The following is a 115,343-nucleotide window of genomic DNA, read 5'->3' as shown; positions in this document are numbered from 1 at the left end:
GTAGCGGGGCTGACCAACTGGCTGCGTGAGCATGCCATAGATGCCGTTGTGGATGCGACCCACCCATTTGCCGCGCAAATGAGCCAGCATGCCGCCATGGCCTGCGCCGCCACACAACGGCCTCTCCTGCGGCTGGAACGACCGGGCTGGACCGCCACCCCGCAGGACACGTGGTTTATGGTGCCCAGTATTGCCGAAGCCGCCAGCGCACTTGCCCGGTCCAGCAGATGGAGTGCCAAATCGCAGTCCGTGTTCCTGACGACCGGACGCAAGGAAACCCGGCCTTTTCTGGCAGCTCCCCAGCACCACTATCTGTTCCGTTCCATTGAACCGCCCCACCCGGCTGACCTGCCCCCACAGACCAGTGTGATCTGTGCACGCGGGCCGTTTGATCTGGAGGCCGAACTTAAACTCATGCGTGAACACCAGATTACCGTGCTGGTCACCAAAAACTCCGGTGGCACTGCAACCCATGCCAAGCTCGAATCTGCGCGCATACTGGGTGTACCTGTGCTGATGGTCTCCCGCCCTCCTGCGCAGGATACCCCGCATGCCAAAGACGCGGCGGCTGCTCTGGCCTGGTTGCATCAATGTGCTGCTTCAACCTTGCGCGCTGTATAAAGCCATGGTTCCTGCCCGTTTGGGCGGCTGACAAGCCGTGTTGCAGGGCAGCCGATCAGCACCAGTGTGCTCATATCTGCCCAATCTGCATTGGCCTGCGCAATGGTGGACAGGCGAACGGCCTCATCAGGCCGCCCGATGGCACGGGCAAATGCAACGGGTTCATCCCCCCCCATGCTTTGCCGCAGGTGTTCAAACGCGGCCCCAAGCTGCCACGGCCGCGCATGCGAGCGCGGGTTGTACAGCGCAATAACAAACCCCGCCTGAGCCGCCAGACGCAAACGCTCCAGCACAACCGGCCACGGCTTGAGGTTATCGGAAAGGGAAATAACGCAAAAATCCCCCCCCAGCGGTGCCCCAAGCCGGGCGGCCGCAGCCAGCACGGCACTCACACCGGGAATGACCTGAATAGGGAGGCTACGCCAAATGGCGGGACCATTTTCCACCGCTTCGAACACAGCACTTGCCATGCCGAACACCCCGGCATCCCCGCCTGAAACCACAGCCACATGCCGCCCGCTCAGGGCCATTTCCAGCGCGTGCCGGGCGCGGGAGATTTCCTCCCGGTTGTCTGAAATATGGCGCACAACCTCTGGCCCTGCCCCCACCCGTTTGACGTAGGGGGCGTAGCCGATCAAATCCGTTGCGCGGGCCAGAGCATGGCGTGCCTGCGGGGTCAACTGCTCCGGATTACCGGGGCCAAGCCCCACAATGACCAGAGAACCACCGCTCATCGTACACGCTTCCTTCCGGGCAGGAGCACAAGGGAAAAATACGGCGCTTTGCCATCCTGCTCCGCCATGGGGGCAATCACCTGCGCGCCTTGCGTACCGCGCTCCACATACACGGCTTCGTCCATACGTCCGCTACGGGTTATGGCCTGACGGACATGGGGCATATTCCGCCCGATCTTCATGATCACGGCGGCATCAGCACGCTCCAGCCAGTCTGCCAGTTCGGCCTCGGGCAAGGTTGCGGGCAACACGCACAGCACATCATCCCCATGGGTCATGGGGGCATGAGCCTGAGCCCAGCAGCCGTTCATGGCCATAATGCCGGGCACGACCTGCGTCTGGCAGCGTGTTTGCAGCCGGTCAAACACATACATGGCCGAGCCATACAAAAACGGGTCGCCCTCACACAGGAGCGTAACATCGTTACCAGTTGCCAGTTCTTCAGCCAGCCGTTCAGCACTCTGGTCATAAAAGGCGGACATATTCTGGTGGTATGCCGGATCGTTGACTGAAACCTCGGTTGTAAACGGGTAAATCAGCCGCATTTCCCGCGTGGCAGGGCCAATATGGGCCTGTGCAATGGTCCGTGCCTGACTGGGGTGTTTTTCGCGGCAGAAATACGCAACCACCGGAGCAGACCCAATCAAACGTGCGGCGCGCAGGGTTATCAGTTCCGGGTCACCCGGCCCTACGCCAACAATGCTGAGTGTGCCCGCCATTATTCAACCTCGCAGGCAAGGGCGTTAAGGGCGGCCGCAGCCATGGCGCTCCCCCCAAGCCGACCGTGCACGACCAGCCATGGCACGTCATGCCTTTTGGTCAGCGCTTCCTTGGATTCAGCCGCCCCGACAAAGCCCACCGGCACACCCAGCACCGCGGCAGGCCGGGGGGCGCCAGCATCCAGCATTTCCAGCAGGTGGAACAGGGCGGTAGGGGCATTGCCTATGGCCACAACGGCCCCAGCGAGTTTGTCCCCCCAAAAATCCAGCGCGGCGGCGGAGCGGGTATTGCCAATGGCCAAGGCCTGCGGCGGTGTGCGCGGGTCACGCAATGTGCAGATTACCTCATTATCAGCTGGCAGGCGGGTGCGGGTTACCCCCCTTGCCACCATTTCCGCATCGCACAGAATGGCACAGCCATCACGCAAAGCCTGCCGGGCGCGCGGCACAAGATCCGCGCTCATGGCAACCGATTGCGCCACATCCACCATGCCGCAGGCGTGAATGATGCGTACAACTACGGTGGCCTGTTCCGGCGTAAAGGCGCTTAGGTCCGCCTCTGCCCGAATGGTTGCAAAAGAACGCTGGTAGATGGCCGCCCCATCCCGAATATACTCATAGGCCGGCATCCACCGCTCCTTCCTTTTTGAATGACTCAAATGCTGTATAAACAGCCTGTTCGCCTACGAACAGGCTTTCCACATCCCCCGAAGCCGAACCATTGCGCACCAGTCCGTAACCCTGATCACCCGCCACCAGAGTATAATCGGCAGAACCCGGGTGAGCGCACCCTTTGCGGCAGCCCGAAACATGCAGGCTGGCCCCTGCTGGCAGCAGCGGAGCCAGATTACGCGCCAGATTTTCCGTCTCCCCGGCAGCCTGCGCACAAGCACTGGCCCCGCTACAGGCCCAGATACGCAAGAGGGGGGAATGGGGGTCTGTGACCATACCGGCCACAACAGGCGCCTGCTCCATACCGCCCAGCACCAGAGTATGCCACGGGGTCAGGCGCAAAATGCCATCCCCCTGCGTTGCGGCAACAGTTGCGCAGTCATGCAGCATGGTCGCAGTCATGCACCCCATAGGGGCAGACAGCGCAAACAATCCGTGCCCCAGTGGCCCTACACGGCCACAGCAAACCTCGGCCTGCGTAGGTTTGGGTGCCAGCACCTGCCCTGCCAGCCCCAGAATCTGGAACAGCACCTGCCCCACAGCCCGGTCCCGCTGGGGGCGCACGCTTTGGTGCGATGTTACAAAAGCACGTGCCAAAGCAACGGCCTGCCCAACTGCGAGCCTATAAGTAGTGGGAGCGGCACACATGGCGCCGCACACAACGGACCACAGCCCCTCTTCCGTGGCGCGCAGGGTAATATCTGCCTGCAACAGCCCAGCGGGGTATAGCCCACCACCATCCACCGCAAAACCGAATTTGCCCGGCAGGGCCGTTAGCTCTTCCGCACCGATCAGCGCAGTACGCAGGGACTCCGCACAGGCCACGGTCTGTGCCGCACAGCTCGGGTCATCCCCCGCCAGGGGGGAAACAAGCATGGCCTGACGCCGCTCCATACCCGCATCGGACAGACCAAGCCCCGCAGCCACCGCAATTTCAGGGAACCGGCGCGCAGCATCGGCCCCAAACCCACGGAGTTGCAGGCTGGCCCTATTGGTTAGCCCTATACGGCCATTCCCCTGCCTTTGGGCCACATCCGCCAGCAAAAATGCCTGAGCAGCTTCCAGCCGCCCCAGCGTAGGCCGCACACGCACAAGCCAGCCATCCGCTGCCTCCATGGGTGCGAAAAGACCTGGGCACCACCCTTTGACTTCCGGTTGAGCAAAACCGCCATACACCCCGGTTACTCCCGTCTGATCGGCCACCTGAGCGCCTGAACCGAGAAGATCGCTCCCCGCCATGCCGGCACGCGGCGTCCTGTAAAAACGACAAGGGCTATGGCACCACACCCGCCCCCATGGTGGAACAGAGCCATCCAGCCAGAACGCCGGATACGCGCCCCTGTTCCGCCCCTTGCACACAACATGCAGGGGCTGGTCCGCGTTCGTGTTAGGCCGCCCGATATGGACTTGTCAAAGCGCTCCATGGCACGGCAGGCATCCACTTTTATGCCCTTTGACGCAGCTTCCTCTTGCATCGCGGGCAAAACCCTGCTTGCAGCATGACTCATGCAAGCTTCATTTGAGCAAACCAGCTGGTTTCCCATCATGCTCCATATGGAAGGGGCACGTGTTCTTGTGGCAGGCGGCGGTAATGTCGCGGCCAACAAGGTGCAGCTTCTTGTGCCTACAGGTGCGCGGGTGGAAATTCTCTCCCCCACACTCTGCCCCGAACTCGAACGCCTTGTGGCGGACGGCAAGGCGGAGGTCACACGCCAGGACGCCACGGTAGAAAGCCTGACAGCCCGCCTGCCCGGCTGCCGTATGGTTTATCTGGCCACCAGCAACCGTGCGCTCAATGCCGAACTCAGCGCGCTGTGCCAGAGTATGAACATACCCGTATGCGCGGTGGATGCTCCTGAAGTTTCCAGCTTTATTACCCCGGCCATGACCACACGCGGCGCTGTACAGATTGCGGTTTCCACCGGTGGGGCCGCCCCTGTGCTGGCCCGCAGGCTCCGCGCGAAAATTGAAGAGATCATGCCCGCAGGCCTGCACAGGCTGGCGGCATTCATGCAGCAAAGCCGTCTGGCCCTGCGCACCCGCGTACCGGATTCCGCCATACGCCGCCGTGTGTGGGAAGATTTTCTGGATGGAACAGGTGGCGCTCTGGCCATGGCGGGGAACACGCAGGCCGCCCAGAATGAACTCGACCGCATTCTGGACCAGGGCCATGCCAGAACAGGGGAAGTGTGGCTTGTTGGCGCAGGCCCGGGCAACCCGGACCTGCTGACGCTCGCGGCACTGCGGCTTATGCAGGATGCAGATAGCGTTTTATACGACAATCTGGTTGGGCCGGATATTCTGAACTACGTGCGCCGCGATGCCGAGCGAGTGTTTGTTGGCAAGCAGACCAATAACCACACACTCCCGCAGGATGGCATTAATGCCGAGCTTATCCGCCGCGCCAAAGCGGGGGAACGTGTGCTCCGGCTTAAAGGGGGCGACCCGTTTATTTTTGGCCGTGGTGGGGAGGAAATAGAGGCACTGATGGCCGCAGGCGTGCCATTCCGCATTATCCCCGGCATTTCGGCCGCCAACGGGTGCGCTGCCTATGCGGGCATACCGCTCACACACCGTGACTGCGCACAGGCCTGTCTGTTTATTACCGGCCATGCCCGGGCCGATGGCACCCTGAATCTGGCGTGGGAAACCATAGCCCTGCGCAGCCAGACCATTGTTATTTACATGGGCCTTACGCTGGTTGCACAGCTTTGTGCCCGGCTGGTGGAGCATGGCCTGCCAGCAGACTGGCCCGCAGCCATTGTGGAAGGGGGCACCCTGCCACACCAGCGGGTATTAAGCGGCACTCTCAGCACGCTACCCCAACAGGTTGCGGACAACCACATAACCAGCCCTGCCCTGATTATTGTGGGTCAGGTTGTCCAGCACCGGGTTGTGTCCTCCGCTCCTGCGTAAGGCTCCCGGCCATGCTAGGCGCAATGGACCTGATGGGCGTATAGCGCTCTGGCACCATTGCGCTCCAGAAGCTGGTCAGCCCTTACGCAGAGCGCATCCGTTGCTGGGGGCCGCCCGAACATGCGCCGGTATTCCCGGCTGAACTGGGATGGACTCTCATACCCCACGGCAAAGGCGGCCTCTGCGGCATCCACATTCTCGCTAACCATGCGTCTGCGTGCTTCCTGCAGGCGCAACTGGGTCCGGTATTGCAAGGGGCTCATGTTGGTCGCTGCGCGGAAATGCCGATGGAAGGTGGAAAGCCCCATACCCGCTACACGGGCCGCCCGGCCAATATCAAACGGCTCTGCATAATGCTGGGCAATCCAGTGGATGGCCCTGTTGATGTGGGAGAGATTGCTCCCAGCCGTTGCAATCTGCCTGAGTGCACACCCCTGATCCCCCTGCAACAGCCGGTAAAGCAGTTCACGCACGATCAGGGGTTTGAGGATGGGAATATCCTCTGGCTGGTCCAGCAGCTTCATCAACCTCAAGAGTGGCTCGGTAATGGCTGAATTAAGCGGGCTTAGCCCCATACCCATAATGCACGCCTGATTGGGGTCCACCTGCTGATCGTTCACCACCAGCAGCAGTTCCGCAATCAGGGCCGGGTCCAGCGCCAGACACAGGGCCAGGTAAGGGCGCTCTGGCGTGGCCTGTGTAATGCAGCCGGCTACAGGCAGGTCCACAGCCGTAACAAGGTAGTGGCTGTCATCATAATCAAACACACGGTCCCGGAGCATGACCTGCTTTTTGCCCTGAACAATAACGTACACGCGGGGTTCAAACACAAAGGGAATAGGCTCGCTCACGACCTCGGCCCGGTAGAGCGTGAGTTCGGGGATAGCGGTTGTTACCGTGGAATGGGCACAGTGCCTGAGCACCAGCTTCTGCAATTCCGCCAGATTACCGACCATACGTGCCTCTTTGTTACGCCATGCCATACCTACCCCCAACAGACGGGGCAGCCAGCACCATTCCAGATAGAGCAGAATAAGGCAATCAGCCACGCCCATGCCTTGCCTGAAACAGCAGGCAAATTGCCTGACAGAGAGAATCAGGCAAGAAGTGGGCAGAATTGCTCTATCCCCCTCGCCCTCTTCCGTCCCATTGTGGCATCACTGATCACACAGCCAAGGAAGAACAGGCTTATGGCTTACGCCACAACAAATCCCTACACGGGCGAAGTTGTCAAAACTTTTGCCGATGCGACCGACCAGGAAGTGCAGACCGCACTGGACGCAGCCTATACCGCATTCCAGTCTTGGCGTGATGCGTCCTTTGCTGAGCGCGCAAAGGTTATGTCTGCCGCAGCACAGATCCTGCGCGACAACATGGATGATTACGCCGCTCTGCTGACGCTGGAAATGGGCAAGGTTTTTGGCGAAGCCAAAGCAGAAGTCACGCTCTCGGCCGAAATTTTTGAATACTACGCAGAACACGCCGAGCGCCTGCTGGCCGCCGAAGCCCTGCCGGTTAAAAACCCTGAAGAAGGTCAGGCCATGCTGGTCCATGAACCTCAGGGCATTGTGTTTGCCATTGAGCCGTGGAACTTCCCCTACTACCAGATCGCCCGCATCATTGCGCCCCAGCTTTCCGCCGGGAATACGGTCATCCTCAAGCACGCTTCCAACGTGCCGCAGTGTGCCGCAGCCTTTGATGACCTGATGCGCAAGGCTGGCCTGCCGGAAGGTGCATTCCGCAACCTGTACCTTGCCCGCCATCACACCGAAACCGTGCTAAACGACCCGCGCGTATGCGGCGTGGCCCTGACCGGCTCCGAAGGCGCTGGTGCCATTGTGGCATCCGTTGCAGGCAAGGCGCTCAAAAAAGCAACCATGGAACTTGGTGGTTCGGACGCATTTGTTGTGCTCGAAGACGCTGATCTGGAAAAAGCAGTCAAATGGGCTGTTTTTGGCCGCCACTGGAATGCAGGGCAGGTTTGCGTTTCTTCCAAGCGGCTGATCGTGGCTGACGCCATTTATGACCGCTTTGTAGAACTCTACAAAAAAGGCGTTGCCGAACTGAAGGCAGGGGACCCGATGGACCCGGCTACCACGCTGGCCCCGCTCTCCTCCCAAAAAGCAGCGGACGACCTGCGCACACAGGTTGATGAAGCCTGCAAGCTGGGTGCCAAAGCCGAAGTTATTGGCGCTCCTGTGCCCGAAAAAGGCGCCTTTTTCCGTCCGGTTCTGCTCACCAACCTGGAAAACAACCCCGCCCGCCTGTGGGAATTCTTTGGCCCGGTTACCCAGCTTTACCGCGCAAAAGACACCGAAGATGCCATTCGCATTGCCAATGACTCTCCCTACGGTCTGGGTGGCTCTGTCTTTACGCAGAACACCAAGCTTGGGGTGGAAGTAGCCCGCCGCATTTACACCGGCATGGTCTACATCAACCACCCGACAATGGTAAAAGCCGACCTGCCGTTTGGTGGCGTGGCCCGCTCCGGCTTTGGCCGCGAGCTGATCGGCCTCGGCATTAAGGAATTTGTCAATCACAAGCTGATTGACGTGGTGGATATTGACGCACCGTTCTAATCAAACGGCGGAGCAGGACTGTAAGCCGCATTAACCGGCGGCTTACGGCCCAACCATGCAAAAGGCCCGGCAATTCTGCCGGGCCTTTTGTGTGCTTACCCCCAAATTATCGTTCAGTTTGCCCCACAGCCAGACGCAGCAGGATATGCTCGCGCAGTTTCTGGGGGAGCAGACGTTCAACCACACGCAGAACGCGGAACGGCCACGGAAAAATATATTCCCGCCGCCCCTGCGCAATGGCGCGGGCAATCAGGCGGGCTGCTTTTTTGGCTGGAACCAGAAAAGGACGTGGGCCTTCGAGCCGCTGGCTCATGGGGGTGTCCACAAAACCGGGCACGATCAATGTTAGCTGAACGCCATATTGCCGCCAGGCAAGCCCGGCAGACCTGGCAAAAAATGCCAGTCCGGATTTGGAGCTGCTATAGGCGGCAGAAAAGGGCATTTCGTAAAACCCGGCAACAGAGCCTATGAGCGCAATATGCCCACTGCGCCGCTCCACCATGCTCTTGGCTGCTGCCGTGGCCAGCGTAACCGGCGTTGCATAATTGACCAGCCCAAGCTGAAGCACCTTCTGCGGGTCTTCCGTTTTGTCGTCCAGAGATTGGATGTCAGACAGACCTGCACCAAGCACCACGCAGTCGGGCTTGTGGGCTGCATCATCTTCCTCAAAGGCCTTCAGGGCGGCGGCTCCATCGCACAGGTCTATCTGGCGTGTATGCACTACGGCCCCACTGGAGCAGCATTCCATGGCCAGCTGGCTCAGCCGCTGGGCATTTCTGCCCCACAAAATCAGGGTCCGGCCGGGTGCCGCATAATGGTGCGCAAGCTCCGCACCAATGCCGCCCGTAGCCCCTGTAATCAGCACGGAACGCAGAACGCCTTCCCCCGATGCATCAGATTTCACATTTTTTCCTTTCCCATTGAGAGAGAATGAGGCATCACCCGTGGAGTTTTTCATGTTCCGTTCCATGGAGGGGCAATGTCTTTCCCGACTCAGATTACCGTTTCCCCTGTTTCGGGCTCACGTCAGCTTTCTCTCTTTATAAAGCTTCCACGCCAGATTTACGATGGCCTGCCCGGATATGTTGCCCCTTTGGACATGGAAGAGCGCGATATGCTCTCCCCCAAAAAATCGCGTTTTTTCGACCACGGCTTTGCCTGTTACTTTCTGGCATGGCGTAATGGCAAACCGATTGGCCGCATATCTGCCCAGATAGACTCCCTTGTGCTCAAGCAGCCCGGCCCCAGAACCGGCTTTTTTGGAGCGCTGGATACGGCTGAACCCGCCTGTGTTCCCCTCCTGCTTGAAGCCGCCACCAAATGGCTTGAAACACGTGGTGTTGAACGCATCCGTGGTCCATGGACACTGAACAGCAACGGCCAGTCCGGTGTAATGATTGCAGGGCAGAATGAAATGCCCATGATCGGCACCCCATGGCACCCAGCAACCCTCGGCCCTGCCGTTGAGGAAGCGGGCTTTGAAAAAGCGATGGACCTGCTCTCCTACAGTATGGAAACAGGGCCACAGGCCGAGCGTGCCAACCAGATTCCCGCCAACCTGCGCCAGCGTCTTGGCAAGATTACCATGCGCGGCCTGCGCTTGAAACACATTCCAGAAGACGCCACGATCCTGCGCGAAATCTATAATGATGCCTGGGCCGACACATGGGGCAACGTGCCCCTGACCTCTAACGAGGTTGAATCCCTACTCAAGGCGATCAAGCCCATCCTGCGGCCTGAGCAGTATGTACTGGCCGAGGTTGAAGGCGAACCGGCGGCCATAGCGCTGGTGATACCCAATATGTTTGACATCAGCGGGGATCTGGGCGGCGCGCCCTCCCCTCTGGGCTGGCTCAAGCTTGGCTCGCGCATTCTCCGGCATGACTTTCACTCCGCCCGGGTTGTGCTCCTTGGCGTGCGCAAAAAATATATGGGCACCGCTCTGCGCGCCATGCTGCCTGTGCTGATTATTGATGAACTGATGAAGCGCGGGCATGTCCTGCCCTACCGGACCATTGAACTGGGCTGGGTGCTGGAAACACATACAGGGTTGCGCAATCTTATTGAGCGTATTGTACCCACACCCTACAAAACCCACCGTATGTACGAAAAAATTCTGGCTCAGCCAGAAGCCTGAATTCTTCCGCAACAACAGGCAAGCGCCACAACGCGGCGCTCAGCCTTTAGGCCAGACCCCAGCCCCCGTTTACAGGTGGCTCCAGCCCCTGGCCCTGAAGTGCATGGGCTGCCCTGCACCATCCATAACGGACACACCCGGCACGCCTGCCTCAAACTGACCTATCCGGGTTACAGGCACCACCCCATATGGGGTGGGCAGACTTGGGCAGGATAGTAGCTGATGCTCCCGCTCAGGCGGCACGGCAAACAGGATTTCATAATCATCTCCGCCCGTCAGGCAGACTTCCTGCCATGCAGCCCCCAATGCGCGTGCCGCGGCCGAGAGCGGAACCTGATCGGCCTGTATGCGCACATGCAGAGCGTTTTCCCGCGCCATATGGCCAGCATCCTGTACCAGCCCGTCGGACACATCCATCGCGGCGGATGCCAGACCATGCAGGGGTAGCCCTATCCGTGGTTGCGGCAGGCGGTAGCGTTCTGCCAGATGCCCCGTGGGGTCAGCCAGAGGAGGCTCTACCCCCTGCAACACACGCAGGCCCAGCGCTCCATCCCCTATGGTCCCACTCACCCACAGTCCATCCCCCGCCCGCGCACCACACCGCCGGATAGCCTGACCGGGCAGGACCGAGCCAACAATGGTCAATGAGAGAACAAGTGGTCCGGAGGTGGAGGTTGTATCGCCCCCCATCAGGCTCAGCCCAAAGCGGGCCTGATCCTGCGCCAGACCAGCACAGAACTGCTCCACCCACGCATCCGTAATATGGGGGGGGCGTGCAAACGCCAGCAACCAGCCTTCCGGCCTGCTCCCCATGGCGGCAAGGTCGGACAGGTTGCACCGCAACAGCTTGCGGCCAATTGTATCGGGGGGGTCGGTTGGTAGAAAATGCACATTTTCTACCATGGCATCTACCGCCATCACCATTTCTCGCCCCTGAGGGGGCGAGAACACCGCCGCATCATCCTGCAGGTTCAGGGCGGCAGGGCCAGCCAGTGCTAAAAAATGCCGCCGTATAAACGCAAACTCAGGCGGCAGATCAGTCTTCGGTTGGGGGGACGGCGGTGCTGTCATGATCTTCAACCGGTGCGGGGGTTTTGAAAAGCGTATCCAGCACACCATTCACCAGACGCGGCTCATCCCCAAAAAAGAAGCCATGTGCTACGTCCATATACTCGTTGATCAGGACCGCAGCAGGCGCGTCTTCGTGGCGAAACTCCGCAATAGCCGCCATAAAAAGAGCGCGCAGGACCGGGTCCAGCCGCTCGATCGGCCAGGTGGATGGCAAGGTCTGGGCAATATCGCCCTCAATCGCCGTGCGGTTGGAAACAGCCCCTTTTACAATGGCGGTAAACAGAGCCACATCCGCTTCGGGAATACGTCCATCCTCGTAGGATTCACCGCTCAGGGTGGTGCCAAACCGATGGACCAGAAACTGCTCAATAACGGAATCCGGACGATCCCCATTCTGCTCAATCTGGAACAGGGCCTGCACGGCGGCAACACGCGCGGCTGTGCGCGGGCGTTGTGCGGCTTTGAGCTTGGGTTGGTCCTGTAGTTCGGTCATCGTTCTCTCCTGCTCCGCTTTTATGCGAAGCCGCGTTTTGTGGCGTTTTTACACATAAAGGTCTAGTCTTTTTGTTCGCTCTGCTGGGTTTTGCTTTCCATGAGCGTCAGAATCTCGGAAAAATCGCGGGCCTCCGTAAAGTCCCGGTACACGCTGGCAAAACGCACATACCCCACGCCGTCCACTTCCTTGAGCGCGTCCATGGCAAGCTCACCTATGCGGGCGGAGGCAACTTCCGTATCCCCCGACGCTTCAAGCTGGCGCACGACCCCGGTTACAATCTGCTCCATCTGCTCATCCGATACCGGGCGCTTGCGCAGAGCAATACGGATGGAGCGGGAAATTTTATCCCGATCAAACGGCGCTCGCCGCCCATCCTGCTTGACCACCACCAGCTCGCGCAGTTGCACACGCTCTACCGTGGTAAAGCGCTGCCCACAGGACAGGCAAGCCCTGCGGCGGCGGATAGCCGACCCTTCTTCATTCGGGCGACTGTCCTTGACCTGACTATCCGGGTTCCCGCAAAAAGGGCAACGCATGATGGTACCAACCTTCCCTCAGGCGCGTATCCGACGGCATTGTGCTGTTCAAAGAGCGCTAGGTGACAATCAGATATTTGTTTTAACCGGGTTCGTCCATACTGCTCATGCCCCAAGGCGCACGGAGACACCATGAAACCTCGTTACCAAGCAATACTGGCCAGCGCTCTGATCAGCCTGCTGGCACTCGGCCCCGCACAGGCACAAGAACACAATAACGGGCAATCTGTTCCCGGACAGGCTGATGCCCAGAAAGACATCTCCATTACCGATATTTCACTCCATCAGCCTGCCACACAGGGGCAAGGGCAGACGGAGCTGTATTTTAGCCTTACCAATAACAGCCACACAACCCATTTGCTAACCGGCGTTGTCTCCCCCGCCTGCAGCACACTGGTTGGCTACCACACTGATCAGGAAAACACCCCCGGCACCCGCCACCTGTTCCAGCATCTGGCTCTGCCAGAAGTTACAACACTGGTATTTGCCAGTGCTGGCTACCACATGCTGTGCGTTGGCCCTGTTGCACAGGTACTCACCCAGTCCAATGTGCCGGTTACATTCCAGTTTCTGGGCGGATCCAGCAAAACCGTGTCTGTACCGGTTACTCCCGGCGCCCGGTAGCGCAGGAACAGGAACCAAAAGAGCCGGAGCACGCTCCGGCCACTTTTTTGGGCCCCGTCTCTTAGCCGCCGGTATAGGTGCTAAGCGTACGCTTAACAGCCTGATGCCAGCCAGCAATCATGGTGCGGCGCTGGGTGCTGTCCATTTTGGGTTCAAACAGGGAACCCCGCGCCCATTCCGCCGCTACGTTTGCTTCATTTTCCCAGACACCAGTTGCCATACCGGCAAGGAAGCCAGCGCCCAGAGCCGTTGTTTCAACGTTGCGTGGGCGTTCAACCTTGGCTTGCAGCATGTCAGCAAGGAACTGGCAGTACCAGTCATTGGCGGACATGCCACCATCCACACGGATGCTCTCCGTTGTGCCACCACCGTCCTGCACCATGGCACTCACCAGATCCAACGTCTGGTACGCCACGGATTCCAGAGCCGCACGGGCAATATGGGCCGCAGTGGCATCCAGCGTCAGGCCACAGATCAGGCCGCGTGCATCCGGGTCCCAATGAGGCGCGCCCAACCCGACAAACCCTGGCACCATGTACACGCCATGGCTGTGCGGCACACGGGTTGCCATATCATCCGTCTGGGACGCATGGGTGATCAGGTGCAAGCCGTCACGCAGCCATTTAATGGCTGCACCAGCCACAAAAATGGAGCCTTCAAGGGCGTATGTTGGTTTGCCATTGAGCCGGTAAGCAACCGTGGTCAACATCCGGTTGCGTGATTCCACGGGCTTATCCCCCGTGTTCAACAGCAAAAAGCACCCCGTACCGTAGGTGGCCTTGGCCATGCCCGGCGTAAAGCAGGCCTGCCCCACAACGGCTGCCTGCTGGTCGCCTGCAATCCCGGCAATGGGAATGGCCCGCCCAAACAGGGCTGGGTCTGTTTCCCCATACAGAGTGCTGCTGTCCTTGACTTCGGGCAGCAAGCTGGCGGGAATACGGAACAGCTTCAGGAGGTCCTGATCCCACTGCTGACGATGAATATCAAACAGCATGGTGCGCGAAGCATTGGTTGCATCGGTTGCGTGGACCTTACCGCCCGTCAGCCGCCACAGGATAAACGAATCAATGGTGCCAAATGCCAACTCACCTTTTTCAGCGCGAGCGCGGGCATCGGCCACGTTGTCGAGCAGCCATGCCAGTTTTGTGGCGGAAAAATAGGGGTCCAGCAGCAGGCCCGTGCGTTCACGCACCAGAGCTTCGGCCCCTTCGTCACGCAGTTTCTGGCAGACACTGGCCGTCCGCCGGTCCTGCCAGACAATGGCGCGGTGGATCGGCTTGCCCGTGCTGCGCTCCCACACCACAATGGTTTCGCGCTGGTTGGTAATGCCAATACCGGCAATGCGGTCCGCAGCCCCGCTCTGCTCCAGTGCCGCGCGCGCTGTGTTGAGCACATCGGTCCAGATGTCTTCTGGGCAATGCTCCACCCACCCGGCGTTGGGATAATGCTGCGGGAACTCCTGACGGGCCGCAGCCAGTTCGTTGGCGTCACGATCAAAAACGATGCTGCGGGTTGATGTTGTTCCCTGATCAATCGCCAGAACACAATCTTTTTTGGTCATGGGGAATATCCCTTCTTATTCTGAGCAGTCAGTCTGCCGCAGGAGTGGAGTGACGGCCCAGTGCGGGCATGAACGGACGCAGCAGCGTCTGGTAAATCGTGGCCCCGATAAGCCCACCCATAAGTGGGCCTACAACAGGCACCCACCAGTAATTCTGGGGAGAAGGAAGAGCCGTACGCCCCCAGCCCGCCACAAAGCAGAACAGGCGAGGCCCAAAATCGCGCGCTGGGTTAATGGCCCACCCTTCCAGATACCCTGAAGATGCACCGATAATGGCAACCAGCAGGCCAATGATCAATGCGCCCGAGTTAGCCTGTGGGGCAGCCGTATTGTACTGGCAGGTCACTGCAAAAATACCAAGGACCAGAAATGCCGTCAGGATTGTTTCGTTCAGCAGCGCATGCAGAGGCGTTACAAAATCACCCGGATGGGTAAAGAACACGCCTGACGCGGCGCCATCATTGGCAAAATCCAGATGATGGGACACCGCATAATGCACGATAACCGAGCCATACAGGGCATAAACCAGACAGGCTCCCAAAAAGCCACCCACCACCTGCGCCACCCAGTATGGCAGCACCTTGCGCCATGCGAACCCACGGTAGCAGGCAAGCGCCAGCGTAACCGCAGGGTTAGCATGTGTGCCAGAAACAGCACCGGTCACGTAAATGGCCAGGGTCACACCCAGCCCCCACGTAATGGCAACCCCCCAGTAGGAGAGCTGGTAGGGGCTTGGGTCGTACAGCGAGTACATGGCTGCAACGGAATCACCGACCAGAATAATGATCAGCACCGCCAGACATTCGGCTATCAACTCGCCCCAGAGACTATTTTTTACCTTATCCATATCTTTCCTCTTTTTGTTTTTTTTGTTCGGAAAGCGGTGTTTTACAGATCAGACAGCTTTCTTCTGAACATAGGTTTCAACGCGGGCTTTTTCCGCGTCATTCAGGTGCAGGCCCAGCTTGCTGCGCCGCCAGAGCACATCTTCTGCCGTACGGGCCCATTCACGCGCCATCAGGTAGTCTACTTCACGCGTGCTCAGGTCCCCACCCAGCAGTTCACCCATATCGTCCATGCTGTTAGCCTGTCCGATAATTTCGTATGTGCGGCTGCCGTAATTACGCATCAGACGCCATGCCAGTTCTTCTGGCAACCAGGGGGCTACGCGGCGCAACCGGGCAAGGGCACCGTCAAAGCCACCTTCACCAATATCCCCACCGGGCAGCACTTCGCTTGCGGTCCAACTCTGGCCACCAACTACGGGCAGCACAGGGGCCAGTTTTTCCAGCGCATGTTCGGCCAGCTTGCGGTAGGTCGTGATTTTGCCACCAAAAATGGAAAGCAGGGGCGCGCCATCCTGCGTGTCCAGGTCCAGAACATAATCGCGGGTAACGGCAGAGGCGTTGGCAGAGGCATCGTCATACAACGGACGCAGCCCTGCGTAGCTCCACACCACATCGCTCTCACGGACCTGCACGTTCAGGTAGCGGTTCACGCTTTCGCACAGATACGTTACTTCATCGGGTGCTATGCCCACCTTGCCCGGCTCATCCTTCCACGGAATGTCCGTGGTGCCGATCAGGGTGAACTTCTGCTCGTATGGAATGGCGAACACAATCCGCTTGTCAGGGTTCTGGAAAATGTAAGCCTGCGGCCCCTCGTACACACGCGGGACAATAATGTGGCTGCCCTTGACCAGACGTACCGATTTGGAATTGGGGATTTTAAGCGTATCGGCCAGCAGGCGGGCAACCCACGGGCCAGCCGCGTTCACCATGGCCTTGGCACGCACGGTCTGGGTCTGGCCGGTTATGCGGTCTTCCAGAGTTGCCACCCACTGCCCGTTCACGCGCTGCGCGGCAGTCAGGCGGGTGCGTACGCGCACATCGGCCCCACGCTCGGCCGCGTCCATGGCGTTCAGCACAACAAGGCGGCTGTCCTGCACCCAGCCATCGGAATAGATGAAGCCCTTGGTGTATTCAGGCTTGAGCGCACGCCCCGAAGAATGCTTGCGAAAATCCACGCCAATGGATTTAGGCAGCGTCATGTTGGATGCCAGATGATCGTACAGGAACAGCCCGGCCTTGAGCATCCATGCCGGACGCACCAGCTTGGAATGCGGCAGCACAAAGCGCAGCGGCCACATGATATGGGGGGCCATGGTCAGCAGGCGTTCACGCTCCATCAGCGCTTCACGCACAAGGCGGAACTCATAATATTCCAGATAGCGCAGGCCACCATGGATCAGCTTGGTGCTGGAAGACGAGGTATAGCTTGCCAGATCATCCTGCTCCACCAGCAGGACGGATGCACCACGCCCGCAGGCGTCACGCGCAATGCCGGTGCCGTTAACGCCCCCCCCGATAACGAGAAGGTCATAAATACGCTCGGATGTTTCTGCTGCTGACATGGTTTTTATCGGTTCCATCTATACGAAGGCTTTGTTCATTTTATTCGATTTCGAAAACAGAACGCAAGAACTATGGTTATCGTCCCCGATGGATGCGTTTTTTTGAGCCATGATGTTCTTTTACGAACACTCCTGCGCGCCAGTAACATGGAGCTGCACATCATGCTCGCGCAAAATGGCCCGAATACCCGGCGGAGGAGGCTGGTCCGTAAAAAACGCATTGATCTGGGATATATGCCCCACACGCGCCATGGGCCTGCGCAAGAACTTGGTGTGGTCTGCCAGCAGGAACACTGTTCTGGCGTTGCGTATGATCGCCTGCGCCGCGTTAATTTCGTCCGCATCAAAATCCAGCAACGTGCCATCCGCATCAATGCCGGAAATGCCGATAACACCAAAATCCGCCCGATACTGCTCGATCATGGCTGCCGCCGCCGGGCCAACAATGCCACCATCGCGCAGGCGTACGCTGCCACCTGTAATGATCAGGCTACATTCAGGAGCCGGAGCCAGCAGGGTTGCGACATGGATATTATTGGTAATAACCCGCAGGGTTCTGTGGGTGCGCAGCGACCGGGCAAAAGCTTCCGTTGTGGTGCCGATGTTAATGAACAGGGAGGCCCCGTCCGGTATGGCCTTTGCCGCTTCCCGCCCTATGGCGTCCTTGGCTTGCAGGTTCAGGATCTGCCGGTCTGAATAAGCAATGTTCTCGGCGGGGGAAAGGCTGCTGGCCCCTCCATGGTGGCGGGCCAGCAATCCCTGCCCGGCCATAATGTTAACGTCCCGCCTTACGGTCTGCACGGTTACGCCCAGTTCGCACGCCAGTTCCTCGCTGGCAACATACCCGTGCTGGTTGACCAGCCGCAGAATATGCCTGCGTCGTTTTTCCAGCGCATTGCTCATGCGGGTTCCGCCTCAATAACCGCCAGCACGGCCTCCCCGTAGCGTTCCAGCTTGGAGCGGCCTACGCCTTTGATCTCACCCAGCGTATCCAGATCATCGGGTTTTTCGAGCGCTATGTCTTTCAGAACCGAATCATGGAAAATGACATATGGTGGAATTTCCTGCTCCTTGGCCTCTTCCCGCCGCCATTTGCGCAGAGCTTCAAACAGGGCCAAACGGTCTTCTGGCAGGTCCAGAGCAGCAGACTGCCTCTGCCCCCGAGCCCCTCCCACATTGCCAGTGTGTTCCACAACCGGGTCTGCCCGCAAGGCAACGTTTTCCTCCCCCCGCAGGATCGGACGGGCGATGTCGGGGTTCAGTCGCAACCCACCATACTGCCCTTCTATCCGCAGGGCGCCGCGCGCAATAAGCTGGCGGACCACACCACGCCAGAACGACTCGCTTCTGTCCTGACCAATCCCCCAGACCGAGAGCTTGTCGTGCCCGTTACGGCTTATGCCGTCGGTCCTCTTGGCCCGTAAAACGGCAATAACGTGCAGCGCGCCAAAACTTTCCCCCGTGCGATACACAGCGGACAGCAGCTTGCGGGCAGCTTCCGTTCCATCAAATGTCAGCACCGGGTGGCGGCAGTTATCACAATGCCCGCAGGGCTGTTCCAGCTCCTCGCCAAAACAGTGCAGCAGCGCCTGCGTGCGGCACCCTGTGGTTTCAGTAAACGCGATCATGGCCTCCAGACGGCTGCGCATGATCCGTTTTTCGTTATCTGGAGCCGCAGACTGGTCCAGCCAGTAACGGGCACGGGCTATATCCTCCCCCCCGTATAGCAGTACGGTATCAGACGGCAGACCATCGCGCCCGGCCCGGCCAATCTGCTGGTAATATGCCTCAGGCGAGGAGGGCATATCCAGATGCACAACTGCGCGCACATCCGGGCGGTCTATGCCCATGCCAAAAGCCACCGTGGCCACAATCACCAGCGGTTCCCCCGAGCGAAAACGCAACAATGCCGCGCGCTTTTCCACCGGAGACAACCCCGCATGATACGCCAGCGCAGGCCAGCCGCGCTCCCGCAGGGAGGCCGCTATACGCTCGGTTCTGGCACGGCTGCCACAATAGACAATGGACGCGTCTTCCCTGTAGCGCTCAAGGGCTACAAGCAGTTGCTTCAGTTCCGAACCTTTGGGCTGCACGGCAATATTGAGGTTGGGCCGATGAAAGCTTGAAACCAGAACCTGCGCGTGCGGCATATCCAATGCCGCCAGAATATCATCCCGCGTGCGTTCGTCCGCCGTGGCGGTCAGGGCAAGCCGTGGCACATTGGGAAAATGTCGCGGCAGGGCGGTCAGGGCCCTGTATTCGGGCCGGAACTCATGCCCCCAAGCCGAAATGCAATGCGCTTCGTCTATGGCAATAATGGACAGTGGTATGCGCGTCAGGCGGTCCAGCGTGCCTGACGACAAAAGGCGTTCGGGCGAAATATAGAGCAGGTCCACACGGCCATTGGCCAGATCAGACCTGATCTGGGCTGATTCGTTTTCGTCCAGCTCGGAATGCAGGGCAGCGGCATTAACCCCAAGCTGCCTGAGCCCTGCCACCTGATCGTCCATAAGCGCGATGAGGGGGGAGATAACCAACCCCATGCCGGGCCGGCACAGGGCTGGAATCTGGTAACATACGCTTTTGCCCCCACCCGTGGGCATGAGCACAAGGGCATCCTGCCCCTGCATGGCGCATTCTACAGCCTGCGCCTGCAAGCTCCTGAACCCGGGGAACCCAAAGACAGCCTGCAACACCTCCTGCACGGAGCGGCTACAAAACCGGTCACGCGGGGGCACTCCCGGTACCCTTTCCTCCGGCAAGCCTAATGGTGGCTCATAGGGGGGAATGTCGGCATATGCAGGCTCTCTTTCCTCCATGGCGATCAGGGGCTTGTCAGTTCGATCTCTACACGGCGGGAGCCAACAACCATGCCTTCAAGGTTGGATGGGGCGCGCGGTGTTTCCACAATACGGTCACTACGCACGCCATCGGCCTGCAACTTGGCCGTTACGGCCTTGGCCCGCTGGATTGCCACCAGTGCATCGGCAGACAGGTCCTTGCCAGCCCCGGCATACCCTTCAACCCGAACAATGCGGGAGGGGTGCTTGTCTGCTTCCTGCGCGACCTGCGCAACCACTTCCTGCCCGGCCTGATCAAGCTCGGCCGACTGGTTGGAAAAAAAGACAACATATTTGCGAGGGGCCTGACTGGCGCAGGCAGCCAGAAGACTCAGGCAGGCGACTGAAAATAAGCGGCGCATAATGATCATTCCTGAATTATCAAAACAAAACCGTTTTATTTGGTGCCCCTCCGGGCTGCTGGCGTCAACAACGATTCCAGCAGGCCTAGGCCGCAGCAGCTTTTGCCACACCATCGGACAGGCGCCAGATGCGGTCCAGCTTTTCCACCCCGGTCAGGCGGTGGGCTATCAGTATGACCGTGCGCCCCTCGGTTACGGTGTTCAGAGTCCGGAGGAAGTCCTGCTCCGTCTGCGCATCCAGCCCTGTTGCGGGTTCATCCAGAATAAGAATGGGAGCAGGTGCCAGTAGCGTACGCGCCAGCGCAATACGCCGCCCCTGCCCACCGGAGAGACGAATACCCCCCTCACCTACCCAGGTATCCAGCCCTTCGGGCAGGGACCGCACAACATCGGACACCGCGGCCTGATCAAGAGCCTTCCACAAATCATCTTCGGAAGCATCAGGTCGGCCGAGCAGCAGATTGGCACGAATGGTATCGTCAAACAGGTGTGTTGCCTGCGAAAGCCAGGCCATTTTGCTGCGCACGGCATCGGGGCGTATGGTGGTAATATCCTCCCCACCCAGACAAATCTGGCCTTCCTGCGGGCTAGCAGCCCGTAACAGCAAAGCCGCAAGGCTGGACTTACCCGTGCCAGACGGCCCCAGAATAGCCACCCGCGCCCCTGCGGGAATATCCAGCGTAAGCCCTTTTAAAACCCACGGCCGATCATCCGCCCACCGGAAGCGCACATTGTTCAGGCGGATACTGGTATCCACAGGGGCATGCTCATGCGTCACCTGCGCATTGGCAGCGGCAGGCTGTACTGCCATTTCCACTACCCTGCGGGCGGAAACCCCCATAATGCCAGCCTGCAAACCGGCACGCGTAAGGGTGACTGCACTTTCAAATGCAGCAACGGTCAAAAACAGTATGCTCACCCCTTCAAGGGCGCCCACCTTGGGTAGCAGAATACCGCCAATGGCCAGCAGCACCATGAACACGGCAATCTGCCCAAACAAAAAGGCCAGAGCATTGGCAAAGGCCGAACGGCGGGCCACAGCCATCTGCCCTTGCAACAATGCGGCATCCGCAGCCTGCACACGGGCCAGCATTCGCCCCTCTGCGCCGAATGCCCGGATTTCGCGCAGGCCGCCTACCAGATCCAGCACGAAAATACGCAAATGCGCCAGCAGATGGGCAGCCTGATCAGCTGCCTTCTGCCCCGACCGCGCGATCAGCCACGGCACCAGAAAAGATGCACAGGCAAACAGCACGCCAACAGCCACCCCCAGCACAAGGCTCTGCCGGCCCACAATAACCAGCAAGGCCGGAAAGGTCAGTCCCGCACAAACCAGCGGCACAACAATCCGCAGGTATAACCCGTCCAGCGCGCCAATATCGGATACCAGACGGGACAGCATATCCCCCGCCCGGCGGAAGCCCAGCCCTGCCGCTGCACCGTGGGCAAGGGAATGAAAAAACCAGACCCGCAGATCCGCCAGCGCACGGAACATGGCATCGTGCGCAAACAGGCGCTCTGCATAGCGCAGCGTCACGCGCCCCACGCCAACCCAGCGCAGCAGTGCGGTTGTCACCACCACTTCGCCCAGCACACACCCTGCCAGCCGCAAGCCGGACACCTGCATAAGCGCAAGACCACAGGCCAGCGCAGCCAGTGCCAGCAGCACGCCCACAATCAGCCGCACTCCCTGCCTGCGCCACAGGCCGAATATAACGCATACAGCCTGCCAGTCCGTAAATCTGGCTGTGGGCTGCACGGGCACATCATGCAGCCTTGCGGTCGGCTGCACGGCTGATGTCTGATCTTGCATTGCCATGTTACGCAGCCCCCTGCCGATTGATAACACGCCCGTTTTGCAGGTCTATCCGCCGCCCCTTGAACATATGGGCCGCAGCCGAGTGCGTAGCCAGAATAACCGTGCGACCAACGGCCAGCCGTTGCAGGCTTTCAAAAACACTTTTTTCGGTTGCAGGGTCCAGATGCGCTGTGGGTTCATCCAGCAGCAGAACCGGGGCGTTTTTGAGGTAAGCCCGCGCAATGGCAATACGTTGCGCCTGCCCACCAGACAAACCAAACCCGCCTTCACCGATCTGTGTATCCAGCCCGTTGGGCAAGGTCGGCAGGAACTCATCCACGGCGGCGGAACGCAGGGCATTTGCCAGTTCACGTTCGTCTGCATCTGGTTTGGCGAACAGGATATTATCCCGCAGTGAGCCGGCAAACAGCACAGGTTTCTGCCCGATCCATGACACAACGCGGGACAGGGCATCGGGGACTATGCTCTGCAAAGGCGCGCCATTAAACAGCACCCGCCCGTTCTGGGGGGTAATAAACCCCAGCAGCAGTTCCATGATCGTGGACTTACCTGCACCGGATGGACCAGCCAGCACCAGCGTTTCCCCCGCTGGCACGGTAAAGGTAACATGCTCCAGCGCAGGCCCGCGAGCGGGGTCCCATGTAAAGCCGACATCATCAAAGGCCACCATCACGCCGTTAGCGTTAACGGTTCTGGCCCCTTCCAGCACCGGCCGCTCTGTTACTTCGGGCAGGTCCAGGATGGCGGTCGCCGCCCCTTGGGCGTGTGCACGGTCCTGATACGCCAGCGCAAGGCCGCGCAGGGGAGCAAAAAACTCCGGCACTGCCAGCAGGGCAAACAGGCTGGCAACCACGGTGTGCTGTAACGCGGGGGATGGGCCACTGGCCTGCATGGCCAGTGCCTGCCGCCCGTCGAGCACGGCCAGCAGGATGAACGCAATGACCATGGCGCAGTCAATGGATGCGGAGGAAAGGAATGCCACCCGCAGCACCTTCATGGTACGCACGCGCAGTTCTTCGGCGGCATCCCCCAAACGGCGGGTTTCGTCCTCTGTCCGGCCAGCCAGAACAATGGTGGCAATACCTTTGATACGGTCCAGAAAACGTGCCTGAAGGCGGGTCATGGCCAAAAACTGGTTGCGTGATGCCACAGCCGCACCAATACCAAACACAGCCTGCCCAACAGGAACGGCCACACCACACAGGCCCAGAATGACAGCCGCACGGGGCTGCATAATGCCCACGGGCAGCAAAATCAGTACGGGCGCCACCATCCACAGTACGGAGGCAGGCACCCAGCGGCCAAAAAAGCCATCCAGCGCTTCTATCCGGTCTACAACAATGGAGGCCAGCACACCGCTATGCGTGCGGCGCAGCAATGCAGGACCGCCGGCAAGAATGGAGGCCATAACCTCCCCCCGCAAACGCCTGCGCGCTACAATACCGGCTTGAGCAGCCGCCACATCCGCCTTGATCATGCACAGGGCACGCAACATAGCCAGAGCCGGGAACAGCATAAAGGGCCACGCTGGAAAAGCAGCCCCCTGCCCGCCTGCCTGCCACGCCACAAGGGCATGCCCAAGAACAACAGCCACACACCATGCCTGCCCAATACCGGCAAGACTGGAGAGCAGCCCGGACCCAACCACTGATCGCGCTGCCTGACGACCAAGACGCGACTGGAGGCGCGTCCAGTTACGTATTGCTGCTTTCTCGTTCCTCATGACAGACAGCGTTTATACTGCTCTGCCAAGGACGCAACAGTTTAGATCGCCACTCCCTGCTGCGCTTAAGGCATGCCAACGCTCTGCGGGCTGCCTTATTTTACGGGTTTTCCGCTTTCTCCAGATGCAGGACCAGTGTGAACTGCACACCATCCTTGCCGCTATAGCTCAAAGATGCCTTTAGCTGTCTGGCAAAACCATGAATGAGCTTGAGCCCGATCCCCTGCGTGCCGGATGCGGGGTCGAAGGAACAACCAATCCCGTTATCGCCAACATTCAGCGTGACCAGATTGCCATTTTTTGTCAGCCGCACATGAATAACGCCCATCCGGCCATCGGGGAATGCGTATTTGATCGAGTTTGTCACAACCTCGGTCACGATCAGCGCCAGAGGCACAGCCTGATCCGGGTCCATCCAGAAACTGTCTGAATCCACCTGTAGGCGAATACGCCCTGCATCCGCCTCCCCTGCGATATGGAAGGTCTGCTCGCACAGGTCTTTTAAAAAAACGGCCATGTTCAGGCTGGTCAGTGAATCCTCGGCGTAAAGGGTGCGGTGTAGCGTTGCCAGCGCCCGGATTCGGTCGCGCGCCAGAGCAAACTCGGCCCGGACCTCGGGGTGGGCAATCTGGTTGGCCTGAAGATTGAGCAGGGACGCCACGATCTGGAGATTGTTTTTAACCCGGTGGTGAATCTCCTTCATCAGGAGTTCCTGATGCGCCATGGCCTTCTTCAGCCGCGCTTCATGCCGGGAGAGACGCTGTGTTGCACGCGTAAAAGCCTGCCCCAGCCTTTGCAGCTCAAGCGGCATGGTGCGTGTAACGCGCCCGTCAAACACCCCTTCCATCTGCCATTTACGAACGGAATAGGTCAGCCGCCGCAAAGGCCAGACAAGCACGATATTGGCCGCAAGCGTAACGCCCACCAGCCCCGCAGCCAGCAGGAACAGCAGGGCCGCAATCTGGAAAACCATGGCCCGCAGGGCATCGGCTTCTATGGGGGTGCGCTGGGTTGAAACAAAAATATCCGCACCACCCGCAATGCCACCAAGGGCATACCCCCCCTGCATGGACGGGAGCGACACAACCGAGCGGTCACTTTTTTCCAGCTTTTCCTTTAACGGAAAGACAAGCCCGGGTGACGGCTGCTCCCAGTTGCAGTCAGTGCAAACGGGAAAAAGCTCTCCATCATGCATAAGCAGCCACGCCTGCACGGGATTTGTATCATCCGAAAATGCATCCCACCCCGAAGCACCGCCCAGATAAGCCCGTGTGCGCGAAATTTGCAGGATACCAACCAGATAACCATGGGCTTCCGGCTCTGCCAGAAAAACCGCAGGCACGGTTATCCGCAAAAACGCCCCGTTATCTTCCCCACCACCACTTTTTTGCACGGCTTCCATAACCGTGGCGTTAATCCGTGCGGGTGGGGTTAAGGTCCCGACCTCCGCACAGGAGCGGCCTGAGGGGGAAACAGAATCGAGCTTTTTGCCTCTTTCATCCAGAACAGCCAAAAAGCAGTATCGCTGCCCACTAATGGTTTCGGCCAGTTTGAGCGCATGCACGAGCTGGTCATGCGTGAGGTCCATGTTGCCGATTGTTTCAAGCGCACTGCGCAGGCGGTCCGTATCGTGCCTGAACTGCTGGTCCAGCCGCATAATGGCGGCAACAGCACGCTGGGCGCTCCCCACCCGGACTTCCTGATAATTCCGCAGGGCCAGAACAGCGCCAATACTGAGCACGGGAATACCCGAGAGGCAGATAAGCACACGCATACGCGCGCTGGTGGTGATAAACACCCGCCCCAACCCGGACATAAGCAGGGCGCCAACACGCCGGGCAGCCTGCCCAAGCACGGAAAAGACAGACAAAAGGCTCAGTCCTGCTTGCTCCGGTCTTCCTCAATCAGCTTCAGCAGCTCTTCGGGCACAGGTTCATTCACAACATCATCAAAAAGCTGGTGCAGGCCGCGCTTCAGCCAGACATCAAAAGCCTGATCCCGAGACTGCCTGCCTTTGCGGGGGGGAGCGCCGTCCATACTCTTTCCCATTCCGAACCTTGGATCCTGCCGTTGTGTGCCTGACGCCACTGTGTGCGGAGCAGGCAACTCATCCCCGACAGACCTGCAACTTATAAGCCCAGCATGCGCCATGTTCAGACCACTGCTGCGCTCATACGAGAGGAAACCCGCTGCGCGCCGCTATTCTTTTTTGCCGCCCCGGCCTGAACACGCTCGCCTTTTTTGCGGTCACCTGCATCAGACACGGATTCTTCTCCAGTTAACCAGACTTCAAGCTGACGCCGGGCACGGAAAACCCTGCTTTTGGCTGTACCAACAGCGCAGCCGGACATTTCCGCCAGTTCCTGATAGCTCATTCCTTCGAGAACCCCCAGCACCAAAGCTTCCCGCTGGTCATCTGGCAGCCGTGCAAGCGCTGCATCCAACTCCATCAGGCTCAGCCGGTCATCATGCCGGGCAGCAACCGCCAGCATGGACTGGGGAGCATCATCAATATCCGTAGTTTCGCGCTTTTTACGCAGGTCGGAAATAAAGCGGTTCCGCAGGATGCGGTGCATCCATGCGCCAAAATTGGTTCCGGGGATAAAACTCTGCTGAGCGGCCAGCGCGTTGCAAACAGCGTCCTGCACCAGATCTTCTGCGGCAGTGCGGTTGCGGGTCAGCGCCAGTGCCTGCACACGCAGCTTGGGCAGGATAGCAATAACCTGATCGTGGAATAACGAGGCTGTCATTGTTTTTACTCCGCTCTTCTTCCGTTTTATGGGAGCAATGAACAAGACCCCGCCAAGGTTACATCCGGATGCATTTTTTGTAATCACGAAAACGAGAGCACGTAACCCCGCAGGCTCCGCCCCTCTATTCCGCCTGTGGCTGCGCCAGTTTGTGCAGCATGGTTCGAGCGCGGGACACACGGGCCTTGATGGTCCCGACATCCACCTCGCAAATCTCTGCTGCTTCGGCATAGGTCATGCCCTGCGCACCAATGAGCACCAGTGCCTCCCGCAAAAGCGGCGTAAGCTGCCACAGCAGGGCTTCAAGCTCATGCACTTCCTGCCGCCCATCTGCCGGGGATACGGCCCGTTGCGGCGGGTGCTGCCCGTAATTGGCCAGCACCTCACGTTCTTTTTTGCCGCGCCGCCGCTGTTCCAGAAAAAGGTTGCGCAGGATGGTAAAGCACCAAGCCTTCAGGCTGGTACCAACCTCATACTGCGCCATACGATCCAGCGCGCGCAAAACGGTTTCCTGCACCAGATCATCTGCCAGAGCGGGGTCGCGCGCCAAAAAGCGCGCAAAGCCGCGCAGGGATGGCAAAAGCGCCAGCAATTCCACCCTAAAAGGTGAACGCGCATCGCCCTGATCGGGATTTGGTGTGTTAATCAGGATTCATCCCCTTTCGGCAAACGCCGCTCCGTGGCATCATTGCCTTACCGTATGTTTTTATCATGACCTAATCATAAGGAGATTTGTCATGTCAGAGTCACTGCGTGACGGGCTGATCCGGGCTCTCCCTTATGGCAGACGTTATGCACGCGCCCTGACAGGCAACCAGCCCGAGGGCGATCTGCTGGTAGCACAAAGCCTGAGAGGCCTGACCTCCCAACCCCCGGCGGAGGGATTTACCCCCCTGCTCCAGCTTTATCAGGCCATCTCGCGCCTTTATGCTACGGACGAAACACACAGGAGCACCCAGGGGCCGGGCCTTTCCTCCACCCAGCGGCAATTGCTGCTGTTGACCACACTGGAAGAAATTAACGTGGAAACAGCGGCCAGAATTATCGGCCTGCCCCACGATCAGGCCGCGCACGAGCTGGAAACCGCACAAAAGCAGCTCCACAAAGGGGTGCAGACCTCCGTCCTGATTATTGAGGACGAACCCATTATTGCCATGGATATTGAACTGCTGGTCATGCAATGTGGCCACAAGGTTGCTGGCATTGCCCACACGCAGGCCGATGCCGTGCAACTTGCAGCACAAACCCGGCCGGGCCTTATTCTGGCGGACATCAACCTTGGTCCGGGGGGAGATGGCATGGCAGCAGTAGCCGAAATTACGGCAAGCTTTAAGGTGCCCGTCATTTACGTAACGGCTTACCCCGAACGACTGCTGACGGGTGAAAAGCTGGAACCCTGTTTTGTCATTACCAAGCCGTTTGACCCCTTAACCCTTGCCGTTGCCACCTATCAGGCCGTAAGCAGTATGGGTGTAGCTCAGACCTGATTTGTTGGGTAAAAAGCTGCCAGAAACCTTGATCGACCTTATTCTGGAACGGCTGGCAATCTGTTATGGCGCTACCCCCCCTACTTCATTTGCAGGATATTACCCTAACCCTTGGTGGCAAACCGCTCCTTGATGGCGCAGGGTTTGCCGTTGGCAAGGGCGAGCGCGTCTGCCTGGTCGGGCGGAACGGATCGGGCAAATCCACTTTGCTCAAAATTGCCGCGGGTCTTATTCAGCCAGATGGTGGCAGTGTTTTTCTCCAGCCCGGTGCTTCCTTACGTTACCTCCCCCAAGAACCAGACCTGAGCGCATACGCAACAACAGCCGACTATGTTGCCGCCCAGATTGCAGACCCCAACATGGAATGGCGTACCGGCCCCATGCTGGATGCCCTTGGCCTGAGCGGGACGGAAAGCACAGCGCATCTTTCAGGCGGGGAGGTCCGGCGTTGCGCCATTGCCGGTGTGCTAGCCGCAGCCCCGGATGTGCTGCTGCTTGATGAACCAACCAACCATCTGGACATGCCAACCATTGAATGGCTGGAGCGCGAACTGCTCAGCCTTGGCTCGGCCATGATCATGATCAGCCATGACCGGCGGCTACTCTCCACCCTTTCTCGCTCCGTGGTCTGGCTGGACCGGGGCATAACCCGCAGGCTGGATGAAGGGTTTGACCGCTTTGAAGCCTGGCGCGAAGACGTGCTGGAACAGGAAGAGCGCGACGCCCACAAGCTGGACCGCCAGATTGCCCGGGAAGAAGACTGGATGCGCTACGGCGTAACAGCCCGCCGCAAACGCAATGTGCGCCGTGTGCGCGAACTGGCCGCCCTGCGCACAGCCCGGCGCGATGCAGTGCGCGCTCCGGGCACGGTTACTCTCAATGCCCAGTCCGCCTCCACCTCCAGCCGCCTTGTGGCTGTGGCGGAGGACGTGAACAAGGCATGGGGGGACAAATGCGTAATCCAGAACCTGAACCTGCGCGTCCTGCGCGGGGACAGGTTGGGCGTTGTGGGGGCCAACGGCGCGGGCAAAACCACCCTGCTGCGCCTGCTCACCGGGGGTGACCAGCCAGATAGCGGCACCATTAACCTTGGCCCATCCCTGAGCATGGTCACACTGGACCAGCAACGCCGCTCCCTTAACCCCGAACGTACTCTGGCCGAAACCCTGACCGATGGCGGAGGGGACATGGTGCAGATCGGGGATGAAAAGCGCCATGTTATTGGCTACATGAAGGACTTCCTGTTCCGACCCGAGCAGGCGCGCACCCCTGTTAGCGCCCTGTCTGGCGGGGAACGAGGCCGCCTGATGCTGGCCTGCGCACTGGCCAAGCCATCCAACCTGCTGGTTCTGGACGAACCAACCAACGATTTGGACCTAGAAACGCTGGATATCCTGCAAGATATGCTCAGCACCTACCCCGGCACGGTTCTGCTGGTCAGCCATGACCGTGATTTTCTGGACCGTATTGCCACATCCGTGCTGGTGGCCGAAGGCGGCGGCGCATGGGTGGAATATGCCGGTGGCTACAGTGACATGCTGGTACAGCGGAACCTGCAACCGCTGGAAACAGCCCCCATTGTCCCCACTTCCGAACCAGCAAAACCGCGCGAGCAGGCTGCCCGACAAGCCACCCGTAAACTCAGCTACAAAGACCAGTATGCGCTGGACAACCTGCCGCTGGAAATGGAAAAACTGGAAGCCAAAGCCCAGACACACCGCACCAGTATGGCGGACCCCGACCTGTATAGCAAAGACCCCAAAGCGTTTGACCGGCACTCCACCGAGCTACAGAAAATTGAGGCCAGACTGGCTGAATGTGAAGAACAGTGGCTTGAACTGGAAATGAAGCGTGAAGCATTACTGACGGAGCAGGGCTGACCCTGCCCGCTCCCCGCTTAACGCCGCAAGGTGACTTTACCCCTTGAGGACCTGATAAATGCAGGCACGATGACAAAGCCATCTAACACGCACAAACCTTCTGCCGGGCCATGGGCCAGCGCGCTGCGGTCATTGCTGCGCAACCGCGCGGCACTTGCCTCGGTTGCGGTTCTTGCCTTTATTGTGGTGGCAAGCCTGTGTGCGCCGTTTTATGCCCGTCACATTGCCCATACTGACCCGTTTGTATCCAACGTTGCAGGCACCATTATGCTCAACGGGCAGGAAACAGACATCATGCAGCCCAACGACAACCCGCTGCATCTGGGGCTTAGCCCCATTGGCCCCACCGGGCACACAGCTTATCTGTTAGGGGCAGACAGTCAGGGGCGCGACATTATGGCCCGACTGCTCTATGGGGGGCGGAACTCCCTGCTTATTTCCTTCAGTGCGGCGATACTCTGCCTTGTTATGGCCGGAACTGTTGGGATTGCCGCCGGTTTTTTTGGCGGGGTGACAGATATGGTCCTGTCCCGGTTGATGGATATTATGTGGGCCGTACCTGTTTATCTGTTCGCCATATCGCTCTCCATTGTCACAATCACTTCGGGCCTGCGGATCGGACCTTTTGTTATAGAGGCCGATAACCTGCTTATTCCTATTGTGATTATTGCACTGGTGTATGTGCCCTATGCCGCTCGCCCGGTGCGCGGGCGCGTTATTGCGCTACGGCAGGCCGAGTTTGTGACCGCGGCCAAATGCCTTGGCGTACCCCGCTGGCGTATTGTACTGCGCGACATTCTGCCCAATGTAAGCACAACGCTTGTGGTTATGGGGCCACTGCTTATGGCCATGGCGCTGCTGGCGGAAAGTGCCCTGTCTTTCCTCTCCATTGGTGTGCAGGCCCCTGCGGCTTCTTGGGGGACTATCATTCTGGATGGTGAGGGGTTGATTTACACCCGCCCCATGGTGGCCATTGCCCCCGGTCTGGCCATTGTGGCCGTAGTGCTTGCCCTGAACATTCTGGGCGATGGCCTGCGTGATGCGCTGGATGTGCGCGATGCCTCCCGGCGGGAATAGGAGGAAGGACAGACCATGATCATGCCCCTCCTGCGCCGTCTGGGTCAGACGGTTTTTGTTCTGTTCGGTATTTCCGCGCTGGTGTTTGCCGTTTTTTTTGCAACCCCCGGAGCAGACCCCACGGCCCGTATTGCAGGGCGCAATGCCGCCCCCCAGACCATGGAAAAAGTCCGTAAGGAATACGGCTTTGACCGCCCGTTACCCGTGCAATACGCCATTATGATGAAAAAACTGTTCATCACCCGCGATCTGGCAAGCTACGCCAACCGGGGTGAACTGGTTGTGCCCGAAATCATGCGGGCGGCCCCTGTAACCCTCTCGCTGGTAAGCGGAGCCGCTGTTATTTGGGTGGTGCTGTCCATTGGCATGGGGGTTGTTGCCGCTGCATGCAAAGGGTCATGGATTGACCGCACACTCATGATGGCCGGGCTGGTTGGTATTTCCATTCCCGTTTTCTGGCTTGGGCAGGTTGTTAACCTGATCACCCAGAACCGTTACCACGATACATGGCTATTTTCCTGGGTGCCGGGGCTGGGGTATGTGCCTTTTACCCAAAGTCCATGCGGCTGGTTTTTGGCGCTGGTTATTCCGTGGTGCGTGCTGGCAGTCATGTTTGTTGGCATTTACAGCCGGATTTTACGGGCTGATCTGGTCGCGATTATGGGGGAGGACTTCATACGCACGGCCCGTGCCAAAGGGTTATCCCCTGCCCGCATCCTGCTCCGCCATGGCCTGCGCACAGCGCTTATAACCTTTATTTCGCTCTTTGGCATGGACTTTGCACAGCTTGTTGGTGGGGGCGCATTGCTGACAGAGGTTGTTTTTGGCCTGCCCGGTGTGGGCCGCCTGACCTATCAGGCGCTCAACAGCCTTGATCTGCCCCTGATCATGGCCACGGTCATGTATTCGGCCGTATTTGTGGTGCTGGCCAATGCTCTGGTGGATGCGGCCTATCTTCTCCTTGACCCAAGGGTGCGCGATGCCCACTAACACGCTCTCCCCCCCGTTGCTGGATGTGCACGATCTGTGCGTGAGCTTTACCTCACGCGGGCAGGTCGTCCCTATTGTGGAGAACCTATCCTTCAGCATTGGTGAGCAGGAAATACTGGGGCTGGTGGGGGAATCCGGGTCAGGCAAATCCGTTACAGCCATGGCCCTTATGGGGCTGATTGATGCACCCGGCGTACATGTAAGCGGCTCCGCCCGCTTTAAGGGGCAGGACCTGCTTGGCCTGTCTGGCAAACAGATGCGTGCTCTGCGTGGCCGGGAAATCGCCATGATTTTCCAGGACCCGATGACCGCCTTTACCCCCGTTTACACCATTGGCTGGCAGATTGATGAGCAGTTGCGTGCCCACCACAACCTCTCCCGCAAGCAGGCCCGCACCCGCACGGTAGAACTACTGGGGGAAATGGGGGTGCCAGACCCCGCCAATACTGCCAACAGATACCCGCATCAACTCTCTGGCGGCCTGCGCCAGCGCGCCATGATCGCTATGGCGCTCTCCTGCAATCCGTCCCTGCTGATCGCGGATGAACCCACTACAGCACTGGACGTAACCGTACAGGCCCAGATTCTGGACCTCATGCGCAGGCTCCGTACCACCTACGGTTCCTCTGTCCTGCTGATCACGCACGATATGGGTGTAGTGGCCGAAACATGCGATAGCACATTAGTCCTATATTCCGGCCGGGCGGCAGAAACAGGTGCTACCCAAGACCTGTTTGCTCACCCTCAGCACCCCTACACAGCAGCTCTTTTAGCCTCCATCCCACCCATGAACGGCCCGCGCCCGGACAGGCTGCCAGCCATTCCCGGCACGCCCCCCCAACCTCTGGAACGCCCGGCAGGCTGCGCCTTTGCACCGCGCTGCACGTACACCCATGCCTCCTGCCTGCCTGCACCACCCCCTACGTTTTGCACAGTTGGCCCGGCGCATAAAGTTGCCTGTGTGTTGCCGGGGGAAGGAAACCCCCTCCCCAAGCGCGCCTACACCAGCGCAACGCCTGTTCTGTGAGGAGTCCCATGCAGTTCCCTTCCCCCACCGTGCAGGCGGCTCCCCCTCGCTCATCTTCAGGTGCAACGCAGCCTTTGCTGGCGGTAAGGGATGTTTACAAGACCTACAGCCTCAAACACGGGCAAACACTCCGGGCGGTAGATGGCGTCTCCTTTACCGTTATGCCCGGCGAGGTGTTGGGTCTTGTAGGGGAATCCGGTTGCGGCAAGTCCACATTAGGGCGCTGCCTGCTGCGGCTTAATGATGTGTCTGCCGGTCAGATTATTTTTGATGGTCAGGATATAACGCGCCTGCCCGAGCGTATTTTGCGCCCCCTGCGCCAGCAGATGCAGATGGTCTTTCAGGACTCATACGCATCCCTTAACCCCCGCAGGCGGATCGGAGACCTGCTGGCAGAACCCCTGCGGGTTCACCGCACACCGGATGGGCGCAAACATACACCCATGGCCATAGCGCATAGGCTGGAAGAACTTATGGAGCTGGTCAGCCTGCCCCGGGCGGCGCTGGAACGCTACCCGCATGAATTTTCGGGTGGGCAGCGCCAGCGTGTTAATATTGCCCGCGCTCTGGTGCTCTCCCCCCGCCTTGTGGTAGCGGATGAACCTGTTTCGGCTCTGGATGTTTCGGTTCAGGCCCAGATTGTCAACCTGTTTGCAGATTTACAAAAAAGCCTAGGCCTGACCTATGTTTTTATTGCCCATGACCTTGCCGTGGTCCGGCAGATATCCACCCGTGTTGCGGTCATGTATCTTGGCGTGATTGTAGAACTGGGGGAGACAGATACCGTTCTGCACAACCCGGCCCACCCCTACACCATAGCCCTGACGCAAGCCGTGCCCCGCCCGGTTGTGGGGGCACCAAGGCATGCTCCTTTGCGTGGAGAAATTCCAAGCCCTGTTAACAAGCCTTCTGGCTGTCGCTTCCATACCCGTTGCCCGGCTGTGCAAACCCGCTGCCAGAACGAAGCCCCGACCTTAACGCAAATTGCGCCCAACCATGCGGTTGCCTGCCACTACCCTGTGTTAAAGAGTACGCACGCATAAATAGTACCACGCCTTGCCCGATGGAGTAGAAGCCCCCTGAGTTCTTGCATAACTACCGATCAAGCCAGCAGCCACGCTGAGGCAACTGTATCGAAATCATATTTCGGCTGGATCAAGAACTGAGGCATATCGTCACCTGACTACGCATGCTGCCCCTGCGCTTTTTTCTCGGCCACCTGCCCCGCTGCAAGCATCGTATTCTGAGCGAGATAGTTTGAGGCCCTCGAATACGCCGCCCTCGCATGGGTAGGCTGGCTCAACAACTGCCGTATCCTTGATACCTGTCCGCCACATCACACCAGCCGAGGCCGAGTAACATTTTTATGTAACTATGGACCAAATTCTCATGGCCGCGTAACTTGTAAAACTAGGTCCCCACCAATCCCGGGACTGTTAAAGCATCGCGTAATCCAGCATAAACTGTTCAGGGTTCAAGATATTGTCTCGACGCCTCCTGCTTTCTTCCCTGAGCCTTGTTGCCCTTCCGGCTCTGTACCTCGCGCCGTGCAGTCGGGCGGCCTCTGCTGAGTCCTCGCCTTTCGCGTTCCAGCGCACCTCTCTTGATGCAACAGGCGAACACCCTGAAATCTGTCTGCATTTCAATCAGAACCTGAACGCACAAAAAACATCAACACTGGCCCGTTCGGTCCATCTCTCACCAAAAAGCGCCTTCACACCCCGTGTTGAGAACGACACATTCTGCCTTGGCAAGCTTGCCTTCGGGCAGGGGTACACAATAACAGTCGACCCGGATTTTACTTCAGCCGATGGTCAGAATCTCGCCACCCCTCTCACGCTCAGCGCCCGTTTTGGGCGTCGTGATGCGCATGTCGGGCTGACAGGAGATGGCTTTATCCTACCCGGACGCACGACCGGGCGTACGCCTGCCCTCGCGATCGAAACTGTTAACGTTTCCACTGTTCGTCTCCACGTCTTTCGGGTCGCTGCATATCAGCAATTTCCCGGCACAGATCATATCGACAGCACACTTCCTGATCTGAACCAGACCAGTTTTGACCCTTATACATTCCAGAACCTGCTGGACACGACCATGCGTGAAATCTGGCATGGCAGCATGGCTATTGATCATGCCCCAGACCGGTCTGTAACAACTGGATTCCCGCTGGCAGAGACAATTGGCGCAGGACAGAACGGACTTTATCTGGTGACGGTGGAAGACGCCGCAACGCCGCCCGAAAAAAGCCCAGTGGAAACCGCCCTTAAACGCGGGAACACCAACGCCGATCCGCTGCAGGGCAAGCCTATTTCTGCCCGCTGGGTTAATCTGAGCGATCTTGGCCTGACCATGCTGCGCGGTGAAGACGGGCTGACAGTCAGTGCCCGCTCCCTGATGAGCGGACAGCCTACTCCTGATGTTACGCTAACACTGCGCGCGCGTGATGGCGGCACTCTGGCGACAGTCAAAACGGATGCGAGTGGCCTTGGGCATTTTGATGCCCCCCTGCTCCGCGGCACCATGGCAGACCGCTCCTCTGTTCTGCTGGCCAGCAAAGGAGAGGATTTCGGCTTTCTGCATCTTGACCGGCAATGGTTCGATTTTTCGGAACAGCACCTTGAAGGCGCAGTCAGCCCTTTTCAGGGGAGCAGTCGCGCGCTCGTGCAGCCTGACCGCGGGATCTATCGTCCCGGGGAGAGCGTGCACCTCCTCACTCTTCTGCGTGACCGCGCGGGGCAGGCTATTCCAGACGCGCACCCGGTCCTTGTTCTGTACCGTCCCGATATGATGGAAGAACGGCGCATTCCGCTTACAGGTGCGGCAGAGGGCGGCTACGCCACCACCCTGCCCCTGAGCGCCAGCGCACCCACGGGTTTGTGGCGGGCCGATATTCTGCTCGACCCTTCCCTGCCCGCCATCGGTTCGGCCCGTTTCAGCGTTCAGGATTTCGTGCCACCCAGTATTGAAGTCAGTTTTAAGCCCCCCGCCTCCGCAATCGCCGGACAGACCGTTGAGATTGATGCCTCGGCACGTTTTCTCTACGGCGCACCCGGTGCGGGCCTTAAAAGTGACAGTTCCTACAAGCTTGTCCCCGTAACCGATCCGATCCCTGGCCTTACAGGCTGGGCTTTCGGGTTTGAGAACGAGGAGACACCATCAGCCAGCGGCGACATCAGCGCAGATCCAACGGACCATGAAGGCCATACGCAGTTAACCTTCACGCCGGATATTCCTCCGGGCCTGACCCGACCACTCGCGCTTGATATACGAGCCGGTTTTCTGGACCCCATGGGGCGGCGCGTGGGTGAGCACTTTACAATTCCCGTCCGCCGCACCGCGCCGCTCATCGGCCTCCATGTCGCGGCAGATGCTTCCGCCAGCATGGGCAGCGCTGTTATCCCTGTTGATCTTGCAAGTTTTGCGCCGGATAACAGTCCGGTTGCCATCGGCAGAATTCACTGGACCCTGTCACGCGTCAACCGGATCTATAACTGGTCCCACACACCCGACAATGGCTGGACCTTCAGCAGCCACACCGTGGACGTGCCCATGCGCTCGGGCGATATTGCAACAGATGCCAAAGGCACAGCGCGGATTACCCCCACGCTGGACTGGGGCGAATACCGCCTGAGTGCCGTCCCGAGCGAAAGTGACGGCGTAACAGGCAGTTCGCTCCGCTTTCAGGTCGGTTGGGGTGGTAGCGGTAATGCCAGCACACCGGACCATCTGCCGCTCAGCGTGCGCGATACCCATATCATGTCAGGCGGTAGTACGGTCATCCACATTGGTGGCGGTTTTGCCGGGCAGGCCCAGATAACGCTTGCAACAGACCGTGTGCTGAACACACGCTTTGTGGATGTTCCTAAAGAAGGGCTGGACGTGCCCGTAACCGCCACACCGGACTGGCATTCCGGTGCTTATGCACTGGTCACACTCTACCGCCCCCTCAACAGCCCCTCCGGCCTGCGCCCGCATGACCCTGTGCGGGCGGTTGGTGTCACATGGATTGGTGTTAATCAGGACACGCATCGGCTGAACGTAACGCTTGATGCGCCCCGCACGGTCACGCCGCGCCAGCGCATCACCATTCCCGTAACAGTGCAAGCCAGTCAGGGTCTGCCAGTGGGGCAGGTGCAGGTTGCGGTGTCCGCGGTCGATCAGGGTATTCTCAACCTCACACATTTCACGCCGCTCAACCTGTTTGATGCCCTTTACGGTCGCCCCCGTCTTGGGCTGGACATGCTGGACAACTACGGGTCTCTTCTGCTGAGTGATGCGAAAAACGGCCAGATCCGCTCTGGGGGGGATGCGGCCTCAAACAGCAGCAGCGCGGACGGCCCACCCGTGCGAACAACGGAAAGCGTCGCACTGTTCGATGGTCCGGTCGCACTCGACAGCACCGGGCACGGTACGCTCTCGTTCGATGTGCCGGATTTTGACGGTCAGCTTCACCTGATGGCCTCCGCCTGGAGCCAAGATGCCGTTGGCAACGCGCAGGCAGACATCACAGCGCGGGACCCGGTTTTCCCCGACCTGGGGTTGCCACGGCTCCTCGCCCCGGGGGATACGGCGCAGGCACAGGTCTCCATCATCAATGTTGATGCGCCATCCGCACCTTACGAGGTGCAGGTCACCACAGATGGGCCGCTCCGCGTTCTCGGCTCCAGCACACTCAACGCCCCCGTCAAACCCGGTGAGCGCGCTGACCTGCGCGTTGCGCTGGCCGCCACCCCCACCCTACCGGGCCGTACTGCCATTGCGCATGTCCATCTTACATTGCGCCGATCCGGCTCAACAAAAACGCTGCTGACGCGAAGCTGGCCCATCGGCATCCGGCTGGCGCATGTTCCACTGACCGTCAGCCGGACTGCACCGCTCCCACCCGGCAGCCACAAAACGTGGGATCGCACGGAACTGGCGGGCTTCAACCCGGCAGACGCTCGGATAACCCTGAACATCTCCGCATCGGACGGTCTTGATACGGTCGGGTTGCAAGAATCCCTGCAATCCAGCGTCTGGGGGGATTCTGATACACTGGCGGCTCAGGCCCGTGCGCTGCTGCAACAAGGCAACCCGCCCCACCCCGAGACACGCGACCACAGCAACACTCCGGGGCAATCCATCCAGTCAGCCATCAATACGCTTTTTGATCGCCAGAGCCCGTCAGGTGAGATTGGCCAGTGGGACCGCTCCGATGGCCTCAGTCTTCCCGATGATCTGGACTATCTTGCCGATTTCCTGATCCGGGCCAAAGCCGCTGGCTACACCGTGCCAGAGGACCGGCTCGGCCTGCTGCTCGACCATATTGAAAGCGAGCAGCTCCAGTCTCAAAACGTCGATGATGATGATCATGACAGTGAAAGGCAGGCAGAACGGCTGAATACTCGCGCTTACGCGGCGTACGTGCTGGCCCGTGCTGGTCGCCTCCACCCTGATGCCATCCATACTCTCGCGGCCTCGCTCGTTGCGCGGCAGGATGCTACCCGTGTCAGCTATGTCTGGGCTGACACGGCAGGCTCCAATGCACAGGCCAATCCTCTGGCCCTTGGGCATCTCGCTGTCGCACTCGCAATGGACGATGCACCGGAAGACAAGAGCACAACATCGCCAGAAGCACTGCTGGACGCAGCCATCGCGGCACTCGGGCCGCCCCGCACTGGAAAGCCGGATCTGTGGGATTACCGATACTGGACCTACGTGCGCGATCTGGCCGGGCTGGCCGCCCTGACCGCCGAAGCGCATGACGACCGGCGCACCCACCTGCTCATCGGGCGGTTTGGCAAGCTCTCTCTGTCGCTGGATATGCTGACAACCGCAACCAGAACGGCGCTACTCGAAGCCGCCAGCGCCCTGAACAAGGATACTGACGGGCGGAGCGTGCGTGTGCAGGGGCGCCCTAACGCCACACCGCTGCGCCTGCCGCTGACCTACCCGTTTGAGTCCGCCGCACTCGGGAAAGGTCTTCAGGTTGAAAATACCGGCAGGAAGATACTGTTCAGCACCCTGACCGTGCAGGGCGAACCAGCCGGGGCTGTCAAACCTCTCACCAACGGGCTGACACTGACCATGCAGGGCTTTACCCTGACCGGCCAGCCATTTGACCTGACCCACATGCAACAGAATGACCGGTTTATCGTCAGCCTCAAAGGCACGGCCCTCCACTCTGGTCATTATCTGGTAGGCATCACCAGCCTGCTGCCTGCCGGATGGGAGATCGAGAGCATTGTGCCTCCTGATGAAGCCGCATCTGACGACCATGACGGGGACGACGCTGAGAATGACAGCACAAAGCCCCCTTATGCTTTTCTGGGCACGCTCAGTAACACCGAACATGCTGCCGCGCTGGATGATCGGTTCAACGCTTCGGTAAGCTTCACAACGCAGTCTCCAGACCTTGCGACGCGGAGCTTCCATGTCGCCTACATCGTCCGCGCCATTACGCCGGGCCGCTTTACTCTGCCTGAAGCGATGGTCAGCGCACGGAGTTTTCCGAGCCTGATGGCGCGCACGGCATCAGGGACTGTCGAGATCACCGCGCATTGAAGGCCTCCCTTCACCTTGCCAGAAACTGTACGCTCGGCCTGCTGCTTACCAGCCTCATTCCGGCTGGTCTGCTGGTGGCCGACCGTTTTAATCCACCAGACCTGCATCGGGCCGAGCAGGCAGCCCTTATGGTTCAAGCCCGCGACCATACGCTGCTTGACGGCCATACAAGCCGCGATGGCTTCTGGCGTCTGCCGGTTGAAAACCAAGATGTTGACCCGACTTACATAAAGCTTCTGATGGTAACGGAAGACCACCGCTTTGATAGCCATCCGGGGGTTGATCCGCAGGCCCTTGCACGCGCCATCTGGCAACTGGTCCGGCGCGGTCATATTGTCTCGGGTGGTTCCACGCTGGCCATGCAGACAAGCCGCCTCCTTACCCCGCACCGTCATACATGGGGTGGCAAGCTGCGCGATATTCTGCGCGCCCTCCAGCTTGAATGGCGTTTCGGCCGCCAGGGTGTGTTGAACCTTTACCTCACGCTGGCGCCTGAAGGCACGAATATCGAAGGCATCCGTGCCGCATCCCTGCTCTATTTCGGGCATGAGCCCCACCACCTGACACTCACGGAAGCCGCGTTTCTTGTAACTATACCCCGGCGCCCCGCTGCGCTCCGTCCGGACCGCCACCCTGAAGCCCTGCTAAACGCTGCGCACCGCACACTGCAACGCGCCACTCCATTACAGCCTGTTGCATGGCCAACACCAGATACACGCGGCGTGCCGCATGACGCCCCTGAACTCGCTGGCCATTTTCTCAGCGCAGGGCGCAGCGGCGTGGTGGTGACAACGCTGGATGCAAGGCTCCAGCGCAACGCACGGCAGGTGCTTGCCAGCCACCCTGCCCCGCTGCGTGGAACCTTTGCGGCACTGATTGTCGACCATGAACGGCAGATTGTAGCATGGGTCGGGGGGGGCGAACATAAAGCTCCGGGCAATGCGATAGACGCTGTTTTGGCACCCCGCTCCCCCGGCTCCACACTCAAGCCGTTTGTCTATGGCATGGCATTCGAAAACGGCTGGATGACGCCGCACACACATGTGCGCGATAGCCGACTTGCCATTGGCGGCTATGCCCCCAAGGATTTTGACCATACTTTCCGGGGGGAAACCACCGTGAGTGAGGCCCTTCAGCTTTCACTCAATGTGCCTGCCATTCAGGCACTGGAGCGGGTTGGCCCCTCCCGGTTCATGGACCGCCTTTCCGCCTGTGGTGTGCGGTTGCGACTGCCAGAAAACCCCGATGGCACACAAAGCGCGCCAAGCCTTGCGATCGTTCTTGGGGGAGCTGGCATCTCACTCCATGACCTGACAATGCTGTATGCGGCACTCGACCATAATGGTCACGTCGCCCCCCTACGCCGTGAACCGACAGACCTGAAATCGGCAGCCCCTGCACCCGAGACAATCCTGCTGTCCAGCAGAGCAAATGCCGACATTCGCACAATCCTGCGGGGCACCGCTCCACCGACTGGCGTCGCTTCATGGGAGGGCGTTGCCTTCAAGACAGGCACATCCTACGGCAACCGTGACGGATGGGCGATGGCCTCTACCCCGCAGGCAACTGTCGGTGTCTGGGCCGGACGCCCGGACGGCACAGCCTCTCCCGGGCTAACCGGGCGGGATACGGCAGGGCCGGTGCTGGCAGCTCTCCTCTCTCTGCTTTCTTCCCCCCCGCATACATCAGCCTCGTCAGCCAGTGCCCAACCTCACCGTGCTGTTGCAGTCCTATCGCCCGCTCTGCGCAGCTTGCAACAACGGCAGGCACCACAGATCATCTTCCCGCGCGATCACTCCGAAATTGAAAGCAGTTCTTCCGAAGGCACGATGCTTCCTGTTGGGTTGGAAGGTTCCGGCGGCCATCCGCCTTATCATTGGTATATCAATGGCATTCCGCTGGATGTGCCGCCCGGTGCGCAACCATCCTGGACACCCGATGCTCCCGGCTTTGCCCATATCACCCTTGCAGATGCGCAAAACGCCCATGCGACTATTGATATTCGTATACGGTAGAATGGAACCCTCATGCAGCGTCAATTTATTTGGTTATAATCTTGAACGACAATATATAATTGATAATTATCAGGATAGAACAGCATTAGATACCCGAACTACAATCGCAGAAGCGAGAAGCAATGAAAAATTTCTCAAAACGCAAACTCCCATTTTCTTTGGAAAAAGAATTTGGAGAAATTAGAAGATCTATGAAAAATTCTGTGAACAATAAAGTTCAGATAGTTGATTACATAAAACACGATATCCAATTCATAAGCACTCTAGGTTTGAGTAATTTAACTATTTTCAATAACAAAAAATCTGAATGGTTTATGGAGTTTGATGGCGAATTGGCGTCAGAAAATGCGGCATCCATGATGGACTATTATGTTTCAATGCTAATAGAGAAGCATATACCTTTTCCAAAAAGAGGAAATTTCATTTTATTTCCAGATCAAGAAGATCATATATGGCCGAATGATAATACATGTGGGATATATTTTACATTACCAGCATATAGAAGTGAAGAGTTTGAGATTAATATGGAAAAAATTGGAATTTTGGCAATTTGGGTTGTTCCAATAACAAATTCAGATAAAGATATTATTGAAAATAACGGGTGGGAATATTTAGAAGATTATTGGGATGACAATAACACTGATTTACATAATCCATTCCGAAAATAATATGGAATTATTGGCTCGGGGGTACCGAAGAAACGTGAATTGAAAACTTTTCTACCTGATCTTGGGAGTAGCCGGTTGACGTAGAAAATTCATGGACCTGTTTTAGTTAATCCGCTCCATAAAGAGAAAACCACGCATGTTGTGGATGATATTGGCCAGTCCAATCCTCATGATGGCTCGCACGATGCCTAAGGTTCAGACGAACAGCCCCGTTCGTGATTACTGATCCGCAAAGGCATGTAAGCCTGTGCCCCCCTTTCACTCAGTTCAATAAATTAATAAGTCCCGACATTAATGATGTGGTGGTTTGACTGCCACAACGTCAATTTCCACCAACCAACCGGGTCTGGATAGTTGCGCCACCCCAAAAGCCGACCTGACCGGCAGGTTAGGCTGCTCTCTGGTGCCAAAAAATTTTGTGTAGCCTTGCATCATGCCCTCAAAGTCCATTTTTTTGGTCTGCGCATCCGTAACCATAAAAACATGCATCTGCACCACATCCCCCATACCCAGCCCCATATCTTTGAGAATATCCTTAATCCGCTTCAGGCTCCCTTCCGTCTGGGTTGCCATGGAGCCATAGGCCTCCACACTTTTGGCAGGAGCAGCAAGATTTGTTATGGGAGCACCAATACCGCTGACATAAACAGTTGAGTATCCTGCGGGCACCTCAATGGCGGAGGCAATGGGGTATGCGGCCTCATTATGCCGGACAACGCCACCTTGCGCGCACGCGGGGAGGATGCCACCCATTACAACAAGAGCCGTTGTCGCAAACAGGGTTTTAGCAACAAGAACTTTTAAAATATACATAACCTACTCCACCGCTTGTGTCAGGTTTTGGCGCATAAACGCAATATCTGCAGGGTTAAGAACGTATTTGTAGTTATTACCAGAATGAATGCGAATATACGCCACTACATCAGCCACCTTCCGGTCACTCGGCAAGCCCGAAAATCACGGCATGCCACCTTAACTACTCAGGATACTGCTTGCGGGTATATGGTCATTTACAAATGTGGGAATGCGGGCTCCCGCCCCTTCATGCAAGCATCCAACGTAAGAGGCATATCCCCTGCTCCACTGCAAAGGCTGTAACACCACTTTTGCGTAAACCATTCCGTATAAACAACAAAGACAAAATCAGAGTATTTCTGCATCTTTGGCATAAGCGCACTGCCTGTTCGCTACAAACAGTAAATCGTGCTTTTCACAGGTCAGGTTCTATTGGCGATGGTCGGAGATCACGGTCGCGTTGAATGAACGACGCCCTCGCAATGCAATACGCGTTTATACTGTGGCAGCATGCCCTTTGCGGGCAAAGGATGAGCGTATTCCCATAAGCTGGCGATATTTGACAACAGTGCGCCGTGATACACTGAACCCCTGCTGCTCCAGAACTTCGACCAGAGCGCTGTCAGAAAGAGGGTTATCTGGTTTTTCTTCCCGCACGACCCTGCGCAGGCAGGCTCTGGCGGCCGCCGCGGCCCGTGGCGGGGCCTGTCCGTGGCGACCCACCCCGGCTGTAAAAAAGAAGCGTAACGGCAGAACACCATCTGGTGTGGACATGTATTTGTCCGCCACAAGCCGGCTGACCGTGCTTTCATGCACCTGCATGTCCTGTGCAATCTGGAACATGGTAAGCGGATGCAATGCCTCTACACCCCGGTTTAAAAAATCGGGCTGACGGGCCAGAATTTTCTGCCCTAGCAGAACAAGGCTTTTGCGCCTTTTGGCAACAACATTCAAAAGCCAGCGTGCGTTGGTCATCCAGTCCTTGACCTGCCCTTTTTCACGCACGCTCATGCGCGTGGAAAGCTGGCTCCGCAATTGCGTATTCAGCGTCAGGCCTTGTGTCGGGTCTGCATACGCAAACACATGCCATGTGCCCTGTTCGTCCTGTTCAACGCGCAGTTCGGCACGGCGCAGCAGGGCTGGTTCCACAGCCTGCCTGCAATAAGGATATGGTTCCAGACGTTGCAGGGTCAGGAGCATCTGCTCCAGTTCCTGCGCACTCACGCCGCAGAGCGCTGCCAACCCGGCCCGATCCCCTTTGACCAGACGGTTAAGGTTAGCCAGCAATCTGGTAAATGCCTCGCTTAACAGCCCTTCATCATCAAGCTGTACGGCAAAACATTCGGCAACAGAAAAAGCCCCAACCCCTACCGGCTCCAGCCTGAGCAGGTATTGCCGGGCCTCTTCCGCGCAGGCCCGCACAACGCCACGGCTCTGGCAGAATGTATCCAGCACGGTGGAGGATAAGCGGCCGTATTCATCTACTTCTTCCAGCAACAGCGCCGCCAAACGGCAAAGCCATGCGGGTCTGACGGAAAGTGCGATCTGGCGGAGCATCTGCTCCTCAACCGACACATCAGCCGAGGCCAGCCGTTCGGCCGCATCCTGGGTAGAGGCCGCACCAGACTGGCCCGGACGGCCCGCGCCCCGATCACACTCCCAGTCTGGCAGTTCCAGAAAAGGGTTCTGCTCAACCTGCTGGGCGATATAAGCATCCATATCCGCTTGTGGCAGACGCAACAGCCGGAGCGCCTCGCGCATTCTGGGTGTTACGGCAACACCCTGTTTGTGGCGGACCTTTTGCTCCAGAACCGTGCGCATGGCGCAGACTCAGCTCCTGGTATGTGGCACGGGAGCCATGCCCTCCGCCCGCCGGAGTGCCGCTTTATCCCACAGAAAAACGCCAGCCCATAACGCCAGAAACACTGCCAGAATAACACTGCCCAAAAGTGGGAAATGCTCCGCAAGGCCAGAGGCCATCTGCACAAGGGCAGACCCTGCGGTACCATCTTCCCCCAGCCCGGCCACATATTCCGTAGCTCCAACCCCAACGGCCGCCAGAGCGGATATGCTGGTAATGGCCAGATTATAAATCTGGCGGCGGGTGCGCGTATGTGCGCTCCAGCCATAGGCGCGCATCATCAGCACCGCATCCAGCGTGTCTATGGCAGACATGCCTGCGGTAAACAGCAACGGGAACATAAGAATACCCACAAGCCCCAGCCCCTGTGCGCTCTGGGCAGCAGCCAAACCCAACAGGCCGACCTCGGTTGCCGTATCAAACCCCAGACCAAACAGGAAGCCCAACGGATACATCTGCCACGACCGCCCGATAAGCCGAAAGGCCGGGCCAAACAGGCGTGCCATCACTCCGCCTGGGGGTGTATCGGGCATATCGCTCTTGTGCCGCAACGCATGCCATTGCCGCCAAGCCGCATACACATTGTACGCCGCCATAAGGAACAGAAAGGAGATGGAAACCGCCGAGCCAACACTCCCCCCCACAAGGTGCCAGCGCTCCAGCCAGTCATGCGTCGGCAATACTGCCAGAAAGAGCACGGCAAGACACACAACCGAGGAATGCCCCAGAGAAAAGAACAGCCCCACCCCCAAGGGAGAGCGCCCGGCCACCATAAGCTTGCGGGTAACAAGGTCGATGGCCACAATATGGTCGGCATCCATGGCGTGGCGCAGGCCAAACACCCATGCCAGCAAAGCTGATGCCAAGAGCGTGGCATTCCCCCCAAAACAGAACCATGCCGCCACCCAGGCCAGCACGTTAAAAAACAGCAAAGCCGCCAGAAGCCTGTAACCCTGCATGGAGCGGGCTACCATGCCAAAGGGGCTTAAAGCCGGAACAGATGGGTTTTGCCGCATATTAGCAAATCCTTGGCAATTGCTCGCCTGATGGCATGGTTAAAACCCGTGCACCACCAAACTCATTAACAACATGAACAGCCCCCTGCCCGCTGGCACTGGCTTGCAACGTGCCAATAATGGCAGCATTGCGCCCCAGCGGGTGGCTTTGCATGGCGGCAAGTGCGTGCTCCGCATGGCATGCGGGAACAACGGCCACCAGTTTGCCCTCGTTGGCCAGAAACAACGGGTCCAGCCCCAGAATTTCACACACCCCTTCCACTTCGGGGTGCACTGGCAAAGCGGCCTCATTCACCGTAACCAGCACGTTGCTGGCCTCTGCCAATTCGCTCAGCACCCCGGCAACGCCACCGCGCGTGGCATCCCGCATGCAGTGCACACTGGGGACAGCACGCAAAAGAGTATCCACCAGCGTGTTCAGGGGGGCGCAATCACTTTGCAGGTGCGTCTGAAGGGCCAGATCCCCACGTGCGCACAATATGGCCGCCCCATGGTCCCCCAATGTGCCATTGACCAGCACCACATCCCCCGGCTGCCCTGCGGCAATACTTATGGTGTGTTCGGGCCGAATAACCCCGACCCCGCTTGTGGTTACAAACAGCCCGTCGCAGGCATGGCGGGGCACAACCTTGGTATCCCCCGTAACAATACGCACACCAGCCTGCGCTGCACTCCGGGCCATGGCCTCCACCACCCGGCGGAGCAGGGCAAGCTCCAGCCCTTCTGCCAGCACAAATGCAGCCGACAGGGCAACAGGAGTAGCACCACCCACAGCCAGATCGTTAACCGTGCCGCACACGGCCAATGTTCCAATATTCCCACCGGGAAATTCCAGTGGTTCCACCACAAAAGCATCTGTTGTGAATGCCAGCCTGTCCCCCGCCTGCGCCAGTGTGGTCAGGTCCAGCCGGGCCTGATCTTCCTGCACTGCTGGCGGGCCTTGAGTGAAGGCTGCCAGAAACACCTCATCAATTAAGGAGCGCATGGCGCTGCCGCCACCACCATGTGCAAGCGTAATGCGGCCATCTGCACCAACTCCAGTTAGAGTGCCGGACATTATGCTGCCTCCCCTACGCCATGATATTCGTAATACGCTGCGCAAGCCCCTTCGGAGGAAACCATAAGCGCACCGGATGGATGGTCAGGCGAACAGGCCCGCCCGAACGCCTGACATTGCGGGGGTTTGATCCGCCCTGTCAGCACATCCCCGCAACGGCATTGCTCCTGATCCGCCAGATGGTGAGGGAGCACGGCAAAGCGTTTTTCCGCATCAAAACGGCTCCACTCAGCCCGCAATTGCAGGCCGGACCCTGCAATCTGGCCAAGGCCACGCCATTCGCATGCTTCTCGGACCTCATAAACCCGCGCAATGGCGGCCATGGCAGCCCGGTTCCCCTGTGCGGCCACCACGCGTGCGTACTGGTTTTCCACCCGGGCATCCCCCGCCTCAATCTGGAGGAGCACCATCAGGAGGGATTGCAGGATGTCCAGCGGCTCAAAGCCCGCCACGACCAACGGACGTTTGAACTCCTGTGCAATAAAGGCATAAGGCTCTGTGCCAATCACCATGGAAACATGGCCGGGACCAATAAACCCATCTACAGCAAAGTCGGGTTGTTCCAGCAGTGCGCGCAGGGTGGGAATAATGGTAATATGCTGACACAGAATAGAAAAATTGCTGATTTTTTCTGCACCAGCTCGCAAAACAGTCAGGGCGGTGGATGGCGCTGTGGTTTCAAACCCCAAAGCAAAAAATACGACCTGCCGCTCCGGGTTGGCCCGTGCCAAGGCCAGCGCATCCAGCGGGGAATACACCATACGCACATCGGCCCCCGCAGCGCGGGCCTGTAACAGGCTGCCACTGCCACCGGGCACACGCATGGCATCGCCAAATGTGGTCAGGATCACACCGGGCTTGTGCGCAATGGCTATGGCATCTTCAATACGCCCTTTGGGCAGAACACACACCGGGCAACCCGGACCATGGGCAAACTCGATATTGGCAGGCAACCGCCGGTCCAGCCCATAACGGAAAATCGTATGCGTGTGCCCGCCGCACACCTCCATAACCGTAACAGGGCGCTTGCGGGTACGCCCGATACGCTCGGCGACAAGGTTGATCTGCGCCAGAAGTGCTTCAGCCAGATGCGGGTTGCGGAACTCCTTTACAAACTGCATGGCTCAGGCCCGCGCGCTGTTACGCATGGTGTCCAGCTCCCCTGCCAGTTCATCCATGCTGGCGAGCAGCCTCAGGGTTTCCTGCGCTTCTGCCTCGTCTATCCGGCTCATGGCAAAGCCTACATGCACAAGCACCCATGTGCCCACAAGCTCGGCCAACGGTTTGCCCGGTTCTGCAACACACAGCACATCCACCTGCCTGCGCACGCCAGATACGTCCACCTCGGCCAGCATGGCCTGCTCATCCACAATTGCCGTTATGCGGCCGGGAATACCAAGACACATTTCAGGAATTTCCCTTCTGTAAACTCTGTTTTCCCGCATCGGGAACAATACCGTAGCGCTCAAGCTTGGCCCGCAGCCCCACGCGGGAGAGGCCCAGTTCACGCGCGGTCAGGCTTTTGTTCCAGCCACACCGGGCTATGGTTTCCATCAGCACATCGGCTTCCAGCGCGTCCATGCGTTCCTGCAAGGTGCCGCTGTCATGCACAGTTGGTTCAGCAGCAAGTGGTGCCTGTGGTGTGACCGTAACGGGCCCCACCCCCATAAGCATGGGGGAAAGCAGGTCCAGCCCCAGACAGTCACTTTCCGCCAGCACCAGCATGCGCAAGATTTCGTTTTGCAGTTCACGCACATTGCCGGGCCAGGCGTAGCGCACCAGCACGTCCATAACGCCGGGTGCAAAACCGCGCACATGCCGCCCGTGCCGTGCGCAGGCGGCGTCCAGCAGGTGCTGTGCCAGAACATGAATATCCGCAGGCCGGCTCCGAAGCGGAGGGATGCTCAGCACCATGCCTGTAAGGCGGAAATACAGATCCTCCCGGAACCGCCCTGCCCGTACCTCTGCCCGCAAGTCCCGGTGAGTTGCGGCCAGTACACGCACATCCACACGCGTTGTCTCATTTGTGCCAAGGGGGCGGAACTCGCCTTCTTGCAAAAAACGAAGGATCTTGACCTGAAACGCGGGAGAAATATCCCCAATCTCATCCAAAAAAAGCGTGCCACCGTCAGCCTCTTCCACAAGCCCCCGACGATTTGCATGTGCTCCGGTAAAAGCGCCTTTACGGTGGCCGAACAGCTCGGATTCCAGCAGGTCATCCGGTATGGCCCCGCAGTTGACGGCAACAAATGCCCCGGCACTGCGCTGGCTGGCGTAATGTACTGCCCGGGCGAGCAACTCCTTGCCTGTTCCGGTTTCACCTTCAATCAGCACCGGAATGTCAAACACCGCTGTTTTGGCGGCCTGCCGGCAAACATCGCACATCGGGCTGGCTGGGCTGCGGATGATGGAGTCAAAATGGTAGCTGCCTGCCACCCGCTCCCGCTGCTGGCGCAAACGCCCTTCCACCACAGGTGGCGCCAGCCTGAGTTCGAGCGAAAGACGCTCGTATTCCCGCTGCATGGCAAAAAGCTGTGTGGCATTCCGTGCGGCCAGCAAAAGCTGGTCCGGGTGCCACGGCTTGGTAATATACTGGTAGATACCGGCCTGATTAATGGCGTCTATCATGTCGTCCGGTTCGGTATAGCCGGTTACGATCATCCGCACGATGTCAGGCCAGCGGGCGCGCACTTCTGCCAGAAACTCCACACCACTCATGCCCGGCATCCGCTGGTCGCAAAAAATGGCGTGGACCCAGTTATTTTCCAGCAAGGCGCGGGCCTGCTCCACGCTGGTTGCGCTCAGAACCTCAAAGTCTTCACGCAGAATACGAGCAATAACCTCCACGGAGCGCGGTTCATCATCAACAACCAGAATGCAGGCAGGTGCTACCACTTTTTGCTTACTCCGCTGCGCGCAGCATGTCCGCGCGGGCCTGCGCCTGTGCGGCCAGCCCGTCCAGCAGGGCGCGACGCTCGTCCTTCAGCCAGTCCAGCCATTGGGGCATGCCCTGCCCGTTGCGGGTAGAAACATGCAGGATACGTGCAGCAGGCGCTACGCGCTTTACGTTACTTTCCAGCGCTGCAACATCGACATCCAGATACGGCAGCAGGTCGGTCTTGGTCAGCAGGACCATATCCGCTTTTTCAAAAATATCCGGGTATTTAAGGGGTTTATCCTCTCCCTCCGTTACGGAAAGCAGCGTGACGCGCAGTTTTTCCCCAAGGTCAAATGCCGCCGGGCAGACCAGATTGCCTACATTCTCGATAAACAGAATACCGCCCATGCTCATCCCAAGGTGTTCTGCCGCATGGCCCACCATATGGGCATCCAGATGGCAGCCCTTGCCGGTATTGACCTGAATGGCAGGTGTGCCGGTCGCCCGGATGCGCTCTGCATCATTGCTGGTTTGCTGGTCGCCCTCAATCACCGAGCACGCAATGGTGCCTGCTAGCGTTTTAAGTGTTTCAACCAGCAACGTGGTTTTGCCAGCCCCCGGGCCTGCCAGCAGGTTAAGGGCGAGATTGCCATTCTGTGCAAAACGGGCACGGTTGCTGGCGGCATAGGTATCGTTTTTGGAAAGAATATTCCGCTCGATTTCCACCATCCGTGCCTGAGACAGCCCCGGCGCATGCGAGCGGGCTGGACCACTGCCATAGTCCAGATTGCCGTTGTCATGCGCGCCGTCATGCGGGTGCGGGTGATCGTGAGCGTGCTCATGTTCATGTTCATGCGGGTGGGCATGGTCATGGTGGTGGTGCGCACCGTGGGGGTGGGCGTGGTTCTCCCCTTCAAACGTTGCGCCATCGCCGCTACAGCCACATGTTGTACACATCAGATTACCTCCATGTCTTTCAGCCTTATGTCCGTCCCGCCTGAAGGTTGCAGGCGCACACCCCCACATAGGGGGCATGGGTCCAGACGGTTTTCGAGCACCACAGTCTGCCCGCAGTCAAAGCACCATGCGCTAGCGGGCACATCCACAAAGTCCAGCCTTGCGCCTTCGGCCACTGTGCCCCGTGCCACAACCTCAAAGCCAAAGCGCATGGCGGGCAGTTCCACCCCGGCAAAACGCCCCACTTCCACCCTGACGCACGTAACCTTTGTAAACCCCTCCTGCCGTGCGCTCTCCTCAATCACGCCCAGCAGGCTTTCACATAAGGACATTTCATGCATGGTGCGTTGCCTCCACCGTAACAGGCACGCAAGGGTTAAGCGCGGCCAGAACACACTCGACCGACAACTTAGCGCAGCCGGGCCGCAGGCGGGAGATGGCCTGCCGGAAAAGCCCCCCTTCTGCCATATGCCAGAACGTGGGTGAGAGGATCTGATAATCTGTGACCAGTCCGTTGCGCACCTGCACGGCATGGACCAGCATGCCACGCGCGGCCCGGGCCACCCCAAATCCGGCCCCCATGCTGGCCAAAAAGGGGTTCACACGTGCAAACATGCCCCCCGCATGCCCTTCCAGACAGGCCAGAAACTCCAGCAACCGGGCCACCAGCCGTGCAAAGGGCGTGACCTCTCCCGCTTCAGCCAGAGCCTGCATAACGGGGTAGTGTGCATAATCGGGCCAGATACTGGCATCATACGCCATGGCGGGAACAGGCTGCCCCCGCTCATGCGCAAGCCGGGCCTGCACAGCCTGTGGGGTTAGCCCTGCCATGCCCACCGCCGCCCCCACACCTTGCAGAGCACTCCGGCAACGATTGAGCAGCCGAGGCAGAAAAGCACCGTTTTCCGTCTGCCCAGTGGCAAGCCATGCTTCAAACGCCTGAGCGTTCATGTGCGCCAGACTTACGCTTGTGCCTGTCAACTCGCCTGCAATGGCGCGCCCTGCCTGCCGGTCCTGCAAAACCCGGCACAGGCTCTCGCGCTGTGGGGGCAGGTTCAGTTGGGCGGGAAGAGTTACCAGCAGGGCCAAGGCGTGATCTTGCAAAATTTCATCCTGCATGCGGGCATGGTCGGGCACTGCATGCCCGGCCAACCCCATGGCCCGTGCGCTTGCCGCCATATGGGCGACCCGGCACAGGCCAAAAACCCGGCCGATTAACGCCAGAGCCTGCTCCGGCGGCAAACCAGCACATAAAAGCCCGGCATCGACCACATTATGTGTCTGCACCTGCCAGGGCTGCCCGGCCTGCCCGCCACGCAGGAGAATTGTGCCAATCATACCTAGCCCCCCGCCCTTCTGGCTGACTGACCGACCAGAAGGCTCCTGCGGTCCATATCCGGCGTTTCTGCCGGTTGCCCGGCCTGCGGAACGGGTGCTGCGGTTTGGGCGGTGCCGGGCTGCGGGTGGAGTGCAGGGTCCAGCAAGCCGCGCACGGCAGCCTGCGCCGTATCAACCGCTTGCAGCATGGTGGTAAAATTGAACATGGGTGAAAACAGCGAACACGCCCAGTAACCCGGAAGTGCGCCGTCCCCTCCATCACGCAAGGCCGCAGTAAACTCGTAGGCTCCGGAGGGGAATTCCAGCAGTTTTTTATGGCCCGAAACCACGCTAGACCAATCCGTACCCGCAGCGGGGAGCACGATCAGGTTCATGAACCACGGTGTGACCAATGCCCCGACCAACTGCCCTTCAAACGAACAGAACCCTACGGCCTTAACGTTAAGCGCTTCGTTTACAAACGGCAGGCCCCGCATCTTGCTGGCATAAATATCTGCAAACACATCTTCCAGCGCACGGGCAAAGCCACTGGCCGGGTCTGGCGTGTGTTTGGGCTCCTCTTGCGTAAGGGCGGCATTACTGGCGGCTACCTCCCCCGCAGGCCCGGGCGGCACGGGGGATGCCGACACCACCATAAACTGCTCTTTTGCGCCATCGCATGTAGGGCAGCGCCAGTAATCCGGCAGGCTGGAAAACGGTGTATGCGGGGGCACCTGCCATACCTCGCACCCTTCTGCGGGGTCATACACACTCCAGCAGATCTTGCATTCCATAACCGCATCATCCGCCAGACGTGCGGTATCCCCCAGATAAGACCCCTCAAACCGTGGGGTGAGGCTGCTCATGCCTGCCCTCCCTGCGGGCTGGCACTTTCCTCTTGCAGCACGGCGCATATTTCGCGCAGGCGGGTGGCAGAATCTGCAATATCTTCCACCGCAGCGCAGGCCACTTCGGGCACGGCAGACACTTCTATCGTGTCCAGAATAAGCGTATCCATGGAATTAAAATAACGCACACGCCAGACATGGGGCGTTGCTGTTGCCTCTATCCGGCAGTTGCCATACCCGCGTGAGAGAATGGTCAGCCGCCCCCGGCCCAGACTGGTTTCCAGCAGGGCCATATCCTCCGGCGTATGGGGCAGCAGGCTCAGGTTGACAACATGGGGGCTATTCTGGGGCTTCCAGTTTTCGCTCCGGTCAAACAGTTCGGTCAAAATAGCGGGAGCGTTCACAACCCCATCAGCCACACCCGCCGCCATATCGGGGCGGGCACGCCTGAGCGGGAACGCACGCGCCAGAAGTGCTTTGGGAAAAGCCGAGACCTCCACCTGTTCACGCACATCCTGCCCCGGCGGACCACCATAGGCACGTAGGGACCATATGCCTGCAAAAACCGTTTCCTGCACCTCTACCAGCCCTGCGGTGTCTTCCAGCCTGGCGGAGACTTCCCCCTCCCCCAGAGCATCATTTACCGCAGCACCAGCAGCCGGGCTCAGGTTGTGCCGGGGCAGCATGCGGGCATCTCCCTCCCGCCATGCCTGTGCCTGTTTTTGCAGGTCGCCCAGAAAGGCAAGCGTTGCCGCCATGGTAGCCGGGTCATCAATCTCGGGCACATGGGGTTCGTACACATGAACGCCCGATGGCATGGCCAGATAGTTCAGTTCCTCATCTTCCTGCCCGATCTGCGAACCCGGACCAAACCCGACGGGGGGGAACATAAAAGATGCGCTCATACCACCGGCTCCCCGCCTGCTGTTGTGGAGGGAGCAAAAAGTGCCCCAAACCTGCTGACATAGGTATCCCAGTCGCGCATGCGCGCAATGCTGGCTTTGACCTGCCCGTTTTCCAGCACCACCAGTGCGGGGAGGGAAAGATCACCCTCATCCCGCACCAGTTCGGCCTCCAGCGCGGCATCTGCCACAGCGCCACTGATCGGTTGCGCGCCCCGCAAATGGGCAGCCCCCAACTGCAACAGGTCCGGCAAAATGGCTGCAAGGTCTGGAGTTTCCAGATGTATTCTGGCGTGGCTAGGTAGCAACAGCAGCACATAGCCTGCCTGTGCCTGCTCCAGCGTGTGCAAAACGGGCATACCGTGCCGGGTTGTTAACCCCTGCACCAGAGGAAGTTCTAGAACGGACATTTTTACTCAGGCCTCCGTAAGCCCTGCATCGAATGCAGCCTGAAGGTGGGGGGGAAGGCGCGGTGGCGCATTGCACAGGTCTGCAAACCCGTGGGTTACAATTTGCTGGGCGGCCCCTGCATCCACTGGCGCTGCGGCCAGTGTGGCTAGAGCCTGAAGGGCATCTTGCAGTTTGCGGGCCTCATCCGGCTCCATGCGTGCACGTGCCATGCCCATAAAAACCAACACATAGTCCCCTTCCTGCACATGGGGCACCAGTATGGTATCAACCTGCTCCTGCCGGGCGGACTGCTGCTGGCCGGGGGGAGATTCTGCCACGCAAAGCGCAAAGCTCCCTTCGCAACGCAGCACTTTCATGGGGATGCCAAGGCACATGGTTTATACCCCGCTACGCGCAAGCACGCGTTCATCACCATAGCGGCAGGCCAGTTCTTCGGACGGGCGGCCCTGCTCATACGCCGTGCGGGCTACGGCCTGAGTCATTACCCCTGCCCCCGGCGCTGGTGCGTGTTGCAAGGGCGTGGGGCAAACACCGTAGCGCTGCGCCAGAAGCTCCAGCACCATATGCACGGCGTGGGGCACCTGCCGGGCAACGGCCTCGGTCAATCCTCCGCCATAATCCTGCATGGTCACAGGCTGTACGCCCACCAGATGAATAGCGCGCGGTGCATGGCCACGCAGCTCCAGCAGGGCCAGCACTTCCTGAAAACCGGTCTGGTGGAGGCTCATCTTCCGCGCGCCAATTGTGGCGGGCACGGCAGAGCCTTCCACATGGTGCAAGGTGGCGGGGGCGAGGCCAAAATCTATGGCATCCACTATAATCAGGGTTTCAAGGTCTTCCAGCACGGGCAGCAGGTATAGCCCCTGTGTGCCACCATCCATGATCTGCACATCCGGGCCAAAACTGTAATGCGCGGCAAGGTGCTCAACAGCCCGAACACCAAACCCCTCATCTGCCCACAGGATATTCCCGATGCCCAGCACCAGAATTTTCCGCTCATTGCCATATAGAACCGCGTCTGCCGCCACGTCTGCCGCCTCCTGCTACCCTGTGTGGGAAACAGCGAACCGGCCTGAACTGGTTCGCGCTTTTCCTGCCATTCAATAGAAGCAAGAACCATGCCAACTTCCAGAATGGCAGATACGCGACCGGGCAAATACAAAAATCCCACCAACACGTAAATGTGATGGCGGGATTTTGTGGACTCTATATTTCCAGATTGACCAGTTTTATGGTCACAGTCCTCTCACTCAGGGCGGTCATCCCTGTAAGAGCGGTAGCCATTGGTCATGGCGGAGAGCAACGTCTGACGGGACATAATATCCTCCCGCGTGACGGTGTAGATATGAATCATAACAAACAGAATAATAACCCACATACCCCAGTGGTGCAGGAAGTGAGTGCCAAGACTGCCCCCAAGCCAAGGCATGACCCAGCCAAAAACCCTGCCTTCCCAGCTATCAATTCCGGTGCCATCAGAATACAGCGCGAACCCGCTGATAATCATGAACAGGCCGGTCAGGGTAAAGCAGAAGAACAGGGCCGTACGGGCAAGCGGGTTATGCCCGATTGTTTTTTCGCCCTGCTTTTTGATAAAGGCATAGACCAGTATTTCGTCCAGCAGGCCTTTCCAGTAATCCTTGCGCCAGACCGGGATATAAAAAAGCTCCCGCGTGTAAATATTGCCCATAAAGGTCCATAAAATACGCCCGGCAAACCCTACGGCAAAAATCCACGCCGCAGAAAAATGCAGGTAGCGGATCCAGCCCATAAGAAAATGGTTACTGGCCTCCCCCGACAGTGAGGGGGGAGGAGAGCCAATAAAATACCCGGTAATAACCAGCACAACGATAGAGGCCGCAGTCACCCAATGCCAGAGCCGCACAGGGGCTTCATACACATAAATCGTGGTGAGCTTGCGCGCACGCAATGCGCGCGCGTTTTGCCCCTGCAGGTTTGTGCCCTGCAAATCCTCGTCGGTCAGGATGTTTGATTTGGATGGAACCATCGGGCTATCCCCCTTAGCGCACGGTTACGCGGGCGAGTTCATCCCCATCTGGTGCCATGACATGCGTGGCGCAGGCCATGCAGGGGTCAAACGAATGGAGGGTGCGCAGGATTTCCACCGGCTGTTCGGGGTTGGCCATGGGCGTGCCCAGAAGCGAGGCTTCGAATGCACCAATATTGCCTTTGGCATCACGCGGGCCTGCGTTCCATGTGCTGGGCACCACGCACTGGTAGTTTTCTATCCGGCCATCCTTGATTTTGATCCAGTGACCAAGACCCCCACGCGGAGCAGCCACAAGGCCAACGCCTTTTGCTTCCTTGGGCCATGTTGCGGGGTCCCAGCGGGACATATTGGCTGTTGCCAGATCACCATTGCGGATATTTGTGATCAGGGCATCGTAATCATCCAGCAACTGCTGGGCACAATAATGCCCTTCCAGCGCGCGGGTTAACGTACGCCCAATGGTGGTTGGCAGCGCCTGCTGCGGGGTAAAGCTGGTGCCCGCCAGCGCGTTAAAGCGCCCCAGTGCATCATCCACCTGCGCCTTAACGTAGGGCACGCCTTTTGCATACGCCAGAATATAGCGCGCCAGAGGCCCGACCTCACACGCATTGCCACGCCAGCGCGGTGCTTTGACCCACGAATATTTGGCGTTTTCGTCCACCGCCTCAATATTGGTGCGCGTGCCTTTGGCCCCACTGCCCAGAGCGTAATGTGGGTCGGTTACCCCATCCCATGGATGCAGCCCAATATCTTCACGGCCCTGCCCGTAGCTGTACCAGCTATGGGTTACAAACTCCTGCACCTGTTGCGGGTCACGGGCATCAATCGGGTGGATTTCGTTCCAGTTGCCATTCAGGATTACACCACCGGGCAGACGGTCAGTGGATTTATCCCCCTGCACAGTTGGGTAATCGCCGTAATCCATGAGGTTATGGTTTGCCAGACCACCACCGTAGAGCCAGTTTTTGTAATAGCTGGCAATCGCGATAACATCGGGCACATACACGTTTTGCGAAAACTCGTAAGCCTCATCCAGCTTTTGTTTGATGAAGTTCAGGCGCTCCATGTTCAGCGGAGCCCCCGCTGCCATGTCCCCATCAATATTGATCGCGCAGGGAACGCCGCCAACCATGTAGTTGGGGTGCGGGTTTTTACCCCCCAGAATGGTATGGATTTTTACAATTTCTTTTTGAAAATCCAGTGCTTCAAGGTAGTGCGTTACAGCCATAAGATCGGCTTCGGGCGGGAGCAGATAGGCTTTGCTGTCCCAGTACCCGTTTTTGAAAATGCCGAGCTGCCCGCTCTCCACAAATTTTTTCAACCTGTTCTGCACATCGCGGAAATAACCGGGAGAAGATTTGGCGTGGTTGGGAGAAACCGATTGCTGCAACATGGATGTTGCACGTGGGTCCGCCCGCAGAGCATTGACCGGATTAACCCAGTCCAGCGCATGCAGGTGGTAAAAATGCACGACATGGTCATGCCATGCCAGAACCTTGGCCATGATCTGGCGGATAAGGAATGCGTTGGTGGGAATGCGAATATCCAGCGCATCTTCCACCGCACGCACGGAGGCCAGAGCATGGCAGCCGGTGCACACACCGCAGATACGCTCCACAAAAGCCCATGCGTCACGCGGGTCGCGCCCACGCAGAATAACCTCCAGCCCGCGCCACATTGTGCCGGTGGAAACCGCATTGCGGATGATGTTCTGCTCATCCACATTAACTTCAACGCGCATATGCCCTTCAATGCGGGTCAGCGGGTCCACCACAATGCGCTTGCCACCGTTATCAAGCGCAAAACCGTTTGGTGTCTGGAGCGTGGTCATTGGGCATCATCCCCTTTGTAACGTGCGCGGCTGAGCGCGCTTATGGCGGCGTGGGCGGCAAGGCCCGCACCTACGGCTCCAGCGGCAACCATGCCTACCTTGTCCGCGCTGGCTTCTATGCCAAAACCCCCGACATTCTGGAGCCTTGCGTACCATGACCCCTTGTCCCAGAACCCATCTTCGGAACAGCCAATGCAGCCATGACCGGACTGGATGGGGAAGGACACGCCATCATTCCACCGCACGGTAGAACAGGCGTTATAGGTGGTTGGGCCTTTGCAACCGACCTTGTAGAGGCAGTACCCCTTGCGGGCCCCTTCATCATCAAAGCTTTCCACATACTGGCCTGCATCAAAATGCGGGCGGCGGTAACATTTGTCGTGAATGCGCTGGGAGTAGAACATTTTGGGCCGCCCCTGCCGGTCAAGTTCGGGCAGGCGGTCAAATGTGAGCATGTAGGTAATAACGCCGGTCATGACCTCGGCAATGGGTGGGCAACCGGGCACCTTGATAATGGGCTTGTCCAGAATAACCTTGTGGACGGGGGTTGCCTGTGTGGGGTTGGGCCGAGCCGCCTGCACGCAGCCATACGAAGCGCATGACCCCCACGAGATAATGGCCTTGGCCCCGCTGGCCACTTTTTTAAGCTGCTCCACAAATGGCTTGCCGCCAATAATGCAGTACATGCCATCTTCATTAAGGGGCGGGTTCCCCTCCACGGCCAGAATATAGTTGCCGTGGTACTTCTCCATGACCTCGTCCAGAATGGCCTCAGCCTGATGCCCGGCAGACGCCATAAGGGTATCATCATAATCAAGCGAGATCATGGACAGGACCACATCCTTGACCAAAGGATGTGCCGAGCGAATAAAACTTTCCGAGCAGCAGGTGCATTCCAGCCCATGCAGCCACAATACGGGCAGGCGGGGTTTGGTTTCCATCGCGCTGGCAATCTGGGGCACAAACTCAGGCCCCAGACCAAGGGCCGCAGCGGTAAGCGAGCAGTATTTGATAAACGAGCGGCGGGTAATGCCCTGCCGTCGCATCACGTCATAAAACGTTTCAAGTCCAGCCATCAATGAAGACGTCCTCCTCAGGCGGCGAACCAGAACAGGTCCGCAATTACCTACAAGGAGAAAGCAAGAAGTGTGCCACGTCCCAAAAAGGCAGGCGGCTCCGCCCCAGACACACCAATGGACACAGCCCTGCCGACAGAATTGGCAGCCAGCTTTCCACTTTTATCTGTTATTTCAGGCCTGACTGTGCCGGTATGCCGCCACCGCAGCCTGGCCCATAGCCAGCCCGCCATCCCCCGCAGGCACATGCGCGGGCAGGAGCACGCGCAACCCGGCGGCCTGCAAAAGCGGCACCAGCAGGCCCACAAGCACACCGTTATGCATAACACCGCCCGCCAGCGCCACCGTACCCAACCCCTTACGCCGGGCAAGCTGGCCTACGGCTTTGGCCAGAACACGCGCCAGCCCGGCATGGAACGCCCAGGCCAGTTCGGGGGCAGCAACCCCTTCTACCAGCCTGTGCAGGCCAGCGCGCCACATGGGAGCAGCGTCTATTTCCAGCAAGGTGCCGCACAGATGCAAACCAAACTCCAGCGGCTCACAGGCTCCTTCTGCCCTTTCAGCCAGCGCTTCCAGTTGCATAGCGGCCTCTCCCTCATAACTCAGGCGGGTTGGGGCCGTGCCAACAAGGGCTGCCATGGCATCAAACAGGCGCCCGGCGGAGCTGGTCAGGGGAGCATTAACCCCCGCACGTACCATGGAGCGCAGGGCATCCACCGGCTTGTCCTTTAGCGCGCAGAGTTGTGCCTGCACTTTGCAGGATTCCTCTGCCCCCAAAGCGTTGTCCAGATGTGCCAAAAGCATGCGCCAGGGTTCACGCGCGGCTTTTTCTCCCCCCGGCATGGGCACTGTGGCCAAACGGCCCAAGCGGGTCATATGGGCATAATCACACATCAGTATTTCGCACCCCCATAAGGTGCCATCCGGCCCATAACCCGTACCATCAAGCGCCAGCCCCAGAACTGGCCCCTGCTCCCACCCATTCTCGACCATGCTAGCGGCAATATGTGCATGGTGGTGCCAGACTGTCTCAAGCTGCCAGCCGTGATCTTCCGCCAGTTTTTGCCCTACAGCGCGACTACGGTACCCGGGGTGGGCATCCACCGCCACAATGGCAGGCATTTGCCCGAACAGTGCCCTGTAATCCGCCAGAGCGGCCAGCATAGCCTGCTCCGTAGCCAGTTGCGCCATATCCCCCAGATGGTGGGACAGCAGAGCCCGCCCGCCCTGCGTCAGGCAGAACGCGGCTTTTAAATCCCCCCCCATAGCCAGAACGGGGGGAGCTTTTGCCATAAGAGCCGGTAGCGGCAATGGTTCTGGTGCCAGCCCCCGCCCCCGGCGCAAAACCCGTGCCTGCCCGGCCAGCACACGCACCACGCTATCATCCAGCCGTCTGGCAATAGGCCGGTCGTGCATGAGCCACGCATCTGCAATGCCCTGCAGGTCCTCCAGCGCTTCGGCATTATGCACAACCTGCGGCTGCCCCGAACGGTTGGCACTGCTCATGACCAGCGGCTGACCAATTTTTTGCATGAGCACAACATGCAGCGGCGTATAGGGCAGAAGCAGCCCGACCCGCTCCATACCCGGAGCCACATTGGGCGCAAAAGCCCGCTCCCTGCGCTGGCGGACCAGCACGACGGGGGCTGAGACATTCTCCAGCGCCTGACGCTCCGCGGCACAGAAATGGGCATAGTCTTCCGCCATAGCCATATCCCGCACCATAACCGCAAGCGGGCGGGTGGGCCGGCTTTTGCGCTCCCGCAGTGCTGCAACAGCCGCCTCCGAACCGGCAAGACAGGCCAGATGAAAACCCCCGATCCCCTTTATGGCCACCACCTGCCCCGCCAGCAGACTGCTCACGGCGTGATCAAGCGCCCCATCCCCCACAACAGGGTTGCTCCCCTTTTGTCCGGAGACAAACGTCAACCGGGGGCCGCACACCGGGCAGGCAACGGGCTGGGCATGGAAGCGCCTGTCCTGCGGGTTGGCATATTCGGCCCCACAGGCGGGGCACATGGCAAAGGCCGCCATGGTCGTGCGGGCACGGTCATACGGAATGCCGGTTACAATGGAAAAACGTGGCCCGCAATCTGTGCAGTTTGTAAAAGCATACTGATAGCGGCGGTCTTTTTTATCCGCAATTTCCGCAATGCAGGCGGGGCATATAGCCAGATCCGCCACAATGCCAGCCTGCACCGTACCGGGCTGGCTGGCCTGTATTGTAAAACCCTGCCAGCCTTCGTCCTGCGCCATGCTGCGCTTGAGCGCCACAATGCGGGCACGAGGAGGCGGGCTTGCGAGCGCGTCCACCAGTGCCGCCACCCGCTCTGGTGGCCCGGCTACGACAATCCGCACGCCATCGCCCCGGTTGCTCACATAGCCCCGCAGCCCCAGCTTTTGCGCAAGACGCCATACAAAAGGCCGAAAACCAACCCCCTGCACCAAACCTGTTACAAAAATTTCCTCAGCACACTCGGGCATTAGTGCACGGTACATGCCATGCACGGGTCAAACGAGCGCACAATATGCTGCACGGAAAGCGGGGTCTGCTCCCCCTCTTTTACGGGAGCCCCCCTTAGCGCGTATTCAAGCGGGCCTTCCACCCCGGCGCTGTCTCGCGGTGAAAAGTTCCATGTTGTCGGGGCTATAATCTGATAGCGTGAGATCAGGCCTTTTTCCACGCAAAGCCAGTGGCCCAGAGCACCACGGGCAGCCTCTGTCATACCTATGGCGCGCCCATCGGGCACGGTGCCGGGCTGGGCGTGGCACCACGGCTCGCCCGGACGTAGGGCGCGGACCCACTGCTCCATAAGCGGCACAAGCCGTGCAACCTCCACAAGCCGCGCCACCACGCGGGACAGAACATTCCCACCATGATCAGCCACAAGTGCACGCACCAATGGCTGGCCTGCCATAAGCTGGCGGGCCAGAGCGCCCGTCTCGCACGGCAGCCCCGCCATGCGGGGCGCCTTGCACCATGTGTAGGACGCATCCTCGCGCATATGGGGTTCGGTTGTGCCTTCAAACGGAGGCAAAGGCTGCGGGGCCTGCGCCATATGGCTGAAGGTGTGATCTTCCCGCACCTCTTGAATATTCAAGGCCCGCACGGACCCGGATTCAAAAATACCAGAGCGCCAGTGGCGTTGCCGGGGATCAGATTCAAAACCCGGATACGCCCCAAAACTTAAAAACCGATCGTAGCTACGCCCACTGTGCTGCAAGGCAAGGTCCTGGGCAATTTGTAAAAACAGCCCAAAATCTGATCCGTTCTGTTTATCCCTCCCGTGGCGGAGGTCCTGCGGGGCGGACAGGGCGGCAACATCCTCCAGCCTTGCGCCAAACAGACTGTCCTCCAGCGCGGCGCGTACACCCCCCAGAATACCCAGCAGGCGCGTGCATTCCTGCTTTTCCACCCCGCGGGACAAACCGCCGGGCTGTATGGCCAGCGTGTGCGGCCAGTGCCCTGCCAGAATACCCATGACATGCAGTGCCAGTGCCCGCGTTTGCAAAATACCGCGCACGGCACTCCCGCGTAACGCGGCAAAACGCTCATACGCACGGGGGTACCAAGGCCGTCCCTCATAATCCGGGCGGGCAAAATCGGGCATGAAGAACAGGTGAAAATGCGTAAGGTGATCTGCCAGATTTTCAGTCGCCAAAATCAGGTTGGTGGCAAGCTGGCCGTTATGGGTTGGCACCATGCCCATAACTCCCCCCAACGCCAGTGCGGCCGCATGGGACTGGGAGACAGAACATATGCCACAGATGCGCGGCGCAATAACCAGTGCATCCATGGGGGTGCGGCCTTCCAGCACCCGCTCTATACCCCGGAAGAGCGGCGCATTCACCCAGGCCCGCTCCACCTGATGCCCCACAACATCCAGCCGCACTTCCAGATCCCCTTCCACGCGGTTGAAAGGGCCTGCCACCAGCCGGGTTTTTGTCTGCTCCACCATATACGCGCCTACCCCTCCGCCCCCGTGCTGCTTGGCGGCACAAGCAGATGATCGCTCACCGCATTGCGGGCAACACGCTCCGGCGTTGCCGCCTTTGCCAGCGTGGAGAGCGCAACGAACCATGCCTTTGGCATATCGGTTGGCAAGCCAACAGGAATACCGGCTATACGCGGCGTTTGAGCAAAGGGGTGGCCCGGTTCCTCAAACTCGGGGGCTGTGCAGTTAATGCAGGCATAGCCTCCTCGTGTGCAGGAGCCTTCCCCGTTCCACAGGCGGTTGTTGCAGTCCGCATGGGCCTGTGTGCCGACACACCCCATATATTCCATCATGCAGCCCAACTGGGCGGGCTGGCGCGCACTGGCCTTGTATTCGTAATACTCATTCCGCGTGCAGCCCTGATGCACAAGCTGGTCAGCATACAGGCGGGGGCGACCGACTGCGTCCATATCCTCCGCGTGCAGGTTTTCCTGTGCCAGCAGGGCCAGTGTCTCAATCACCCAGCCCGGATGCGTCGGGCAGCCTGCGATATTCACAACCGGCAAACCGGATTGCGCCCGAAAATCCGCCCCCAGTGCCCCACCAGGATGCACACCTTCATACTGCAACCCACAGGCATCCAGAATATTGGGGGATGCCGCAGCCATACCGCCATAAGCCGAACAACTGCCCACAGCCACAACGTAACGCGCAACTGCGGCCAACTGGCGGACCCATTCCATCATGGGCAGGTCCGTGCCCCCCATAACATGGTAACGGCCCGTGCCTTCCGGCCCACGCAGCACGGCCCCTTCCAGACACAGGGCATCCATCCGCACTCGGCCAGCCAGAATGTCTGCCAGCAGAGCCTTGACCTCCGCACCGCTTTGCTCTGACAGGCTGGGATGCCACAAAAACTCCACACCCGCACCGCGTAGCTGGGCCACAAGGTCCGGGGTTTCAGCGCACAGGAGCGACATGCTGCACCCGCCGCACCCACCGGACTGAAGCCACAGAACAGTAAAAGCCATGCTCTCCCTACCCTTCTTCCGGTAACACGGCTGGCCCGCCATCCGGGGCAAATGCGGGCAGGTCAAACGCCACAACCGCACCACCCTGCGCCCCGTTACGCACCGTAAACTGCCCCCCATGGTCGGATACAGTGCCATAGCAGATGGCAAGCCCTAACCCCGTTCCCTTGCCGACAGGCTTGGTTGTAAAAAACGGATCAAATATATGGCCCGCCACATCGGGGGGGATACCGCTCCCGTTATCGGCAATCTGCACGCGCACGCGCACGCCATCCCGCTTTGCTGTCACGCACAGCACAGGGTGGGGCACATCTTCCATGGCATCGAGCGCATTCTGCACCAGATTCATGACAACCTGCTGCATGCGCCCTGCATGGCCTTCAACCTCCAGCGGCTCTTCCACATCCATGCGGGTTTCCACAATACGGTCCGCGCTGGCAAGCACCCATTCCAGCCCCGTACGCACAACGCCTGCCATGTCGAACACAGCCCCAGCACTCCGCCGGTCTGATGAAAAGCGGCGCAGGTCGGCCACAATATCACGCACGCGCTCGGCACCTTCCACAATACCGTCCAGCGTACCCCCCAGTTCGGAGACAACCATATCCACCCGCAATGCCTGCCGCTCCTGCGCAAACAGGGCTGCGCCGGGCTGGGCGTGAATGTGCTCCAGATACGCGACCAGCCGGGGAACAAAGCGTTTGAGCGTATAGGCATTGCCATACACGAACGAGATCGGGTTATTCAGCTCATGCGCAACCCCGGCAACCAGCCGCCCAAGGGATGCCATTTTTTCGGCCTGTACCAGCTGCACATGGGCAGCCTTGAGGTTACGGTGCGCCTGATCCAGCTCGGAATAAGCGCGCCTGACCTCCCCCAAGGGCCGACCAAGCAGCACAATGCCGGAAAGGCGTTGCCGCCGGTCGTATAACAGCGTGCCATTAACGGCAAAAGGTAGCGCACCCGATGTGGTGGAGAACTGGAACTCCCTGTCCTCCAGCCCCTGCCGCCGGGTCATGCTGCTTGCAACATCCTCGGCTTTCAAGCCAGATGAGGGGGCTATCAGGTCCTCCAGCCGCACGCCGACAATGCTTTGCCCTTCAGGTGCAAACAGTTTTTCCGCAGCCGTATTCGTGCGCACGATGCGCAGTGCCGTATCGCACGCCACCAGCACATCGGACATGGATTCAAACACGCTGGCCATAAATGCGTGCGCTTCTTCCAAAGCGGCATTTTTACGCTCCAGCTCCACCTGCTGGCCAATAAGCTGGCCCCAGGTTTCTTCCATTTTACCTATGACGTTCAGCCATATCTGCTCGCCCTCGGCGGAGGCGTTAACAGGCTCGGGCTGTGGGGCCTTTCCGGTCAGCATTGACGGCCCTCCCCTTAATTCATACGTGAACGTGGCGGGGATTATAACACAGGCCCAAGCGCCGCCTACCCACAGAAAACGAAACAAAAAACATAACCAGAGCATTTATATTATTGTTATTCATTAATTCACGTGTGCCCTGCTATTCATATCTGGACACGTCTATCCTGACCTTACGCTTTGGAGCATTCCCCAGCATGAACCGCGCTTCTCTTTTATTTTCGGCGGCTTCGGCCATCATTGCCTTCAGCACCTTCAGCCCCGTATCCGCCCAGACCATTACCAAAGCGTCTCAGGTCCAGTCTGGCACCTATGCGGTGGAAGCCGGCCATACCCAGATCGGGTTTTCCGTCCTGCATTTTGGATTTACCAACTACTACGGTGCGTTTTCCAACGCATCGGGCACACTGGAGCTGAATGCCCAGTCCCCCGCATCTTCCAGATTATCCGTGACCATTCCGGTTGCATCCGTTCAGACAACCAGCTCCCAGCTGACTGATGAATTGAAAGGCCCGCAGTGGTTTGATGCGACAAAGTTCCCGAATGCGACCTTTGTTTCGACCAGCATTAAAATGCTTGGCCAGAATGATGCGACAATCCACGGCAACCTGACCCTGCATGGCGTTACAAAGCCGATTACCCTGAATGTGCATTTTGTAGGGGCTGGCATTAACCCGATGGACAAAAAATATACGACCGGATTTGACGCCACAAGCACCTTCAACCGCAGCGACTTCGGCATCAAGACCTATGTGCCTTATGTCAGTGATTCCGTAACCCTGCGCATTTCCGGTGCGTTCGAAAAGCAGAATTAACCGTCCCGCCTGCGCACCACATGGCAACCCTGCTTTTTTAGAATGTAGTGGCAGCCATGTGGCGCGCATGCCCTTTGTGGCTACCCCCTAAGCACAATAATGTTAGGCGCAACCCAACTGAATAATCATCATCCACACAACAAATAAGCCCATTCCCTGCTGAGCCATCAATTCAACACACAATATTTCCCGCACATAATTCATTGAAAATCCAGAAAAAATCTTGGATTTATTATTACCACTCACGGCCTGTTCAGCCCCTGAGTTCTCCCTTTAGTCGACCATGGAATCCAGCGGGGCTTACATACCTGCCTTATCTGCCAAACGTAAATAATACAGAATGATTGATATATATCATTGTCTATGGTGTATTTAGGGTCGAAGCATGGCCAACTCACACTCGGGCACTATGGTTGTGGCCTGAACAGGCTTTATTAAACCCGTATGCTCGTTTTGGCTGAACTTTTGACTGAGCGCCCCGTTTACCAAGGCGCCAGACCAGCCCGGTACCGCTGCACAGGATAATACCCATCTATGAACGCCGATCCCCTGTCTGGTCAGTTTGATTTTTCTACCCTTCCTGATCTGGCGCCTCTGGGGCAAACACTTTTCAGGAAAGTTCCGATCGGGACAGTCGTTGTACGCCTGTCCGATAGCCAGATTCTCCTGCGCAACCCGGCCTTCCGCCATATTGCGGACGACAAGATTACCACCATGTCCGCACTGATCGACACCAGCTGCGTGGACCCCAAGCAGCAGGAACAGCTCCGTGCTCAGGTCCGGCATGCCAAAAGCCGGGCGGATCGGGAAGACACAAGTGAACTGCCAGAACTGGTGCTCGACCTTAAAGGCGCAGATGGCAGAATACGCATTGTGCAGCACTATGCGCTCATGTTCCATAAGCAGGGCATAGCGATTGGTATTTTCCGCGATATTTCAGACATCAAGCGCAAATACCGTGCACTCCAGAAAGATGCCTTTACAGATGAACTGACCGGCGTTGGCAACCGGCGCGGCCTGATGGAACGCTGGAATGAGGAAATAGAAGACGACCCCGCGCAGGCCATAGGCTTCCTCATGATTGATCTGGACCAGTTCAAACCGATCAATGACACATATGGCCATGCCACCGGGGATAATGTGTTGCGGAGCATGGCCCGCAGGCTGCGCAAAAGCGTGCGTAAAAGCGACTATGTCGTGCGTATGGGCGGGGATGAATTTGGTATTCTACTCCCCGGCATTGAGAGCAGGACTATGCTGGATACGGTCAGCAACAAACTGCTGGCTGCCCTGCGTCGCCCGGTAACGGTTGATACGCTCAAACTCTCCCTGTCGGGTAGCATTGGCGGCGGGCTTTACCCCGAGGACGGCAAGGACCTTGCTGCCATTATGGTCCATGCCGACCAGTCCATGTACAGCACCAAAAAGAAAATTCCTGCCAGAAAGCGCTCCCAAAAGCCCCTTGTCACCATCAAGCCCCCTGCACCTTAAGGTGCTCCGGCCCCAGCGCCCGGCCACATAGTGGGCACGCTCCTACGCCTGACCAGCCCGACTGCTCCATGCAGGCAGGAGCACTAGCCTTTTATTCCTCATGCTCTGCGGGATGCAGCACGTGCGGGAATGCGGAAGTGCTGAAAAACGCGATCAGAATACCACACAGTGCAACCGCAAGGGCCAGAGGTGTCAGCACCGCAAAGCCTGCCTGTGTCAGCACCATACCCCCTGCGGCAGAACCGAGCAGAATACCGGCATTGCTTGCGGCGTTAATGGCAGCACCGGCCACATCCGCCCGGGTGGCACGGGCCCGGATTGCGCCGGACATAACAAACGGAATAATGGCGGAATAACCAATACACCACAGGCCCACCGCCGCGACAGACATCCAGCCCGACAGGATATGCCCATACAGAAGACCCATGCCCACAAGCATGGCCATACCGCTGGCCAGCATACCTGCAGCCGGTCGGCGGTCCACAATCTGACCTGCACCCCATAGGCCCAGAATACTCAGCCCTCCGGTAAGCAGCAGAGCAATACTGAGCACACCACTGGACAGCCCATGCTCAAGCAGGAGCGGCGTGACATACGTGTACAGCAGATTGTGTGCGAAAAAGAAGACCGCATCCACCAGAACCACAACCAGAAACGTGCGCATGACCTTGCGCGAGACAATGCTGGGCAGGCTCTCCTTGACATGCACGGCAGACGAGACGGGTGGCAGAAAAAACGCAATGCAGAGCGTGAGCACAACGGCAATGCCGGTCATGATGTACATAGCCACGCGCCAGCTGGCCAGATGCCCGACAGCCGCGGTCCCCGGCACCCCCAGAATAGCCCCGAGCGATGTACCGCCATACACGAACGAAATAGCCCGCCCGGTCATTCCCGCAGGCACAAGCCGGGCCGCGTAAGCCGAGACAATGGACATAAGCAGCGCATGGGCCAGCCCGCCAATACAGCGGCCTGCGCATAGCACAACAAAGGTGGGAGCCATGGCTACCACCAGATTGGACACCACATAGCCCGAGAGAGAAACAAGCATAAGCCGCTTACGGTCGATATGTGCGGTCATAATGGTCAGGGGCACGGCACCAAGGGCCACCATAAGCGCAAAAGCACTCACGGCCAGCCCGGCCTGACCTTCCTGTATATGGAAGGTCCCGGCCATTTCTATCAGTATGCCAACGGGTGCGACCTCGCTGGTCAGCGCCGTAAAGGTGCAGGCAAACAGCGCCCAAAGCCCGATACTGGCTCCGGGAGGAAGATGTTTAAAAAGCATGACAACCTGTTTTAAAGACAGAAATACGGATTTATACCGTGTGTGCGGCGCCCTTCTGGCACTTCCTGCACCAAAGCGAAACACCTAAATGCTGTATAAACGAAGGGAGTTGGCTTTATTTCTTATATTCCGAAATCTTATAAAACTGTCATGCCAGCCCCGATTTTGCCTACGTTAACCATGGGCAGCAGACCATACCAACCACGCCTGCACACTATACTCCGGCACCCCACCCGGCCGTGCGCCTCCGGGTACCCCCCGCACCGGCCAGAGCCTTACCCGGTATAACGGGCCAAAAACGGGCCTGTTGTGCTGCCTTGTGTGTGTGCCACGTCATACGGCACACCCTGCGCCACAATGCGCCCTCCCCGGCTGCCTGCTCCCGGGCCCAAGTCAATAACCCAGTCGCTCCTTGCAACAAGCCGCATATCGTGCTCGGCCACCAGAACGGTATTACCGGCCTGCACCAGCTCATGCAGATGTTCCATCAGCCTGTCTGCATCAAACGGGTGCAGGCCGGTTGTGGGCTCGTCCAGCACATAAAGCGTGTGGCCACGCCGCTGTTTCTGCAACTCCGTTGCCAGCTTGATCCGCTGTGCCTCCCCACCGGAAAGCTCGGTTGCAGGCTGCCCCAGAGTAAGGTGCCCCAGCCCGCCACGTTGCAGTGTGGCCAAAATCTGTGCCGGACCCGCATCTTCGGCCAGGAACAGGCAGGCTTCATCCACCGTCATGGCCAGAAGGTCGGCAATGGAACGGCCACGGTAAGTAACCTCAAGCACCTGCGGTTTGTAACGCGCTCCATGGCATGTGGGGCATGGCGCGTACACACTGGGCAGAAACAGCAGCTCCACCATGGTTGCCCCGGCCCCTTCACAGGTTGGGCAACGCCCCTTGGGCAGGTTGAAGGAGAAGTACCCCGCATCATACCCCCGCTTTTGTGCCAATTCCGTTCTGGCATAGAGTTTACGGATCATGTCAAACAGACCCGTATAGGTCGCAAGGTTGGAGCGGGGCGTGCGCCCTATGGGTTTTTGGTCAATGACCACCAGACGCCTGATATGCTCCAGCCCCTCCACAATATGGCCCTGCGGCTCCCCCATGGGGTTAGAGGCTACAATGGGGTCCTCTTCCTCCTCCTCCACCGGGGTTTGCCCCAGCGCGCGGGCGACAATGCTGGTTAACACCTGACTGACCAGGGAGGATTTACCCGAACCCGACACCCCCGTAACCGCAACCAGCGTGCCAAGAGGAAAAGCCGCGGAAAGATTATCCAGATTATGCCACGTCAGACCATCCAGCCGCAGCCACGCCTGTGGCGTTCTGGGCGTGTAGGCCACTCGGGCGGAGGGGGCGAACACGTAATGGCGGGTATGGGACGCAGCAATATCTTCCAACCCGGCAAGGGGGCCGGAATACAGTATCTCTCCCCCCCGTGTGCCCGCCTGCGGCCCTACATCCACCACCCATTGCGCATGGCGGATAATATCCAGATTATGCTCAACCAGAAAAAGCGAGTTCCCTGCGCGGCGCAAGCGCTCCAGTGCGGTAAGCAGGGCCTGTGTGTCCGCCGGGTGCAACCCGGCTGATGGTTCATCCAGCACATAGACCACTCCAAACAGGTTGGAATGAATCTGCGTGCCAAGCCGCAGGCGCTGGTATTCCCCGGGTGAGAGGGTCTGCACGCCCCGATCCATTTGCAGGTAGCCGAGCCCCAACTCTTCGAGCACACCAATCCGGGCGGCCATGTCCTGCACAATCCGCTCCGCGGCAATGGCCGTTGCATCTGCTGCGGGCTTTGCGCCAATAGTCGTGCGAAGCGTTGCGGCTATTGTTTCCAGCGGCAAGGCGGTCATGGCAGCTATTGTGTGCCCGCCAAATGTTACACGCAGGGCATCGGCATTAAGCCGCTGGCCGTGGCAGGCCGGGCAGAGTGTGGTGGTCATGAATGCCTCGACCCGGCGGCGCATCATGGCACTTTGCGACTTGGCAAATGTTTGCAGAATATATCGCCGCGCCCCGGTAAATGTACCTTGGTATGCTGGCTCCACACCCTGCGCCATGGCCTGCACCACCTGCGCGTGGGTCAGGCCGGGATAGACCGGGTATGTTGGGGTTTCATCGGTAAAAAGTATCCACTCGCGCGTTTTTTTTGGCAGGTCGCGCCAGGGAATATCAACATCAATACCTCTGGTGATCAGAATATCCCGCAGGTTCTGCCCCTGCCATGCACTCGGCCACGATGCCACAGCCCGCTCACGGAGTGTGCGTGATGGGTCTGGCACCATGCTCTCCTCCGTAACATCATGAATACGGCCCAGCCCGTGGCAGCGTTTGCAGGCCCCCATAGGCGTATTGGGGGAGAAGGATTCCGCCTCCAGCCGAGCCAACCCCGGAGGATAATCCCCCGCCCGCGAGTACAGCATGCGCAGCAGGTTGGAGAGTGTTGTAATACTGCCCACGGACGAACGGCCCGAACTCCCTCCGCGCTGTTGCTGGAGTGCTATGGCCGGAGGCAGCCCATCCACCCCGTCCACATCGGGAACAGGCATCTGCTGGAACAGCCGCCGGGCATAGGGCGAGACAGATTCCAGATAACGGCGCTGGGCCTCTGCGTACAACGTGCCAAATGCCAGCGAGGACTTGCCCGAACCCGAAAGCCCCGTAAACACGACCAGACTGTCCCGCGGGATGCTCAGGCTAATATTTTTCAGGTTATGTTCACGCGCCCCACGCACATGCACAAACCCGTTATCTGCCTCCCGGCCTGCTTCTTCCACTGGGTGCCTGCTGTGCATAGGGGATTACCTTATTCCTGTGGTGCCCTGAGCTCCGGATCCTTGAACCGGCGGTTGGCCAGCACGGGCAGAACCTCACGGGTTGCGCGCATACGCTCCTTGTCCACATTGGCAAAGAGCAGGTCCGGGCCACTCCCCGCGCGGGCCACGGCAACCCCCATAGGGTCCACCAGCATGCTGCACCCTATGTTGCGGGGGCCGCACTCGCCCACGGCGGCTACGTAGCAGGTGTTCTCCAGCGCACGGGCCGTTACCATAACTTCCCAGTGCCATTCCTTGCCGGGGCCGCGCACCCATGCGGCTGGCACGCTCAGCAGATCCGCACCACGCACCACAAGGGAGCGTGCGACCTCGGGGAAGCGCACATCGTAACAGGTCATCAACCCCACACGTATATCCCCCACCTGCACAATGGGGGGGAGTTCCGTGCCGGGCACATAGTCGTTTGATTCCTTCATGTTAAAAGCATCATACAAGTGCAGCTTGCGGTAGCAGGCCACCACCCCGGTCGCATCAAGCACAATCTGGCAGTTATGGGTCAGCGCAGGTACGGCGGGAGTGGCAATGCAGCAGATAACGCTCAGCGCCTTACCAGCCAGCGCGTTAACCAGCCCGCTGACAAATGGCCCATCCAGCATTTGCGCCGTGCGTACGGTAATGCCGGGGTCGTGCATATCTGCCGCGATAATACTCTCTGGCAGAATAAGCAGCCCGGCCCCTTCCGCCGCAGCCCGCTCGATCAGGGATACGCATTGATCAAGATTGACGCGCCATTCCGGTGCAACGGCAAATTGTCCTAGAGCGATTTTCATCCGAGGAATCCTTAGGGGCCAAACCAGCGGCAGACGCAGGCACGCACACCAGCGCATCAGCTTGGGTAAAAGCATAACCGATCAGGCGCAAAATCAAACCCCCGACACCTGACTGCCTGATCATCCCTGCCCGGCTATTCATCATCAAATCATCACACTTTGCCCGGTGCTGTTTGGCGTATTGGAAGTATTTCTGCCCATGCCAACAAAAGGCCTGCCCCATGCGCCTGCGTGCTTTTGCCCTTTGCACTGTAACAGCCTGTGCGCTCCTGCACGGAGGGTTGGTGCAGATAACGTGGGCACAGCCCGCCCCGCTGCCGGATGGACGGGCCGTGCTGCCCCCACCACCCACTACAGGCTCACTGGCGCAGGAAGCAGACAGGCAGGCTTTTGAAGCCACACGCGCACTCCGGGGTAGTCCGCGCTGGCAACTGGCTCATGATGATGCCGACCTGAGCCCGCAACACATCATACGCGATTTTTCCTGCGCCGCAGGGTTTGCGCTTATCCCCGACAGGCTGCCAGCCCTGCTAACCCTATTGAACGCACTGGCCAAACCACTTGAACAACGCGTTACCGAAGAAAAAAACTTCTGGCACAGGGCACGGCCATTTGTTGGCACCACGCAGGATATCTGCACCCCCGATGCGCGAACAAGACTGACCAGCAGTTTTGCCTATCCCTCCGGCCATACAACATGGGGATGGATGGTGGCCTCCATTCTGGCAAGTGCCCTGCCTGAGCGCGCCAGCCAGATTATGCAGCGTGGCCGGGTTTTTGGGGAAAGCCGCATTGTTTGCGGCGTGCACTGGAAAAGCGATGTGCAGGCCGGCTACATAAACGGAAGCACCATGTTTGCCGCATTGCAGGCACAACCGTGGTTTACACAACAGGTCGCAGCAATCCGTAACGAGCTGGAGCAGTTGCAAACCCACCCTGGCGCGCCCGATGCCGCAACCTGCGCCATTGAGCATGAGGCCGCAACAAACGCATACTAACCTCACACGCCTGCCCCACAGCGCGGGGCTGAAAACCGTAGCCTATGGGGCAGCAAAGAGGCGGCCCCACAGGCTGGATTTTACCAGCTATACCCTATGCTGGCCTGTGCGTTGCGGCGCTCCCCAAAGAAGCAATAGCCACCAACACCACCATCGGCATAGCAGTTGCCAATATAATTCTTGTCAAACAGGTTGCGGACATTGGCCGAGATCTTCCACCCATGCAGAGAGGGGGAAGCATTGGACAGGTCATACGACACGGCCGCATCAAACAGGGCGTATTGTGGCAGCCATACACTCCCATTTTCCAGTTCACCGCCATATGTTTTGGCCGTGTAGCGCATCCCGCCCCCAAAGCCGAACCCTTTCAACCGCCCTGAAGGCATGGTGTAGAATGCAAACAGCGAGGCATTCCCTCTGGAAGACTGGGTTAAGGGCTTACCGGTTGAATCATCCTTGATTTTTTGAACACTGACCGCTGCAGTCAGCATCAGATTGCGGAAGGGTTCTGCGTGAGCTTCAAATTCAAAACCATCCGAATGCACCAGCCCGCTCTGGGTGTAGCTCTCCATGGCTGGGGGAATGGCGACAAGGACATTGCTCTGCTCAATATGGAACCCTGCAACGCTTAGCAAAAGAGAACTGCCGGGAAGCTGGTATTTTAACCCGCCCTCCAGCTGCTTGCCTATGGAGGGAGACGCCTGACGCGTCACCCCGCTGACAGATGTTGCAACATTCCCCACTTGCGGCTGAAAGGAGGTGGAGTAGCTGATATAGGGAGAAAGCCCGAAGTCGAAATGATAAAGGCCAGAAGCACGCCACGTAATCTGGCTGGAGCTCTGCCTGTCATCCGCGGGCGTAATATAGGTAATCCGGTGGGCATGGAACCAGTCATTCCGCAGGCTGCCGGTTAGAATAAAACGGCGCCAGCGGATTTCGTCCTGCGCGTAAACACCAATCTGCTGTGAATCCACCCGGTACCCGACGGAGGGGCTCATGTCGGGGATGGCCATATTATAATCAGGGTGCAGCACATCCATGTCCGGTGCAGTGCCCGAACTTTCATTATCCAGGGATTTCTGCTGCATATAATCCAAGCCAACCATCAGCGTATGCCGCAATGCGCCAGTGTGAACATTCCCCTTGAACTGGCTATCAAATGCCAGATTCCGGTTATGCTCATGCGCTCCGTAGGAGGAACGGCCAAGCATGGTGCCACTTGTCATGTCAGCACTATCGTAATCGCCTGAATTGAGCACACTGCGATACGTTGTCATAATATCATCGTAACGGCCGCGCGTGCTAAAGCTCCAGTCCTCATTAAACCGATGGTTCAGGATATAGGTAATCCCACCCTGCCTGCGGTTGTATTTTTCAAAAGCTGCGTCCCCATCATAAAAATTGCGGGGGAGATAGCCAAATGTGCCGCGTTTGAGCGACCCCACAAGTGGCGCGCCGCCATAGGATCCATTTTCGGGGTCATACTGGTAATTCCCCAGCAGGGTCAGGGTTGTTGGCCCATCCCCCCCAAACGTAAAGGCCGGGCTGATGCTAAAGCGTCTGCTCCCCGTTCTGGCAAGCTGGGTATGCTGCCCATTGACCGTGCCATACAACCGGTAGCGCACAAGACCATCATCCGTTGCAAACCCGCCGACATCGGCATCAACACGGTAAAGGTCGAACATGCCCCCTGTTGTATTAACACTACCGTAAAACTTCTGGTCCGTTGGCAGCTTGCTGGACAATGCCGTAAGCCCCCCGGGGCTGGACTGGCCATACAGTGCAGAAGCCGGGCCTTTAAGCAGTTCCACCCGCTCCAGCCGCGATGTATCGGTCTGGGCAATGGCAAAACCCATTGGGCTGTCCTGCAGTTTCAGTCCATCCAAAAACGTGGGGACGGTAAAGCCGCGCAGGTCAAACAGATCATACCGCGTGCCCTCCCCGCCGCGGGTATCAGCCGTTATCCCCGCAGCATAACGCACCGCCTGATTGAGCGTTAAAACACCGCGTGTGTCCATTTCATCCCGCGTGATCACGGTCACGGATTGTGCGGTTTCAACCAGCGGTGTGTTTGTTTTGGTTGCAGAAGACGCCATGACGGAAGACCGGCCGTGGCCACGGACCTCCACCAGTTCATCCTGCGCAATGCGGGCTTTGGCTGGCTTGGCTGCGGTGTGTGCAGGTGTGAGGGTTTGTGACTGCGGGCGATTATCCGTCTGCGCATCCTGCTCTGCTGCGAACGCGGCGTCACTCAGAGCAAACGAGATGAAAACCGTATAAAAAAGTTTGCTGCGCTTCATACCCAACTCGTTTCGTTACCGGCTTCTCCTTACAGAGGGCAGCTGTCGGTATTCTTATTAATAATGAGACTTAATTGCGCTCCTATCCATATTCATAAAAGTCAGCAAGCAGCACCCCGTGCCATTGGCCCAAACGCGACACTATTCCGCCTGAACGCCAAAACCCGCCTGCCCGATACCCGGCAAGCAGGCCCAACATGACGCACGGATATGATTTATTGTGGTGGGAAGGGAAAAAGCGCAGCGCCACAATGGGCGCAGGACTGCGTAGAGCGCTCGCTTTTACGAGCGAGGTGTTGGCAGGGAATTAACCCGCAATGTGCTGGGAGCTACGCCAAACGTGCGATGAAACATGGTGCTGAAGCTACCGGCATTATCATAACCAAGGTCAAACGCGACCTCCGCAATGGATTGCCCTGTAGCAAGCCGGGAGGCTGCCTCCACTACCCGGACCCTGCGCCGCCATGCAGCAAAGCCCATACCCATTTCCTGCTGGAATAGGCGGGTAAACGTGCGCCGTGCCATGCCGGCTTCCCGCGCCCAGTAATCAATATCGCGGCAGTCCCCCGGCTGGGCGGTAATGGCTTCGCAAACACGGCGCAGACGAGGGTCTGATGGAAAAAGAAACCTGTCTGCAATACGCGGCGCGCGGGCAACTTCATCCACTAACAGCCGGGCAATGGCGGACATGCGTTCATCCATGTCAAAATTAAATGTCATGGCAACAATTTCGTCCACCAGCCCGCGCACGAGCGAGGAGGCATCGAACATCTTGCATGGCAACGTATCCGCCCCGATCAGGCTGGGCGCGACATATACAACCTGAAAAGCCAGATCGGTCCTGCATGTTGCCTGATGTACAACGTTGGCCGGTAGCCAGATTGCCTGCCCCGGCCCAAGCACAAAGCTCTCATTGCGTGTATTAACGGTTACGCTCCCGGCCAGAAAAACCGAGAGCTGCCCCCGTTCATGGGCATGGAACGCATCCACAAACCCACCTGTATAACAATCGGAAAACCCGACAACGGGAGGCGGATGCCGCGGGAAATCGGCAGTTCGTTTCATGACGCTATAATCCAGTCCATTTTTTACAAAACCACCCAATGGACTGCCTTCAGGCTTGATCAGGCCGCATTATTTCAGATTTTTGGCCAAAATATCAAGTCTGTTCTGTTAGGCCACAATGCGTGGCAATACGCCTTCCCCCGCTCCAATGCCGACGGCACAAACTTCATCCCGTATTATGGGGCTTTCTCGTCCGGCTTTCATGCCACAAAAAACATTTGTCCATTATTTTTAGCGGTCACAAGGTCTGGCACCCCTCGTTCCCAAATTCTGGTGCTGCCACGCATGCGGGCATTGCAGGTTCAAAACTGAGAATACCCCAGCCAGCGCGCATCGCACACTGGCTGGGTCAATACCTGCATTCAGGCTTAGTAATGACCGCGTAGAGTAAAACTGAACGTACGGGGTTCACCATAAATCATGCCATCGTAAAACCCTGCCTGCCGGACATAGGTGCGATCGGTAAGATTTGTAATGTTGCCTGCAATATCCAGCCAGTTCGCAACACGGTAGCGGGCCATGATATTGATAAGCGTATACCCTTTAACCCGAAGGTTGGATGCATCATACTTGCCACCCCCAAGAGGACGCCCCGGGTTGGTTGTCCATTCCGTGCTGGACTGGCTGGATACACCCCCACCAATGGTAAGATGATGCAGTTTTCCGGGGAATGTGTAGCTCGTTGTCAAACGCACAAGGTGATGCGGGTCCTGACGATAGCTCAGGCCTTTTTCGTAAAGATAGCTATACCCAAAAAAGACATTCCAGCCGGGCAGCAGCTCGCCGGAGGCATCAAAGTCGATCCCTTCCGTTTTCACGCCGTTGACTGAATCGTAAATGGCCTCACCCGTGGTAACGTTTGTGGCACCAGTTGCCTGTGCTACGTTGCTTTGCCGGTTAAGATAAAAAGCCAGAGATGTATTCAGGCGCTGTTTGAAGAATGCCCCTTTCAAACCCGTTTCATAGCTCTTGCCCATGACCGGGTTGAGAGGTTTGTTATCAGAATCCCGCAGGTTTGACTGAGGCGTATAAACGTTTGTGTAGCTTCCATAAATCGACATGGTTTTGGTAAAATCATAAACCATACCGGCATAAGGCGTTAGCACTGCATTCTGCTGCCCTGTGCTGGAAGAACCGGAATACTGGTTTGCCTTGTTATAAGTGCCCGTATAAGCCTGATAACTGCTGATACGCCCACCCAGAATAAGCGACAGCCCCTTGGCCAGCACAAAACGCCCGGATGTATAGGCACCATAATTGCGCGTAACATCAACCTCACGCGCGTGGGTACGATGCGTTACAAAGTTGGGGTAAGAGCCATCCCATGTCTGCCAGTTCGCAATGGGCAACCCGGTCGCACGGTACTGGCACCCTGAATACGGCGTAACCCCGGCAATGGAGCAGTTCCCCAAAGCATTGCTGAATGTATATTGCGTCAGCTCGTCATTATAACCATTAAAGCCGAACACAAGCTGGTGCTCATGCCCCAGAAAATGCACCGGACCAGAGACATGCACATCAGCATTGTCGCGTGCATCTTCATACTCGGCATGAAGAGCATTCAGATAAGCGCCTGTGCCGTCCTGATTCCAGAAACCACCGTAGGTTTTCCGTGTTGCATTGTTAATTTTTGCAACGCCAAGGTTGTTATAGGAACTCCCCTGCGTACGCATGTACCCAGCCTTCAGGTGCCAACCGGCTGAGAAATCATGATCATAGTTAATAAAAGCGGTGTACTGGTCGCGGGTGGCCTGGCTCCAGTCTGCCGCAGGGTTTGTGCTACGGGAGAGGTTTGTTTTTGTCCCATCAGCATACCAGATTGGCACGTTTGTCCCCCAGGATGCGCCATCATTTTGGGTTCGTTCATACTGGAAGCCAAAATTAAGGGTATCGCGTGAGGATATGTCCGCCGTAAAGTTTGCCAGCGCACCAATACGGTTAACGTGTTCACGCACACGAAAAGTATCCGTATCATCCCACGAAAAAACATACCGGCTACGGATGGTGCCCGAGTGGTTTAATGGCGCATTCAAGTCCGCCATAACGCGGTGCTCGTTCCAGTTCCCCAGCCTTAACAGGCCATTGGCGGAAAATTCGCGCTGCGGTGCCTTGCGTTGCAGATAAATTGTTGCGGATGGATCCCCCGTCCCGCCCAGCAGACCATTGGCACCACGGACAATCTGCACGTTGTCGTACAGGTCCATGTTCATGGATGAACCCACACCACCAAAACTGGTTGAGGCATCAATCTGCATGCCATCAATCTTGTAGTTGGTAATATCAAAGCCACGTGCGCGGTAGGTTGTGCGACCGGCATTATCGTTGGCGTAAGAGGTAACACCGGGGGTCGTGTTCAGAACATCATCAAGGCTATTGATCTGCTGATCATCCATGACCTGCCGGGTCATGACGGTAACGGTCTGTGGTGTTTCTCGCAGGCTTAGCGGTAAACCGGTTGATGCGCTTGTTTCCGATGCCGTGTAACTGCCGCGGTCCCACCTGTGGGCTTTAACCAGAATACTCTCGTCCGCCTTGGAAGCGACATTGACGATGGTCTTCTGGTTTTTATTCGCCTTTACCGCTGGGGTTTTAGGGGCGTCCGCTTTTTTTTCCAACACTTCGTCTGAAGTTGTCTTGTTATTCTTATTATACGCCGCGTCTGCTGCCTGTGCAGACAATGCTCCCCCCAGAGAGAGGAATGTCGAAGCCAAAAGAGCGGTTACGCGGAAAGATGTTACGGGACGGAGTGTCACATCAAGGTCCTACCAAAGAGGTTAATGCGAGTCATTCTCATAAGCGGCGCGTCTAGCAGACTCCCGCCCTCACCCAAAGCGACAATATATTACAATTTATTCATATTTCTTGTGATTGAGATACCAGATCGAGGGAACCCGGCCGTATTCCCACAGACAAAAAGGTATTGTCCGGCCAGATAATCCCCGTATTCTGAGCGGACTTCTGTAGGTGTTCTGCACTGGCCTTTAGTGAGACTGTGCCCCTAACAGGCATGGTCCATATAAAGCTGTATACACTTATTTTATCTGGAAACTGTTCATATCCATGCTTTCAGGAGCACCAGAACACTACGGATAAACGCGCTCCGCACAAATGAGAATATGTCGCAATTAGGCGCCTCCTTCATGATCCTTATCATTCCCAATACAATTGGCCAAAATTCTTATGCCCGCTTGGGGAATAAATATCTTATTATTTGAACAAATAATCCGGATTTAAAATATGCATTACGAAATATTGAATGCTACTCCTAAAATTATATTATAAATACTTTCATAAACATTTCTTCTGAAAAGAATTTACAAAAAGAATGAGACACAGTGCAGCTAGAGATAACACAACCGAAATTAGAAAAACTGTCTCGTATCCTGTCCTGCCAGCCACAAAGGCACCAGTCGCTCCAAGAGAGGCTGCCGCAATGGCGCTTGCACTTTGAAATAATGTAAAATCTATTCCGGGTTGATGAGGAGCCGTAAACGCCATTAGTCGAGAATAACTGGCAACAAAACTGGCCGCCATAAGGACTGCCTCACACACAAAGAGGGCGAATAGAATGGATATGTGCAGGAACTGAAGCTTAATCGAGGAAAAAATCACAGCAAGTAAAGCGGCCTGACAGATGGCAATAAGATACATGCCATTTTTTGCACCGGTTTTGCGCACCACAATACCGCCAACAACTGTGCCGCATAGACCAGCAACAACACCGCCCATACCGTTAAAAACTCCAACAGTATTGAGCGGAATACCCTGATCAATCAAAAAAGGACCAGTCAAACCCTGCACTAACCGGCCACTCATTTCATACGTCATGGTCAGAACAATGCCACACCATATTTCTCCCCTTCTGAGCGCATTCAAAAGGCCGGGGCGTAACTCCTGAAGGCTGACCGGAAAAACCTCTCTGTTTTCATGGGTATAAAAAAACATTGGAGCTGTAAGGCTTCAAACGGCTCTGTTGCACAATTCCAGCGATTGGGCGTGCTGCAATCTTTGAGGGGTTTTCTGACGCGACAGGGTGCGTGAGGGGGATTCCGAGGGCTGTGAAGCGATTGAGGACGGCGATCCGGACATGAACTTCGGTGACCTGACGGTCGAAATCGCGTGCTGTCGATCAGAAGATGAAGCGGACCGTCTGAACTGCGATAGGAGATATCGACCGTCAGGGCTTTCTGCCGACGACTCAGCGTGCTGAAATCCGGCACAGACCATGCCAGCCCCGCCAGGCGCAGGAGGCTTTCGACAAAGCCCGTCGTCTGTCGCAGGGCAAAACCAAACAGAACCTTCAGCGTCAGACAGGCCTGGATCGCAGCATCGCTGTAACTCCGCTGACGACCGCGGCGCCCCGTCGGAAGACCTTCCCAATTCATGGACGGGTCAAACCACACCGTCAGACACCCACGCTTCTTCAGTGCTGCGTTGTAGGAGGACCAGTTCGTCGTTCGGTAGCGTGTGCGCTTCGGCTTGCTCATCACTCACAGCTAACAAACTGGTTTCAAACAGGGAATCCCTTGCCAGTATTTCTGCAACAAAGCCCGCCAACCGGCGTGTGGTGCTGGGCGGGCAGATGCTGGCCGTGAAAGGCATGCTGCAGAAGGAGGGCGAGGTCGTGCATCTGGTCGCGAAAGAGATCACGGACCTTTCCGGATTGCTGGCCGATGTCGGGAACCGATCCTCCGCAGACACCACAGTCGACATAGACTTAGGCAGTGAACGTCTCGTCGTCAGATCGCGCAATTTCCACTGATCAATAAGGCCGCCGATAAAGCTCACGCTATCGTGAAAACCCTCGTTATGAGCCCATAACTACGCTGGAGTTTCACTCCCATTTGCATCCTATACGCATCCTGCGCAGTGCTTCGGCCACAAAAAAACCCGCCTGATTGGGCGGGTTTGTCGTGTCTGTTCAGACGGATATGCGTGGTTGCGGGGGCACGCAGACACCGATACCCACATTCACTTCAGGTGGCAATATAATTACACAACACCAGAGATTTAACACTTTAAATCAAGAAAATATCGGCTTATTTCCGCTGAAGCGGTAACGTTCGGTCGAGGAAAAGTCCGCTCACAGGACTACACGGCCTCTGCATCTGAACGCCCATCCAAAGCGGAATATCGTTGCACGCATGCCATCCACGGTCTCCGCCAATGAAAACGGTGAAACACAATTCTCTTCAGGTGTAACCCAAATGATCCAGAATTCAGTAAACGCGCTCTAAGTTGTCGCAAATGAGAAAGCTTTCGATAGCCTGCTTCAGGGAACAAAGGTAACATGCCTGTCACTTGCCTAAGCACGGAAGTGCGCCTTAAGTTTAAATCATTGCAATAGCTAATGATTCGTAGGGCGACGTGTGACTATCTCAAAAATTCACATCGAAAATATTCGTGGTTTTGAAAAGGTAACTTTGACGGTTAATATTCGCCCAAATTGCGCTAACATACTTGTTGCACCGAATGGCTTCGGCAAAAGCAGCATTTCTACGGCTTTCAACTGCGCCAAGGGCAACAAACTCAATATTGACGAAAAAGACAAACACAAGAAAAAAAACACGGCGGTATCACGCCTTTCCATTGAATACGGTGGAAAAACCCTGAATGCTGATCCAAACCTGAATGAAATATCAAATGAATTTGATATTCATGTAATTAAGTCGAACATTGAACCAAAAGCTAAACTTCCAAAAATAAATGGCTTCACAGTAGCAAAACCTTACTTAGAAATTCCATCACTTGACCTTGGTCCATCTCTTAAAAAAGAGAAGTTGAATTTTAATATAAATAAATACAAGCCGTTATTCGGAATAAATTCCAAAGTTGTCCCTAACATATCTACCCAGTACGACGACGAGCTTCTCAGAAGTGAATTGCTTGGCGTCATCGCCTCTATAGACAAGATCAAGCAAAAAAAATCATCTGACTTGTTCGAAGAAATGATCGAAACGATAAAGAGTCTGTGCGGAACAAAAGCGTCAATTAGCAACAAAGTCGCAGCCGAATACGCTCAGAAATTTAATGAACTGCCACATTTCAAGGCCGTCTTTGATGTGGTGATGAAACACGGGCAAGGGAGCTCTTCTTGGCTTGATTGCGCCATCATATGCTACATACTGATGGACTTAAGCCAATCCGACAGGCCGAACCTGAAGAAATGGTTACAATACGCCGCGTATTCCCGGCGTCTGCAATCTTTGAAAGATTTCATCAGAGACATTAATGGAGCTTGGGTAACTGCCGAAATAAAAGAGACCAAAGGTCGCGTCCTAGTCAATTTTCCTGATGCCTCGTCGCTCTCAAATGGGCAACGCGATCTTCTTTACTTCGGTTGCAATTTGCTACTAACGCGGGAGACAACTAGCACTAAACCCTGCATTCTGCTGATCGATGAAGTCTTCGATTATCTTGATGATGCGAACATCGTTGTTGCTCAATACTTCATAAGCAAATTAATCGATACGTATCGGGAGGAGAGTAGGCAGATTTACGTTTGCCTCCTAACCCACCTAGATCCACTGTATTTCAAAGGCTACGCACTTAAGCGCCAGCAGACCATATACCTGGGAGACACAACCCAGAAAATTAGTGAAACTATGCGAAAAGTAATCACACACCGGAATGATACATGTTGGGCACAAGAATTATCGAGATACTTCCTTCATTACCATCCCGACAACTATGACATCTCAGATATATTCAACACTCAATATGGATTACCGAAGAAGCACGGCAAAAGTCATAACTTCTACGCCTTTTTGAAAGAAGAATGGGACAAGTGTGTTTCTGGCAGCGGATGTTACGATCCTTTCGCAGTATGTGCCTATGTCCGAGTGGAAATCGAGCAATGCACTTACTCTAAAATCCAGACGCAACCGGAGCGACAGAAGTTTCTAATCGAGTATAATGGCACTGCAAACAAACTCAACTTTGCCGAATCTATAGGTATTTCCGTCCCGGAAGCATGCTTTCTACTAGGAGTAGTATACAACGATGCCTTGCATCGAAAGGGAGCGATCGATCAGTCTTCTACCATCGCTCTTAAACTCAGAAATTTAGGGATTCAGAGCATGATTAAGCAAGCGATCAACTGGTAGAACTAGACAAGGATGTTTCAGGGAGCGCCGCTATAGCCTACTGACGAAATTAGTTTACGTGTTTAGTTTCGGGGTTTGATGGGTTGGATTGATGACATCTTCGGTTAGGGTCTGGAGCACGGCTTCCGACCTGAAATCGAAACCGAGGCTCTCCATTCGGCCCAGAATCTACCCCTGCCGGTGACGCACCGCGGCCAGTTCATGGGAAATGGTGTCCTTGTCCCACTGGAAGCCGAGCCAGTCTTCATGGTGATAAAAAACGTATCGCGCCATATTCCCTGCACCCCTTGCGGAGAATATGGCGCCTAATCGCCGCAAGCTACAAAATTATATCAGCATGAGATTCGGCAAATAATTCATTTTCATCACGTTTAATGCCAGCACAAGTGAGAAAGGCTAAGCTTCCTTCAAATTAGCGATTCCAGCATCATGTCTCACGAATGATATAACGTCGACTAATGAAAGCTTAACGATATGAGGACGAAATTCGTTGCCCTGCGGCATCATCAGGGCTGTTACAAAAGTCGCCATTTCGATATCCTAGACGTCACAAGATTGTTTCTGAGTTTGGAAAAGACGCGGTGACAGATGAAATGGGAAGCAAAAGTTGGTCATGGGCATCGGCTCGCGACCAGGAGGAAGAGTTAAGTGAGCGGTTCTAAACCTCAGCAGATACCAACGTTGGCACCCTTCCTGAAATGGGCTGGTGGAAAACGCTGGTTTGCAGACCGTTGTCTCCACCTGACGCCGCAGACTTATAATCGTTATATTGAACCATTCCTCGGAAGCGGGGCGATGTTTTTTGCACTCCGGCCCGCCGAAGCGGTCTTATCGGATCTTAATCCAGACCTTATCAACTGTTACCGTGCCGTCTGCGATACCCCGGAAGACATCATCGAACGCCTAACAGAATATCATCGGCTACATGACAAGGCATATTATTACGATACCCGAGCAGTAAAGCCTAATGATCCAGTCGAACGCGCGGCATGGTTCATTTACCTGAACCGGACATGTTGGAATGGCCTCTATCGAGTCAATCGCAAGAATGAGTTTAACGTGCCTATCGGCACTAAGACTAGCGTCCTACTACCGAACGATGACTTTGTCGGGACAAGCCGCCTCCTATCAGGCGTTGAGATTTTACAGCAGGATTTTGAGGTGACACTGAATAAAGCAGAGGATGGCGACTTCGTGTTCGTCGATCCACCTTACACTGTAAAGCACAATCTAAACGGTTTCGTTAAATATAATGACAAAATCTTCTCATGGTCGGACCAATTACGCTTGCGGGATGCCGTTGTCCGTGCTGCAGCGCGTGGAGCCCGAGTACTAGTAACGAATGCCAACCATTCCTCAATCCGTGAAATATATGATGGCGTGGGTCGGCAGCAGGTCGTCGGACGCGCTAGTGTGCTAGCCGCAAGCAAAGCACACCGTAGCCAAACGGAGGAACTCGTAATCCAAACATGGCTGGACGCACACATCGACAACGCAACTGTCTCTTGTAGGTCTGCACCAGAAGCAAGCAATTATCAGACATTAAGTAGACCTTTGATCAGCGAGAAGATTGTCAATTGAAGTCACCCACTCAAGTAGGCCGATCCCAACAAGAGATGGCTTCTTAATGACACCAAATCAACATTCATTTTCTAATATAGCTTACAGCCGACATTGAGAATTTGGAGGACGCAGTGCCGTTTATCGATCCTGCTGAGGCAGCCTTACTTCGTGAAAAGATGAGCAAAGACAAGTCCCAACTTGGCAAGCTCTATAAGGCAAGGTTATCCAAATTTCATTCCCGTAGTGTAGAACACAGTCTAGTCGAAGACTTGCTCGAAGAAGGCTGGGAAGAATATGGAAAACCCTTAAAAACGAAGACGCACCTTCGAAAATCAAAGAGCCACAACGTCCAATTTGAAGACGACATCTGGTGCCAACTTTATCGTCTCGGCTATCGCATGCTCAATGTGGACGAAAATTTTTGTCTGCCTTTTGGATCTAATCCATCCGACAAGAAACAGATCGACGTCGTTGCGATCGACGACGACAGCGTGTTGCTCGTCGAATGTAAGTCGAGCAAAACTCCCGCCAGAGCTCCCTCCTACAAAACCGAATTCGAAGCGCTACGCTTCCGTCTCGATGGTTATCGGAAAGCAATTGATCAAATATTTGGTCCTGGCAGGCGCATAAAATACATATTTGCGACTAGAAATCTGAGACTAAGTAGAGATTCGGCCGACATAGTAAGACTAATGGAATCTGGTGGATTCTACTACAACGACAATACATTCGATTATATAGAAAGTCTTCTCAAGTCTTATCGGGATGCTGCTCATTATCAATTTATGGGCTTGATAATGAAAGGGCAAAACATCAATAAAACGAAAATAGAGGTCCCAGCTATTGAAGGTACGATGGGCGGGAAAACATATTATATGTTTTCTTTAGAACCTGAATTACTTCTGAAGATAGGTTTTGTCCTGCACCGTACTCGCGCCAACGAGTCTGAGATGCCTACCTACCAGCGTCTTCTCCTCCCATCTCGTCTAAAAGGAATCACTAAATTCATCGATGGAGGAGGTTTCTTTCCAAATTCAGCGATTCTAAATTTTAACGAACGCGAGACAAAACTCGATTTTCAAGGCCAACCTCGTTCAAAGGATTCTGTTTCTAGAACTGGCATATTAAAAATTCCGAATGCATTTGCGATTGCTTATATTATTGATGGGCAGCATCGGATTTACGGGTATGCGAACTCGAAATACAAAGCGAACAACACGATACCGGTCGTCGCCTTCAAAAACCTCGAGCCTGGCGATCAGCTTGAGTTATTCATGCAGATTAACGAGAATCAGAAGGCAGTTACCCCCACTTTGCGAATTACCCTAGAAGAAGATTTATACTGGAATTCTAATCGTCTGGATTCACGACTAAAGGCCCTTCGCTCATCCGTAATTCGAGCGCTTAGCGGAGACGCATCCGGCCCCCTTTATGGCAAGATCTCTCTTGGCGAAGACCGATCGATGCTTCAGGCTAAACCATTCGCGGACGCACTTATCAAGTGCAAGTTGTTACCCGTGGCAAAAGGCAACAAATTTATCGAGGGAACGGCCACCCCATCGCTATATGACACCACAAATGTTGATCATAATGACGAGATGATGAAGGCGAGGAGTCGAACGGTAAGCTTTATCAACGCCAGTTACGTAATGGCGGAAGAATCGTTTGCACAAGATCAAGAAGTACTAGGCACCTACATTTTATCAAACCGAGGCAGCTTCGCTTTTATATCACTTATCGGCGATCTCCATGCATTTGAAGTCAAACAAAACTCTATTTCGATTAAATCTACCACCGAGCAACGGATAGACGCTATTGGGAAGTATCTGCTGGTTCTTTTCAATGCATTGAAATCAATGATACCAGAGGATGCTGAAATATTAAGTGGAAAGCTTGGCAGCGGTGCTGAGGTAACTTGGTTACGGTTTTTCCAAGCATATATTAACAAAAACTTCGCTGATTACGATCCGCCTGAATTGCAGGATTGGCGAGAAAGACAAGATAAGGCGCTCCAGACCACTGGTCGGGATCTTGGAACCCAGATTGAACGACACATGAAGAGTTTTATTATCAAACAGTTAAAAGCACTGTTTGGCGAAAATTGGGATATCGAGATTGGCACGATCCAACGTGAGTGCGAGATGCGCGCGAAGGAGCAGATGGAAAAAGATTATAAGGACGGGCTTGGACGTCGCGAAATACCATGGACAGATCAGTTTTTCATCAAAGACTACAAGACGATTATCGAGAAATATTGGTCAAAAAAACCCGAAGGCACTGCAAACGCATTGTCCTTCGAGCAGCATTTTTCAATAGATATCGGGCACGGCTTTAACAGCAAAGCCGACAAGATAAAATGGATTTCGTTTTTTAACACGCTGAGAAATAACTGGGCTCACGAAGGAACAAAAGAAAAAGGATTGAACAAAAGCGACGTCGAACTATTGACAAAAATTCATGACTGCCTTGGTTTAAATCCCTCCCAGAGCAGAGCCAATTTGAATGGACACATCCAAACTAGTGAAAATTCATGATAAACAATGAATTAGAGCAATTCCACTGAACTTTAGTTCAGTGGAATTGCTCTAGGTACGCTCACACAGCATGTTATCCAGACGCGAAAGACCGCACCAAGTCTCAAATTCGTTGAAAGGGATTGCTAAAGATTGTCATCGTTGAGATCGAAGGTATCCATGGCAACTATGAACGTATCCCTGCCGGACCCCATAAAGAAACGGGCAAAGACTCAAGCTAGGACGGGACGCTACAGCAATGCGAGCGACTACGTCCGCGAGTTAATCTGGCATGATCAGGAGACCCGTGCGGCGCATGATGGGTTCAGGGCCACATCACGGCTGGTCTGCGTAGCGGCGTTGGGACCAGGAGCATGAAGCAGTTGCTGCAGGATGCGCGCGCGGATAGCAGGACGACGGATGCCGACCTGTAGCAAAGACATGCCTCGTCAAAGATAGCATCGTCAGCATCTACATGTAGGGTATCAAAGAATTCGAGCCACAGCGAACCGAGGCCTTCCATACAGGACTGGCGGACGCCTTCGACCTTATCGCCTCACCTCAGCAGCTTGCGCCGGAACGTCGTGAGTTCGACCCACCGATACGGCTCCACCGTCATCGGGCTCACCATATCCTCTATCTCATTGACGACGACGGGGCTTCTTATCGTCCGTGTCCTTCCCCGACTACGGCACCGGGAGCGGTTAATGGAAACAGACTGACGACGCTGCCACTGCGTGCAAAATCTGCGTTACCGTTCGCTGGAAACGCCTGTCGTTCCCGCGACAGGTGCTGGTTTTCTGTCCCGCCGCCGTTTCTGGAAGGCCCGATCTGTCTCCATAAAACGCCCGACCATGAGCGGCACCAGCCTGGCCGCATCGGGGATGGCATCTGCCGCCTCCCCTGCTTTTTCCGAGACCAATTCAGCATACAGCAGCAGGTCTCTTCCGCTGTGGCCAGAGCGATGCATTGCCGTCTTACCCGCGAAACACCCTCTTGCTGGCGAAGCGGTGCTCGAATGGATGATGCTGAAAAAGGAGCGTTTTCTGGTCAGCAGTCTGGATCCAGGTCAGGAACTGACACGGATCATTCGTGCATGTCTGGGCCGCAGCAGTCATCATCCCACCCTGATCGAGCATGATATCCCGTTGGCGTCTCTGCGGCCTTTTGTCAGTGAGGACCGAGGGATCATGATCGATTGTGAAAGCAGCACAGGCGAGACATTGCCGGGGATTGTCTACCGGGAGCTACGGTTCGAAAACGCGCCGAGCGAGTTGCGGTTCGCTGCCTGCTGGTTGCGAAGCAACCCAAGCCGTCCCCTCGCCTCCTTCCTCTCCCTGCTCAGGGAGCGTTACCCTGACCTGATCCCGCCGACTTCACCCGAGCCACCCGCGCATGACGCTGTTTCTGGAACGCCCGATCCGTCTCCATGAAACGTCCAACCATAAGCGGCACCAGTCTGGCCGCGTCTCCGCCCATACCGAGCGCAGCCGCACGCATGGAGCCGCCAAAATCGAAGGCGAAAATCTGCGAACCTGCATAACGCCGGAATTGCAACGCCATGAGCGCCAGCAGCACAGACTTCCCCGCCCCCGTCGGTCCGGCGATCAGGGTGTGCCCGACATCACCGACATGCAGGGAAAAGCGGAACGGCGTAGCTCCTGCCGTTTTGCCATAGAACAGCGGCGTTGCCTTGAAATGCCCATCCTGCTCCGGCCCTGCCCACACGGCGGACAGTGGAATCATATGGGCCAGATTCAGGGTCGAGACCGGGGGCTGACGCACATTGGCGTAGACGTGACCGGGCAGGCTCCCAAGCCAGGCCTCCACGGCGTTCAGACTTTCCGTCATGCAGGTGAAGTCGCGGCCCTGGATGATCTTCTCCACGAGGCGCAACTTCTCGGCAGCAATCGAGGCAGAGCCGTCCCAGACCGTCACGGTCGCGGTGATATAGGCCTGCCCCACATCATCCGCGCCCAGCGATTGTAGCGCGAGGTCAGCGTCGGCGGCCTTGTTGGCGGCGTCATTGTCCACCAGAACCGATGCTTCGTTGGCCATGACCTCCCGGACAATGGCCGCAATGCTCTTGCGTTTTGCAAACCACTGACGCCGGATCTTCGTCAGAACCTTGGTGGCATCGGTCTTGTCGAGCAGGATGGCGCGGGTGGACCAGCGATACGGCATCGCCAGCCGGTTCAGGTCATCGAGGATCCCGGGAAATGTCCGCGATGGGAAACCGGTAGTGGTTAGGGTTTTCAGATAGGCATCACCTAGCTTCGGTTCCAGACCACCCGACAGCGGCTGATCCACCAGTAGCACGTCGAGGTGCATCGGGATTTCCGGCACCCTGACGCGCTGGTTCCGGGTCGAAATAGTACTGTGCAGATAGGTCAGCGTTTCGCCGTCATCCAGCCAGGAGGCTTCGGGCATGAAGCCGTCGAGCAGGGCCAGCAGCCGGTCGCTACGGTCCACGAAGGCATGAAGCATCCCATGCGGATCGGGACCATCATGCTCCCTCCCCTCATAGAGAAAACGCGCCGCCCGACCGGAAGATTCCGCAGGCGGCAATACCGTCGCGTGCATCGGCCTCCCGCGTTTCCCGCTGGTTATAGAAAGGATGCAGTTCAACCTGATTGATGGCCGGAACGACGTCGGTCTGACTGATTAGCGTTTCCAGCCGGCTTGGAACGAAATTGCATACGCCGATAGCCCGGACACGGCGTTCGGTCAGCAGCTTCTCAGCTGCGTGATAGGCTGCCAGTGTCTTGTCGAACTGCTCCGGCGTCGGCCAGTGAAGAAGATACAGGTCCAGATAATCGAGACCAAGCCGATCCAAGCTTAGATCGAAGGCGCGGAGCGCTTCGTCGTAACCATAGTCCGTGACCCAGAGTTTCGTCGTGACGAACATCTCGGAGCGATTGATCCCGCTTCTGCGAATGGCCGAACATATCTGCATCGCAGTGCGCGCACCGACACGCGGATCCATCTATGCTTGGGAGTTCGAAAAGGACGGGGATGAACTCAAGATAAAAGTGCAAGGTCAATTCACGTCGAACTCTGGGTCGCTTGCTATCAAGGCAGCCATAGCTGGCCTAGGCATCGCTTTCGTACCGGATTTTCACGCCGAAGCCGCGATTAAGGCCAAACAGGTCAAAATATTGCTTGAGGACTGGTGTCAGCCTTTCCCAGGTTTTCATCTCTATTATCCCAACCGCAGGCACCACTCGCCGGCTTTTTCTCTGCTTCTGCAAGAATTGCAACGATCGAGAAGATAGGTTGGCGAAACTGACATCTCAAAATCCAGAGTTCGGGACAACGCTTCAAACTGATCGCCAAGCCTACTCAGGCGAGCAAGCCGTTCCTCAACATCAAAAAAATGGTCAGCTTCATCATCCATCCCTCGTCGTGAAATAAACGATGGAAATACTGGCAGGAACTCATAATTAGAGGGCTTTTCAAACCCTCAATATGCAGACAATTAGTCTTATTTTACGGATCGATCCCATAGGGCGTATACTGCTTCGTGCAGGAAGACTGGACCCGGCGCGATTCCAAATTCTTTCTCAATCTGCTCCAGGCGTTTTTCGAGAACGAAGAGAAATATCCTGTAATGATGCGCTGCGTGTCCGTCATCTCCCTGATAGGCTGGGTTGCCTTCACAGAAGGTGCCAGAGAGGCACAGGGCAACGTCCAGGCTATAGTATCCACGGCACACCATGGGACGTTGCTCATAGATTGAGCATGCGCCATCGAACAGAAACGGGCAAAACGGCACGCCGGTCAGCAGTCTCTGATAAAGCTGCTCCAGGCGATCCAGCGTGAAGGTGCGTTGTGCATGATCCAGCGCAAGGTGTGCAAAAATCGGATTGACCTGGATGAGACTTCTGCAACAGGTGTCGCAGCCATTGCGGCACGCGACAGGTTTCACAATGCAGAGATGGTTGAGGTGATCGGATACGTCATTGCAGAGATCCAACAACCTGCTGGCAAGCCGTATCATGTCAGAGGGCTGGGAGAGGTTGGCCAACCCCTGCCTGAGCATGGCATCGGCTTCACTTACCTTGCTCCGCATATAGGTAAGGGTGGCCGTCGCGGGGACGGGTAGTGATGGCTGAGGCATGCGCTCTTTCCTTCACGGCTCTCGCGCAGTGAATTGTCTGTGTCGTCTATGCGTCGAATGAGGCTGATCGTCAGAGGATATGCTCGGCAAGAGGTGCCTTGCGGGGCGGTATCTCTGTGCCCCAACCGCCGCCGAGCGCCTTGTAGAGGGTCACAGTGTTCGACAGGGCCTGGAGTTGGGTCGTAATGGCTGCAAGCTGGGCGGTATACCATGCCCTCTGCGCGACAAGTGTTGCGAGATAGGGATCATAGCCGGCCCTGAATCTCTGCAGGGCGAGGGTATATTGCCGCTGATTGGCAGCGACCGATGCCTGCTGGGCCACCATCTGCCCGAGATAGGTTTCCCGCCCGGCCAGCGCATCCGCGACTTCGCGAAACGCGGACTGAATCGTTCGCTCGTAGCGGGCCACTTCTTCTCGTTTGCGAGCGTGGGCCTGCTTGAGCTGGGCAGTCAGACGGCCTGCGTCAAAAAGCGGCAGGGTAATCTGCGGTGCGACATTCCATGCGCCCATGCCGCTCTGGAAGAGCCGGGTGATGTTGTTGCTTGCCGTGCCGTTGGCGGCCGTGATCTGGATTTTAGGAAAGAATTCGGCCCGGGCGGCACCAATATCGTCATTGGCTGCTCGCAACTCGCCTTCAGAAGCCGCTATATCTGGTCGTCGGCTTATCATATCCGATGGCAGGCCTGCCGGCACGACTGGAAATGGCGCGATGGAATCAAGAGAAGTCCTGGTGTTCATGGAGCGGATCGTGGCGTCCGTGAGCGGGGTACCCACCAGCAGGGTTAACTGATCAAGAGCCTCCACGCGTTGTCGTGTGTAGATTTGCAGACTGGTTTCGGCGTCATGCATGGAGGCTTCGGCTTCCGCCAGGTCCAGTTGCGTACCTGTGCCGACTTCGACTGTCTGTTTGACAAGATCGTAAGTATGGCGTCGGTTTTCCAGAACATTCTGTGTAACTGTGAGCGCCTGATTGTTGGCGACCCAGTTCAGCATGGCCGTCGCCACACTGGAAATAATGCTCAGCCGCATGGCCTGCTGGTTCAGCGCGCTGGCCATATAGCGGTCGAACGAGGCTCTCGATGCACTTCGTATGCGGCCCCACAGGTCAACTTCATAGGCGGAAATACCGAAGCCGACTGCATACTGCCGCATGTAGATCGGTTCGTCCGTGCGGGAGAGGCTCCAGATATGAGAGTTCATTTTCTGGATATTGGCACCGGCAGTGCCATTGAGTGTTGGAAAGAGAGCCGCGTTTTCTATATCAAACTGGGAGCTGGCAGCCGCAGCCTGCTGCTGGGCTATACGCAGGTCGCGGTTATTCTCCAGCGCGCTCGCAATCAGGGTTTGCATCACCGGGTCCCGATAAAAAGACCGCCAGTCCTGCAGGAGCGCAGAGGCATCCTGCCCTGCAACGCCCTTCCCCTGCCCCTGTGGCCAGCCGTTGGCAACAGGAGCCTCCGGTTTGTGATAGTGCGGGATCATGGTGCAGCCACCAAGAAGAGCCAGCAGCAGCGCTCCACATACAGAAGAACCCCGCACGATCAGAGCACCTTCAGCGATTTGTCGAGTTGAGGAGCCACAATGCTTCCCTCATGCAAGGCAGAAGGCGGATGGACTACAAGCTGGCTGCCATCGGGCAAACCATCCAGAATTTCCAGATGATCGCCATAATCCCGACCAATCCTGACCTTGCGGACCACAACCTTGTTATCTGCCTCAACAGTTTCCACAGACAGGCCATCGGCCTCGTAGTTGAGTGCTTCTGAGGGCACCATAATAACGGGGGCTGCCCGTGGCAGATCAAAATGGATTTCCGCATAAAGCCCGGCTGTCAGGCGATTATCGTGGTTATCAATGTCGATCTCGACGGGCAGCATACGGCTTCCCTGTTCCAGCGCGTGCCCTGTTCGCGTCACTGTGCCTTTGAAAGTCTGACCAGGTCGTTCCGGCACTACGATCGAGGCCGGCTCCCCCACTTTGACTGTCAGAGCAGCATCCTGGGGAACGTGGACACGTACGCGTAACCGGTCGGTGCGGGTGACCACAAACAGGGGGCGTGACGCGGCGTTATCAGCGCTGACCAGATCTCCGGCCTCCACGTTCCTGACGGTGACAACGCCGTCATAAGGGGCGGTCACCGTCGTGTAGGCCTGACGTTGCGCAGTTTCAGCCAGCACGGCATCAGCGGCTTTCTGTTCGGCCTGCCGGGCATTCTGGGTCAGACGATCGACATCGAAATTCTGTTTGCTGACAGCCCCACCGCCGACAAGCCCGCCGGACCTGCGGGCGGTAATCTGCGCCAGAGCCAGATTGGCACGGGCCTGCGCCAGTGTGGCCTGCGCCTGCTCAACGCGGTGATCGAGTTCCGGCGCACGGATAATCGCCAGAACCTGTCCGGCCTGCACAGGGGTTCCGATATCGACAAATCGCTTGTCGATATAGCCCGAGGCGCGGGCCCCAATGGGGGTTGTCTCAATCCCCACCGTCTCGCCCGGCAGGTCTAGCGACAAAGGTTGTGTCGAAGCACGCGCGATCATGGTCCGCACATCAGGAACCTGCTGGTCGCGTTCTCTGGCCGTTGCCGTGACCGCGTGCGCACGCTCGACATGGCTATAAACGCCATAACCAACTGCGACGATGACACTCAAGCCTGCAACAACGCCGGGGGAAAGCCGCCTGTGTGCGTGGCCAGATTGGGACATGACAGGATCAGACGACATTCTCATATTCCTCAAGTAGGCGGGATTCACGACGGCGCAGACGGCTGTAGAGCCAGGGGACAACAAAAAGCGTGGTGCAGGTGCCAATCATCGAGCCGCCAATCACGGCGCGGCCCAGAGGTGCGTTCTGCTCGCCGCCATCTCCGAGGCCCAGCGACATCGGCAGCATGCCGATCACCATCGCGAGGGAGGTCATAAGGATCGGTCTGAGGCGTTCCCGGCCTGCTTCCATGGCGGCTTCCATGGCGTTCATGCCATGCGCGCGGCTTTCCTTGGCGAAGGTGACAAGCAGGATGGAGTTGGCACTCGCCACGCCCACGCTCATGATCGCCCCCATGAGTGAGGGCACGGAGAAAGTCGTTCCCGTGACGAAAAGCATGAGCACGATGCCGCACATGGCCCCCGGCAGACCCAGTATGACAACCAGCGGGTCCATGAAGGACTGGAAGTTCACGACCATCAGCAGATAGACCGCAACCGCCGCAACCAGCAGGCCAATCTCAAGGCGCGCGAACGAGGTGTTCATGCTGTCGATCTGCCCTGCTACCTCTATGTTGTTGCCGGGTTTCAGATCGCCTTTATGCCGATCTACGATCCGCCCGATATCGCGTGCAATGCTCCCGAGGTCACGATCCTCGGCGCTGGCGTCGATATCCAGAACCGGCTGGATGTTGCTGTGTGAAATCACGTCAGGCGCTACCGCGCGCTCGATGGTTGCCACGTTCCTCAGCAGGGTCGGGATACCGGCCGCCTGCGATGCATTCCCTGCCACCACCAGCTTGCCCAGATCATCAACGGTGTTGACCTGATATTGCGGCGTCTGCACGGCAACCGGGTAAAGCGTTCCCATCTGCGGATCAGGCCAGAAGTTCGGCGTGACCGTGTTGGAGGAGGCCTGCGAGACCATAACGCTACGGGCTACATCATTCAGAACGAGATTGAGGTCCTGCGCCCGTTCGCGGTCGATCGACACGTTCAGGGCAGGTGCGGCAAGCTGCTGATGCAGGTGCACATCCACAAGACCGCGCACATGGCGCATGTCCTCCATGATCTTGCCCATAACCACGCGGTTATTCGCCTGATCGTAGCCCGTGATCCGCACATCGATCTGGGATGTCAGACCAAAATTCAGGATCTGCGTTACCATGTCGGCGGGCTGGAAATAAAACACGACATCAGGGAAGCGTTTGGCCAGAACTGTGCGCAGACGGCTGATATACTCCGCTGTCGGACGATGCTTTTCCTTCAGGGCCACCATGATTTGTCCGTCATTCGGGCCAATGGTTGAGCCATCATCAAAGGGCATGGAATAACGGAAGGGGATGCCGATATCGTCAAGCACCAGTTCGCGCTCATTCTGGGGAACAACTTCGCGAATGGTATCTTCCACCTGATCGAAAATCCGTTCGGTCGTCTCAATTCGCGTACCCGCAGGCGCACGGACGTGCAGCTTGAACTCTCCGGCATCAATAACCGGGAAAAAGTCCTGCCCCACCTGCGTTGCAAGAAGCACCGCGCCCAGAACAAAGATGCCGCCTAGAGCCGGAACTTTCCATGAGCTATGAAGAAGGCCGGACAGCGTCTTTTCATAACCATTTCGCAGACGCTCAAACCGGGCATCAAATTTCGCGCCGAACCGTTCAAAAATCGTGGGGGGCTTCCCAGCCTCTTCACGGCGCTTCCCAGCCTCTTCACGGCGCTTCTTGGCCTGTTCTTCGGAGCGCAGCAGAAGAGCCGCAAAAATCGGCACCAGAGTCCGGCTGATGACGTAGGAGGCCAGCATCGCATACACAACGGCCAGCGCCATAGGCGTGAACAGAAAGCGTGATGGTCCGGTCAGGAATTCCACGGACACGAACACGCAGGAAATCGCCAGCGTGGATACCAGTGTCGGCAGGGCAATGCCCGCGGCACCATCCAGAACGGCTTTGCGCAAGTCTGCGCCGTCATGATGCAAACGGTGGATATTCTCGATCGTGACCGTGGCATCATCGACCAGAATGCCCACGGCCAGCGCGAGGCCACCCAATGTCATGAGATTGAGCGTCTCTCCGGTGGCAGAAAGAATGGCGATGGAAGACAGGATCGCGAGCGGAATGGAGACCGCCACAATCAGCGTGGAACGCCAGCTTGCCAGAAAGGCAAGGATCATGGCGGCAGTCAGCAGACCGGCAATCACGGCTTCAGACGCCACGCCCTTGATGGCGGCCTTTACGAACAGGGACTGATCAAACAGTTCGTCAATCTTCATGCCCGGAGGTGCTGCGGCGCGGGAGATGGGCAGAACCGTGTCCCGCATGGCGTTCACAACCGCCAGCGTCGACGCATTCCCGGCTTTCATGATCCGCAGAAGAACCGAACGCTGCCCTTCACGGCGCACCACGTTATGCTGCACCTCCCAGCCATCACGGACCTGCGCGACATCACGGATGCGGATGATGGCGCCTGTATTCGGATCTTTCCGCAGTGGAATGTTGTTGAGCTGCTTTGAAAAATACGGAATGCCGTTCATCTGGATGTTGTATTGAGACGGACCGAATTTCACCGTTCCACCCGGAAGTGTCAGGTTCTGGGCGTTAATGGCGTTGGACACATCCAGCGGGCTGATTTTCATGGCCTGCAACTTGGTCGGATCAATATCGACCATGATCTGCCTGATCTTGCCGCCATGCGGCGGGGGCAGGAGCGTGCCGGGAACAGGCGCCATCTGCTGCCGCAGACGATACACGCCATAATCGTACAGCTCGCTTTCCGTCAGCTTGTCAGAAGACAGGGAAAGCTGGAGAACCGCCACACTGGAGGCGCTATACTGCATGATAATGGGAGGCTGCACGCCCGGTGGAAGCTGGGCACGGATGGATTGCGTGGCAGCAACGGTCTGCCCGAGAGCGACCCCGATATCCACCCCGGGCTGGAAATACAGCTTTTGAAGCACAAGACCGGGTGTGGTCTGGCTTTCAATCGTCCGCAGATTGTTGACGAAAAAACTATGAGAAAACTCTGTATAGGTACTAATGCGTTTTTCGGTTTCCGGTGCAGACAGGCCATCATAATACCAGACGACGGTTACGACAGGGATATCGATATTGGGGAAAATGTCAGTCGGCGTTCTGAAGATGGCGGAAATGCCAAGTAACAGTATCAGCGCTGCACCGACGATAAAAGTATAGGGCTTTCGGAGTGCGAGACCAACAATGCCCATATCTTCTGAAAATCCTGCTTTTAACCGGGAGCGCACGCGACCACGATGATTTTGACATCGACACAGTCAATCATCTTGGAATGTACACTGCACATTTATGGAACGATTAGATGAGCAGAATATTCATAAGCTCCATATTGAGACTAGTCGGTTTTTTCCGAACATGATTATGAGATAAATTCATCAATGATCTCACTATCACGCACAACCCGCCAAATGATCTCATGAGGAACACCTTATCGAGGCACCTCATGAGATTCAAAAAAACTATCCCGACCGTCCTGAAATTACCAAGGGAGATGACCGTCTTCATTCTGGAACGTTCCGGTTGGTCCATCTTTCCCGATCAATGCCAGTTTGATGGCGATACCAGCGGCTTGTTCAGGTTTGCGCGTTGGAGCAACCACAGCGTCTTTCGTTGCATCCGTTGCTGTATATCCTGGACAGACGGCATTCACCTTGATGTCCTTCTCGGACAACAGTGTCGCATAAGTTAGTGTGAGTGAATTTACAGCCGCCTTTGACGCCTGATAGGTCGGCAGAACAAAGGCTGAATACTGCCATGCCTTGTCATTCCGAAGACCAAACGAACCCAGTTCCGAGGAGACATTCACGATGGTCGCAAAGGGCGCCTCTTCGAGGAGCGGAATACAAGCATCCATCAAGCGAAGCGTGCCGACGACATTGAGGGTCAAAGTCTGTTCCATGCGCTCAACAAGCGTCATATCCTGAGCAAAATCCAAACCTATACCGGCATTGTTGACCAGAATATCCAAGCGCCCATAGTCACGCTGGATAAGGCCACAGGCTTTCCACACGCTTGCATCGTCTGTCGTATCAAGCTGGACAGCACGGACATCCAGCCCCTCCTGCCTTAAAGCGGCGCTAACCTCATCCCCCTTTTCCAGATTCCGGCTCCCTAAAAGAACCGTTACGCCTTGCCGCGCCAGACCTTTGGCGATTGCAAAACCGATGCCCCTATTTGCCCCACTTACCAAGGCTATTTTTTTCTGATTGCTTGATTGAAACATTGTCAGTCTTCCAGAACGTAATCGGATATGAGCAGAAAATTTGCAACATATCCTGAAGAAACGGACCCGATCATAAATGAGCGAGAGCCTTGCGGAAGCAGGCTGACAACCCGTATAAAACCTCAAGCTAACTTGAGGTCAAGCGCTAAAATGACAGAACAAAAATCATCTGCGAATTTTCTAACGGTCGGGGAAGTCTCGCGTCGTAGTGGCGTTGCCGTGTCGGCTTTACATTTTTACGAAAGTAAAAATCTAATTTCTTCAATCAGAACACAAGGCAACCAAAGGCGATACGCGCGGGATATGCTGCGGCGAATTGCTCTGATTAAAGCCGCGCAATCCCTGGGTATCTCTTTAGCGGATATTACAGCTATATTGGCTGCGTTTCCGCTCACTGACAAAATTTCCGCCAAAGATATTGATCAAATGGTACGGAAATGGTCTGTAATGCTAGATGGGCGTATTACAGGACTGACAAAACTCCGTAATCATCTTGATAAATGTATCGGATGCGGATGCTTGTCCCGAACCGATTGCCCCTTGGTCAATCCTTCAGACTGTCTTTCCAAGGAGGGTCGCGGCGCGGTCATTCTCTCCTGATCATTGAGTTCATTACATCAGGGATTTCTTCGCATATAACGCGTCTATTTCTTAACTAAAATACGGCGGATCGGGACGATTACATGGCACGCGAAAACTTGAATGATTTGACCGCTCTGGTCGCTGTTGCACGGGCAAAAAGTTTTACAAAAGCTGCCGCGAAATTAGGCGTATCACAATCGGCACTCAGCCATACCATTCGTCTTTTGGAAGAGCGCCTTGACTTGAGATTGCTGACCCGCACGACAAGAAGCGTTACGCCCACAACTGCTGGACAGCAACTGATCAGCGGCATTGCACCACATTTAGACCAAATAGAAAATCAACTGACATCATTAGGAGAATTAAGAAATCAGGAATCTGGAAATCTTCGAATTACAATGCCCGATGATGCTCTGGCTTACGTTGTCCTGCCTAAGATAAAAGAATTCGTCCAAAAATACCCCAAAATCAATGTGGAATTTGTAGCGGATCTTAAACTTATTGATATTTTTTCTGAATATTTTGATGGAGCAATTCGACTTGGTGAAAATATAACAAAAGAAATGACATCTGTCCCTATCACACCAGATATTCGTTTTGTTGTGGCTGGATCACCTGAATATTTTTCAAAAAATCCCAAACCGAAACACCCAAAGGATTTATTAAATCATAATTGTCTGACTTTACGGCTTCCAACGCATGGTCGCATTTACGCCTGGGAGTTCGAGAAAAAGGGGAAAGACATAACCGTGAAGGTAGAAGGATCTTTAATTTTTAATAGCATCTTTCCCATTCGAGATGCCTGCCTGGAAGGCTTAGGTTTGGCTCATATGCCTGAAATGGTAGCACGAAAATACATTCAGGAAGGACGCCTCCTGCAGGTTCTAGAAGACTGGTGCCCTTACTGGTCCGGGTATCATCTCTGCTTCCCAAGACACCATGAAAATGTTGCTCCACTTTCTCTTTTTATTGACGAAATGCGCCTTCATAAAAGCAACCGTTGAATTTCAAAAATCTCCCCATTTTCAAGATAAAAATGGGGAGATTTTAAAATTAAGGTTCAAATATTATGTTAGATTTTACTTTAATATGGCGACACGCACTATACTCCGCATTTGTAGATGCGGTTTGCCATTAACGCGCTGAGTGACGCCGCTATAAGAATGAGTGCGCTCACACCAAAAGTCGCACGATAGCCACTTCCGTCGAAGAGAATTCCCCCGCAGGTTGCCCCCATGGTAATAGCCAATTGTACGACCGCAACCATAAGCCCACCTCCTGCTTCCGCATCATTGGGAAGCGTTCTCGCCAGCCAGGTCCACCAGCCAACAGGAGCAGATGTCGCAAACAGCCCCCAGATGGTAAGAATGACGGCAGACATCACGATCGACTTACCTAGGCAAAGAAGCCCGACAGCCAGCAACGCCATAATAAATGGAATGATTATAAGAACCGGATAAACGCTGTTCTTCAACAACCCACCAATCAACAGAGTTCCAACAAGACCGGAGACCCCTATCAGCAACAAAATAAACGACAGAGTGGAGACGTTGACGTGAGCAACAATTTCAAGAAATGGTCTTACATAAGTAAACAGGCTAAATTGCCCCATAAAGAAAAGGCCTGCTCCCGCCATACCAACGGCGACCAAAGGCTTTTTGAGCAACCTGAAAACGTTTGGTGACGCATGGGTCTTGCCAGACGTCATGGACGGCAGACTTACCAGTTGCCAAAGGAAGACAATAACAGCAACTGGAACAACACAAAAAAATGCTCCACGCCAACCGATCAGACCGCCAAGAAAACTGCCTGCAGGAGCGGCGATAACGGTTGCCAGGGCATTTCCGCCGTTCAGAATGGCCAGAGCCCGTGGAACATGATGTTCTTCGACCAACCGCATGACTGTAGCAGCCGACATAGACCAAAAACCGCCAATGACCACCCCGATTAAAGCGCGGCCGAGCATGAAGATGAGATAATTTGGTGCGACGGACACCACACTCCCCGAAACAATCATCACACCAATTAGCCCCAACAGGAGCCTCTTGCGATCAAGCCCTCTGGTCAAGGAAGATATGAACAGGCTCGTCAATACGGCAAAAGCACCAGAAACTGAAATGGCCTGCCCAGCCTGTCCTTCACTGATCTGTAAATCAGCCGCAATCGGGGTCAAGAGACTGACAGGCATAAATTCGGATGCAATGAGAGCGAATGCCCCGAGAGACATGGCGAGCACGCCACTCCACGAGCCAGATCTCGCTTCTGGCTCCACTTCCACATCAGGTGATATTTCAGATACTTCTTTCATTATACCTCAACTGAGTGACCCCTTCCGAAATATAAGGGCCATTTTTCTGAATTCATCAGTATTTTTTAAGTATATTGTGACTAAATATAATAAATAATTTTAATCACAACAAAGAACTCATCAAGCATGTGCTGAATAAACCAGATGACGTGCCAGAACTAGACCGTATAATATCATGATCAAAATGAGCAGATTTCATGAATTAGACTAAGATCCCGCCCAGCAGTATTCATGAAATATACTCATCTCTATGTTCTAAATATCGCCTCTAAACCCAATCTTTTTATATCGCTATAATGGTTGGGTCAGGCTTACCGGATGAGTGATTCTCAGCGGCAAGATCACGACGTATTTTGTTTCTACAAAGCTCGGTGAGACCATCTACTGCGTAAGTCGGTCTGAATGTGTCACCCACGTTACGGGTTTTCGCAAAGGTTTCATCTCCAGATGGGAGATAAGGTAAATATGAAAATACGTCTGACACTTGGAGAGCAAGTGATCTTTGCTTCGTTGGAAGACACTCCTTCGGGGAGAGATTTTCTCTCTCTTTTGCCAATGACTTTGATGCTTGAAGATTACAATGCGACTGAGAAGATCTGTGACCTTCCCCGGCATTTGTCGAGCGACCAAGCACCAAAAGGATATGCTCCTTCCGCAGGCGACATTACCTATTATGCTCCTTGGGGAAATATCGCCATCTTTTATCGTAATTTTGAATATTCATCTGGTCTCATCAAGCTAGGCCAGATTGAAGACAACATTGAAGGGCTTGCTCTTACCGGTCGCCTAAAAATGCAGATGGAAGCTCTTTAAACAAAGTACATAATACCATTGATGTATTAAGGAATGCACGGGGGATCACCATATGAACCAGAAACAGCTTATTTTATCCTACGTCAGAAGAAAATACGATACGATCCCGGACCATCCCTTTCATTACTTTCCCGACTATATCGCACTCCGGCACGAAGATCGCGAGACGTGGTTTGGACTTATCATGAATGTGCCTCGCCAGACACTCAAGCTGAGTGAAGGCGGGAATGTCGATATTCTCGACGTCAAATGCCGTCCAGAAAATATACAGGATTATCTTACGACAGAAGGAATTGTTCCGGCCTATCATATGAACAAATCCCACTGGATCAGTATCCTGCTGGATGGCAGCGTTTCTGATGCTCTCATCGAAAATCTTATCGACGTTAGTTTCAAACTGACGCTCTAGAGATTTTTTCCCATGCGCAAGGCTTCAGACAGACTAAAAATCGTAGTCTCTGAACACTCTGTCGATTGCTGCGTGGCAACACTCAAACCGCTTAGGATTACCATAAATGATTAAAGATAAAGTCGTCCTCATCACGGGCGCATCCTCGGGGATCGGCGAAGCCGCGGCAAAGCTACTGGCCGCAAAAGGGGCAAAAGTTGTCCTCGGTGCGCGCCGGGAAAGCCTGCTAAAACAGATCGTGACCGACATTGAAAAAGCCGGCGGTCAGGCTGCCTATCAGGTTCTGGACGTCACGAAGCCATCTGATAACGAACGCATCGTACAATTTGCCAAGGACACGTTCGGTCGTGTGGATGTCATCTTCCTGAATGCGGGCCTCATGCCCAACTCCCCGGTTTCGGCACTCAAAACCGATGACTGGAACAGGATGGTCGACGTCAACATCAAGGGCGTCCTGAACGGCGTCGCAGCCGTCATGCCGTCTTTTCTGGAGCAGAAATCCGGACAGATCATTGCGACGTCATCTGTTGCCGGTATCAAGGCCTATCCGGGATGCGCTGTCTATGGCGGCACGAAATGGTTCGTGCGCAATTTCATGGAAGTGCTGCGTATGGAGTCCGCATCCGCGAACAGCAACATCCGTACCGCAACGCTCTACCCCGCTGCGATCAACACCGAGTTGCTTGATTCCATCACGGACAGTGCCGTGCAGGAACAGATGCAGGGTCTTTACAAGACGTATGGCATCTCGCCTGATCGCGTTGCCGAAGTCGTTGCGTTTGCCATCGACCTGCCGGAAGACACGACTGTCAATGAATTTACGGTCGGTCCTGTAAACCAGCCCTGGTAACAGGCAGGCCTATTGTCAGGCCCGCTCCTTTACGGGCCTGACATTTCCGCTTCGTTTTCCCGGTTTGAAAATACCCGTGCGTTCACGAGAATAATCATCAACGCCGCAGCGATAAAAGTCACGGAAAGCAACGGGATACGAGCAGCCCCGAGGCGGTCAAAAACCAGACCTCCAAGCGCGCCTCCGCTGAAAATTCCAGTGTTGTAAACTGTCGTCAGCATCGCTGTCGCCAGTTCCGCATGGGCACGCCCGGCAATCCGGGCTGTTGCCGATTGCAGGATCGTTGGCAGTCCGCCGAATGAGCATCCCCACAAGAAAATTATCACAACTTCGATTGCCGGGGAACGGACCAAAAACAGGACCAGAAGCGACACCACCGTCAGTGCAGGCACCGTAACCGCGACACCAAACGGAGATTTGTCAGTCAGTCGCCCTACCGTCGTCACTCCTATCAGAGCCCCACTCCCGAAAAGCAGCAAGGCCTCGGTCGTTCCATGCGTCAAACTCAGCATTTCGGCAAACGGTGCGATATAGGTGTAAAGAGCATAATGCGCGATGATGCCCAACAGCGTCACCAGCAACACCTGCCGCATTCCCGGAATACCTGCGACATGTTTTATGGAAGACGCCTGCTCTTCCTCCAGACTGGAAACAGACGGAAGAATAGCCAGCACCCATGCGACAATGCCGAGCGCCACAGCCGACAGCAACGCGTAACTGACGCGCCAGCCCAACACTCCCCCCAACATGGTCCCGAGAGGCAAGCCCGCGACCATCGCAACCGTGCTCCCCACAAGCGTCATTGCAACGGCCCGCCCGACATTCCTGCCGTCGCTGATCCTGACTGCGAACCCAATCACGACAGGCCATGCAACGCCCGCTGCAAGACCAGCAATGATCCTTGCCGCCACTGTAAGAGCATAAGACGCTGACAGCGCCGTCACGCTGTTTGCCAGCGCAAAACAGAACAGCAGGCCAATCAGAAGAGGTCTGCGTGGAAGACGTCTGGTCAGCGCCACGACTGGAATCGCAGCCGATGCGGAAGCCAGTGCATAAACAGAGACAAGCAGACCAATCGCAGAGGGCGCAACGTCAAGATCCTGCGCCATGGCCGGCAGGACACCCGCCGGCATGGTCTCGGTCACAATCATCAGAAAAGCTGTTGTCGTCAGCGGGAGCAGAGCGCCAATCCGCATTCGACCACCGGGAAAGTCATGATCCAGTCGGGCGTTGGGAGATGTCGTCACACTCTGCGTTTTCCTGAACGAAGGGCCATCACGTAGGGGCTGATGGCTCCTGGATGCTTTGTGTCCTGATAAACTCGGCGAGGACACGGGCCGAGGAAATCGCCCGCGGCCAGCCAATATAGAACGAAAGATGCGTGACAAGTTCGGAAAGTTCGTCTCGCGTCACGCCCATCTTGACGGCTTTTCCAAGATACATCGCCAGAAACTCATTCTGCCCGGAGCCGATCATGGCACTGACAGTCACGAGATTACGGTCTCTTGGCGTCAGGCCAGGACGCAACCACACGTCTCCATACAGCAGATCGTTCGTAATCTCGACAAGGCCCGGCGCAACCGTCCCGAAACGCTCCTGAAGCAGGGCAACTCGGGCCGCATCCCCCGGAAGCGCCTCATCAACCGACAACAGATCCGGACTCACGGGCGGCAACTGATCCGCTGACACGCCGCGTTGCGCAAAAATCCCCTTCAGGGAAACAACCGCATTAAACGCCGTTGACCACCCCGCATAAAAAGCGACATGCGTGATGAGTTCAGACAGTTCACCTGGTGTCACACCACTGTCGAGCGCCTTGGTGAAATAATGCGAGAACCCGATTGTCCGCTCCCCAGCCACGAGAGCGGAGACGGTCACGAGACTTCGGTCACGTGCGGAAAGACCGGAGCGCGCCCACTGATCCCGAATGATTGCGGTTTCCGTATAATGCGCCAGAGCAGGAGCCACACCGCGCACATCTTCCAGCGTCAGAGACGGAGTATTGGACATCGTCTTGCTTCCTCCATGACACCGCTCGAAGCGAAAGAGACGATGCTCTTCCGCTGCCGCATACGCGGCATAGCCGAACGTTCCAAAAGTTACTTGCTCTGTGTTGAACCCGAGACAAAGCGCTGGGTGATTTCCGCCACGCGCTGTCCAAGGTGGGCTGCCGTGTCGAGATCGCTCTTGATCGGCGTCACATCCGGGGCCTGATCATTGTTGGACTGCGCCATGGCACCCAGCCAGCTTCCGATGCGGTTCAGATCGTTCACACTGCCGGTGCTGCTGCTGTTGCCGGGCATCAGGCCGAGATTGACCCACGTCATGCCATGCTGGGCAGCAAAGAGCGCGATGGACACCAGCGAGTTGAGCTTGTCGCCGTGCTGTGCACCAGAGTTGGTGAACCCCGCCGCAATCTTGTTAAGCCATTTCTGTTCGAACCATGCCGTCTTGGTCGAGGCTTCCATGAATTCCTTGAATTTCGCGCTGATCAGGCCGTTATAGGTCGGCGAACCAAAGATAATCGCGTCACTGGCTTCCAACGTGTCCCAGGGAATCTCCCCGTCACCGATTGAAATCAGCTTCACATCGGCTCCCGCCATGCGACGCGCGCCTTCCGCAACCGCTTCTGCCTGCCTCGCGGTATGGCCGTAACCACTATGATATACGATAGAAATCAGCATGATAGATAATCCTGCACTATGTTTTTGCCGCAGAGGGCGGGCAAAGAGCGACACTCTTCCGACCAACTCCACGCTGGGCCTCGGTAAGTTTATAATGTAGAATTATATGAGCGTGTGGCGAAATCCATTCCCATAATATGAGCGTATGATTCTACAATAAGGGCACCATGCACCACCGCCTTGAAAATATATCCGTCTTTGTCGAAGCCGTTGAGGCAGGCGGTTTCTCCCGCGCGGCAGAACGTCTCGGTTTGTCGCGCTCCGCTGTGGGAAAGGCCGTGGCACGACTGGAGGAACGGCTTGACGCCAGACTCTTCAACCGGACGACGCGCGTTCTCACCCTGACCGAAGAAGGGCAGATCTATTACGATAAATGTCGACGCGCCCTTAAGGAATTACGCTCGGGAGAAGAACTGCTCCTCGCGGGTCGTACCGACGTTGTTGGCAAGGTTCGCATGTCGATGCCAATCTTGTTTGGTCGCCATTGCGTCACACCGATTCTTTTGGAACTGGCTCGCCAATATCCCAATCTTGATCTTGATTTGCGCTTCAGCGATCTCCTTGTGGACGTGATAGGAGAAGGTTTTGATCTGGCAATCCGCCAAGGTCCGATCGCAGACGGAAGCGGATTGCGCATTCGAAAAATATGCAGTCAGAATAAAATTATTTGTGCTGCGCCGTCATATTTTTCCGAACGTGCCAAACCTCAAACAATTCATGATCTTGAGATGCACGATGCCCTGGTTTACTGGCGTTCAAACAGGCTTTTTCCGTGGCAGTTAAGGGATCTGGACGGCAATCTACAGAACTGTAAATTAAAGTGGCGTCTTCAGTTCGACAATCTCGAGGCGATTGTCGATGCTGCCGTTGCAGGACTAGGGATTGCGTGGTTGCCTGACTGGCTTATCAGACCTCATCTGAATGAAGGTCGCCTTCTCTCTCTCCTGGACGGATTTCCCTCTACTGCTGTTGACACGTTCGCTGTCTGGCCAGAAACGCCAACATTACCCAAACGCCTGCGTGTAATCGTCGATACTTTGGCTGAAAAATTGCCCGGTATCAGTCAAGAAGATCCGATGCCCCACTAATGTAATTGAGTAAAAATGGCACTGTTGTAAGGATGCTTTAAACCATACACAGTTTACTCACACTCATGAGAATACCTCATGACCATGTCTATAATGAAAGGGCTAATCCCTGCCTGGGAAAAGGGCTATCTTTTCCCTCATTAGCGCCTTCATCAAGAGCTGATCGATAGACAGAGCTGTTTCAACGGATAATCGGCGGCCCAAATAGTTACCTGAAAGGTCGCTTCAGGCTCCTGTCATTCGAAAACAGGAAGGAATTTACAGCGGTAACGAGGCGCGATCAAACACGGAAGGATTGACCATGCACTATACATATCTTGGTCGGACAGGTCTGAAAGTCAGTAAGTTCTGTCTGGGCACCATGAATTTCGGTATGGTTACGGATGAACCAACGGCTTTCACCATCATGGACGCTGCGCTGGACTCCGGGATCAATTTCTTCGACACCGCCGACGTTTACGGTGGGCCACAAACACCGGACATGGCACAGGGTTTTGGCACGTCCGAAGAGATCATCGGCAACTGGCTCTCAAAAGATACAAATCGCCGGAACCAGATCGTCCTGTCCACCAAGGTGTACCAGCCGATGGGGCTGGGTCCGAACGACAAATATCTGTCAGCCTATCACATCAGAAAGGCCTGTGAGGACAGCCTGCGACGCCTCAAGACAGATCATATCGATCTGTATCAGATGCACCACATCGATCACCGGACACCGTGGGAAGAAATCTGGCAGGCAATGGAACTGCTCGTTCAGCAGGGCAAGGTACTTTATGTCGGCAGCAGCAATTTCGGCGGCTGGCACGTTGCCACCGCACAGGCCGCGGCCAAAGCCCGGAACTTCATGGGGCTGGTCTCGGAACAGAGCCTGTACAACCTGACCGCCCGCATGATCGAACTTGAGGTCATTCCCTCCTGTCGGCACCATGGTCTCGGCATCATCCCGTGGAGCCCGCTTGGCGGCGGTCTGCTCGGTGGCGTTCTTGGTAAGGAAAACGGTACGCGCAGAGCCAGCAAACTCAAGGAAATCGAGAAATACCGACCACAGCTTGAAGCCTATGAATCCCTCTGCGCGGAACTTGGCGAACAGCCCGCTGACGTCGCACTGGCCTGGCTGCTCCACAACCCTGTCGTGACAGCCCCAATCGTCGGCCCCCGCACGCAGGAGCAGTTGGCAAGCAGTCTTAAAGCACTGGACGTTAGTCTCTCTCCAGACACATTGAAGCGTCTGGATGAAATCTGGCCCGGCCCCGGCGGTGAAGCACCCGAAGCTTACGCCTGGTAACAACCGGCCCTCCTCCGACTGCCACTTCCCCCTGACACCAGCACGCCTGCCTGTGTCAGGGGGAGGATACCCTTTTATAGACTTCTCGACGCGGCATCGAGCTGGTCGAATTCTTCATCCGAAAGCGTGATCGCAGCCGCAGCAACGTTCTCTTCCAGATGGCTGACACGGCTGGTTCCCGGAATGGGCAACATCACGGGACTACGCCTGAGGAGCCATGCCAATGCGATCTGACCCGGTGTCGCACCATGTGTTCTGGCAATGCTATCGACAATCCCGCCCGGCTTTGCCAGTTCGCCGGCCGCCAGAGGAAACCAGGGCATAAAACCAATGCCATTGGCTTCACAGTATTCCAGCACATCTTCGTCCGCACGGTCGGTCAGATTGTACCGGTTCTGAACAGTAGCGACCGGGAATATCTTTCTGGCATCCTCAATCTCCGCGACCGATACCTGACTCAGCCCGGCATACCGGATGAAGCCCTGATCGATAAAGGAGCGAATGGTCTCAAACTGCTCCTCTGCGGGACGTTTGGGATCGATCCTGTGAAGCTACCAGAGGTCAATCCGCTCAACCTTCAGTCGCCGAAGGCTCAGACGAACAGCCTGCCCGAGATAGTTTGGGTCCCCGACTTGCGGCCATTGTCCTTCCGTCCGGCCAGGACGAACCAGACCGCCTTTCGTCGCAATGGTCAGGCCCCTGTAAGGCGCCAGAGCCTCGGCAATCAGATCCTCGCTGACGAAAGGGCCATAGCTGTCCGCGGTGTCGATGAAATTGACACCGATTTCCGGCAGGCGGCGCAAGACGCGCAGCGCCTCTTCCCGATCTTCAGGCTCTCCCCATACACCCGGTCCGGTAAGGCGCATTGCACCAAACCCTAGACGATGAACGGAAATTTCTCCGCCTAGCAGGAACTCTCCGGAAAGACTGGCATTAATTCGTGTCATGTCGGCATCCTTCATCACGCATTCGGCACCTGCACTCGGGCATCGTAACACTCGTTTTTTCAATCCCCGAGAAATTCAACGAGTTTTCAAAATAACTGGACTGCTGCTGGCAGGAACGGTTTGCTCCCTGAGTTTTTTCACATCCCCCTTCGCCACGGGAGGCTGCCGGTTTCCCCACGAGGATCGGATAAAAGTCAGCACATCTGCGATTTCCCCGTCGGAGAGCTGCTCGCGATATGACGGCATCCGATAGGAATCCGGCACACCTGCCGCGACGACACGACCAGACCCGTTGAGTGTGACGTTGATGGAAGAGGAACTGTCCGGCACCAGAGACGAAGCTGCTCCTGCCAGCGGCGGAACCCACTGCCCCTGCCCGCGCCCATCCGTGCCATGACAGAAGCTGCATTTCGCCATGTAGGTCTGCGCACCGGGGATGCCCTGCCGTCCGGCGGGTTGGACAACCGCAGCCTGTGTCGGCTCATACTTCCACGGCGTTCCGTCACGTTGCGCGTTGCCAGGCAGAGACTTGAGATAATGCGCAACTGCCCGCAGATCATCATCCGAGAAAAACTGCGTCGAGTTGTTGAAAGCCTCTGTCATGGAGCCGAACACGACGGCATGGTCGTTCCGGCCGGTCTTGAGAAAACGGAAGATATCGTCCTCACTCCACCGGCCCAGCCCCGTATTGGGGTCGTTGCGCAGGCTAGGCGCGAACCAACCATCGATCAGAGCGCCGGAGACAAAGGCCGCACTATGGCTGTCTGTCCCCTTTTCGTTGAAGGCCAGACTTCGCGGCGTATGACAGGCCCCGCAGTGCCCCGCCCCTTCAACAAGATAGGCCCCGCGGTTCCATTGGGCATCTTTCGACGTGTCCGGGCGATAAACGTCTGACGGGGCAAAAACCACATTCCAGAAAGCCAGAGGCCAGCGCATGTTCAGCGGCCAGGGGATCGTGCTTTCACGGTTTTCCTGATGAACGGCCGGGACGCCCTTCATGAAATAGGCATAAAGCGCTTTGACATCATCGTCAGAAAGCTTGGCATAGGACGGATAGGGCATGGCCGGATAAAGACGGTGCCCATCCTTTGCCACGCCGGAACGAAGCGCCCTGTCGAAATCCGCCAGCGTATAGGCACCGATCCCCGTCTCACGGTCAGGCGTGATGTTCGTGGCGAAGATTGCGCCCATCGGCGTCACCATCTTCAGGCCCCCGGTATAGGCTGCCCCACCCGGCACACTGTGACAGGCCACGCAATCCGTCAGACGGGACACATACTCCCCTCGCGCCACGAGTTGCGCCGACGGCTCTTCCTGAGAACCGGTTTTCTCAAAGGACGACGCAGGGAGACGGGTCACGAACCATGCCGCTCCCGCAGCCAGAACAGCCGACGCAGGGATCACGACTGCGAAAATTTTCTTCAGGCGGTTAGTCATGTTCAGTTCCGCACTCTTTCTGCTGCACGCGGGACGTGCCAGACGACGATCAAAGTCTCAGCTTGCAAAATCATGACGTGACAGCGGCATGCTTCGGATACGCCGCCCGGTCAGGGTCGAAACCGCGTTCGCCACCGCGGGTGGGATGGCAGGCAGCGGTGGCTCCCCGACGCCACCCATCTTCTCGCCACTCTCGACAATCTTCACATGCACACGAGGCATCTGATTCAGAGCGAGAATTGGGTAGCCATCATAGTTCCGCGCACGCGGCATACCGTTCTCGTAAACAGTCTCTTCAAGAAGCACCTGAGACAGTCCGAGAGCTATGGCTCCATTGACCTGCCCTTCCACAATCGCGGGGTTCACGACCTTTCCAGGGTCGATGGCTTCCCAGACCTCGTGCACCCTGACACGCCCGTTTTCGATCGACACTTCCGCAATCGCCGCAGCTTCAGACCCGAAAGGTGACGCCATGCCAATCCCGCGCGCACGGCGTGAACCATCTGCCGCCGTAAACGGGCCACGCTTCCAGCCGCCCGACAGGTCTGCGACCGCCTTGAGCAAAGTCGTCAGACGCCTGTTGTCCCGGAGCAGGTGTAACCGAAGCTCGTAGGGGTCCTGATGTCCCTTGTCCGCAAGTTCGTCCAGAAATGTTTCATAGAGAAAGTCATTCATGGAATTCCCGACGGAACGCCAGTATCCCAGCGTCGCCGGATTTCTGACGAACAACTGGGCGATCCGACGGTCGGGAATATCGTAGGCCTTGTTGGTCAGTCCTTCGAGGGCTGTCGGGTCAAGGTCTTTTCCGCGCTTCGTCCCGAGACCTTCCGTTGCTCCTTCCGTAGCGCTGACGACGTCAAGCGCAACAGGACGACCAGTGGCATCAAGCCCCGCACGGAACCGCACGGCCGCCATGGGACGCAGGGCATCGCGCAGGAACTCTTCCTCACGGGTCCAGATCAGCTTGATGGGCCGACCCGTCGCTTTGGCGAGCGCAATGGCCTGCGGATAGGGGCTACCATGGTCGTAAAGGAAATGACGTCCGAAAAACCCACCCAGTAACGGTGAATGAATCGTGATCTTTTCGGCATCCATCCCGGTGCGCCTGGCCATATCGGCACGGAACATGTCGGGGGCCTGGTTGGGGAGCCAGATGTCGAGTGTTCCATCGGGATTATACCGTGCCAGTGCGGAAGGAGGCTCAAGCTGCCCATGGTTCACGTACTGGCTGAAATACGTTGCCTCGACGACTGTATGGGCGTTTTTCAATCCGCGCGTCACATCGCCTCTGGTCTCCGCGTTCTCTTCTTTCCCGGATACTGTCGCCAGATGCTTCCTGAACTCTTCCGTCGAAAAATCCGCTGGCATCACACGAATGTCTGAGGCTGCCCCCGGTTCAGCCTCGACCCAGTTCACCAGCAGAGCTTCAACCCCGCGTCTGGCGTGCCACCACCGCTCGGCCACGACCGCCGCCGCTCCCGGCAGACGATGAACGGAGTGAACACCCTTCATCTGGCGCACCTGTTCTTCGTTGCGGATGGAGCCAACCGTCATGCCAAGACGCGGCGCATGCTGGACCGCTGCGTGCAGCATGCCATCAACCCGCACATCAATTGCGTAGTCGACCTTGCCTGTCGATTTTCCGTAGATATCCAGCCGCTTGACCGACTTGCCGATCCAGCGGAACTGCGACGGATCTCTCAGCTTTACACTGGCCGGATCAGGCACCGGGAGATCCATGGCCACATGCGCTAGGTCTCCATAATTGACCGTTCGGCCCGATGCGGCATGAACGACCTGTCCCGGCTGAGTGGTCAGCTCTGACACGGGAACACCCAGATGCTGCGCCCCGGCCTGAAGTAGCATCTCACGTCCGAGCGCACCGAGACGCCGCATGGCCGGATAGCCGTTCCGCACCGACATGCTCCCGCCCGTGATGCGCATACCGCTATCCATCACAGCGTATTCATCCCCTGCCGGGGCATTTTCAACAAGGAAAGTCGAAGGGTCCGCGTCCAGTTCCTCGCCGACGATCTGTGCCATGGCAGTGAACGTTCCCTGCCCGCCTTCAATGAAGGGGCTTTGCAGGCGCACGGTGTTATCCGGACGGATTTCCAGGAAGGCTGGGACCTGTGTTCCCCGATATTTTGGTCCCTTCGCAGCCTGAGCGCGCGCCTGTCGGGCCGGCAGACCGAAACCCAGCACGAATGCACCCGTTGCAGCGCCTGCGGATGTCAGCATAAAGCGTCGTCTGGACAGATTGACCGGGCCCTGCTGCATCAGGGGAGCATCATCAAAAAGACCGTTCACCATTCTTATGCTCCCCCGTCCGTTGAACCGGACGCCAGATCATGAATAGCGGCACGAATGGCGTTATAGGTTCCGCAGCGGCAGAGATTGACCATCGCTGCGTCGATGTCGGCATCCGTGGGGTGGGGAACCTGCCTGAGCAGTGAGGTCGCGGCCATGACCTGCCCGGACTGGCAGTAACCACACTGCGGCACCTGATGTTTCACCCATGCAGCAACCACACGCTTGCCAAGATCATCCTGCTCGATCGCCTCGATGGTCGTGATCGACGCTCCTGCCACTTTTTCAACAGGTGTCACGCAGGACCGCACGGCCTGGCCGTCAACCAGCACAGTGCAGGCCCCGCACTGCGCCAGCCCACAGCCATACTTGGTGCCCGTCATCGCAAGGTCGTCGCGCAGAGCCCAGAGCAAGGGAGTATCCGGTTCGACATCCACATGGTGCTGAATACCGTTGATGTTCAACTCCATGTAAACCTCCCATTATTGATTTTGTACAAAATCATTATGAATGGTGACGTAATTCACCAATCCAGATTTTTGTTTTCAGTCCATTCAACGGCGTGAACTCTTATGTTATTATTTTTCAGAATAGAAAATTAGCCCTAATTTAATGCATATAATCATGAGCGCAGCACATAAATGTATAACGATTTGAAGCTGTAAAACTTAAGGTATTCTATGTCTTCCCATGAACTAGACTTTGGATTGAAGTGAAGTCTGTGCCCTGAAAACTGACATTAAAAAATACCCAGAATCATGTCATCGGGATCCTGAAGGGGGGTCAGACATGTTCTGCGGCTACATATTTATGCCGCAGGCTCAGGACCAGAGATACTATGTTTATACGTGGCAATCGAAAATACGGCGGGATGGTGGAATGGCCGCTCAACGCTCTCTGTGAAGAGCTTGATAGCGGTCTAATCACTGGAGACACTGCCGGCAAAACACTCGCAGCACCCGGTGTGCACCGAGAAGCTATGATCTGGGCGCCCCGGGTAAGACGTATTCGCCATTCACTCACCGGTTGACCCGCTTTTTAAGTGGCTTCTCGTGCCTATTCTAGGTTGGCTCCGGAACTCACGCAGACGTGAACACCGACAAAATTGCGCCTGATTACTTTTCCATTTGTTTCCTATGTGTTTCCTGCGGTGTTCAAGCCACAAAAAAACCCGCCGTGGTTGGGCGGGTTTATCGTATCCTATTGAGGACTTGTTGCTTCATCTGGTTGCGGGGGCAGGATTTGAACCTGC

The 115,343-nt window shown here is 56.7% G+C and carries 93 protein-coding genes and 6 pseudogenes (1 of these 99 running past the window's edge); 30 read left to right on the top strand and 69 right to left on the bottom strand.

The features are described 5' to 3' along the window. Nucleotides 1–621: the 3' portion of a cobalt-precorrin-6A reductase gene (locus GOB83_RS10385; protein ID WP_242005821.1), read on the top strand. 216 nt of this gene lie to the left of the window's left edge; only the last 621 of its 837 coding nucleotides appear in the window; its start codon lies off the left edge, out of view; its stop codon occupies nucleotides 619–621. Here the strand turns inward: GOB83_RS10385 and cobJ are convergent. The 4 genes from cobJ to cobG are packed head-to-tail and all read right to left on the bottom strand — an operon-like array spanning nucleotide 588 to nucleotide 3,985. Continuing rightward, nucleotides 588–1,355: a precorrin-3B C(17)-methyltransferase gene (gene cobJ, locus GOB83_RS10380; protein ID WP_165925996.1), complete on the bottom strand. Its 768-nt coding sequence runs from the start codon at nucleotides 1,353–1,355 to the stop codon at nucleotides 588–590. The genes GOB83_RS10385 and cobJ overlap by 34 nt on opposite strands. Beyond that, nucleotides 1,352–2,077 carry a precorrin-2 C(20)-methyltransferase gene (locus tag GOB83_RS10375; protein ID WP_165926007.1) on the bottom strand — a complete coding sequence of 242 codons (726 nt, stop codon included), beginning with the start codon at nucleotides 2,075–2,077 and terminating at the stop codon, nucleotides 1,352–1,354. The genes cobJ and GOB83_RS10375 overlap by 4 nt, the downstream gene beginning before the upstream one ends. Beyond that, nucleotides 2,074–2,703: a precorrin-8X methylmutase gene (locus tag GOB83_RS10370; protein WP_165925995.1), complete on the bottom strand. Its 630-nt coding sequence runs from the start codon at nucleotides 2,701–2,703 to the stop codon at nucleotides 2,074–2,076. Before GOB83_RS10370 ends, GOB83_RS10375 begins: the two co-directional genes overlap by 4 nt. Beyond that, nucleotides 2,690–3,985 (bottom strand): precorrin-3B synthase, encoded by a 1,296-nt coding sequence (cobG, locus tag GOB83_RS10365; RefSeq protein ID WP_165925994.1) that lies wholly within the window; start codon nucleotides 3,983–3,985, stop codon nucleotides 2,690–2,692. Before cobG ends, GOB83_RS10370 begins: the two co-directional genes overlap by 14 nt. A gap of 267 nt (nucleotides 3,986–4,252) precedes the next feature. Here cobG and cysG point away from each other — a divergent pair, with 267 nt between their 5' ends. Further along, the gene (gene cysG / locus GOB83_RS10360; protein ID WP_165925993.1) at nucleotides 4,253–5,662 is read left to right on the top strand and encodes a siroheme synthase CysG; all 1,410 of its coding nucleotides are present in this window, start codon (nucleotides 4,253–4,255) and stop codon (nucleotides 5,660–5,662) included. A 14-nt stretch (nucleotides 5,663–5,676) separates the two neighbouring features. Here the strand turns inward: cysG and GOB83_RS10355 are convergent, their stop codons facing one another. Then, nucleotides 5,677–6,711 (bottom strand): AraC family transcriptional regulator, encoded by a 1,035-nt coding sequence (locus GOB83_RS10355; protein WP_264802382.1) that lies wholly within the window; start codon nucleotides 6,709–6,711, stop codon nucleotides 5,677–5,679. 141 nt (nucleotides 6,712–6,852) lie between these two features. Between GOB83_RS10355 and GOB83_RS10350 the strand changes: the two genes are divergently transcribed. Then, nucleotides 6,853–8,241, top strand: coding sequence for an NAD-dependent succinate-semialdehyde dehydrogenase (locus GOB83_RS10350; RefSeq protein ID WP_165925992.1), 1,389 nt, complete (start codon nucleotides 6,853–6,855; stop codon nucleotides 8,239–8,241). Between the two features lie 106 nt (nucleotides 8,242–8,347). Here GOB83_RS10350 and GOB83_RS10345 read toward each other — a convergent pair whose 3' ends face one another. Further along, on the bottom strand, nucleotides 8,348–9,199 hold the full coding sequence (locus GOB83_RS10345; RefSeq protein WP_165925991.1) for an SDR family NAD(P)-dependent oxidoreductase: 852 nt from the start codon (nucleotides 9,197–9,199) through the stop codon (nucleotides 8,348–8,350). Between the two features lie 21 nt (nucleotides 9,200–9,220). On the opposite strand from GOB83_RS10345, the gene GOB83_RS10340 reads away from it, so the two are divergent. Beyond that, a complete protein-coding gene (locus GOB83_RS10340; protein ID WP_086646471.1) occupies nucleotides 9,221–10,378 on the top strand; it encodes a GNAT family N-acetyltransferase in 1,158 nt (385 codons plus the stop codon). Nucleotides 10,379–10,447: 69 nt separating this feature from the next. On the opposite strand, the gene thiL is transcribed toward GOB83_RS10340, so the two are convergent. From thiL to nrdR, 3 genes are all read right to left on the bottom strand, one after another. Beyond that, nucleotides 10,448–11,449: a thiamine-phosphate kinase gene (gene thiL / locus GOB83_RS10335; protein WP_165925990.1), complete on the bottom strand. Its 1,002-nt coding sequence runs from the start codon at nucleotides 11,447–11,449 to the stop codon at nucleotides 10,448–10,450. Continuing rightward, nucleotides 11,415–11,942, bottom strand: a complete 528-nt coding sequence (gene nusB / locus GOB83_RS10330; protein ID WP_086646469.1) for a transcription antitermination factor NusB — start codon at nucleotides 11,940–11,942, stop codon at nucleotides 11,415–11,417. The genes thiL and nusB overlap by 35 nt, the downstream gene beginning before the upstream one ends. Before the next feature lie 62 nt (nucleotides 11,943–12,004). After that, nucleotides 12,005–12,481 carry a transcriptional regulator NrdR gene (nrdR, locus tag GOB83_RS10325; RefSeq protein WP_086646468.1) on the bottom strand — a complete coding sequence of 159 codons (477 nt, stop codon included), beginning with the start codon at nucleotides 12,479–12,481 and terminating at the stop codon, nucleotides 12,005–12,007. A gap of 132 nt (nucleotides 12,482–12,613) precedes the next feature. On the opposite strand from nrdR, the gene GOB83_RS10320 reads away from it, so the two are divergent. Beyond that, on the top strand, nucleotides 12,614–13,105 hold the full coding sequence (locus GOB83_RS10320) for a copper chaperone PCu(A)C (protein ID WP_165925989.1): 492 nt from the start codon (nucleotides 12,614–12,616) through the stop codon (nucleotides 13,103–13,105). Between the two features lie 61 nt (nucleotides 13,106–13,166). Here the strand turns inward: GOB83_RS10320 and glpK are convergent, their stop codons facing one another. The 12 genes from glpK to GOB83_RS10260 form a co-directional block, all read right to left on the bottom strand. After that, complete coding sequence (glpK, locus tag GOB83_RS10315; protein ID WP_095349822.1) at nucleotides 13,167–14,666, bottom strand: glycerol kinase GlpK; 1,500 nt, start codon at nucleotides 14,664–14,666, stop codon at nucleotides 13,167–13,169. A gap of 28 nt (nucleotides 14,667–14,694) precedes the next feature. After that, entirely contained in the window at nucleotides 14,695–15,513 is an 819-nt protein-coding gene (locus tag GOB83_RS10310) for an MIP/aquaporin family protein (RefSeq protein ID WP_095349821.1), read from the bottom strand. A 48-nt stretch (nucleotides 15,514–15,561) separates the two neighbouring features. Further along, a complete protein-coding gene (glpD, locus tag GOB83_RS10305) occupies nucleotides 15,562–17,097 on the bottom strand; it encodes a glycerol-3-phosphate dehydrogenase (protein WP_373321566.1) in 1,536 nt (511 codons plus the stop codon). Nucleotides 17,098–17,199: 102 nt separating this feature from the next. Next, on the bottom strand, nucleotides 17,200–17,982 hold the full coding sequence (locus tag GOB83_RS10300; protein WP_165925988.1) for a DeoR/GlpR family DNA-binding transcription regulator: 783 nt from the start codon (nucleotides 17,980–17,982) through the stop codon (nucleotides 17,200–17,202). Further along, entirely contained in the window at nucleotides 17,979–19,898 is a 1,920-nt protein-coding gene (recQ, locus tag GOB83_RS10295; RefSeq protein WP_165925987.1) for a DNA helicase RecQ, read from the bottom strand. Before recQ ends, GOB83_RS10300 begins: the two co-directional genes overlap by 4 nt. A gap of 5 nt (nucleotides 19,899–19,903) precedes the next feature. Further along, entirely contained in the window at nucleotides 19,904–20,281 is a 378-nt protein-coding gene (locus GOB83_RS10290; RefSeq protein WP_086646495.1) for an OmpA family protein, read from the bottom strand. A gap of 85 nt (nucleotides 20,282–20,366) precedes the next feature. Beyond that, on the bottom strand, nucleotides 20,367–22,094 hold the full coding sequence (gene cydC, locus GOB83_RS10285) for a thiol reductant ABC exporter subunit CydC (RefSeq protein ID WP_373321567.1): 1,728 nt from the start codon (nucleotides 22,092–22,094) through the stop codon (nucleotides 20,367–20,369). A gap of 7 nt (nucleotides 22,095–22,101) precedes the next feature. After that, a complete protein-coding gene (gene cydD / locus GOB83_RS10280; protein WP_086646462.1) occupies nucleotides 22,102–23,823 on the bottom strand; it encodes a thiol reductant ABC exporter subunit CydD in 1,722 nt (573 codons plus the stop codon). A gap of 100 nt (nucleotides 23,824–23,923) precedes the next feature. Then, nucleotides 23,924–25,597 (bottom strand): sensor histidine kinase, encoded by a 1,674-nt coding sequence (locus GOB83_RS10275; protein WP_086646493.1) that lies wholly within the window; start codon nucleotides 25,595–25,597, stop codon nucleotides 23,924–23,926. A gap of 101 nt (nucleotides 25,598–25,698) precedes the next feature. Continuing rightward, nucleotides 25,699–25,860 carry a NepR family anti-sigma factor gene (locus GOB83_RS14980; RefSeq protein WP_231945768.1) on the bottom strand — a complete coding sequence of 54 codons (162 nt, stop codon included), beginning with the start codon at nucleotides 25,858–25,860 and terminating at the stop codon, nucleotides 25,699–25,701. Between the two features lie 116 nt (nucleotides 25,861–25,976). Further along, on the bottom strand, nucleotides 25,977–26,573 hold the full coding sequence (locus tag GOB83_RS10265; protein ID WP_165925986.1) for a sigma-70 family RNA polymerase sigma factor: 597 nt from the start codon (nucleotides 26,571–26,573) through the stop codon (nucleotides 25,977–25,979). Between the two features lie 124 nt (nucleotides 26,574–26,697). Continuing rightward, nucleotides 26,698–27,144: a sigma-70 family RNA polymerase sigma factor gene (locus GOB83_RS10260; protein ID WP_242005828.1), complete on the bottom strand. Its 447-nt coding sequence runs from the start codon at nucleotides 27,142–27,144 to the stop codon at nucleotides 26,698–26,700. A 166-nt stretch (nucleotides 27,145–27,310) separates the two neighbouring features. Between GOB83_RS10260 and GOB83_RS10255 the strand changes: the two genes are divergently transcribed. From GOB83_RS10255 to GOB83_RS10215, 9 genes are all read left to right on the top strand, one after another. Continuing rightward, complete coding sequence (locus GOB83_RS10255; RefSeq protein WP_086646460.1) at nucleotides 27,311–28,060, top strand: response regulator; 750 nt, start codon at nucleotides 27,311–27,313, stop codon at nucleotides 28,058–28,060. Nucleotides 28,061–28,125: 65 nt separating this feature from the next. Further along, nucleotides 28,126–29,940, top strand: coding sequence for an ABC-F family ATP-binding cassette domain-containing protein (locus tag GOB83_RS10250; RefSeq protein WP_165925985.1), 1,815 nt, complete (start codon nucleotides 28,126–28,128; stop codon nucleotides 29,938–29,940). Between the two features lie 69 nt (nucleotides 29,941–30,009). Further along, complete coding sequence (locus GOB83_RS10245; RefSeq protein WP_095349816.1) at nucleotides 30,010–31,017, top strand: ABC transporter permease; 1,008 nt, start codon at nucleotides 30,010–30,012, stop codon at nucleotides 31,015–31,017. Between the two features lie 15 nt (nucleotides 31,018–31,032). After that, complete coding sequence (locus GOB83_RS10240; RefSeq protein WP_165925984.1) at nucleotides 31,033–32,007, top strand: ABC transporter permease; 975 nt, start codon at nucleotides 31,033–31,035, stop codon at nucleotides 32,005–32,007. Next, complete coding sequence (locus GOB83_RS10235; RefSeq protein ID WP_165925983.1) at nucleotides 31,997–33,034, top strand: ABC transporter ATP-binding protein; 1,038 nt, start codon at nucleotides 31,997–31,999, stop codon at nucleotides 33,032–33,034. Before GOB83_RS10240 ends, GOB83_RS10235 begins: the two co-directional genes overlap by 11 nt. Nucleotides 33,035–33,042: 8 nt before the next feature. Continuing rightward, nucleotides 33,043–34,077 (top strand): ABC transporter ATP-binding protein, encoded by a 1,035-nt coding sequence (locus GOB83_RS10230; protein WP_165925982.1) that lies wholly within the window; start codon nucleotides 33,043–33,045, stop codon nucleotides 34,075–34,077. 439 nt (nucleotides 34,078–34,516) lie between these two features. Beyond that, nucleotides 34,517–39,577: an alpha-2-macroglobulin family protein gene (locus GOB83_RS10225; protein WP_165925981.1), complete on the top strand. Its 5,061-nt coding sequence runs from the start codon at nucleotides 34,517–34,519 to the stop codon at nucleotides 39,575–39,577. Continuing rightward, nucleotides 39,574–41,592, top strand: coding sequence for a penicillin-binding protein 1C (gene pbpC, locus GOB83_RS10220; RefSeq protein ID WP_165925980.1), 2,019 nt, complete (start codon nucleotides 39,574–39,576; stop codon nucleotides 41,590–41,592). The genes GOB83_RS10225 and pbpC overlap by 4 nt, the downstream gene beginning before the upstream one ends. Nucleotides 41,593–41,714: 122 nt before the next feature. Continuing rightward, entirely contained in the window at nucleotides 41,715–42,260 is a 546-nt protein-coding gene (locus GOB83_RS10215; RefSeq protein ID WP_165925979.1) for a suppressor of fused domain protein, read from the top strand. 102 nt (nucleotides 42,261–42,362) lie between these two features. Here GOB83_RS10215 and GOB83_RS14975 read toward each other — a convergent pair. The 23 genes and pseudogenes from GOB83_RS14975 to GOB83_RS10100 form a co-directional block, all read right to left on the bottom strand. Further along, nucleotides 42,363–42,500: pseudogene (locus GOB83_RS14975) on the bottom strand (IS5/IS1182 family transposase); the annotation flags it as partial. A 51-nt stretch (nucleotides 42,501–42,551) separates the two neighbouring features. Further along, nucleotides 42,552–43,073 (bottom strand): RidA family protein, encoded by a 522-nt coding sequence (locus GOB83_RS10205; protein WP_165925978.1) that lies wholly within the window; start codon nucleotides 43,071–43,073, stop codon nucleotides 42,552–42,554. A gap of 477 nt (nucleotides 43,074–43,550) precedes the next feature. Next, the gene (rpoN, locus tag GOB83_RS10200; RefSeq protein ID WP_165925977.1) at nucleotides 43,551–44,876 is read right to left on the bottom strand and encodes an RNA polymerase factor sigma-54; all 1,326 of its coding nucleotides are present in this window, start codon (nucleotides 44,874–44,876) and stop codon (nucleotides 43,551–43,553) included. A 9-nt stretch (nucleotides 44,877–44,885) separates the two neighbouring features. Next, nucleotides 44,886–45,932 carry a HoxN/HupN/NixA family nickel/cobalt transporter gene (locus GOB83_RS10195; protein ID WP_165925976.1) on the bottom strand — a complete coding sequence of 349 codons (1,047 nt, stop codon included), beginning with the start codon at nucleotides 45,930–45,932 and terminating at the stop codon, nucleotides 44,886–44,888. Between the two features lies 1 nt (nucleotide 45,933). Next, nucleotides 45,934–46,989, bottom strand: a complete 1,056-nt coding sequence (hypE, locus tag GOB83_RS10190) for a hydrogenase expression/formation protein HypE (RefSeq protein WP_165925975.1) — start codon at nucleotides 46,987–46,989, stop codon at nucleotides 45,934–45,936. Further along, nucleotides 46,989–48,110 (bottom strand): hydrogenase formation protein HypD, encoded by a 1,122-nt coding sequence (gene hypD, locus GOB83_RS10185; RefSeq protein WP_165925974.1) that lies wholly within the window; start codon nucleotides 48,108–48,110, stop codon nucleotides 46,989–46,991. The genes hypE and hypD overlap by 1 nt, the downstream gene beginning before the upstream one ends. Nucleotides 48,111–48,113: 3 nt before the next feature. Continuing rightward, nucleotides 48,114–48,395, bottom strand: coding sequence for a HypC/HybG/HupF family hydrogenase formation chaperone (locus GOB83_RS10180; protein WP_086646444.1), 282 nt, complete (start codon nucleotides 48,393–48,395; stop codon nucleotides 48,114–48,116). Nucleotide 48,396: 1 nt separating this feature from the next. Further along, nucleotides 48,397–49,884, bottom strand: coding sequence for a sigma-54-dependent transcriptional regulator (locus tag GOB83_RS10175; protein ID WP_165925973.1), 1,488 nt, complete (start codon nucleotides 49,882–49,884; stop codon nucleotides 48,397–48,399). 7 nt (nucleotides 49,885–49,891) lie between these two features. Continuing rightward, entirely contained in the window at nucleotides 49,892–50,824 is a 933-nt protein-coding gene (gene hypB / locus GOB83_RS10170; protein WP_165925972.1) for a hydrogenase nickel incorporation protein HypB, read from the bottom strand. Then, nucleotides 50,824–51,165, bottom strand: a complete 342-nt coding sequence (hypA, locus tag GOB83_RS10165) for a hydrogenase maturation nickel metallochaperone HypA (RefSeq protein WP_165925971.1) — start codon at nucleotides 51,163–51,165, stop codon at nucleotides 50,824–50,826. The genes hypB and hypA overlap by 1 nt, the downstream gene beginning before the upstream one ends. Continuing rightward, entirely contained in the window at nucleotides 51,158–52,162 is a 1,005-nt protein-coding gene (locus tag GOB83_RS10160; protein ID WP_165925970.1) for a nickel-dependent hydrogenase large subunit, read from the bottom strand. Before GOB83_RS10160 ends, hypA begins: the two co-directional genes overlap by 8 nt. 2 nt (nucleotides 52,163–52,164) lie before the next feature. After that, on the bottom strand, nucleotides 52,165–53,007 hold the full coding sequence (gene hybE, locus GOB83_RS10155; RefSeq protein WP_165925969.1) for a [NiFe]-hydrogenase assembly chaperone HybE: 843 nt from the start codon (nucleotides 53,005–53,007) through the stop codon (nucleotides 52,165–52,167). Further along, nucleotides 53,004–53,894 (bottom strand): hydrogenase expression/formation protein, encoded by an 891-nt coding sequence (locus GOB83_RS10150; RefSeq protein WP_165925968.1) that lies wholly within the window; start codon nucleotides 53,892–53,894, stop codon nucleotides 53,004–53,006. Before GOB83_RS10150 ends, hybE begins: the two co-directional genes overlap by 4 nt. Beyond that, nucleotides 53,891–54,301 carry a thioredoxin domain-containing protein gene (locus GOB83_RS10145; RefSeq protein WP_165925967.1) on the bottom strand — a complete coding sequence of 137 codons (411 nt, stop codon included), beginning with the start codon at nucleotides 54,299–54,301 and terminating at the stop codon, nucleotides 53,891–53,893. The genes GOB83_RS10150 and GOB83_RS10145 overlap by 4 nt, the downstream gene beginning before the upstream one ends. 6 nt (nucleotides 54,302–54,307) lie before the next feature. Continuing rightward, nucleotides 54,308–54,676, bottom strand: coding sequence for a HypC/HybG/HupF family hydrogenase formation chaperone (locus tag GOB83_RS10140; protein WP_165925966.1), 369 nt, complete (start codon nucleotides 54,674–54,676; stop codon nucleotides 54,308–54,310). A gap of 3 nt (nucleotides 54,677–54,679) precedes the next feature. Then, nucleotides 54,680–55,330 (bottom strand): HyaD/HybD family hydrogenase maturation endopeptidase, encoded by a 651-nt coding sequence (locus GOB83_RS10135; protein WP_095349796.1) that lies wholly within the window; start codon nucleotides 55,328–55,330, stop codon nucleotides 54,680–54,682. 218 nt (nucleotides 55,331–55,548) lie between these two features. Continuing rightward, a complete protein-coding gene (gene cybH, locus GOB83_RS10130) occupies nucleotides 55,549–56,310 on the bottom strand; it encodes a Ni/Fe-hydrogenase, b-type cytochrome subunit (protein ID WP_086646434.1) in 762 nt (253 codons plus the stop codon). A 13-nt stretch (nucleotides 56,311–56,323) separates the two neighbouring features. Beyond that, the gene (locus GOB83_RS10125; RefSeq protein ID WP_095349795.1) at nucleotides 56,324–58,144 is read right to left on the bottom strand and encodes a nickel-dependent hydrogenase large subunit; all 1,821 of its coding nucleotides are present in this window, start codon (nucleotides 58,142–58,144) and stop codon (nucleotides 56,324–56,326) included. Next, the gene (locus GOB83_RS10120; RefSeq protein WP_025825895.1) at nucleotides 58,141–59,220 is read right to left on the bottom strand and encodes a hydrogenase small subunit; all 1,080 of its coding nucleotides are present in this window, start codon (nucleotides 59,218–59,220) and stop codon (nucleotides 58,141–58,143) included. The genes GOB83_RS10125 and GOB83_RS10120 overlap by 4 nt, the downstream gene beginning before the upstream one ends. Nucleotides 59,221–59,394: 174 nt before the next feature. Further along, on the bottom strand, nucleotides 59,395–61,704 hold the full coding sequence (hypF, locus tag GOB83_RS10115; protein ID WP_198911998.1) for a carbamoyltransferase HypF: 2,310 nt from the start codon (nucleotides 61,702–61,704) through the stop codon (nucleotides 59,395–59,397). Next, entirely contained in the window at nucleotides 61,704–63,179 is a 1,476-nt protein-coding gene (locus GOB83_RS10110; protein WP_165925964.1) for a nickel-dependent hydrogenase large subunit, read from the bottom strand. Before GOB83_RS10110 ends, hypF begins: the two co-directional genes overlap by 1 nt. Before the next feature lie 8 nt (nucleotides 63,180–63,187). After that, nucleotides 63,188–64,186: an NADH-quinone oxidoreductase subunit B family protein gene (locus GOB83_RS10105; RefSeq protein ID WP_165925963.1), complete on the bottom strand. Its 999-nt coding sequence runs from the start codon at nucleotides 64,184–64,186 to the stop codon at nucleotides 63,188–63,190. Between the two features lie 7 nt (nucleotides 64,187–64,193). Beyond that, on the bottom strand, nucleotides 64,194–65,558 hold the full coding sequence (locus tag GOB83_RS10100; RefSeq protein ID WP_095349792.1) for a sensor histidine kinase: 1,365 nt from the start codon (nucleotides 65,556–65,558) through the stop codon (nucleotides 64,194–64,196). A 197-nt stretch (nucleotides 65,559–65,755) separates the two neighbouring features. On the opposite strand from GOB83_RS10100, the gene GOB83_RS10095 reads away from it, so the two are divergent. Next, nucleotides 65,756–66,373, top strand: a complete 618-nt coding sequence (locus tag GOB83_RS10095) for a YceI family protein (protein ID WP_165925962.1) — start codon at nucleotides 65,756–65,758, stop codon at nucleotides 66,371–66,373. A 102-nt stretch (nucleotides 66,374–66,475) separates the two neighbouring features. Here the strand turns inward: GOB83_RS10095 and GOB83_RS10090 are convergent, their stop codons facing one another. Further along, a complete protein-coding gene (locus GOB83_RS10090) occupies nucleotides 66,476–66,619 on the bottom strand; it encodes a hypothetical protein (protein WP_165925961.1) in 144 nt (47 codons plus the stop codon). Between the two features lie 288 nt (nucleotides 66,620–66,907). Between GOB83_RS10090 and GOB83_RS10085 the strand changes: the two genes are divergently transcribed. Further along, nucleotides 66,908–67,864 carry a GGDEF domain-containing protein gene (locus GOB83_RS10085; RefSeq protein WP_165925960.1) on the top strand — a complete coding sequence of 319 codons (957 nt, stop codon included), beginning with the start codon at nucleotides 66,908–66,910 and terminating at the stop codon, nucleotides 67,862–67,864. Between the two features lie 91 nt (nucleotides 67,865–67,955). Here the strand turns inward: GOB83_RS10085 and GOB83_RS10080 are convergent, their stop codons facing one another. The 3 genes from GOB83_RS10080 to GOB83_RS10070 form a co-directional block, all read right to left on the bottom strand. Beyond that, entirely contained in the window at nucleotides 67,956–69,152 is a 1,197-nt protein-coding gene (locus GOB83_RS10080; protein ID WP_165925959.1) for an MFS transporter, read from the bottom strand. Between the two features lie 275 nt (nucleotides 69,153–69,427). Further along, complete coding sequence (locus GOB83_RS10075) at nucleotides 69,428–71,947, bottom strand: excinuclease ABC subunit UvrA (RefSeq protein WP_165925958.1); 2,520 nt, start codon at nucleotides 71,945–71,947, stop codon at nucleotides 69,428–69,430. An 11-nt stretch (nucleotides 71,948–71,958) separates the two neighbouring features. Further along, nucleotides 71,959–72,759, bottom strand: a complete 801-nt coding sequence (locus GOB83_RS10070) for a deaminated glutathione amidase (RefSeq protein WP_095349787.1) — start codon at nucleotides 72,757–72,759, stop codon at nucleotides 71,959–71,961. Nucleotides 72,760–72,980: 221 nt separating this feature from the next. Between GOB83_RS10070 and GOB83_RS10065 the strand changes: the two genes are divergently transcribed. Next, the gene (locus tag GOB83_RS10065; protein ID WP_165925957.1) at nucleotides 72,981–73,757 is read left to right on the top strand and encodes an acid phosphatase; all 777 of its coding nucleotides are present in this window, start codon (nucleotides 72,981–72,983) and stop codon (nucleotides 73,755–73,757) included. An 80-nt stretch (nucleotides 73,758–73,837) separates the two neighbouring features. On the opposite strand, the gene GOB83_RS10060 is transcribed toward GOB83_RS10065, so the two are convergent. The 5 genes and pseudogenes from GOB83_RS10060 to GOB83_RS10040 form a co-directional block, all read right to left on the bottom strand. Beyond that, nucleotides 73,838–76,057 (bottom strand): TonB-dependent siderophore receptor, encoded by a 2,220-nt coding sequence (locus tag GOB83_RS10060; RefSeq protein ID WP_165925956.1) that lies wholly within the window; start codon nucleotides 76,055–76,057, stop codon nucleotides 73,838–73,840. Nucleotides 76,058–76,339: 282 nt separating this feature from the next. Next, nucleotides 76,340–77,122 carry an AraC family transcriptional regulator gene (locus tag GOB83_RS10055; protein WP_086646422.1) on the bottom strand — a complete coding sequence of 261 codons (783 nt, stop codon included), beginning with the start codon at nucleotides 77,120–77,122 and terminating at the stop codon, nucleotides 76,340–76,342. Between the two features lie 368 nt (nucleotides 77,123–77,490). Further along, nucleotides 77,491–79,875, bottom strand: a complete 2,385-nt coding sequence (locus GOB83_RS10050; RefSeq protein WP_264802378.1) for a TonB-dependent siderophore receptor — start codon at nucleotides 79,873–79,875, stop codon at nucleotides 77,491–77,493. 535 nt (nucleotides 79,876–80,410) lie between these two features. Then, nucleotides 80,411–81,067, bottom strand: a complete 657-nt coding sequence (locus GOB83_RS10045) for an MFS transporter (RefSeq protein ID WP_165925955.1) — start codon at nucleotides 81,065–81,067, stop codon at nucleotides 80,411–80,413. Nucleotides 81,068–81,222: 155 nt separating this feature from the next. Continuing rightward, nucleotides 81,223–81,609 (bottom strand): annotated as a pseudogene (locus GOB83_RS10040) (transposase); the annotation flags it as partial. Nucleotides 81,610–81,674: 65 nt separating this feature from the next. Here GOB83_RS10040 and GOB83_RS14970 point away from each other — a divergent pair. Further along, nucleotides 81,675–81,884, top strand: a pseudogene (locus GOB83_RS14970) (OB-fold nucleic acid binding domain-containing protein); the annotation flags it as partial. Between the two features lie 607 nt (nucleotides 81,885–82,491). Then, nucleotides 82,492–84,228 (top strand): ATP-binding protein, encoded by a 1,737-nt coding sequence (locus GOB83_RS10030; RefSeq protein WP_165925954.1) that lies wholly within the window; start codon nucleotides 82,492–82,494, stop codon nucleotides 84,226–84,228. Nucleotides 84,229–84,318: 90 nt separating this feature from the next. Here GOB83_RS10030 and GOB83_RS15185 read toward each other — a convergent pair. Then, nucleotides 84,319–84,501: pseudogene (locus tag GOB83_RS15185) on the bottom strand (DUF4172 domain-containing protein); the annotation flags it as partial. A 375-nt stretch (nucleotides 84,502–84,876) separates the two neighbouring features. Here GOB83_RS15185 and GOB83_RS10020 point away from each other — a divergent pair. The 3 genes from GOB83_RS10020 to GOB83_RS10005 all read left to right on the top strand — a co-directional run bounded on the left by GOB83_RS10020 (nucleotide 84,877) and on the right by GOB83_RS10005 (nucleotide 89,737). Continuing rightward, nucleotides 84,877–85,809 carry a DNA adenine methylase gene (locus GOB83_RS10020; protein ID WP_165925953.1) on the top strand — a complete coding sequence of 311 codons (933 nt, stop codon included), beginning with the start codon at nucleotides 84,877–84,879 and terminating at the stop codon, nucleotides 85,807–85,809. A gap of 113 nt (nucleotides 85,810–85,922) precedes the next feature. Further along, on the top strand, nucleotides 85,923–88,325 hold the full coding sequence (locus GOB83_RS10015; protein WP_165925952.1) for a DGQHR domain-containing protein: 2,403 nt from the start codon (nucleotides 85,923–85,925) through the stop codon (nucleotides 88,323–88,325). A 716-nt stretch (nucleotides 88,326–89,041) separates the two neighbouring features. Next, on the top strand, nucleotides 89,042–89,737 hold the full coding sequence (locus GOB83_RS10005) for a LysR substrate-binding domain-containing protein (RefSeq protein WP_456304136.1): 696 nt from the start codon (nucleotides 89,042–89,044) through the stop codon (nucleotides 89,735–89,737). Between the two features lie 34 nt (nucleotides 89,738–89,771). Here the strand turns inward: GOB83_RS10005 and GOB83_RS10000 are convergent. Next, nucleotides 89,772–90,872: pseudogene (locus GOB83_RS10000) on the bottom strand (VirB4 family type IV secretion/conjugal transfer ATPase); the annotation flags it as partial. Continuing rightward, complete coding sequence (locus tag GOB83_RS09995) at nucleotides 90,826–91,212, bottom strand: aldo/keto reductase (RefSeq protein ID WP_242005819.1); 387 nt, start codon at nucleotides 91,210–91,212, stop codon at nucleotides 90,826–90,828. The gene GOB83_RS09995 and the pseudogene GOB83_RS10000, both read right to left, overlap by 47 nt. Between GOB83_RS09995 and GOB83_RS09990 the strand changes: the two genes are divergently transcribed. Further along, nucleotides 91,202–91,579 (top strand): LysR substrate-binding domain-containing protein, encoded by a 378-nt coding sequence (locus GOB83_RS09990; RefSeq protein WP_264802713.1) that lies wholly within the window; start codon nucleotides 91,202–91,204, stop codon nucleotides 91,577–91,579. The two genes, GOB83_RS09995 and GOB83_RS09990, sit on opposite strands and share 11 nt — an antisense overlap. Before the next feature lie 209 nt (nucleotides 91,580–91,788). Here GOB83_RS09990 and GOB83_RS09985 read toward each other — a convergent pair whose 3' ends face one another. From GOB83_RS09985 to GOB83_RS09965, 5 genes are all read right to left on the bottom strand, one after another. Continuing rightward, nucleotides 91,789–92,424: a YkgJ family cysteine cluster protein gene (locus tag GOB83_RS09985; protein ID WP_003618558.1), complete on the bottom strand. Its 636-nt coding sequence runs from the start codon at nucleotides 92,422–92,424 to the stop codon at nucleotides 91,789–91,791. 70 nt (nucleotides 92,425–92,494) lie between these two features. Beyond that, nucleotides 92,495–93,964, bottom strand: coding sequence for an efflux transporter outer membrane subunit (locus GOB83_RS09980; RefSeq protein ID WP_231106270.1), 1,470 nt, complete (start codon nucleotides 93,962–93,964; stop codon nucleotides 92,495–92,497). A 2-nt stretch (nucleotides 93,965–93,966) separates the two neighbouring features. Next, on the bottom strand, nucleotides 93,967–95,145 hold the full coding sequence (locus GOB83_RS09975) for an efflux RND transporter periplasmic adaptor subunit (protein ID WP_003618553.1): 1,179 nt from the start codon (nucleotides 95,143–95,145) through the stop codon (nucleotides 93,967–93,969). Further along, nucleotides 95,135–98,347, bottom strand: coding sequence for an efflux RND transporter permease subunit (locus tag GOB83_RS09970; protein WP_165925949.1), 3,213 nt, complete (start codon nucleotides 98,345–98,347; stop codon nucleotides 95,135–95,137). The genes GOB83_RS09975 and GOB83_RS09970 overlap by 11 nt, the downstream gene beginning before the upstream one ends. Before the next feature lie 287 nt (nucleotides 98,348–98,634). Next, on the bottom strand, nucleotides 98,635–99,378 hold the full coding sequence (locus tag GOB83_RS09965; RefSeq protein WP_165925948.1) for an SDR family NAD(P)-dependent oxidoreductase: 744 nt from the start codon (nucleotides 99,376–99,378) through the stop codon (nucleotides 98,635–98,637). Between the two features lie 150 nt (nucleotides 99,379–99,528). Between GOB83_RS09965 and soxR the strand changes: the two genes are divergently transcribed. Together soxR and GOB83_RS09955 are read left to right on the top strand one after the other, a co-directional pair. Beyond that, nucleotides 99,529–99,978 (top strand): redox-sensitive transcriptional activator SoxR, encoded by a 450-nt coding sequence (gene soxR / locus GOB83_RS09960; RefSeq protein WP_165925947.1) that lies wholly within the window; start codon nucleotides 99,529–99,531, stop codon nucleotides 99,976–99,978. An 83-nt stretch (nucleotides 99,979–100,061) separates the two neighbouring features. Then, a complete protein-coding gene (locus GOB83_RS09955; protein WP_165925946.1) occupies nucleotides 100,062–100,964 on the top strand; it encodes a LysR family transcriptional regulator in 903 nt (300 codons plus the stop codon). Between the two features lie 98 nt (nucleotides 100,965–101,062). Here the strand turns inward: GOB83_RS09955 and GOB83_RS09950 are convergent, their stop codons facing one another. Continuing rightward, nucleotides 101,063–102,268, bottom strand: a complete 1,206-nt coding sequence (locus GOB83_RS09950) for an MFS transporter (protein ID WP_165925945.1) — start codon at nucleotides 102,266–102,268, stop codon at nucleotides 101,063–101,065. Nucleotides 102,269–102,733: 465 nt separating this feature from the next. Here GOB83_RS09950 and GOB83_RS09945 point away from each other — a divergent pair, with 465 nt between their 5' ends. The 3 genes from GOB83_RS09945 to GOB83_RS09935 all read left to right on the top strand — a co-directional run bounded on the left by GOB83_RS09945 (nucleotide 102,734) and on the right by GOB83_RS09935 (nucleotide 104,340). Next, nucleotides 102,734–103,081, top strand: coding sequence for a cyclophilin-like fold protein (locus GOB83_RS09945; RefSeq protein ID WP_165925944.1), 348 nt, complete (start codon nucleotides 102,734–102,736; stop codon nucleotides 103,079–103,081). Nucleotides 103,082–103,133: 52 nt separating this feature from the next. Continuing rightward, entirely contained in the window at nucleotides 103,134–103,490 is a 357-nt protein-coding gene (locus tag GOB83_RS09940) for an MmcQ/YjbR family DNA-binding protein (protein ID WP_165925943.1), read from the top strand. 106 nt (nucleotides 103,491–103,596) lie between these two features. Continuing rightward, nucleotides 103,597–104,340 carry an SDR family oxidoreductase gene (locus GOB83_RS09935; protein ID WP_045543447.1) on the top strand — a complete coding sequence of 248 codons (744 nt, stop codon included), beginning with the start codon at nucleotides 103,597–103,599 and terminating at the stop codon, nucleotides 104,338–104,340. Between the two features lie 29 nt (nucleotides 104,341–104,369). Here the strand turns inward: GOB83_RS09935 and GOB83_RS09930 are convergent, their stop codons facing one another. The 3 genes from GOB83_RS09930 to GOB83_RS09920 all read right to left on the bottom strand — a co-directional run bounded on the left by GOB83_RS09930 (nucleotide 104,370) and on the right by GOB83_RS09920 (nucleotide 107,024). Continuing rightward, a complete protein-coding gene (locus tag GOB83_RS09930; protein ID WP_165925942.1) occupies nucleotides 104,370–105,587 on the bottom strand; it encodes an MFS transporter in 1,218 nt (405 codons plus the stop codon). Nucleotides 105,588–105,615: 28 nt separating this feature from the next. Continuing rightward, entirely contained in the window at nucleotides 105,616–106,350 is a 735-nt protein-coding gene (locus GOB83_RS09925; protein ID WP_165925941.1) for a carboxymuconolactone decarboxylase family protein, read from the bottom strand. Between the two features lie 89 nt (nucleotides 106,351–106,439). Then, nucleotides 106,440–107,024, bottom strand: coding sequence for a flavodoxin family protein (locus GOB83_RS09920; RefSeq protein WP_165925940.1), 585 nt, complete (start codon nucleotides 107,022–107,024; stop codon nucleotides 106,440–106,442). Nucleotides 107,025–107,191: 167 nt separating this feature from the next. On the opposite strand from GOB83_RS09920, the gene GOB83_RS09915 reads away from it, so the two are divergent. Together GOB83_RS09915 and GOB83_RS09910 are read left to right on the top strand one after the other, a co-directional pair. Next, nucleotides 107,192–108,112 carry a LysR family transcriptional regulator gene (locus GOB83_RS09915; protein WP_165925939.1) on the top strand — a complete coding sequence of 307 codons (921 nt, stop codon included), beginning with the start codon at nucleotides 107,192–107,194 and terminating at the stop codon, nucleotides 108,110–108,112. A gap of 301 nt (nucleotides 108,113–108,413) precedes the next feature. After that, nucleotides 108,414–109,397 (top strand): aldo/keto reductase, encoded by a 984-nt coding sequence (locus GOB83_RS09910; RefSeq protein WP_035380756.1) that lies wholly within the window; start codon nucleotides 108,414–108,416, stop codon nucleotides 109,395–109,397. Nucleotides 109,398–109,471: 74 nt separating this feature from the next. Here GOB83_RS09910 and GOB83_RS09905 read toward each other — a convergent pair. From GOB83_RS09905 to GOB83_RS09890, 4 genes and pseudogenes are all read right to left on the bottom strand, one after another. Beyond that, a pseudogene (locus GOB83_RS09905) lies at nucleotides 109,472–110,344 on the bottom strand (aldo/keto reductase). Nucleotides 110,345–110,419: 75 nt separating this feature from the next. After that, entirely contained in the window at nucleotides 110,420–111,781 is a 1,362-nt protein-coding gene (locus GOB83_RS09900) for a c-type cytochrome (protein ID WP_165925938.1), read from the bottom strand. A gap of 57 nt (nucleotides 111,782–111,838) precedes the next feature. Next, complete coding sequence (locus GOB83_RS09895) at nucleotides 111,839–114,094, bottom strand: xanthine dehydrogenase family protein molybdopterin-binding subunit (RefSeq protein WP_165925937.1); 2,256 nt, start codon at nucleotides 114,092–114,094, stop codon at nucleotides 111,839–111,841. Nucleotides 114,095–114,096: 2 nt separating this feature from the next. Next, nucleotides 114,097–114,561, bottom strand: coding sequence for a (2Fe-2S)-binding protein (locus GOB83_RS09890; RefSeq protein ID WP_045543439.1), 465 nt, complete (start codon nucleotides 114,559–114,561; stop codon nucleotides 114,097–114,099). Nucleotides 114,562–115,343 lie beyond the last annotated feature (782 nt).

This window comes from Acetobacter fabarum (genome assembly GCF_011516925.1).
Taxonomy (GTDB): Bacteria; Pseudomonadota; Alphaproteobacteria; order Acetobacterales; family Acetobacteraceae; genus Acetobacter; species Acetobacter fabarum.
Note: the sequence above shows the minus strand (reverse complement) of the source record. Positions and strands in the feature narration are given on the sequence as shown.

Excerpts from the sequence above, each read along its gene's own strand:
- GOB83_RS10065 (WP_165925957.1), top strand. The coding sequence starts at position 72,981 with ATGCGCCTGCGTGCTTTTGCCCTTTGCACTGTAACAGCCTGTGCGCTC.
- GOB83_RS14980 (WP_231945768.1), bottom strand. The coding sequence starts at position 25,860 with ATGGACGGCGCTCCCCCCCGCAAAGGCAGGCAGTCTCGGGATCAGGCT.
- cydD (WP_086646462.1), bottom strand. The coding sequence starts at position 23,823 with ATGAGGAACGAGAAAGCAGCAATACGTAACTGGACGCGCCTCCAGTCG.
- cysG (WP_165925993.1), top strand. The coding sequence starts at position 4,253 with ATGCAAGCTTCATTTGAGCAAACCAGCTGGTTTCCCATCATGCTCCAT.
- GOB83_RS10300 (WP_165925988.1), bottom strand. The coding sequence starts at position 17,982 with ATGAGCAATGCGCTGGAAAAACGACGCAGGCATATTCTGCGGCTGGTC.
- cobJ (WP_165925996.1), bottom strand. The coding sequence starts at position 1,355 with ATGAGCGGTGGTTCTCTGGTCATTGTGGGGCTTGGCCCCGGTAATCCG.
- GOB83_RS09970 (WP_165925949.1), bottom strand. The coding sequence starts at position 98,347 with ATGGGCATTGTTGGTCTCGCACTCCGAAAGCCCTATACTTTTATCGTC.
- GOB83_RS10070 (WP_095349787.1), bottom strand. The coding sequence starts at position 72,759 with ATGAAAATCGCTCTAGGACAATTTGCCGTTGCACCGGAATGGCGCGTC.
- GOB83_RS10195 (WP_165925976.1), bottom strand. The coding sequence starts at position 45,932 with ATGCGGCAAAACCCATCTGTTCCGGCTTTAAGCCCCTTTGGCATGGTA.
- GOB83_RS10350 (WP_165925992.1), top strand. The coding sequence starts at position 6,853 with ATGGCTTACGCCACAACAAATCCCTACACGGGCGAAGTTGTCAAAACT.
- GOB83_RS10230 (WP_165925982.1), top strand. The coding sequence starts at position 33,043 with ATGCAGTTCCCTTCCCCCACCGTGCAGGCGGCTCCCCCTCGCTCATCT.
- glpK (WP_095349822.1), bottom strand. The coding sequence starts at position 14,666 with ATGACCAAAAAAGATTGTGTTCTGGCGATTGATCAGGGAACAACATCA.
- nrdR (WP_086646468.1), bottom strand. The coding sequence starts at position 12,481 with ATGCGTTGCCCTTTTTGCGGGAACCCGGATAGTCAGGTCAAGGACAGT.
- GOB83_RS10310 (WP_095349821.1), bottom strand. The coding sequence starts at position 15,513 with ATGGATAAGGTAAAAAATAGTCTCTGGGGCGAGTTGATAGCCGAATGT.
- GOB83_RS09920 (WP_165925940.1), bottom strand. The coding sequence starts at position 107,024 with ATGCTGATTTCTATCGTATATCATAGTGGTTACGGCCATACCGCGAGG.
- thiL (WP_165925990.1), bottom strand. The coding sequence starts at position 11,449 with ATGACAGCACCGCCGTCCCCCCAACCGAAGACTGATCTGCCGCCTGAG.
- GOB83_RS09900 (WP_165925938.1), bottom strand. The coding sequence starts at position 111,781 with ATGACTAACCGCCTGAAGAAAATTTTCGCAGTCGTGATCCCTGCGTCG.
- GOB83_RS09935 (WP_045543447.1), top strand. The coding sequence starts at position 103,597 with ATGATTAAAGATAAAGTCGTCCTCATCACGGGCGCATCCTCGGGGATC.
- GOB83_RS10095 (WP_165925962.1), top strand. The coding sequence starts at position 65,756 with ATGAACCGCGCTTCTCTTTTATTTTCGGCGGCTTCGGCCATCATTGCC.
- GOB83_RS10370 (WP_165925995.1), bottom strand. The coding sequence starts at position 2,703 with ATGCCGGCCTATGAGTATATTCGGGATGGGGCGGCCATCTACCAGCGT.
- cybH (WP_086646434.1), bottom strand. The coding sequence starts at position 56,310 with ATGGTTCCATCCAAATCAAACATCCTGACCGACGAGGATTTGCAGGGC.
- GOB83_RS10265 (WP_165925986.1), bottom strand. The coding sequence starts at position 26,573 with ATGACAGCCTCGTTATTCCACGATCAGGTTATTGCTATCCTGCCCAAG.
- GOB83_RS10340 (WP_086646471.1), top strand. The coding sequence starts at position 9,221 with ATGTCTTTCCCGACTCAGATTACCGTTTCCCCTGTTTCGGGCTCACGT.
- hypD (WP_165925974.1), bottom strand. The coding sequence starts at position 48,110 with ATGCAGTTTGTAAAGGAGTTCCGCAACCCGCATCTGGCTGAAGCACTT.
- GOB83_RS10110 (WP_165925964.1), bottom strand. The coding sequence starts at position 63,179 with ATGGTGGAGCAGACAAAAACCCGGCTGGTGGCAGGCCCTTTCAACCGC.
- GOB83_RS10245 (WP_095349816.1), top strand. The coding sequence starts at position 30,010 with ATGACAAAGCCATCTAACACGCACAAACCTTCTGCCGGGCCATGGGCC.
- GOB83_RS10080 (WP_165925959.1), bottom strand. The coding sequence starts at position 69,152 with ATGCTTTTTAAACATCTTCCTCCCGGAGCCAGTATCGGGCTTTGGGCG.
- GOB83_RS09940 (WP_165925943.1), top strand. The coding sequence starts at position 103,134 with ATGAACCAGAAACAGCTTATTTTATCCTACGTCAGAAGAAAATACGAT.
- GOB83_RS10250 (WP_165925985.1), top strand. The coding sequence starts at position 28,126 with ATGGCGCTACCCCCCCTACTTCATTTGCAGGATATTACCCTAACCCTT.
- GOB83_RS10120 (WP_025825895.1), bottom strand. The coding sequence starts at position 59,220 with ATGGCTGGACTTGAAACGTTTTATGACGTGATGCGACGGCAGGGCATT.
- hypE (WP_165925975.1), bottom strand. The coding sequence starts at position 46,989 with ATGTCCGGCACTCTAACTGGAGTTGGTGCAGATGGCCGCATTACGCTT.
- GOB83_RS10215 (WP_165925979.1), top strand. The coding sequence starts at position 41,715 with ATGAAAAATTTCTCAAAACGCAAACTCCCATTTTCTTTGGAAAAAGAA.
- GOB83_RS09945 (WP_165925944.1), top strand. The coding sequence starts at position 102,734 with ATGAAAATACGTCTGACACTTGGAGAGCAAGTGATCTTTGCTTCGTTG.
- GOB83_RS10045 (WP_165925955.1), bottom strand. The coding sequence starts at position 81,067 with ATGTTTTTTTATACCCATGAAAACAGAGAGGTTTTTCCGGTCAGCCTT.
- GOB83_RS10320 (WP_165925989.1), top strand. The coding sequence starts at position 12,614 with ATGAAACCTCGTTACCAAGCAATACTGGCCAGCGCTCTGATCAGCCTG.
- GOB83_RS09975 (WP_003618553.1), bottom strand. The coding sequence starts at position 95,145 with ATGTCGTCTGATCCTGTCATGTCCCAATCTGGCCACGCACACAGGCGG.
- hypB (WP_165925972.1), bottom strand. The coding sequence starts at position 50,824 with ATGTGTACAACATGTGGCTGTAGCGGCGATGGCGCAACGTTTGAAGGG.
- recQ (WP_165925987.1), bottom strand. The coding sequence starts at position 19,898 with ATGGAGGAAAGAGAGCCTGCATATGCCGACATTCCCCCCTATGAGCCA.
- GOB83_RS09965 (WP_165925948.1), bottom strand. The coding sequence starts at position 99,378 with ATGTTTCAATCAAGCAATCAGAAAAAAATAGCCTTGGTAAGTGGGGCA.
- GOB83_RS10290 (WP_086646495.1), bottom strand. The coding sequence starts at position 20,281 with ATGCGCCGCTTATTTTCAGTCGCCTGCCTGAGTCTTCTGGCTGCCTGC.
- GOB83_RS09910 (WP_035380756.1), top strand. The coding sequence starts at position 108,414 with ATGCACTATACATATCTTGGTCGGACAGGTCTGAAAGTCAGTAAGTTC.
- GOB83_RS10180 (WP_086646444.1), bottom strand. The coding sequence starts at position 48,395 with ATGTGTCTTGGTATTCCCGGCCGCATAACGGCAATTGTGGATGAGCAG.
- nusB (WP_086646469.1), bottom strand. The coding sequence starts at position 11,942 with ATGACCGAACTACAGGACCAACCCAAGCTCAAAGCCGCACAACGCCCG.
- GOB83_RS09950 (WP_165925945.1), bottom strand. The coding sequence starts at position 102,268 with ATGAAAGAAGTATCTGAAATATCACCTGATGTGGAAGTGGAGCCAGAA.
- GOB83_RS09985 (WP_003618558.1), bottom strand. The coding sequence starts at position 92,424 with ATGCCTCAGCCATCACTACCCGTCCCCGCGACGGCCACCCTTACCTAT.
- GOB83_RS09995 (WP_242005819.1), bottom strand. The coding sequence starts at position 91,212 with ATGTTCGTCACGACGAAACTCTGGGTCACGGACTATGGTTACGACGAA.
- GOB83_RS10275 (WP_086646493.1), bottom strand. The coding sequence starts at position 25,597 with ATGCGTGTGCTTATCTGCCTCTCGGGTATTCCCGTGCTCAGTATTGGC.
- GOB83_RS10240 (WP_165925984.1), top strand. The coding sequence starts at position 31,033 with ATGATCATGCCCCTCCTGCGCCGTCTGGGTCAGACGGTTTTTGTTCTG.
- glpD (WP_373321566.1), bottom strand. The coding sequence starts at position 17,097 with ATGGAACCGATAAAAACCATGTCAGCAGCAGAAACATCCGAGCGTATT.
- GOB83_RS10255 (WP_086646460.1), top strand. The coding sequence starts at position 27,311 with ATGTCAGAGTCACTGCGTGACGGGCTGATCCGGGCTCTCCCTTATGGC.
- GOB83_RS10125 (WP_095349795.1), bottom strand. The coding sequence starts at position 58,144 with ATGACCACGCTCCAGACACCAAACGGTTTTGCGCTTGATAACGGTGGC.
- GOB83_RS10105 (WP_165925963.1), bottom strand. The coding sequence starts at position 64,186 with ATGGCTTTTACTGTTCTGTGGCTTCAGTCCGGTGGGTGCGGCGGGTGC.
- GOB83_RS09895 (WP_165925937.1), bottom strand. The coding sequence starts at position 114,094 with ATGGTGAACGGTCTTTTTGATGATGCTCCCCTGATGCAGCAGGGCCCG.
- GOB83_RS10205 (WP_165925978.1), bottom strand. The coding sequence starts at position 43,073 with ATGTATATTTTAAAAGTTCTTGTTGCTAAAACCCTGTTTGCGACAACG.
- rpoN (WP_165925977.1), bottom strand. The coding sequence starts at position 44,876 with ATGCGCACGGTTCTGGAGCAAAAGGTCCGCCACAAACAGGGTGTTGCC.
- GOB83_RS10100 (WP_095349792.1), bottom strand. The coding sequence starts at position 65,558 with ATGCTGACCGGAAAGGCCCCACAGCCCGAGCCTGTTAACGCCTCCGCC.
- GOB83_RS10055 (WP_086646422.1), bottom strand. The coding sequence starts at position 77,122 with ATGAAACGAACTGCCGATTTCCCGCGGCATCCGCCTCCCGTTGTCGGG.
- cobG (WP_165925994.1), bottom strand. The coding sequence starts at position 3,985 with ATGGCGGGGAGCGATCTTCTCGGTTCAGGCGCTCAGGTGGCCGATCAG.
- GOB83_RS10145 (WP_165925967.1), bottom strand. The coding sequence starts at position 54,301 with ATGTCCGTTCTAGAACTTCCTCTGGTGCAGGGGTTAACAACCCGGCAC.
- GOB83_RS10345 (WP_165925991.1), bottom strand. The coding sequence starts at position 9,199 with ATGAAAAACTCCACGGGTGATGCCTCATTCTCTCTCAATGGGAAAGGA.
- GOB83_RS09925 (WP_165925941.1), bottom strand. The coding sequence starts at position 106,350 with ATGTCCAATACTCCGTCTCTGACGCTGGAAGATGTGCGCGGTGTGGCT.
- GOB83_RS10235 (WP_165925983.1), top strand. The coding sequence starts at position 31,997 with ATGCCCACTAACACGCTCTCCCCCCCGTTGCTGGATGTGCACGATCTG.
- GOB83_RS10160 (WP_165925970.1), bottom strand. The coding sequence starts at position 52,162 with ATGATTGGCACAATTCTCCTGCGTGGCGGGCAGGCCGGGCAGCCCTGG.
- hypF (WP_198911998.1), bottom strand. The coding sequence starts at position 61,704 with ATGCCCGAGTGTGCTGAGGAAATTTTTGTAACAGGTTTGGTGCAGGGG.
- GOB83_RS09890 (WP_045543439.1), bottom strand. The coding sequence starts at position 114,561 with ATGGAGTTGAACATCAACGGTATTCAGCACCATGTGGATGTCGAACCG.
- GOB83_RS10075 (WP_165925958.1), bottom strand. The coding sequence starts at position 71,947 with ATGCACAGCAGGCACCCAGTGGAAGAAGCAGGCCGGGAGGCAGATAAC.
- hybE (WP_165925969.1), bottom strand. The coding sequence starts at position 53,007 with ATGAGCAGCCTCACCCCACGGTTTGAGGGGTCTTATCTGGGGGATACC.
- hypA (WP_165925971.1), bottom strand. The coding sequence starts at position 51,165 with ATGCATGAAATGTCCTTATGTGAAAGCCTGCTGGGCGTGATTGAGGAG.
- GOB83_RS10060 (WP_165925956.1), bottom strand. The coding sequence starts at position 76,057 with ATGAAGCGCAGCAAACTTTTTTATACGGTTTTCATCTCGTTTGCTCTG.
- GOB83_RS09955 (WP_165925946.1), top strand. The coding sequence starts at position 100,062 with ATGGCACGCGAAAACTTGAATGATTTGACCGCTCTGGTCGCTGTTGCA.
- GOB83_RS09915 (WP_165925939.1), top strand. The coding sequence starts at position 107,192 with ATGCACCACCGCCTTGAAAATATATCCGTCTTTGTCGAAGCCGTTGAG.
- cydC (WP_373321567.1), bottom strand. The coding sequence starts at position 22,094 with ATGCAAGATCAGACATCAGCCGTGCAGCCGACCGCAAGGCTGCATGAT.
- soxR (WP_165925947.1), top strand. The coding sequence starts at position 99,529 with ATGACAGAACAAAAATCATCTGCGAATTTTCTAACGGTCGGGGAAGTC.
- GOB83_RS10085 (WP_165925960.1), top strand. The coding sequence starts at position 66,908 with ATGAACGCCGATCCCCTGTCTGGTCAGTTTGATTTTTCTACCCTTCCT.
- GOB83_RS10140 (WP_165925966.1), bottom strand. The coding sequence starts at position 54,676 with ATGTGCCTTGGCATCCCCATGAAAGTGCTGCGTTGCGAAGGGAGCTTT.
- GOB83_RS10150 (WP_165925968.1), bottom strand. The coding sequence starts at position 53,894 with ATGAGCGCATCTTTTATGTTCCCCCCCGTCGGGTTTGGTCCGGGTTCG.